Raw genomic sequence first — 115,343 nt, 5'->3', positions numbered from 1 at the left:
TAAAAAGATAATTTCTCTTGTTCTACCTGTACTTTCGAAATCTTCCGCTAAAAGTAGTGCTTCTTTTATTTCTAACCATTCAGTTTCAAGTGTAATTTGATATTTCTTTTTAGTTTGATACTTCCAACTGATTTTTAGCTTCATCCGACACACCTTCTCTATTCTTTATTTTAGACTAGCCTATGGTTGAATATAAAATTACTTAATTCATTTTTTAAGTTTTCATTTTTTTGAATATATACTAAAATGATACATATATAAGTGTTGGAGGTTTACTATGATTGAAGTTTATATTGACGGAGCTTCCAAAGGAAATCCCGGGCCCTCAGGTGCAGGTATTTTCATAAAAGGAATTAAAGAGCCTGTTTTTTTAAGTTTTCCATTAGATTCGATGTCTAATCATGAAGCTGAGTTTCATGCATTACTACTTGCTCTAGATTATTGTGTCAAAAACAATTTAGCAATGGTTTCATTCCGTACAGATTCAAAAGTCGTTGAAGAAAGTATTGATAAGAAATATTCGAAAAACGAATTATTTATTCCTTTATTAGAGAAATCACTTAAGTTGATTAATCAACTTGATCTTTTCTTTATTAAATGGATTCCATCAAGCGCAAATAAGGTTGCTGATGAACTTGCTCGAAAAGCTATAAAATAAAAAAGGAATGGACGATATGAAAAATAAATTAATCGCTTTTTCTTCTTTACTCTTTGTGTCCTTCATTTGGGGTTCTTCGCTTTTCATTGTTAAAGAAACACTTAAGTTTGTCCAACCATTTACATTTAATGCATTACGATTTATAGTAGCAGCAATTATATTATTTACAGTTCAAACTTTATTAAATCGAAAAAATAATAAAAGACATCGCGGAAAAGCTGGGTTTATTTTCCCCGGAATCGTTATCGGATTATTTTTATTTCTAGGCTTTGTATTTCAAACATTTGGATTACATTACACGTCGATATCCAAATCAGGTTTTATAATAGGTATTAGTGTTGCGATTGTTCCTTTTCTTTTATTCTTTAAATATAAGAAAAAACCAACTTTACGGGAAAATGTATGTGCAATCATTGCCTTCATCGGATTATTTTTATTAACACTATCAACAAATTCCAAGTTTAATTCTGGTGATATTATTTCCTTTTTTAGTGCGATTGCGTTTGCTCTTCATATTATTTATTCAACGATCTACTCACCGAATTATAATTCACTACAACTGGCAACTGTACAAATAACTTTTGTAGGTTTAGCCTCATGGACATTTGCTTTAATCTTTGAAGATTGGCAAGTCATTTTCAACCATGCATTATGGACAAATAAATATTTTGTTTTTTCAATTCTATTTACAGCAATTTTTTGCACCGCTGCAGCTTTCTTTATCCAAATGTTTGCCCAACGTACAATAAGTGCGACTGAAGTAGGGATTATTCTCGCTACCGAGCCAGTTTTTGCAGCGATTACTGGGTATTATTATGGTGGAGAAAGATTACAAGAAATTGGTTTATTCGGTTGCAGCTTGATTTTAGTTTCTACGATCGTAACTCAAATTAGAAAGACCAAAAGTAAAAAGCAATTATATAAAGAAGAAAAAACCATTCACAAAATGTGAATGGTTTTTTTTCCCGCAAATGCCGTTATTCATTTATGTCTAAGTAAACCGAACTCCAAGGTGGATGTCCTCACAAGTAACGCTCATCCTCCTATATGTAGGCACGATGTTGTTACTTAAATATTGGTCTTCCGGTAAACAAATCATTGGTTTAAGACATAAACTGACAACGCACACAGCAGGTTTTGTTTAATTTGTATTCTCATTCTATACCAACTAAAACTATTTTGCAACTAATTATTTTTCCCTTTTCACTACATTTTCTTCATAAGAAATCCAATCACTAAAACTTCCTGGATACAGTTTTACATTTGTATATCCAGCTTCAACTAATCCTAAATAATTTACACAGCCAGTGACACCTGAGCCACAATAAACTACTGTTTCATCCCCATTCTTGAATGGATTGAATAGTTCTTGTAATTCTTCTTTTGTTTTAAATTCTCCCGATTCATTTAAAACATCTTTCCAAAATGAATTTTTTGCTCCAGGTATATGACCAGCAATTCTGTCAATTGGTTCAAATTCACCAATATAACGAATCAATTCTCTAGAATCAATTAAATTGAAATCTTCTTTTTCACCATTCTCCTTAACTTCATTCATCGAAGTTATCATATAATCTTGGACATTAATCTCGAATTTTTTAGGTATGACTTCTTCAATTTTTGTCGTTACTTCAAAATCATTTTCCATCCATTTTTTATAACCACCATTTAAAACAAAAGTATACTGATGCCCCACCAAATTACATAAAAACCAACATCTTGCGGCATTATCATTCGTACCATCGTCATAACAAATAACAATCGTATCATGATCGATCCCTAGATCTCCTAAAAGATTTCCAAAAACATTTAAATTTGGTAACGGATGTCTGCCTCCATGCTTTTGTACAGGACTAGATAAGTCATTATTTAAATCAACATAACGAGAAAGCGGAATATGATTTTTCTTATACTCACTTAAGCCATATTCAGGATTTGACAATTGAAATCGACAATCTAAAAATACAACATTTTTATTTAAGCGCAATTTATTTGCAATGTTTACATCAATAATGTTTTTCAATTTTAATTGTCCACCCTCATATTAAATTAATTTTTTGAATAAGTTTAATACTTTTTCATCTACTACTACTTCATTTAAGTTTTCAGTTGCTTTAATTGTTTGTTGAACATCATTTTCGATTTGATTGCTACAGTTGAGCAATACAGAATTTAATGCATCAACATATTGAATGTGATAATGCTCTGTAAATAAGCTATTCATATTTGCTAAATAGTCTTTTAATGGTGTTCTCAACTCATTAATGCATTCATCAATCATCGTTTCTTTCATGTTTTCAACAAAAAAGCTTTTTGGATTTTTGAAGTAATTCTTTAAACTTTCAAAACGATCTACATTAATAAATTGATCAGGATTTTTTATCGAAACAGGTAAGATTTCATTAATTTCACTTTTTTGAACGATAAATTCAGATTGAATAGAATGTATTTCACCAATTACTCGATCTTGCGACATTGAAATTTCATTCGTTAAAAACTTCTCTAATCTAAATCCAGTTACTCTTAATTCCTTTAAAATCTCTTCCAATACTTCATAAATAAATTCACGAATTTTCGTTACAAATAATTGTTTAATATTTTTTGTTGTATTATTGAAAACACTTGGATTAAAGAAATAAGGGAATAAATCTCTCATCCTTAATTCAATACGCTTTTCGATAAAGAAAATCAATTGTTCGTTTTCTTTCATAAATGCTCTAGGTAAATTAGTAGGTTCTGCATTTTTAATCGCTTCTTTAACTTTTTTCTGAATTTGCTCCAGTTCGTTGAAAAATTGATCTTTTTCACGTTTAATTCTTTCGAAACGATTAATTGTATCACGTAAGATTTTTTCAATTGTTAATAGGTCATTAATAAATGTTTTAAAGACTTCATTGGCAATCTCAAATTGGAAGAAATTTTGGATTTTCGTATTTAATTTCTTATAATTATTCTCGATTTCTAAATTTAACTCTAAATCACCATATCCCTTCATCTGAAGCATACTTGAAATAGCAAACACAGATGGGAAACGAACCCCTAGTTTCGTTAATTGGTTTACAAAGAAATTTTGCACGATTTCGATTTCGTTTTGATCCTTTGCTAAATCCGAAGCATTTAACACAAAGTAAACTTTATCACTATCAAAGCTTTCTCTCATTCGCCCGATTTGCATTAAGAAAGATTCATCTTGACGTGTAAAGGCATGTTGATAATGTGCAACATATAGAATTAAATCAGCTTTTTTCAAATAGTCGAATGCTAGTTCAGTATGTCTTGAATGGATACTATTTCCCCCTGGTGTATCCACTAATACAATCCCACTTAACGTGATCTCACAATCGAAATAAACTGTACTTTCTTTTACAAAACATGCTCTATTTTCTTCACTAATTACACTTACATACTCACTTAAGTCATATCGCTTAATTGTACCTAATAAACTTCTCATTTCTTCATAATTTTGACATACGCTTTCTGCATAAACGAAAGCATCAGTAGGAATTTTATCCTTTTGTTTCTTAATTAAATTTTGAAGGGTACTAAACCACTCTTTTTCATTTGCTTCTACGCCCCATTTTTTAAAGAAATCAAGAAACTCTTCTTTTAAAGATTCTTCTGATTTATAACTCACATCAGCTTTTTTATTACCAGATTCAGCTGTTGAGCGTTTAATCTTACAAATTGCCGCTGTTGTTGGGTGTGGAGAAACAGGTAATACACGATCGCCAAGTAAAGTATTTATATACGATGTTTTTCCTGAACTAAACGCTCCGAATAATGCAATTGTGTATTCGTTTGATTTTATTTGTTCTCTTTTTTCTTTTAGAATACCGATTTTACTCTGTATAAATTTATTTGAAGTTAATTCGTCTAATATAAAATCAGCAACCTCATATTTAGCTTGAATTTCTTCGTTTGAATATTTTTTTGAATTAGTTTGTTCAATGTCAGTAATAAGTTCTTCTTTTATTTCCGGTGCTTGAACAGTTAAGATTTTGTGATTAATTAATTCACTTACGGATATTAAAGTAGGCTTAATTTCAGGCAAGTCTTGATTTATTTCTTGATCATTATTTAAAATCGTCTTAATTTCTGAAACCATATGTGAAATTTTTTGATTATTAAAATCTAATTCATCAAATCCATCTATTTTTGATTGCAAATCATTTTTTTGATTTTTTAATTTTAGAATAGTTGATTCATTTTGTACTTTAAGTTCTTTTGAAAGTGTGTAAATAAATTCGGAAATACTTTTACGGTATACAGCCTTAATACCTTCACTTACTTCCTTCGTATACTGTAATAAATAGTTTCCACCTGTATCAATCAAATGCGATGGCTTTGGACAAATTACCTCATCACTCAAATTAGGCTCTAAGATATTATCAAAGTCACTACTATCAATTTTATTATTTTCAATTTGTTTTACAGTTCGAATTGCTGCTTCTTTTACAAAATACTCAATTTGTTTATTTGTTAATTCCTTTACCTTTTGAATAAATTGACTTTTAGATTCATGTAAAGCATTTTCAAGTTTTTTTCTAGATTGAAATAATCCTTTATTTTGCAATGCCTTTTCTGATTCTAAATATTTTGATGCTAATTCTCTCATTTCAAATGGTGTAATGTTTGAATTAGTAAGAACTTGTTGCGTAGACTGCAAACAATTTTCCTCAAATGTAGAAACTGATGTTTCAATAACTTCAATTTCACTATTTAAATCATTATAAACGGATCTAATCTCATCAGCATTTTGATCGAGATCAATGTAATCGTTCTCAAGTTGTTGTATTTGTTCGTTCATAATTGTTAAAAAACTTGCATAGTCATTTTCAATTTGTACTACTTCTTGATGACTGTATAAGTCATTTAAATGATTTAAAAACTGGTTATATTCGTTATTATCTACAGATTTATTTCTTGTAGAAATATAAAAAACTTGTAAGTTGCCTAATCCTTGTTTTTTCAAGTTTCCAATTACACCTTGTTTAAATTGTTCAAACGTCAATTCTGTTTCATCGTGTTTATCAATACATGTAATGACTAAACAAACTTTATTATTTTTTTCAACTAAATTATGAATAAAATCAATATTTGTTTTCGAATGAACATGTTGATAATCCATTAAATAAAAAATACTATCCGCTAGATGAATTACTGAGTTTGTCGCCTCTAAATGATCCATATCTGTTGAATCAATCCCTGGAGTATCAATTAAAACAGATCCAGTTGGAATTTTAAATAGTTCTTGTGCCCACTCGAGTTCAATAATTGAACCACTATCAGAAGCTAACTTTTTGAGTTCATCTACTTGAATATCCTCTTGAATCTGATACATTTCACCATCTTTAAGAGTAATTAACATTTTACTTTCGCCATTTTTTAATTTTACAACGTTTGCACTTGTAGGAATTGGGCTTGTAGGTAGTTTTTCTACTTGTAAAAGATCATTTAATAAAGATGACTTACCAGCAGAAAAATGCCCACAAAATACGTAATAACTTTCCTTATTTTGTATTTTGTATGCTAATTTTTTTAATTGGAATAATTCCTTCGAATTACCTTGGTCAGAAAGTAAATTGATACCTGAAGAAACCTTATTCAGTAATTCCCCTCTGTTAATCTTAGTGTTTTGCAACGTGATTTCCCCATTTCATTTCATTCTCAAATAATTTCCCTAGCATTATTTTATCCCCATATATATTAATTTGGAAGAAGAATGTATAGGCATATGCATATAAAATAAAAAAAACTAGGTAACATCACCTAGTTTTGAACTTGTTTAAGTACATATTTAGTTAGTAAAAAGTATAAAAGAATTGTAGCTGACACAAATCCAAGAACCATTTGACGCACAACCTTTCGAAGTTGATAATGATTTTCATTCTACATTAATCATAATCAGTTATTTTCCATTTGTCAATAACTATTCGATTGATTGTAAAAGCGCTTTATTTTCTTCTCGGATTCTTACTTTTAATAAAATTAAATTACAAACTGAAAAGATTACAGTTGTAATATACGCATGAAACATAATAGGTATTACTAATAATTCTATGGTAACGATTATATAATTTGGATGCTTGATATACTTATAAAGCCCACGTTTTACTAATTTTTCATTAGGTAAAATTATTATTTTTGTATTCCATCTTTCTCCTAATGTTGAAATAACCCATACCCTTGCTAATTGTAATATGATAAAAACGATGAGGAGAAAAGTAAAAAATCTAATTTCTATATATCGAATGAAATAATTCTCAATTAGAATTGAAATAAAAAACATGCTATGTAAGATGATAAAAAATTTATAATGCTCTTGGCCATATTCAAGTGCGCCCCGCATTTTTAATTTTTTTTCATTATTCTTTGCTATGCCTAGCTCAATCACTCTTTGAATGATGATGAATAAAAAAATAATCTTTAACATTAGCATTCTACCCACTTTAACAGTGATAACTCTGAACTAAACCCTGGTCCTAAAGCACAAAGAAGACCGTGCTCATTCGTTTTTCCTAACTTCATATACTCACTTAACACAAATAACACAGTACAAGATGACATATTTCCATATGATTTTAAAATATTTAAGGAAATTTCGATATTCGCTTCGGAAAGATCTAATGAATCGATATATGCGTCCAATACTTTTTTTCCTCCAGGATGAGCAATGAAATGGGTAATATCCCTAATTGTTAGTTCATATTGCGTTAAAAAATTTGAAACAACTGGTTGTAACCAATTTTTTACGATCGAAGGAATATCCCTTGAAAAAATGACAAATAAACCATCATTCCGAACATCCCATCCCATTACGTCTAATGAATTAGGCATTAGAGTTGAATTAGTTTGTTCAATTGACGGTAAAGATTTATGGATCGTTCGATTTTTCAACTCACTCTCATCGCCAATAACTAAAACCGCTGCTGCTCCATCAGCAAATAATGAAGTTCCTATTATATTACTTTTGGAAAGATCTTCTTTTTGAAATGTTAAACTACATAATTCAACTGCAACTAGTAAAATATTTGACTTTGGATGGGCTTTACAATAATCAAATGCTCTAGATATACCACTAGCACCACCGGCACACCCTAAGCCCCATATAGGAATTCTCTTAATCGAAGAATTAAATGGCAGGATATTTGCGATATGAGCATCAATTGTAGGGGTTGAAATACCAGTCGAAGAGACAAAAATAATTCCATCTATTTTTTCATATTGAATTTCCGAAGATAGAAATTCATTACTTGTCAAACAGTTTTTAATAGCTTCTATTGATAATTCAATTGAGATTTCAGTGTAAGCCTGATTTTTTTGCTCAAAGCTATGCTCTTCGCTATACCAAGAAAGCTCCTTAGAAATATATCGACTTTGAATCTCGCCGTTTTGAAATACAGATAATAAACGATCGATTGAAGGGTATCTTTTCAAAAAAAGTTCTCGAATAAAAGGTACTATATTTTCCTGATCGATTTTATATTTTGGCACAGCTTTCCCAACAGATAAAATTAAAGGCATAATTTCCCACTCCTTATAGTCATTACCTTTTGTATTAAATTGGAAAATTATTCTTAAATACTTGAAAAACCTAGAATAGAAATAAGATGACATAATAGGCTCAAAAATTTGTAAAATTTAATTCGTAGCAAAATTTAAACAAAAAAAAGACAATCCACTATTCATTCATGGACCATGAACAAATAATAAGAATTGTCTAAGCGTTTCAAAGGAGTTTTCTTTCTGTTGTGCAGTTTTAGTATATCTCATTTTACTCGAATCTACATTCGCAATTATTTCCATTAAAAAGCTTCTAATATATCCTCCACAATATTTCTAATTTACAATTATGATTTATTTACTTCTTCCAACTCATACAATTTTGTATATTTTGATTCTAAATAATCAACAAAATATTTCACATTTAATTCTTCACCTGTAACATCCTTCAAAATTTGTTGTGGTTCCTTCATTGCACCATATTGATGAATATTTACTTTTAACCAATCAAGAATTGTTTGAAAATCATTCGTTTCAATTAATTCACTAAAATTTGGTAATTCTTTTTCCATTGTTGCTTTAATTTGAGCAGCATACATTGCACCTAATGCATAAGTTGGAAAGTATCCAAAATGCCCCATTGACCAATGTACATCCTGTAAAACACCTTCTCGATCAGTTTCAGGAATTATTCCTAGATACTCCTCCATTTTTTGATTCCAAATTGAAGGAAGTTCTGAAACTTGAATTTTTCCATCTAATAAATCCTTTTCAATTTCATAACGAATCATTACATGTAAAGGATAGGTTAATTCATCAGCTTCAATACGAATAAACGAAGGCTTACTATTATTTATCACTTTATAAAATTCATTTAGAGAGACATGATCTAACACTCCATTAAGTTGCTCTCTTAACTTAGGATAATTTGCTTTCCAGAATTCATAGCTTTGTCCAATTATCTTTTCATATAAAAGCGACTGAGATTCATGAATACCTAACGACGCTCCTTGAGCAATCGGTAAACCTTCCAAATCTTTGGAAATGTTTTGCTCATATAGTGCATGACCACATTCATGAATTGTACTAAAAATGGCTTTTTCAAAATTATGTTCATGATATTTCGTTGTTACTCGAACATCACCTATATTCAGAGAAGTAGCAAAAGGATGTGGAGTTGGATCTAATCTACCGGCATCAAAATTATAACCAAGAGATGCTAATAATTGTTCACATATTTCTTTTTGTTTTTGCGTCGAAACAAATGCTTTCATTTCATCTTTTTCAAAGTTTTTCCCACTAGTCGATACAGCTTTAACAATCGGTACTAATTTATTTCTTACCTCTGAAAATACTTCATCCAATTTATTTACAGTCATTCCAGGTTCATATTGATCTAAATATGTATCATATTTACAGTCTTTATATCCTAAATATTCAACGAACTTACGTTTATACTCAATTATTTCAGTTAAATAAGGTTCAAATTTAGCAAAATTATTTTCTCCCTTTGCTTCTGCCCAAACACTCTCAGAAATTGCTTGGCATTTAACAAAAGCTTCGAACTCATCAACTGGTATTTTCGTATTTCGATCGTACTGCTTTCTTAAGTATTTTACAGTTTTTTCAACTTCCAATGAACATTTGCCTGCACTAATGGCTTCTTCCATTGTTATTAAATAATGAGCCATATCTTTTGAAATGCTCATTTTAAATACATCGGCTGATAATTGACTAATTACATTTGAACGCTGACTTACAGCATTTTTAGGTGCACCTGTTCGAAGATCCCAATATAAAACACTAATTGCTTCTTCAATGTTTAACATTTTTCTTACATAATCTAAAAACGAAGCTTCATAATCTTTTAAGCTCATCAAAACACCCACCTTTTAAAATCAAATTATTGAGTCAGCTAAATAGTAACATAAAAAATATATGGATAAATAAGAATTATCATATTTTTCAAACAATATTTCTCGACAAAATGAATATTGTCTAATCACTTCGTAAATACTACACATGTCTTTTTTAGATTATCCAAAATTATATTTTGAATATTCCTTGACGGGAATATTCCTAATGAGGTATATTAAATTTATGAATTCGACTTTAATTGCTCTTGCAGAGCCGAACCGGTTACAGATTGTCGAACTCTTACGTGACGGTCCTCTATCAGTCGGTGAAATAGCTGAAAGCTTAGGACTTAAGCAACCACAGGTTTCAAAGCATCTTCGCGTTCTAAGTGAAGCTGGGCTTGTCGAAGTTCAACCAATCGCCAATAAAAGAATTTATAAACTTAGACCCCAGCCGCTAAAAGAAATTGATTCGTGGATTAAGTCATTCCGACACGTCTGGGAACAGAGATTCGATCAATTGGACGATTATTTAAAAAAATTACAAGGCAAATAATCTTAGCTTATTCATTGCACACAATTTAATTAATACTAACAATTATTGAAAGGAGAAGTACCTAGTTTTAAAAAAGGAAATAATGTCTAATTTAGGAAATAATAAAATAAATGGAGGAATTAATAATGAGTAAAAATATGTTTAATGTAGATGAGCAAGGATTAGTTTTAACAAGGGTTGTTGATGCGCCTCGTGAATTAGTATTCAAGGTTTGGTCAGAAGCAGAACACCTTAAAAACTGGTGGGGTCCAACAGGTTTTGAAATGGATGTAGCAACGTTAGAATTTAGACCAGGAGGTAAATTCCACTATAAAATGGAATCACCAGAAGGATTCGTAATGTGGGGATTATTTGTTTTTGGTGAAATTATTGAACCTGAGAAAATTGTTTTTGTTAATTCATTCTCTGATCAAGAAGGTAATATGGTTCGCGCTCCATTCTTTGAAGTTTGGCCATTGGAAATTCAAAACACTTTAACTTTAGAAGAAAATGATGGCAAAACAACGATTACATTAAAAGGTTTTCCAATCAATGCTACTGATGAAGAAGTTGCTGCATTTATTGCAAATAAAGATTCTATGCAACAAGGCTTTACTGGTACATTTGACCAACTAGATGCATATTTAGCTAAAACATCATTATAAGATAAATACCCTTTAAAGCTTGAAAATAGCTTTAAAGGGTATTTTTTAGTGCTATTAATAATAAACAACCTTCGTTTTAGCGATTAAATCATGTACTGTTTTCCGATCTTTTCGGAAGATAAAAAATAGATCAATTAGATACAAAATTCCGATTGCTTCTATAAATATTGCCAAATTCAGCTGACAACCAAAAGCAAATATCGAACGTATTGTCATTGTTTTGAAATCAACTAAGTCATCTGTATCCCTCACAACCATAATACTTAATAATCTTTTTCCTATTGTTTGTCCGTTCCAAATATAAGTAGGTACAATGACGTAAAGTAGGAAAATAAATAATAGCGACCAAATTGAATATAAAAACAGTTGCTTACTACTAAACATAAAGAATTCTAAAATGTCTTTACTTTCTAGCCCAAGTATTAGTAACCCTAGTTTAGAAAATAAAAGATTTAATGAGCCATCGATCCAAGCTGCAAACAATCTTCTAATACGACTTGCCAGTTCAAAATCCATCTAGAACCTCATTCCACATTTTTATAAAAAATGGATATTAATCGATATACACTATTATACTTAGGGGATTTTGATTTTGATTAGTGATTTTTAACTATTTGAATTAATTTTTTTAAACAAGCTGCATAGGTTGTTTTATCAATTTTTATTTATTGTATTACTTATTTTGACGATTGATAAATGTCATATCCCCCTCTTCTTATTAAGATACTTCATTTAAAAAGGACTAATTACTATTTAAATAGAATTATTGAATTTAAATAGTAAATTAGAAAGGAGAACTTTCATGAAGAAAATTTTGACAGGAAAAATGAGTATTACTCAAGCACTATTTGCATGTGCCTTTTCTTCAATAGCGATTACTGTATTAGAAAATTATATACATTATAGTAATCGCTATATTGCTGGTATAGTTGCTGGCTTAATCACTTTTTTCAGTTTTATTTTAGCATTTATCATTTTCAAAAATGAGGAATAAAAGTTTGCATTTATATGAAAGTAATTAATGAGTAGATCAAAATTGCGCATTTAACGGAGAAAAACCTTATTATCCAAGGTTTATTTTTGGTTTACGAAAGCAATTAACTATAAAAAAATAAAACCACTAAAAATAATTAGTGGTCTTATTACTATTTTTTCATATTGGTTTAATATTAATTTTTGATTGTTTAACTGCAACCGTTTTCAACAATTTCTGTAGTTCTCTTAAATCAGTGTCCAACTGATGACGAATCTTTACTACTTCTTGATGATTGTCATTATTTTGATTTTGAGCTTCTTGCAACTTGATTCGTTTTTCTTCAATATTTCGTTCTAAAGATCTGGCTGTTCTAAAAAACATTCAAATTACCTCCTTTTCAAAAAAAGTATGAACACGCTTTCATTTTTAACTATAATACTATAAAAAAAATATCTTAAGACTTTCTAAATGTGAATATTTTTTGAACTTAATTTTGGTTACTTTAGTTCTTCAATATTTCACCTAATTAAATTCAACTCTTCTAAATAAGTAATTGTGAACACGCTTTCATTTTTATCTATGATACTATAAAAAAGTAATTAATTAAATATCTAAATATGTCTATTTTTTGAACTTATTAAAAAAACATAAAAAATAACAACTTGGAATTAATCATTTTTTAATGTTTTCTTTAATAATAAGTATGGGGAGGTTCTTAACAACCTCCATCACACGAATTAGATTATACTAAATTATACAATTTAGAGTATTTATCTTCTAAATAATCAATAAAGTATTTTACATTTAACTCTTCGCCTGTAACATCTACTAATAATTCTTTCGGTTCTTTTAATTTTCCATATTGATGAATATTAAGAGTTAGCCAATTAACAATTTGATGAATCTCGCCGCTTTTTAGGATCGTTTCATAATCGCTTAAATCCTGTTTCATTTTATGCTTAAACTGTGCTGCGTACATCGCACCTAATGCATACGAAGGAAAATAACCAAAATCTCCGCCTGCCCAGTGTACATCTTGAAGAACGCCCTCTCGATCATTTGATGGAACGATACCTAAGTATTCTTCCATTTTATCATTCCATATTTTTGGCAAATCCTTTACTTGTAAATCACCATCAAACAGTTCTTTTTCAATTTCATATCGAACCATTATATGCAATGGATATGTACATTCGTCCGCTTCAATTCGAATTAACGAAGGCTCACTATGGTTTATTGCTTTATAAAATTCTTCTACCGATAAATTTTTAAAATATTCACCAGTTTTCGCAATTAAATTTTCATACTGTGCTTCCCAAAACTCTTTACTTCTTCCGATCATATTTTCAAAGAATAGGGATTGAGACTCGTGTATTCCCATCGATGCACCTTCACATAATGGTGTCCCTATTAAATTCGATGATAAATTTTGCTCATAAAGTGCATGGCCACATTCGTGAATGGTACCAAAAAGCGCACTCATAAAGTTATCTTCTATGTATTTTGTTGTTACACGAACATCGCCAGGATTTAAAGTAATCTGAAATGGATGAACTGTTTCATCTAAACGACCGGAATCGAAATTATAACCTAATTTTTCAAGTATTTCTTCACTAACTTCTTTTTGAAGCTCAATTGAGATCGGTTGTGACAATTCTTTGCGAATTAGTTTAGTTTGCGAATTTGAAATTTTCGCAACTAATGGTACAAGACTTTCTCTTACTTTACCAAAAACTTCATCAAGCTTCACAGTTGTCATGCCAGGCTCATAAAAGCTTAATAAAGTATCATATTTCTTATCTTTGTAGCCCCAATATTCAATGAATTGTTTTTTCATCGCTACAATTTTCTCTAAATATGGTTCGAATTTACTAAAGTCACCTTCATTTTTAGCGTCTTCCCAAGCATTTTCACTTAATGAACAAAGCTTTACATATTCTGCATATTCATTTTTAGGGATTTTACAGTTTAAATCATAATTTTTCCTACATTCCTTAACAGATTTTTCAATGATTTCATTTAAGTTTCCTGTGCCTATATCTTTTTCCAATGAATTTAAATAGTTTTCCATCGTACTTGATGTTGTCATTTCAAATACTTCTGTAGAAAGCTGACTGATGACATTTGACCTTTGTTCAGCTCCATTTTTAGGCGCACCCGTTCTTAGGTCCCAATACAAAACATTAATTGCTTCATTATAATTTTCAATCTTCTTTAAATAGTCAGTAAATTCTTCTTGTATTTTATTAATTACCATTTTTAACCCTCATTTCTAAATTTTAGGATGTTATTTTCATTCTATCATAACTTTTATATTGAATTAATATTAAGCTTAAAAAGCACTTTCATTATCAGAAATCATGTGATTAAGTTTATATAAAAGACATGATTAATAAAAATATAGTACAATACAGCAAGGTGATGTTATGAAAATATTATTATTAGGAGCAACTGGAAGAGTTGGTTCTTTTTTAGTGGATTTATTATTAGAAGCTAAGTATGAAGTAATTGCTTTAGTAAGAGATGAACAAAAAATAACGATTCATCATGAAGCTCTTACAGTTTTAAAAGGAAATACGCTAAATGAAAAAGATTTAAATGTAGCTTTAGAAAACGTAGATGGAGTAATTTCTGCCTTAAATACTGGAGGTGAGAATATTTTATCTAAAACAATGGGACTACTAATCCCTCTTCTTGAAATGAAAAAAATAAGTAGGATTGTTACAATTGGAACTGCTGGTATTTTACAATCAAGAGTTGATCCAACAATTTTACGGTATAAAAGCTCTGAATCAAAACGAAAATCAACAACTGCAGCAACCGATCATGAAAAAGCTTATAACTTATTAAATGAAAGTTTGTTAGATTGGACGATTGTTTGCCCAACTTACCTACCAGATGGTCCAATAACTAAAAATATTAATGCTGAAAAGAATTATTTACCGATTGATGGCCAGCGTATTACAACTGGAGATACAGCTTTTTTCGCATTTAAGGAATTTTTCGAATGCAATTTTAGTAAATCTAGAGTTGGAATTTGTAATTAAAAAAAGCTAGCGAATGCTAGCTTTTTGCTTTTGAAAAACATCCTTGTCAATTAAATTACCCAGTTTTCGTAAAAGGAGTAGAGTGATGTTGATTTCCACTACAGGAAACTCGCTTTCCATGGGGCGAGATTCTTTAGCCTCCTCGGCAAGCCTGCGGGGTCTTTAGCCTTCCCGCTTATCCCATAGGAGTCGAGCATTATCCGCTCCAATCAACTTATTCATCAAAAAAAGTCTGCAATAAATCCTAATCAAATAGCCTTTACTTAGAGTAATCTAACTATTGTATTTAAATCAGCTTAATCAGCTTGTAGCTCAACTAATATCAAACATTAATTAAACTAATAAACTGAATTTATTTATCTAAAAATTAGTCCATAGATATTTTTACCTTCTGAAAAAAATCATTACTAGTGATTATTGGAATCATAAAATTACACAACCATATTAAAATTTAAAATCTTATTAGATCATCCAAAAAATGATAATTTCATCATTATACAAATGTTCATTTAATGTCCATTTCCCTATTGGCCCTTTATATTTCAACACTCTGAAGCTAGCGAATGCTAGCTTTTTTAAGATGGATCAACAGGCAAACTGTTTAAGATTTTTTCTTTCGTTTCAATGTTTAGATCATTCTCAATAAATAAAACGATTTTTCCTTTATCTTCATGACTACGGATTAGTCGTCCAATACCTTGACGTAATCTTAATAACATATACGGCTCATCAATATCGAAGTAAGGGTTTTGTGCATTTTGACGTTTTGATTGGAATACAGGATCATTTGGCGGGAATGGTAGCGCATGAATAATCACTTGACTTAGTGACATTCCTTGAATATCTAATCCTTCCCATAAATGAACAGCACATAAAGAAGCATTAATATCTTCTTGGAATTTTTGTACAATTGAACTAATTTCTTCTTCACCTTCAAAGTATAAATTGAAGTCTAATTTTTCTTTTTCAACTTGCAGTTTGAATTTTTTCATTTCCTGAGTTGAATTGAAGAGAATTAATGTACTTCCGTTATTATCCTTTAACTTCTCAATAATCTTTTCATTCTTTTCCTCAATTTTGGTTGGATCAACTTGATTTAACTCTATTTTCATTTGTTCATCATAATCAAACGGAGAATTGACCGAAAATGATAAGTAATCTTTTATCCCTAAACTACCTGCAATATAATCAAAAGAACTATTTTGAGATAGAGTTGCAGATGAAAATACAATCGGCATTTTTTGATTAAATACTTTTTCTTGTAAAAGCTCATTTACAGCCTTAGGCATGATGACAAGTGTTAATTCATTTTGATTATACTCAATCCATTGAATCGCTGTAATTTCATTAATAAATAAATTTAAGCAACGCTCAACATCATCTAAATGCTCATCAACAATATTTAACTGATATTCATCAATCGTATACATTTCACTTTCAAAGACTAATTCATCACCAATACTACTAATTTGAGACTTTAATCGCCTTGCTAACTTTATTAGTCTTTCATTCATATTCAGTTTAAAACGTCTAGACCCTTCAACTTCTTCGGTATTGTTATCTAATTCAAAAAAGAATTGATCGTACGTTTCTAATGTATCTTCTAGTAATTGTTGGAAGCTTTCACGCGTCCCAGATTGCATTAAAAATGATAAAAATGTATTTAATGTCTCTTGTTGTAGACGATAAGTTAATGATTTTTGACTTGCAAATTCAAGTAAATGTCCTTCATCAAATACTACACAGCTTGGATTAGGTAGTAATGGCAATTGACCTTCACGTTTTCTAGATTCTACCGTCCAAATATGTTCCATATAAAATTCTTGTGAGCATACAATTAGGTCAGTTGCTTTACGATAATGTTCTCTTGATAGAGTTTGTCCACATCTATGTCTTTGTTCACAAGTAGAACAATCCTGGAAATAATCATATGAAATTGTATCCCATTCTTCATCTGTTAAGTCCTTATATTCAGTACGGTCTCCATATGGAGTAAATTTTTGGAGTGTTCCATAATCATTTACAAAGCTTGGTAAATTTTCATAAACCCCTAAAACGGCATCCGATACATCAATTTCTGAACGCTGTAAATCTAATTTTTTTAAACATAAATAATTTGTTGTTGATTTAGCTAATCTAACATCAATTGACAAATTTAAAGCATTCGATAACTTTTCAATATCCCCATTTTTCTTTACTAGCTGTTCGATTAAGGATTCATCAGCACATGCGATAATAGCTGGCTTACCTGTATATCTTGCATAGCATAAACAATATAGCAAATAGACAAACGTTTTACCTGTACCAACACCTGCTTCAGCAAAAATAACTTTCTTTTCTTTAAACGCTCTTTCAACCTGATAAGCCATAAAGATTTGCTCATCTCTTAATTCATAGCCTGCATCTGGTAATAAATCATAAAAAACGTCCCCAATCCATTCCCCTAGCTTTTCAATGAATTGGTCTTGCTTTCCTACCTCAAAAGGTAATTTAGTTGAATGACTCATTGCTACCCCCAAAATGTAAATTAAAAAGAAAAAGTCCTCTTTTGAGAACTTTAATTTTGCAAATTTATTCGATCCATTATATTATTTAAAAATTGTCTCTACCCGCTATCATACAAAAAATGTGAGGGAAAGGCAAGGGAAATAAGGCATGATCACTTAAAGACTAAGGGAAATGTATATTTAGAACTAAATAAATTAGCTTTAAATTCTTCTAGCTCCTTTATCTCCTTCTAGTTAACTTTACTGGCCTTTTGCTTGCCTGATCATTTCTTCAACAACCATTTGAGATTTTAATCCTTCTTCTCCATTGACCAATGGATTTTCATCAGAGTATATACAATTGATAAAATGGTTAATACAATCCTCAAAACCTCTTTGTTTTAATGTTGTGTCCCATGATGATGAAAACGAATTATTTAGTGAGTTATTTTTTTCTACTTCAAAGTTGTTCATATTTTTTACCCTTATAATAGAACCTTCAGTAATTAATTCTAAGCGCTCAAGATTTGTTCCTGCCATCCGGTGCATTACTGTATTAATAGAAGTTCCTTCTATCGATTCAAATTGGTGAGTAGCATACTCTAATTGATTCGTATGAGTAAGTTTGACTCTACCATTTATCAAGTTAACTTCTCCATTTGCCAACCATCTAATGGTATCAACTAAATGTAAATAATCATCCAGCATCGTAAACTCGAATGAATTAGACCCAATTTTATTCTCTCGATGTTTTTCAAATCTAATTACTGCGATATTCTTCGCCTGTTCTTTTGCCTGCACATACATTGGACTGAAACGACGGTTGAATCCAACCATAAGTTTTCGGTTTAGCTTAATACTAAATTCAGTTAATTTTTCAGACTCTGGCAATGTAGCTGCTAGTGGTTTATCAACATATACATCTTTGCCTTTATTTAATAAATACGATACTACCTCAAAATGTGAACTAGTTGCACTATGTACAAATACTGCGTCACTTTGTTCTGCCAGTAATTCCAAACTTTCAAAATCTTTAATTCGATATTGTGAACATATTTTCTTACGTTTTTCTCTATTTGGTGAAAATGCACCAATAAAATCCCAGTTTTCTTCTTTTGTAAGAATTGGTAGATATGCTTTTTGTGCAATATTGCCTAATCCTACCATTCCAATACGTAGTTTTTTCATTTTAGATCAGTCCTTTAAATTGGCTTATTTTTCAAGATTCATTGTAACAAATTATCTTTCTTCATTTAAAAGAAAAATGATTATATTTCAAAATTATCTAATGGCAATAACTTTCGAATTATCGGGAAATCTATAAAATAATCATAAAAATGGTAGTTTGGAGGTGTTTATTTGTACTTATATTCTTTAATTCAAACTAATTTTGATACAAACGATGATATAAGTGTTGTAAGAGATCTTTATTTACTTCAGCATGAGAAGAGTTTCTCTAATGATGAATTTCATGATTTAGTCACTCAATATAAAAGTACTGCAGAAACAAATTGGCATGTTGCACATTTACTTGAAAAAAATCATGGATTTAGAATTGTACCTGCAATTAATTTATAATGACATAACGAATACAATTTTTGTTCAAGATTTGTTCGTAAAAACTTTAACGAAATACGTTATTATAAATAAAAAGGTGCCCCAATCGTCTAAATAGACATTGGGAACACCCTTTTAACCTTTTTACTCTTCGATTCTTCTTGGAGGTCTTTTTCCAAAGTATTGATAATAGTCAGTTTTAATGAAACCATTAAATAATTTACGTTTTTTTGTTGCTGGTTTACCGTAAAATTGTTCAAATCCCTCATGACTAGTAAGTACATACACTGACCATGTATCTAATTTTGTAAAAACATTTCCCATATCTGAATATAACTTTTCAACGTAAGGTCGATCGTTTAATCGCTCACCATATGGTGGATTAGTGACAACATATCCATACTCAGATTTAGTAGTAAAGTCTTTTACTTGCATTTGTTTAAAAGCAATTGAATCTGATAATCCAACTTCATCAGCATTCGCTTTTGAAACATTAATCATTCGATGATCAATATCTGATCCGATTATTTCAAGTTTTTGATCATAATTTGCTAAGTCTTCTGCTTCCTGTCTAGCTTCATTCCATCTTTTTTTCCCGATCCAATGCCAATCTTCAGACGCAAAGCTTCTAAACGATCCTGGAGCGATATTATGGCCAATTAATGCAGCCTCAATCGGAATAGTACCAGATCCACAAAATGGATCAACAAAAGGTAAATCAGCATTCCAATTTGTTAGTAATACTAATGAAGCCGCAAGTGTTTCTTTTAATGGTGCTTCACCTTGATCTACACGATATCCTCTTTTATGTAATCCTTCACGACCAGTAGTGTCAATCGTTAATGTTACGATATCTTTTAAAATAGAGACTTCCACTCGAAATAATGGACCATCTTCAATTAACATACCTTGAATATTTTGGATTGTTTTTAATTTATCAACAATTGCTTTTTTGACGATTGCTTGGCAATCTGATACTGAAAATAATTTTGATTTATGCGATTTTCCTAACACAGGAAATTGACCGTTTCTTGGTATAAACATATGCCAAGGTAAGGCTTTTGTTTTTTCAAATAATTCATCAAATGAGGTTGCCTTAAATTCACCAACACGTAGTTTCACTCGGTCAGCTGTTCTAAGCCACAAATTCGCTTTCACAATTCCAGCTTCGTCCGCTTTAAATAATACTCGACCATTTTCAACTACTACATCTTCAAACCCTAGGCTTTTTATTTCTCTAGCGACCAGTGCTTCGATCCCCATTGCAGCAGTAGCAATTAATGTATATTTCGCCAATTTAACCACCTATCTCATTCAAACTAAGAATGAACTTTTCTTTTCATATTTTCATTTTAATTCCTATTTTCATTATGAACAATTTACGTCGAAATTACAAAAAACTCTCCATAGAATGAAGAGTTTTTAAACAGTTTCATCATTTCATATGTTCTGTAAGCCATGTTCTGTACCATTCGTACTACAAGCGGCTCTCGCCTCGTACTACTAGGTGGTAATCATCTATCTACAGAATAATCTGTCCCTTTCTCTGTTCAATTCCTTTGAAAGGATTCCCCTACCATAATTTGGGTTTCTCACTCGTGGGGTTTACCGCGTTCCACTCCTCTCATTTCTTCGAGGACTACGTCACTGTGGCACTTTAAAGGTAGTAGAACCATATCCGTAAAGGACTTAGGTCCGTTCCCTGCCGTTAGCTGTTTACACAGCTACCCTATCTTATGACTTCGATAGGCACGAACACTACAGCCATCGCAGGACTGTGCGAGCATGGACTTTCCTCAACAACGTCAAGCGTTGCAGCGATTACCCGAACATATTGAAACGAACATTTATTAGTATAGTAAATTATACTTAAGTTTGCAATGCTTTCTTAAAATATAAATTAAGTTAAAATTATTCGAATAGTTTACTACCAAAAACATGCTTCTCTAAATTTGATAATCTTTTTAGAACATCCGTATTCGTATTATTAAATGGTGAAGGTGGAGGTGTAGCTGTGTTCTTTTGATCCTCCAACAATTTTTTATACTTTGCATTTTCTTGTTGTAGGGCTACGATTTGATTTTGAAACGATTCATAGTCTTTAATGATACTGTCTAAGTATTGATCCACTTCCTCTTGATTATATCCTCGCATTGAAACTTTAAATTCTTTATTCAGGATATCTTTTATACTTAGTTTTATTTTTGTTGATTCCATGTGTGTCACCCCAAAACATTTAGAAATATTTACCTTCTATTTTTTCAAACTCTTCATAAATTGTCAATTATCTATTCTATAATTCCCTATATTTATTATCATCATTCTCAAATGACTCATCTGCAATCACTTGTAAATCATCAAATGTGATGATTTCTACAGAATAATTAAATAGTTCATTCTTCTTGTATGCTAAATCATATAAATATCTAGGACTACCTTCTTTTTCATTATCGTAAAATAAAATACATCCGTCACTTTTACTTACTAAAAATTCATTTTTAGCTTTTAGCTGTATTGGAGATTCGTATGGTTTTCTTGAAATTGAGTCGACGTGATCCGCCCCAATTAAGATTTCATTATAATATTCTTTATTTGCTTCATTCCAATTTTTCTCTTGTTCTTCGTAGGGGGTAAAAATACCCAACTTTAATTCGGGATAATCAAGTTGAAGTTCGAATACTACCTCTGCGGCCCATAATTCAGTACCCATTTGCCCTGAAATAATAATCCATTCTAGTTCATCTATAAATAAAAGTATTTTATTTTTAATTGCTTTTTTTATGTACTTAACTGCATCATGTTTATTCGAAAAAATTCCTAATTCAAATGATTTATAACCAGATATAAGTAGTATCTTCATATTACCTCACAATAATAAATTAGGAAGAACTTAAAGTTCTTCCACAAATTAAATTTTATTTTATTAAATACTCTGCATTTTTTCAAATAATTAGTAACAAATATAGATTGTAAGTATAAATTTATCTCGCTAAAATCATTTATTTAAATAATATTCAAATGTAGAAATTTATATAGAGGGAATCTAATATTTAACTTTACATGGTAGTCATAAGCTTAGTGGTAATCAACTATTAAGACCAATTTAAGATCAATATTTCAATATTTGATTGCTGCTCATAGAGGATATTTTATTCCCTTTTAGATTAGTTATTGTGATAGGAATATTATTGTTAAAATTTTTTCGTCGAAATCTTATGATAAAATTACATATAAAGCTTGTTTAAAACTCGTAAAAATAATTAATGTTAATGTAATTGTGAAAAAAAATAAAAAAAGTATTTTGTTCAAAATTATCCTCTCCAATATCCTAAATATACTTTAATGTCAACTTTTTTATTTTATTAGGTTTGAACATATTTCACAACAATAAAATTAATAATGGTTAAAAGTTTAAATATTCTGATTTTTGCGAGTATACACAATGATTGCCGAAAGCACTTTATTCCTTTAAAATGAGTTATGAAATCGTTTTAAATATAGATAATTAATGCAATTCAAGGAGTAAAAAATGATTAACAAAAATTCCCCAATACCAATTTATCATCAATTATTAGAATACATAAAATGTAAAATCGCCTCAGGTGAATACCCTGCTGATGAATTGATTCCATCAGAAAGAGAGTTTTCAGAGAAATTCCAAATTTCTCGTATGACCGTTCGTCAAGCATTAAACAATTTAGTTCAAGAAGGAATTGTATACAGACAAAAAGGTAAAGGTACATTTGTTAGTCGTCAACAAGTTGAAAAAAAAATTAGTAGATTAAATAGTTACACTGAAGAAATGATTGAGAGAGGTTTAAAACCGAGTAGTAGATTAGTTCAATTTGATATTTTAAATTCCGATAAAGCGTTATCCAATATACTAAAGATAAAAGAAAACGATCCTATTTATTTTATAAAGCGGGTCCGTTTAGCAGACTCAATTCCTATGTCGATTGAAAGTATCCACGTGTCATGCGATATAGCTCCAAACCTAAATCAAAGTGTTTTGGAAAAATCATTCTTTGATTATGTAAATGCCAATATTCCTGATCCTATTCAGTATGCTGATCAATCGATTCAAGCTAGAATGCCTTCTGAAGAAGAAGCACAATTATTAGAAATTCCGACGAATTGTCCCGTATTGGCAATTTATCGTACAACATATTTAAGAAGTGGCAAAGTTTTAGAGTACGAATTGACTGTATACAGAGCAGACCGCTACAAGCTTGTACATTCTTTATCTAGAACTGATTAATAGTATAGAAGTAAAAAAGCCAGGATATCCTGGCTTTTTTATTTGAATAAAACCCCTATTTGTTTAAATAGTCCACCTACTTGATTCATCGTATTCATCATTTGACCCGCAGTAGACATCATTTTTGGGACATCGTATGAACCTGAACCATTTTTAAATTGATTTAATATTGATGAAAACTGAAAAGATTGACCATTATTATTTTGTTGGTTTAATTTTTTTGGTTGAGTTGGATAAGGTGTACTAGGCGCAAACATTGGTGGAGTTGTAAATGGACCTTGTTGTAACATTTGAGCATGTTGAGGTTGCATTGAATACTGGTGATTTTGAGGGCTGCTTAAATAGTTTGTTTGATTACCGAATTGTGAAGGATACGTTTGCATATATGGATATTGGTTTTGCACCATTCCGTAATAATTAGGATCGTATTGATACCCTTGGTTATATGAAACAGTAGGATGCTGCATCGAAAAGTGTTGTGGTGCTGCATACTGGATTTGACTTTGATCATAACTACCTGTTTGAATTGATGATCCCCCATAAGTAGATGGCTCAATCATCTGTGATTGTTGGATTGATTGGGTTGATTGTGTTGCTGGTTGTGTTAGTTGAGTCGATAGTGCATGTTGAGTTTGTTGTGATTGAACTGGTGGTTGTAGTGTATTCATAGTAGGGTTTTGGGAAAAAGGTTGAATTGTATTTCCATAGTAACGCTGATTTTCATTAGATATTTGATTCATTTCTGGAAAATTAAAATTCTCATCAATCATTTGATTTTGCTTTCTAAACCATTCAAAGCTGTTATCTGAATGATTTGGAGGAAACATTTGAGATTTCATATTCTCACATCCATTTAAGTTTTCTCATTTATAAATATGTTACAAATGCCTATTCTGTTACTTCTATTATCATATGCGCTATTTGTCATAATATGTCGGAAGTTTAAATTTTTAAAAAAATTTAAATTTTAAATATTTATGGTACATTTTATTTAGTTATACAAGTTGTTAATTAAATTTTAATGTTGGAGGGGTAATAATGACTTTACAAGAATTAAAGAGCAAGTTTATTTCATCTAAAAGTTTCGAACCAACTGACTTTAATCAATTAATGGACTTTTTACAACAAAATTACCTAAATGGTGAGGTTACTATTCAACATTACAGAGAATTAGTTAAAGAACTTGAACTATTTGGCGCTTGTAAACCAATTTAGTAATCGGAAATATAATATTATAAGAAATAAAGCGATACACATTTACTAAATTGTAAAAGTGTATCGCTTTATTTCATTCCATTATTCTAATAGCCCTTCATTCAAAACAAATATGTTTTACATTTTATCTATATTTATTAAATATTAAATGCTAGTTGTCTTCCTAAAAATGGTGTTGAGATCCAACTACCACCCTCTTTTGCTTGACTTACTTTCTTTTCAAAATGATGAAGATGCACTGTTGTTGACTGGATCTTATTTAAAAGTAAATTCTTTTCTTCATCACATTTTTGATCAATTCTTAAAGCTAAGGAGTGCTCAATAAATTCAACCTCATTTAAAAATTCATCAATTCCTCGAAAAAAATCTTCTCTTTGAATTAACTCCATACAGTTCAACTCCTCTTCCTAATTTTCTAAATTTTCTTTACAAGATAAATTCAACAAAAGTTCATCTACCTCCTTCCCTAGTGACAAAACTAGAACTATTTCGCTAAACAAAGTGAATAAAGGTATTTTCGTCTATAATTTCGACAAAAAAACTTGTAACGTGGAACAGAATTGGGAAAGGTATATTACATGGAGGTGTTTCAAATGGCAAAAAACAAAAATGAAAAAAAGAAAAAACAAGAAAAAAGTAAAAATCAGCAAACTGGTAATCCAAAATTAGATGGCCCTAATTTCCCAGCTACATAAACATAGGGAACTACTCGAATTTGATTAACATTCTTTCTATTGAAAAATGAATTAAAAAGAAAAAAGCTAGCACTTGTGTGCTAGCTTTTTTCTGAGAGCGTTGAAATATTAAATGGTCAATTGAGAAAACGGACATTAAATGAACATTTATTAATGATGAAATGATAATTTTTGGTTGAGCTATCTATTAATGGTTTTAAATTTTAATATGTTTGAGCAATTTTATGATTCCAATAACACTAGTAAGTTTTTTTAGAAGGTAATAATATTATATGCTAATTTTTTGATAAATAAATTCAGATGATTAGTTTATTAATTAATGTTCAATCTTAATTGACCTACAATCTGATTAATAAACAACTGATAGGATACGCTAAATAAAGGTTATTTGATTAGTTTTTATTGCAGACTTCTTTTTAATGAATAAGTTGATTGGAACGAAGGGGTGCTCGACTCCTATGGGATAAGCGGGAAGGCTGAGACCCCGCAGGCTCGCCGAGGAGGCTCAGGTCTCGCCCCATGGAAAGCGAGCATCCTGTAGTGGAAATCAACATCACTCTACTCCTTTATGAAAATTTGGTAAGTTAATTGACAAGGTTGTTTTTCAACATCAAGAGAAAAAAGCGAGCATCCTGTAATGGAAATCAACATCACTCTACTCCTTTTACGAAAATTTGATAATTATTATTGATAAGATTGTTTTTCAACATCAAGAGAAAAAAGCTAACATTTTTATTGAAAGATCGATTTCAATTTTAACAATGAACCAAGCAGCTCTTGCTTTATTAAAAAAGATTGCTTAAAACTATCTCCATTAATAACTTCCTCATATTCATACCATTCATTTAAAATTTTACTATTTGTATACCAATCATCCTCAATCGTTCTCGTGTGAGGAATTATTGGATAAACATCTCTTAATTTCGGATTATTTGAACTTGTAATTCCAACTAACCCTTCATAATCATTTCTACTGCCTGTGTGTATAGTATGCTTAGCAAAATCGATAAATTCATTGTGTAAGTCCTCATGAAATAAAATTGAATATAATCGTTTACCAATTTGAATCCTTTTCGTTAAATCTTCAAATTGGTAAACACCAAGTCCATAAAGTTCACCATTTCTAGTTGGAAATATAACATAACTAAGTTTTAATTGTTCTTGTAGTTTAAATGCTAAAGAATTAAAAACTTCACTTTTAAAAAATTTATTTTGAATGACTGGTCTTTCAATCATATTTTGTTCATTAATAATCAATGAATAAACTAGTCTTTTCTTATCACGATCCGTCCAATATTTCTCCCATTCAATTTCCATAAAACTAGATACTGAAAAATATTTCAATAAATAAAATAATGGTTTATTTTTCACTCTTGAATATTCAAATAGAAGCAATTGTGGGAATGCATCTAAAAAAATAATCCAATTTGCCCGTTCATATGTCATAAAAAGCTGTTTTCTTTGTTTTACACTTAAACCATTAACGAATAATTCGTTTTCCAAATCAGTCATGTTATAGCCTGCATTACGCGACACCATACTTGCAAGAAAAGACCACTCTATTTCACTTTGTCTTAAAAAATATTCTTGGTATGCAATCGTTCTGGAAATATTATCTGCATTATATTTTACTGTTTCTTTCTTTATTAAATCTATAAGTTTTGCTTCTTCCTGTGATAAATTTTGAGCTTCCCTTCTTTTTTTTATGAAACCTTTCCAGCTTTCATGGTTTGCATTCATTGACTCACCCCAAGCAATCTGGTATTTTTTTACACGAACATCTGTTTTAGTGCTATAATACGAGTTGTATGTAAATTAAGTTGGAGTTGGTTTTATGACAATAAGTTACCCAAATCGAAGAAATAATGTAGTTCAAAAAAATCAAAAAAATAACGAAATGCAAGTAAAATCAAATAATACTTATAGTAATCGCGGAATGTCCCTTGAAGATGATTTAAATGCTACTAATACGTATTATTTATCAAATAACATCGCAAACATACATAAAAAACCAACACCTGTACAAATCGTAAAAGTAGACTATCCAAAAAGAAGTGCTGCAGTCATTAGAGAAGCCTATTTTAAGCAACCATCAACTACCGATTATAATGGCATCTATAAAGGAAAGTATATTGATTTTGAAGCTAAGGAAACCAATAATAAAACTAGTTTTCCTTTACAAAATTTCCATTTACACCAAATAGAGCATATGGAAAATGTACTGAATCATGGTGGAATTTCGTTTGTCATATTAAAATTTTCATTATATAATGAAATTTATTTTATGAAAGCAACTGATATTCTTACCTTTTGGAAAAGGCAAACAGATGGTGGAAGAAAATCAATTTCTAGAGAAGAATGCAAAGAGTATGGAACATTACTTAAACCAAGTTATCCAATCATTGTTCCTTACTTAAAATGTATCGATGAACTTTTTGTAATTTAATATTTTAATAATTTCATTAAGTTCATTTGAAAGGCAGGAGAAACAAAAAAATGGCAAAAGAGTATAGTTCACGACAAGAACGAAAACAAATGGAAATGGAAAAGCCTTCAAATGTCAAACCAAAAAAACGTGAAGGTTTATGGAAAAAGATTACTTTATCAATATTAACTTTAGCTGTACTTTGTATTCTTGGGGGAGTTGGAACTTTCTATTATTTAGTAAGTGATGCACCTAAACTTGATGAATCAAAGCTTAAAGTACCTTTATCGTCTACGATACTAGATAAAAATGGGAATGTTATTGCTGAGCTAGGAACTGAACAAAGAACGAAAGTTTCATATAACGAGATTCCTAAAGTAGTAGAAGATGCATTTATTGCTACTGAGGACGTACGTTTTTATAAACATAAAGGTGTTGATATCCGCCGTGTGCTTGGCGCAGTTTTAGCCAATATTACTGGTGGATTTGGATCACAAGGTGGTAGTACGATTACTCAACAAGTTGTCAAAAACTCATTCTTGTCTCCACAAAAAACAATTAAACGTAAAGTACAAGAATGGTATTTATCATTCCAGCTTGAACAAAAATATTCTAAACAACAAATTTTAGAAATGTATTTAAATAAAGTTTACTTCTCAAATGGTTTAAAAGGCCGTGGAGTTTATGGTGTAGCAAAAGCAAGTGAAACATATTTTAGTAAAGATTTATCAAAAATCACATTACCTGAAGCAGCTACACTTGCTGGTATGGTACAAAGTCCAAATAACTACAATCCAGCAAAACATCCGGCTGAATCAGAAGCTAGAAGAAATGTTGTTTTAAGCCAGATGAAAAAATATGGATATATAACAAATGAACAATATGCTAATGCAAAAGCAATTCCAGAGAAATCAATAGTTAAAGTTCATGAAAGTGGTCAAACAAAGTATCAAGCATTCATTGATGTCGTTATGGATGAGGTAAAAAAATACGGTGATGCAGATATAAATACAGATGGATTAACAATTGAAACAACTTTAGATCCAAAAGCGCAAGCTAAAGCAGATGAAATCATTAATCGTGGATCTGATTTTTATCCAAGTGATGATTTCCAAACTGGTTTTGTATTAACTGATACTAAAACAGGTGAAATTAAAGCTGTAGGTGCTGGAAGAAACACAACAAGTGGTGGTCTAAATTTTGCAACAGATATTAAAAGACAACCTGGATCAACTATTAAACCAATCCTAGACTATGGTCCTGCGATACAATATTTAAAATGGTCTACTAATCATCAACTTGTTGATGAGCCATATCAATATTCTGATGGGACACCTATTCGAAACGCTGATAAATCATATAAAGGTAAATTATCGATTCGTAAGGCGTTAATCGGTTCAAGAAATATTCCTGCATTAAAAACAATGCAGCAAGTTGGATTAGATAAATCACGTGAATTTGGTAACGGACTTGGATTTAACTTCCAAAAGGACAGTTTTTATGAGTCTCATGCAATCGGTGGATTTACAGGTGTATCTGCGATGGATATGGCAGGTGCATATGCAGCCTTCGGTAATGGCGGTGTATATATAAAACCACATGCTGTTACAAAAATAATCTATCAAGATAAAACTGAAAAAGTATTAGCTCCTGAACCAAAACAAGCAATGAGCGATTACACTGCATATATGATTACAGATATGCTACGTGACGTTGTTAAAGCTCCAGGTGGTACGGGTGGTAGAGCTAATGTACCTGGACTTGATATGGCAGGTAAAACTGGTACTACAAACTACCCACAAGAAGTAAAAGACAAATATGGCTTCCCTTCAAACGCAACTCGTGATAGTTGGTTTGTTGGTTATACTCCAGATGTAACTATTTCAGTGTGGACTGGGTATGAGAAAAATAAACAAGGTCATTATTTAAGTAAAACATCAACAAATATAGCTAAATATATTGCTAGAGATATGTTAGCAGCAACAGCTGATCCTTCTTCAGAGTTCCATAAACCAAGTTCAGTTGTAAAAGTACAAGACGAATTATATATTAGAGGCGAAAAAATGGATGATCTACCAACGCCAGATACATTAGATCCAGCTAAAGGTGTTACAGCGAAATATGATGAAAAAACTAGCAGTGTTTCGTTAAATTGGCAGTATCCTTCTAACTTACTTGCTTCTACTACTTTTGAAGTAAACTATGATATTAACGGTGTTAAAGGCCAAACTCAAAAAGTAAATGGAACATCTGCAAAAATTAATGGTATCGTAGCTGGAAACAAAGTAAAAATTACGATCGTGGCAACTAATGGCGATACTAAGAGTGCTGCGGTTACTGTTACAGTCGATTTAACTACTACCCAAGAGCCTACTACCCCACCAGCTGATAATAATGGCAATGGTAACGGTAATGGCAACGGTAATGGCAATGGTAATGGCAACGGTAATGGCAACGGTAATGGCAATGGTAACGGCAACGGTAATGGCAACGGTACTGGTGACGGCACGGGCACGGGTACTGGTGACGGCACGGGTACTGGTGACGGCACGGGTACTGGTACTGGTGACGGCACAGGTACTGGTACAGGTGATGGCAATGGTGGCGGAACTGGAGATGGTAATACAAATCCTACTACACCACCTACTACGCCAGATCCAACAAAACCAACTAAACCATCAAAACCAACTAATACGAATCCAACTTCGTATAACTCAGATTCATACTCAAATAATCGATTTAATAAGTTGGAACGTAATATTATTGCATAAATTAAAAACCTCCTCGTTTTTTGAGGAGGTTTTTCTATGTAACTAATCTAAACATTGGAGCCTAAGTATAACCAATTATCTCTAAATCTAAAAAAGCCTCCTCATTTTGAGGAGGTTATTTTTTGCTTATAATAAAGCTTTTCTAACTCTGTATATAAACCCGAAAGTTGAATGAATGAGTGATAGTGATCTGGTTGATTTAATAAAAAACTAATACGCTCGTCTAAATTAATTGGCTTTATTTTTAATTTATCTAACTCAAGTAATAAATTATTTAAATTAAGCAGCATTTGGCCATTAATCCATGTAAGAATTGATATAAAATTAGCTAACCCTCTTATCATCGGCTCACTTGCAAGTTTTCGATTCCGTTGTTTAAAGTAATTAGAAATGTGTTCAGATTCCTCTTTCCATTCATTAAACATCTCTTTAATAATTTCATCACTTTCATTCGGGATGTTAAAGCTCTCATTATCTAGAATCTGAATGCTTTCATAAAAAAACGGTTTATTTTTAATTTTAATTTCTTCATTCATTTTGTGTTCATTACCATTGTCTTTATAAAATGGCGCAACAATAAAATCCTTATAAATATTATTTGTCATTTACTTTCTTCACTTTCATTCGTTTTTTTCCTTCTCTACACAGATCAAGTAAAGGACATACCTCACAACTCGGCCTTTGGGCTTTACAATGGTATCTACCAAAAAATATGAGTCGATGATGAGTTACTCCCCAGTCCTCGATTGGAACTTTTTTCATTAATGTCTCTTCTACTTCTAAAACAGAATCTTTCCAACGGCATATAGCTAATCTTTTTGAAACCCTTTCAACATGAGTATCTACTGCGATTGCTGGAATGTTAAATGCGACTGACATTACTACATTAGCAGTCTTTCTACCAACACCTGGCAATTTTACGAGCTCTTCTCTTGTACGTGGAACTTCTCCATTAAATTCATTAATAATCATTTCACTTAATTTTTGGATATTTTTTGCTTTGTTCCTGAAAAGTCCAATTGAGCGAATATCATTTTGTAATTCCTCTAAAGAAACATTTAAATAATCTTGTGGTTCTTTATATTTTTCAAATAGATTTTTTGTCACTTTATTTACTAAAACATCAGTACATTGAGCGGATAAAGCAACCGCTACTACTAATTCAAACGGATTCTTATGGTTTAATTCACAATGTGCATCGGGGAACATATCACCAATTGTATTAAGAACCTCATTTATTTGTTGTTTATTCATCATTTCAAAACACTCCTTACTAAACAAAAGCGAGGAGCATGTCCTCGCTTCAGACTGCCCGTCAAGCGCTCGCTTTCTTCGTTGTTTCGCCTGTCTGCGGTGCTCATTACCATTTAAAGGTAACTCCGCTCCTCACCAAGCTTCACGCCTCGAAAGACAAACGCTTTCAGACAGTCTGAAAATCAAATTTTTGTATATTTTTTACACAATAAAGCGAGGAGCATGTCCTCGCTTTATTTTTCAAGCCAATTATAAAAAGGAATTGATCCTGTATACTTTGTTTCGTTTTGTGGTTCTCTTGTTTCTTTTTTTCTAAAATGCTTACTATAATTCATTGCTTGGTCTACTTGCTTTATTCCATTTTTCTTCCACTCAAAAAGAATACGATCTATATAACGAAAATTTAATTTCCCACTTATAACTGCTTCTTTAAGTGCAGTTTTTATTAGTTTTTCATTATGATCATCTTGGTCCATCCACATTGTTAAAGTTTCAATCTCAAAAGGAGACAATAATCTACCAAATTCTTTTTCGAATACTAAATAAATTGATTCCTCTTCTTGTTCAATAATTGAAGGAATCGTATGTTTTTCATTTGATTGTTGACCATTTTGGGTCAAATCAACTAATTTTAACCATAACGGAGAAAGTGAGTATGCCTCACATCGTAAATTCTGATGGTCAATTTCTTCCGTAATTTCTAATAAACCTTTTTTAAGAAGTTCTCGAATAACTTCCATACATTTTTGTTCATTTATTGACATAATCTTTGCTAATTGAGTAGGTGTTGGAAACGTATGACCTTGTTGTTGAAAAGAGTAAAGCTGTAGAATCATGACTAGTTCTTCTTCATTTATGCTTAAAGAAGAATAATGACTGAGAAGTATATTTGGAATACTAGTATTCCCAAATTGAATCCAGTTTAGAATGCTATTATTATTCACTTCGAACACCTCTAGCATAGTATAGCATGATTACATAAAATATACATTAAAGAAAACTCGTGAAATAAAAATAAATAGAGGCATGTAAATCACACCTCTATTTTAGTATATCTATTTAGTATTTAAAAAACCAACTAATAAATTATTTAATTAAGGATATCGTCTGTTTAATAAAGATGAAATGCTTTTTTCTAGTGGTGTTTAAAATTCATACATAAAATTTATTGAAAAAAGCTAAGCATATGCTTAGCTTCAGTATTTAAAAATATGAGTTTCCAACTGATTGAAATTAACTTAGGATACTTGCTTTCATAAATTGCTCAATGCGTTCTAAAGCTTTATCTAACTGTACTTGAGATGTTGCATATGATAGGCGGATATTATCAGGTGAACCAAATCCTGAACCAGGGATTACCGCTACATTAGCTTTTTCAAGTAATTCAGTAGAAAATTCATCTACATTTTGATATCCAGCCATTTTAGCTGCCTCAGTCACATTTGGGAATAAATAAAATGCACCATTTGGTTTAACACAGCTAAATCCTGGAATTGAAATTAAACGCTCGTACGTTTTATTTAAACGATCTTCAAACGCTACTCTCATTTCTTCAACAGGACCATCACCTAACTCATATGCTTTAATCGTAGCGATTTGAGCCATTGTAGTCGGATTTGAAGTAGAGTGACTAGCAAGATTTGTCATAGCATTAATTATTTCCTTATTACCAACTGCATAACCAATTCTCCATCCTGTCATTGAATGAGATTTTGATACACCATTGATAATAATCGTTTGCTCTTTAAGCTCTGGGCTTAATGAAGCAATTGAAACATGTTTTGCACCATCATATACTAATTTTTCATAAATTTCGTCAGATACGATTAATACATCATGTTTTAAACAAATTTCTCCGATTGCTTTTAATTCTTGCTCATTATAAATCATACCAGTTGGATTACTTGGTGAATTTATAATGATCGCTTTTGTATTCTCTGTAATCGCCGCTTCGATTTGTTCAGGTGTTACTTTAAATTGTTGATGTTCATACCCTTCAATAAATACTGGTACACCTTCTGCTAATATAACTTGCTCAGGATAGCTTACCCAGTATGGTGTCGGAATAATTACTTCGTTACCTGGATCTAAAATCGCTTGGAAAAGTGTGTAAAGTGCATGCTTTGCACCATTTGTTACAACAACCTCTCCTGGAGAATAAGTTAATCCTTGATCTTTCAATAACTTATCACAAATAGTTTTTCTTAAAGCTGGTAAACCGTTTGAAGGAGTATATTTAGTTTGGCCTTTAAGCATTGCTGAATAAGCTTCTTCAATAATTTCAACTGGTGTATTAAAATCAGGTTCACCTGCTCCTAATCCTATTACATCAATTCCTTGATCTTTCATCTCTTTTGCTTTTGCTGTAATAGCTAGTGTTGTAGATGGTGTTAGTGCACTTACTCTTTTTGCTAGTTTCATCTTGTTAATTTCCCCCTAAATACTATAACGTTTTAAAAGCTCTCCATTTTCGAAAGCAGCGTAGTAAAAATTATATCGGCCATTTTGGTCTATATATACTACTTCCCAAAGTGGTATTTTGTTCTCTATTCCTAACTTTACTTTATGTATTTTTCTTGGGTTTCTCTCACTGACTACTTTGTCAATGATTTGTTTTTGAGACAATCCTTCACTTTTCTTTCGTGTAATAACTTCTCCATCCTGTACCCACGCAATCATTTCATTATTTGCATCATCTTTACCACTTACAACGATCGCTTGTTCTTTTCCATGGAAATAATCAGATGTTTCCACAGATTTTAAATACCCTTGATTTAAAACAAGCTCTTCGGCATGTTTTTTATCATCATTTAGCTTTGAAATTGATGATTGATATGTGGCGATTAAAAATAATGAAAGAAAAATGATGCTTAATCCAAGGATGACTAACCATTTTTTCATATATACCTCATTTATGTTCGATAAATTGTAAATACCGCATATTCTTGATCTTCTTTATCAAGTGCAATTCCAAACATTAAATCTTTTTCTTTTAAAGTACGATTTAAACTATCAACAATTTTGTATAAATCTCTAGTATATTCAATTTTTGTTGTTGATAATACTTCAATATTTGAATTCATGTTGCTCCTCCTAAAAATGTATTATAAATACATTACAATTTATGTCATTATACCACACGTCTAACCTTAAATCCCCTACTATTCTCATGCTAAATTTTGAAAAACTACTAAAAATCTTTTAATAATTCATCAATTGAATTAATTTTTATTTTGTTTTTCGGGATTAACTTTAAAAATTCTGATCCATAACTAGTATTTATTATGCGATTATCTAAAACAAATAATGAACCTTGATCTTTTTCATTTCGAATTAGACGACCATAACCTTGTCTAAACTTAAATACTGCTAATGGTAAAGCCAAACTTGAGAAAGAATTTTCTCCAGCTTTTTTTAATAAATTTGATTTAGCAATAAACATAGGCTTTTCAGGGTTGGTAAACGGTAAGCGTACAATGATTAAACAATCTAATTCTTCATTAGGTAGGTCAATTCCTTCCCAAAAAGTGTTCGTACCTAATAAAATTGTTTGTTTAGATTGTAAAAACTGTTTTATTAACTTTTGTTTTCCTCCAGGAGAAACACCTTGAGCTAATACAGATGAATTCAGAGAGCCTAAATCTTGTATTAATTGATCATAAGTCTGTTTTAATAAATCAAAAGCTGTAAATAAAACTAATGTTCTACCTTTTATTTCCGAAACAATTTTGCGAATTGTATTCGAAGTTTGTAATGCATACTCTTCTTGTGTAATCTCTTTTATTCCCATTAAATCTGATGGAATATACACTTTCATCCCCTGGGCAAAATCATTTGGGACTGGGTATATTTTTTCAATGACATTGATATTTTCACTAATTCCTAATGATGACTTTATAAATGAGAATGATGAATCAATCGACATTGTAGCGGATGTTAGTACAATTGAATTTCTTCCACTAATTAAATAATTTTGTATTAAATCTGCATTTTCAACTTTCTCACAATAAAGCATTGTTGTATGAAATGAGCCTTTTGCTTCAGTGTCCATCCAGCAAATATAATGATCATTTTTATCGAATAATATTTCATAAAGACCATTTTTCATGCTTTTTAGTTGTTCAATAATCATTTTAAACTCCGAAACGATTGAACGATGAAACGCTGATACCTTTTTATCTTCAATTAAATTCAAATATTGCTCACAACCCGTGAATAAAGTATTATTCACATGAATTAATCTATTTGCACATTCTTGTATAACTTTCCAATTTTGGCTTGCAGTATTTTTATCACTTAGTGTAATTGACTGTCTAATGTTTTCTTTATCAAGTTCATTTTGTTTACTTAAAATAAAATCACGTAATAACCTAAATAACTCTTCTGATTCATACTTTATTTCTTTTACTAAATGATCAACTTTTTTCCACCATTTTTCACGATTTGGTATTCCCTCATCAAATTTATATAATCGGTGTACAAGTTCATTACTATCAGTAGTACTTAATCTACTTAAATATTGATAATATTTTAAGCAAGAAAAAGTGATTCCAAAAGTTTTTGATGCTGTCTCCTCAAGAGCATGTGCCTCATCAATTACAATCGTTTTGACAGAATTAATTAAGTGATCTTTATTTTTTAAAGTAGACAATAAATAAGCATGGTTTGTAATAATTATATCGGCTAACATTAATTGATTTTTAGCTTTTTGATAAAAACATTTATGAAACCAAGGATTTGTTCTTTTATTTTCACTTTCTTCGTTACAACATACACGATCCCATAAATGTAAGCCACCTGAAGGAAGTGATAATTCATCTAATTCTCCATTTTCAGTTTCAGTTAACCAAACTGTTATCATAGCCTTCGATAAAATACTATCGTAATTATCATCAAATTGTTCGCCTACAATATATTCAAATTTTTGCAGACATAGATAATTTCTTTTACTTTGAATTGAAGCTATTTTCAACTGAAATGGAATTATTTTTTCAATTGTTTTTATATGTTTTTTAAGTAATTGTTTTTGTAACGAGATGGTACTTGTGCTGATGACCACTTGTTTGCCAAATTGTTTTGAGAAAAATGCTGATGGAATTAAATAACCAAATGTCTTACCTACACCTGTTCCAGCCTCAGCTAAGAGAATATTATTTTGGCTAAATGCATCGAATACATCGTGCATATATGCAAACTGTTCATCTCTTTTTATAAAATTTGGAATTTCCACAGCCATCTGATCTACTAGATCACGTTTGAGATGCTCGTCAAATTCTACGAAATCTTCTTCCTCTTGGGGTAAACTAAAGCTTCTTTTTTTAAGAGCTATTCGTCTAAATTCTTCATAATCAACAGATTCATTTGAAAATGATTCAGATTGCTTTTGAAGTAGATCCGAAATATAGTATGTAATGTCACTTTTAAAACTAGTGCTAAGTTTTTCTAATATTTTTAATGATGCATATGGCAAGCTCTCAAGTTTTTTTAATAAAATTGTTAATAATTCGGCAGTTACTTCCGCATCACTATCAGCTTGATGAGGGTTTTCATGTTGTATATTGAAAACTTTTGCTAAATCAGATAATTTATAACTAGTTAATGTTGGATATAAAATTCTTGTTAACTCCACTGTATCAATGGCTAACGGAGAAATTTTTGGTAAACCAATCCGCTCAAATTCTTTTTGCAAAAATGTTAAGTCAAAATGAACATTGTGTGCAACAAAATAGGCGTCATTAAACATCGGGTATAATTCTTCAACTATTTGTTCAAATTGAGGAGCATATTGAACCATTTCATCTGATATCCCTGTTAGTTCGGAAATAAAGGTTGGAATATTCATATTTGGATTAATAAAACTTGAAAACTGTTCAATAACTTCTCCACTTTCCAATAAAAAGGCTGCAATTTGAATAATTCGATCTTGACCTCTATTATTATTTCCGGTTGTTTCTAAGTCAACGACCACAAATTTATTCATATTTTGCCACCTCCAAATTCTCTATATAGATATTATTTTGCATAAACAGATTAAACAATACAACCAACAAAAAAATCCCCTAAAGAAGGGGATTTCAAATTGCCCTCAAAAGCTCGTTTCTTTCGATGTTTCACTTGTCTGTTAAATACTTTTGATCCTAAAGCAAGTAACTCCTTGCTTCGATATTCAAAAATTGACTATTACTTAACTGTACCTGCAATTTCTTTGCCAATCATTTCAACAATTTCATTTGCATCATTTAAAATAGCAATCTTTGGTTCATGTTGATCCAGTTTCTCTTCCTCTACCTGACCATATGCAATAATAATTACTTTGTCGCCTTCTTGGACTAATCTAGCCGCTGCACCATTAAGACAAATTACACCACTTCCACGTTTTCCTGGAATAACATATGTCTCAAGTCGTGCACCGTTATTATTATTTACAATTTGAACTTTTTCGTTTTCAAGTACATCTACAGCATCCATTAAATCTTGATCAATTGTAATACTTCCAACATAATTTAAATTAGCTTCTGTAACTGTAGCTCTATGAAGTTTTGCTCTCATCATTGTGCGAATCATGTCATTTCCCCCTAGTTGTTCAATCCTTAAATAGAAATTAAAATATTATCGATTAAGCGAGCATTAGAAAATTTTACTGCTAAAGCAATAATTACTTTTCCATTTATTTTATTTATAGGCTCTAAATCTGGATAAGAATAAATACTTACGTAATCTACTGTTCCAGATGTTTCGCTTTGAATTGTCGAAATAATATTTTGTTGCAGTTGATCTGGATTTAAATTCCCATTTTTTATATCTTCAACCGCTTTTTGTAAACTTTTATAAAGAACTGGTGCTTCTTGTCTTTCTTTATCTGTTAAATAGACATTTCTAGAACTTTTAGCTAATCCATCTTCTTCTCTAATAGTTGGAACTGGATTAATTTTTACAGGAATATTAAAGTCTTCAACTAAACCTTCAATTACAGCGACTTGCTGAGCATCCTTTAATCCAAAATAAGCCTGGTCTGGTTGAACAATATTAAATAATTTTGTTACAACTAATGCAACACCATCAAAATGTCCAGGTCTTTTTTCACCACAAAGGACATCTACTCGTTTTGTTACTTTCATTGTTGATTTTAATTCATTTGGATACATTTCTTCAACTGTTGGATAAAAGAGGCAATCTACACCAGCATTTAGTGCAACTTTTTCATCTCTTTCAAAGTCCCTTGGATATCGATCAAAATCTTCATTAGGACCAAATTGAGTCGGATTAACAAAAATACTTAAAACGACGATATCATTATTTCTTCTAGCTTCTTCTAATAATGATGCATGGCCTTCATGTAAAAACCCCATTGTTGGTACAAATCCAATCGATTTTTCATTTTTTCTGTGAATTTTTAATTCATTTCTTAAATCATTTATTGTGTGAAACACTTTCATTGCGAACTTCCCCCGTATAATGCCTTTAACTGTTCTTCCTTCATCGTAAACGAATGTTTTGTATCTGGAAATTGTCTAGCTTTAACTTCTTGTACATATGAAGCAATTGCATTTTCAATTGTTGGAGATACATTTGCATACTGTTTAACAAACTTCGCTACTCGACCAACACCATATGTTATTAAATCATGGTAAACAAGTACTTGACCATCTGTATCAACACCAGCACCTATTCCGATTGTTGGAATGGAAAGATCCTTAGTAATATCCTTTGCAATTTGCTTTGGTACACATTCAAGTACGATTGCAAATGCTCCTGCTTCTTCACATTTTTTTGCATCGTTAAACAATTTCATCGCACTTTCAGAGTCACGTGCTTGAACTTTATACCCACCTAATACACCTACAGATTGAGGAGTCAATCCTAAATGAGCTACAACTGGTACTCCTGCGATTGTTAATGCTTTAATCACTTCTAAAACATTTTCATCTGCGCCTTCAACCTTAACAGCGTGCGCATCACCTTCTTGCATAATGCGGCATGCATTACGTAAAGCCTCTTCTTTTGAAAAGTGGTAAGACATAAATGGCATGTCTGTCACAATAAACGTATTTTTTGCCCCGCGTTTAACTGCTTTTGAGTGATGAATCATGTCGTCTACAGTAACCTTAATTGTAGAATCATATCCTAGGACAACATTCCCAAGTGAGTCACCGACTAAAATCATATCTACTTCACTAGCTTCTGCTAATAGTGCTGAAGGGTAATCATAAGCAGTGATCATGACGATTGGGTCATTGTTTTGTTTCATGTTTAAAAAATCTTTTGTTGTTTTCATCTTTTTTCCTCCTTTTAAATGAGAGGAAATGGGGGTTACAATAAAAAAACTTTGCTCAAAAGAGAACAAAGGAAAATTGTAAACCGTCTCATTCCTCTGTCCCAGTCCTTATAGGATCAAGGCAGACACATTTTTAGAATTGATTTTTTAAAACCTGGTGTAGTTCTTCTTAGGATACTAAAGATTGATTAACCCTATTCAGATACCACCCATGAAGTATCAGCGAAAGTCGCGACCCTTCCAATACAGTTTATAGTAAGAATAGCAATTAAGTAAAGAAAAAACTTGGTATTATTTACAAATATACGTGACTATTATACAGCAAATAAAATAACTCTCTTTCAAAAATATAAAGAGAGTTATTTTATTTCATATTACATTATTTATTTATCGAAATATCCGCTGAATAAATTGTATGAACATTACCTAAGTGGTCTTCAATCAATAATTGGCCCTCATCCGTAATTCCAATAGCATTACCGACAATTTCTTCGGTTAAAGTTGTGGCTTTTATTTGTTTCCCTAATGAAATTGCATAGCTTTCCCATAAAATTTTAATCGGTTTAAACCCTTTTTCTAAAAATATTTCATAGAACTTTTCAAATTCAGCTAAAATAGCTTGAATTAAATTCGCTCTCATAAAGGTTTGTCCTTTTTCAATACGTAATGATGTAGCGATATCTGACAGTTCTAATGGGTAATCTTCCTCAACTTGATTTACATTAATTCCAATACCTATGACAACGCTTTTAATGCAATCAGCGTCACCTTGCATTTCAGTTAAGATTCCACAAACTTTTTTATTATTGATTAAAATATCATTTGGCCATTTTATATTGGGATGTAAACCGGTCACTTTTTCAATGGCTGAAGCAATGACTACAGCCGTTAGTAATGTAAGCTGAGGTGCTACTCTAGGTGAAATAGCTGGTCTAAGGATCACACTCATTGCAATAGCTTTTCCATCTGAAGTTAACCAGTTTCTTTGTAATCTACCCCTACCTAATAATTGACGCTCTGCCAAAACGATCGTACCTTCTGGAGCATCATTTAGCACTAATTCATTAGCGATCGTTTGTGTTGAATTAGTTTCTTCATGGTATACGACATTTCTGCCAAATTTTTTCGTTTCTAAACCAAGTTGAATATCCGTTGGAGTTAATCGATCAGATTTGCCTATTATTTTATATCCAACCTTCCTAACTGCTTCAACTTCAATTCCCTCATCTTGCAATTCTTTCATGTATTTCCATATTGCAGTACGTGAAATTCCTAATTCATCACTCAAAAATTGACCTGATAAATATTCATTACTATTTTCCGTAAACAGTTGTATAATTTTTTCTTTTACTTTTGAAGCCAATTTATGAACCACTCCTTAATAGCAAGTTGGTTATTCTCAAGCTGGTTCTCTACTAATTGAAATTCTATTTCACTTAATACTTCTTTCAACCATGGTCCACCTTTTAATTGGGACCATTCTAATAAATCATTACCTGTAATACATATATCTGACTTTGAATAAATCGGTAATTGATTATATAAGGTCTTTAATAAATCTTCATTCAATTCATTTGCATCGATCTTGTCAATGACACATTGTAAACGCTCATATTTTATGGCATCCGTCAATCCAACTTGATATAACTTTGTATTGCTCCATTTAATTTTCGTTTCATTTAACAAATGATAAACCTTTAATATTTGTTTCATGCGATTATTCGACATCTTCCAATTTCTTAAAACCTGTTCTGGGTTATCAAAATTACATTTATATAATATTAGCGCCCAAATCTCTTCAATGGTTTTTAATGATTGAATAGGAAAATCTAATAGATCATTAAACTGACTTGTATATTCTTTTAAGCTTGGTAAATGATTTACTAAATTTGTTTGTATTAATAGACCGATGCCTTTTTTAGGCGACTTTCCTATTAACATTTTTTCTATTTCAACTGAAATGCGTTCAATTGCTATATTTTCAATTAAATGTTTATATGATTTAATTGCATTAAACGTTTCATCATGTAAACGAAAATCTAATTGGCTTACAAACCGTATACCTCTTAACATTCTAAGAGCATCTTCTTGAAATCTTTCCTTAGCTTCACCGACACATCTAATTAATCCATCATAAAGATCAATTGTACCATTAAAAGGATCTATTATTTCATTTTTTGTCGTCATAGCAATGGCATTCATTGTAAAATCTCTTCGTTTTAAATCTTCTTCGATTGATTTTACAAATGTAACCTCCGATGGTCTACGAAAATCATGATATGTTGATTCAGTTCTGAATGTTGTAATCTCATATGGCTCACTATTTTGTATAACTAAAACCGTTCCATGCTGTAATCCGGTTGGAACAGTTTTTGGAAATATTGACATAACCTCTTCAGGTAAAGCTGAAGTTGCAATATCAATATCTCCAATTGATCTATTTAATAATTTATCTCTTACACATCCACCGACAAAATAGGCCTCGAAACCATTTTTTATTAATTTATCTAATATCGGCTTTGCTTTGTCAAAAATATCCATATTATTTCATTCCTAATAACTCATTATAAATAGCTAAATATTGTGAAACGATTTTATTTGATTGAAATCTTTCTTTTACAATTTCAATCGCGCGACTTGATATGCGTTTAAATAGTTCTTCATCTTGTAATAAGTTGAGTGTATAATAAGCGATTTGTTCAATATCTCCTAGTTCACAAATAAATCCGTTTTCTCCATGTTCGATTACTTCTGGAATCCCACCAACTCTAGTACCGATACATGGAACTCCACAAGCCATCGCCTCAAGTAAAACTAAACCAAAGCTTTCTTTTGATGAAAGAAGTAATTTTATATCGCTCATTGAAAGTAACTCTTCAACATTCTCTTGCTTTCCTAAAAATAAGACATCATCATCAATACCTAGCTCTCTTACTAATTTACATAAACTTGAGATTTCCGGACCATCACCAACTAATAGTAACTTGGATGGAATTTCTTTTCTAACTAAGTTAAATACATCTACTACATCTTTTGTTCGTTTAACTTGTCGGAAATTAGAAATATGTATAATGACTTTTTCATGCTCCTTAATCCCGTACTCTGCTTTTAATGCCCGACAATTTCTTTTGTAATACACTCGTTCATCAATAAAATTATACACAGTTTGTATTTCTTTATCAGGGTTAACTAATTCCTCTGTTTGACGTATTAAATCATTTGAGACCGCAGTTACAACATCTGATTTTTCAATCCCAAACTTAATTAACTCTGTTAAAGATGAGTCATAACCAAGAACAGTTATATCTGTACCATGTAATGTCGTTACAATTTTAATATCATGATGAATCATTTGTTTTGCTAGAACAGCACAAATTGCATGCGGAATCGCATAATGTACATGTAAAATATCTAATTTTTCACGGTTTGCAATTTCAGCCATCTTACTCGCCAATGCTAAATCATATGGAGGATATTGGAAAACTGAATATTGATTTACTTCAACTGCATGATAATAAATATTAGGATATACTTTATTTAAACGAAACGGCATACTTGATGAAATAAAATGAATTTCATGTCCTAGTTCTGCTAATAACTTTCCTAGCTCAGTTGCAATCACACCAGAACCGCCTACTGAAGGATAACATGTAATCCCAATTTTTAATTTCATTTTATCTCTCCTAAACTTCTTCATTTCTACTTAAACTAACCAATCTGCATTTAATAGGAGTGGTCTCTTACTCATAAACCCTTCCCCATATGGCACTCCGGCTTCTTTTCCAAAAATTTTCTCTCTTGCAATTACGCTATTTACATAGTCGTTTGTTAAAGGCGTAACTACACCATCTGGTCCGGGAGTAAATTGACTTTCATAAGCTTCTAAAGCTGCCCTTTTGACTTCAATCGTTTCTGAAACATCAACTATAAAATTAGGTCGATGAAACCCATTAATCATATATTGAAAAACGTGTTTTACCTTGTGAGCTTCATGATTTGTATTTACATTAAATTTTCTAATCCCAGATGAAAATACAGCTTCTTCTACTATTTTTGTACAATTACCATGATCAGGATGACGATCCACTTCATATGGCGAAAAAATAATACTAGGCTTCGTCATTCGAATTAAAGCAGCTACTTGTTTAATCGCTTCCTCAGATAAGTATAGCCCCCTATCTGGTAATGATAAATTAAAACGCTTTGAAACCCCTAAAATCTTATCTGCTTCTTCAGCTTCTTTTCTTCTAATAATAGTATCCCCATTTGATGAGAGCTCCGCTTCAGTTAAATCACAAATAGCAACCTTATAGCCTAACTTCGTAAACTTAGCAATCGTGCCTGCCATTCCAATCTCAACATCATCTGGATGCGCTCCAAATGCTAGTACATCAAAATATTCCACTTATCTCACTCTCTTTCAAACTAACTAAAAAATTTCACTACTGCCTTAGCGGTTTGAATGTTCGTTGCCACCGGGACATGAAAAACATCGCATAGCCTTAATAAAGCATTTACATCTGGTTCATGCGGTTGAGCAGTTAATGGATCCCTAAAAAAGAAAATAGCGTCCATTTTCCCTTTAGCAATTAGTGCACCTATTTCTTGATCTCCTCCGAGTGGACCAGATTGAAAACGATAAACTTTTAAAGTTGTATTTTCCATTACGCGTAATCCTGTAGTACCTGTTGAAAATAGTTCATGCTGCTGAAAAAAAGATTCATTTTCTTGAACAAAAGTTACTAATGCGTCTTTTCTCTTATCGTGAGCAATTAAAGCTATTTTCACTACCTGCACCACCTTTAGTCCATTATATTTTCTAAGCCGTACACTAGCTCTGAAAGTTTCATTACTTCCTCAACGGCTACTTTAACTCCAGACATAAAAGAAGCTCGATTCATTGAATCATGTCGAATTGTTAATAGTTGACCATCTCCACCGAATAAAACTTGTTGATGCGCAACTAAACCAGGTAATCTCACACTATGAACTCTCATTCCATTTAGATCAGCACCTCTAGCCCCAGCTTCAGTTTCAACTTCATTTGGATGTCCTTGTACTTTCGATTCACGAACTTCCTCAATCATTTGAACTGTTTTAAGAGCTGTACCTGAAGGCGCATCTAATTTTTGGTCATGATGTAGTTCAATGATTTCGATATCTTTAAAATATTTCGCTGCCATTGCAGAGAATTTCATCATTAATATAGCACCTATTGCAAAATTTGGCGCAATAATACAACCTAGCTCCTTATTTGAAGCTAACTCTTTTAAATCATCAAGCTCCTCTTTTGTAAAACCTGTTGTCCCTATTACAGGTCGAATACCATTTTTTAATGCTAAAAATGCATGTTTTTTTCCAATTTCAGGTGTTGTTAAGTCAACAAGAACATCAAAGCTTTCATTTTCAATACATTGCTCTAATGTTTCATATATTTTTGCTTCCCCTTTAAAGCCGGGGCTAACTTTTTGGATTTGTTCTCCACCTAATTTATAATCTACTGCAGCTACAAGGTGAAAATGCTCAGTTCGATCAATTAATTGTAAAGCTTCAATTCCCATTTTACCTCTTGGTCCTGCTAATACTACTCTAATTACTTTCTCCATTTTAAACTTCCTTCCTAGTCCAACGATCTTTATCTCGAGTATTAAACTTCTTCATCACCATATCATGTGCTTCTTGTAAGTCTATATTTAAGCTATTTGCTAAACAAATCATAACAAATAATACATCACCTAACTCTTCTTCAATTAGCTTTTCTTCTTCAGTGCTTTTCTTAGGCTTTTCACCATAGGTATGATTAATTTCTCTAGCTAACTCACCCATTTCTTCAGTTAACCTTGCCATCATTGCTAAAGGACTAAAATACCCTTCTTTAAATTGACCTATATATGTATCGACTTCTTTTTGCATTTCTTTCATCGTTTTTTCGTGCATACTAATATCAACTCCTCAATTAAATCTTATCGAATTGACCACTTTTTGACAAATTATATATTATTTTACTTGAAAAAAATACAAGATAAGATAAAAATAAGAGTTTAGGGTAATTTTTATAGTATGGAGGAAGTATATGATTTTTAAATTGAAGTTACGCAATATCTTTTTTATTATTTTAGGTTCTGCAATTTTTTCTTTTGGAATTATGAATATAAATATTCCAAACAATCTAGCTGAAGGTGGCTTTACGGGAATAAACTTAATTCTTTTAGCTGAACTAAATATTCCTGTTTGGATCTCAAACTTAGCCTTAAACGTCCCCTTATTTTTTATTGGTTGGAGATTACTTGGTACAGTGACAATGCTTTATACAATCATCGGAACTGTTGCAGTCTCTTTTTTCTTAAAATTATTTGAGAAATTTACTTTCAATATAGATGTTCATGGCGATTTAATGTTAGCTTCATTATTTGCGGGTGTATTTATTGGTGTAGGTTTAGGAATTATTTTTAGATTTGGTGGAACTACTGGTGGTGTTGATATCATCGCTCGTTTAGCATATAAATACAAAGGTATTAATATGGGGAAAACGATGTTTATTTTTGACTTTGTTGTCATTACACTTTCACTTTTAACTTACTTAAAAGCATATGAAGCAATGTATACGCTAGTTGCAGTTTTTGTCGGAGCAAGAATAATTGATTTTATGCAAGAAGGTGCATATGCTGCACGTGGAGCAAATATTATCTCTGAGAAAAATGATTTAATTGCCGCTCGAATTATGAAAGAAATGGAACGTGGCGCAACTTATTTAAAAGCAACTGGAACATTTACTGGAGAAAGCAAAGACGTTTTATTTTGTGTCGTACCAAAAAACGAATTAGTTCATTTAAAAAACATCATTCAGGATATCGATCCACACGCTTTTGTAGCCGTTACAGAAGTGCATGATGTACTAGGTGAGGGCTTTACATTAGATGAAAATAAAGTCCCTCTTCACCCTTAATTTTTAACTAAAAAAAGAGGTTCTTGGCATTTGATTGCCAGAACCTCTTTTTTTTATTGATTTTAATCATCACTACGTGTCATACCTGTATAAATTAAAATTAATCTTAATAATTCTGCGACGGCTACCGCTGCTGCTGCAACATATGTCAATGCGGCTGCATTTAAAACGCGTTTTGCATAAACATGCTCATTCGAATTGATGATGCCCAAAGTTGTAATCTGTTTTAAAGCTCTACTTGAGGCATTAAATTCAACAGGAAGTGTAACAACTTGGAACAAAACACCTAGTGCTAATAACACTATTCCTATTAATAATGCACCTGAAAGACGAGAAAACATGCCAATTAAAATAAATATATAAGAAAAATTGGAACTGAAATTTGCAACAGGTACTAATGAATGACGGAATCTTAAAAAGCTATAGTCATTCGCATCTTGAATTGCATGTCCTACTTCATGAGCTGCAACTGCTGTACCCGCCACCGAATATCCATGATAATTTTCAGTTGATAATCTTACAACTTTTGCACGTGGATCATAATGGTCAGATAAATATCCTCGAGTTTCCTCTACTGCCACATTGTATAATCCATTTTCATTTAAAATTTTTCTCGCTACTTCTGCACCCGTTAAATGTGATGTAGAACCAACTTGAGAATACTTTCTAAAAGTTGATTTAACCTTCATTTGCGCATATAAAGGTACAAGCAACAAAATTAAAAAGTAAATTAAATAACTCATTGTAATTCCTCCAAGGAGTGTGATTTTACGATATTGTAATAACTTTTAGAGAAATTTGTCAATCATTATGTTCTCTTCTTTTTTTGTTCTTATTTCGATCACCTATATATTTTCTCCAACCAACATAACTTAATGTACCGACAATAATGATCCCTGTTGTAAATATTGTCCAAATAGAAACAGGTGGAATAATTGAATTACCTTGATCAAAAATGAATAATAATTCACTTTTAGTCTCATCCAACTTTTGTTGAAAAGCCGGTATAGATTCTTGGTTAATACGATAATCATCTAAAAACGAAACAAGTGAATTTATTTTTTTTACTTCATCATATGGAAGGTCCATAATTAGACTTGGATAAATAATCTCAAATTGGTGTAAGAATTGATTTAATTGCGTTTCATATGCTTCAGAATTACCTCGTTTATATGCTGACTCCATATTCTGTAGTGGAGTCATAACTGACTTTTTCATTTCCTTCCACATCGGCTGCATAGTCGTTTCACCAGCATCAATCAATAATCTCAAACCAAGCACATCGGCAACCTTTTCTTGTGGATCAATTCCATCATTTGATAAAGATACAAGTGCATTTTGAAAAGTAACTGAAATGGTTTCTAAATCCTTTGGTGTGAAATCCTTATTCTTTTTTGCTGACGCCATATACTTTGATTCTAATTGCTCCAATAAATTAGCGCCATGAACATAATCACCATCTTGTACTAAAGAGAGCGTTTTTTCAATTAGTGAAGTTTCTTGATCTATTTTAGCGTACCCTTTTACGGTATTAAATGAAAAGAAAATAAAAAAAACGCTTATCCCCGCAATTAATTTTTTCATCAAACCCCTCCCTCATAACTACTAATAATTATGAGAGAAAGGACAAGATTAGAACTTGTTCAAGCACGAGCTCTATTTTTTAAAATTAACTGGTAATAAGCGATTAAAATAACAAATATCGTTAACCAAAATGTAATTAAAGCAATCCAAATTCTGTAATCAGAAAGCATATAATATTCTGGCATTGTACCAAAAACATAGTCTAAAATTAGATCTTGTAAAATCCAAATACTTGCAACAGTCAAGTGCCATTTTTTTACTTTAAATGTCGGTGCGTACAAAACAGCTTGGATTGCCATAGCTCCATGTGAAAAAATTAATAAATATGCAACCTTATCAAGTCCACCTGATATATAAAGAACCATTCCATTCATTATAACTGCCCATATACCATATTTCATCAAGCTTACATATGCTAGTGCTTCTATTAATCCATTCCGTTTATTTAGAATGAAAAGTAGCAATACAATACAAAAAAATAAGGATGCAGTTGGACTATCAGGTACAAATATTTTTAACCAACCAGGAGTAAACTCAAGTTGAGATTTATACCAATAGTATCCATAGATTGTTCCTAGTACATTTATTATAAATAAAGCAATTAAGTTAGGTTTAAGCCGTAGCATACTGTATAGTATGTTCACTAGTTCACTTCATCTCACTTTCACTTTAGGAGATTTAATAAATTTATAACACAAAGTTCACAATTTATATGTATCATCACATTTTTTACATGTTATTATTTCAGTATACAATAAAACATAAAAAAAGAGTCGAAAATTCGACTCTCTTTTAATTACTCTGTTTTACCTGCTTTTGAAACGAATTCAGCTAGTACTTTAAGTTCTGCGTCAGTACCTTTAAATACACCAGATGGCATCGCTTTTCGACCGTTTCTTGCGATATGTGCGATTTCTTCAGGTTTTAAACCATTATTTTGAAGACTTGGAGCTGCTGCGCCACCTTCAAGATTATCGCCATGACAAGATACACAAGTATTTTTTTGCAATAGTTTATATGCTGGATCTTCTTTATTTAACTCAACAAAAGTACGGATTTTACCTTGTTCTTTTTGTTTTTTCCAGTCATGGTGAGCCGCAGCTTCCCATGTTAAATAAATTACACCAGATAAAGCTAATAACATAAAGCCTGTAGCTAAAGGACGTTTAATTGGTTTTCTATGTGGACTACGATCTAAGAATGGCGCTAATAATAAGCCACCAAATGCTAATCCAGGAATTACGAAAGCACCAATTACGTTATAGTCACCAGAAGCATAGCTATATTTTAAGAATTGATATAAGAATAAGAAATACCAGTCTGGTAATGGCGTATAGCCAGTATCAGTTGGGTCTGCAACCCTCTCTAGTGGAGATGGATGTGCAATTGTTAATGTTAAGTATCCAATTAAGAAAACTGCTCCTACCATCCATTCTTTTAATAAGAAGTTTGGCCAAAATGCTTCAGTTTTACCAGGATATTCTGAATAATCCTTTGGAACATTAGGTTTACGTCCTGCCATTGCAGGCACACGTGAGTCACCTACAAATTTCATTCCTTTACCGCGATGCATGTTCTCCCTCCTTTATTTCGACACACTTTAGTCATTTTTTACTAAAGCCCCATGCACTAAATCTTATAGTGGACCTGAAATACCTTGCTTACGAATAATTAAGAAATGGGCACCCATAAGAGCAAGTAAAGCACCAGGTAAGAAGAATACATGGATTGCGAAGAAACGAGTTAATGTTTGTGCACCGATGATGTCCGGATTACCTGCAATTAACGTTTTCACTTGCTTACCAATAAATGGTGTTTGTTCAGCAATTTGCAGACCTACTTTAGTCGCAAATAACGCTTTCATATCCCAAGGTAATAAATATCCTGTAAAGCCTAATCCAAGCATTACGAAGAAGATTAATACCCCTACAACCCAGTTAAGCTCACGAGGCTTTTTATATGCGCCTTGGAAGAATACACGTAAAGTATGTAAAAACATCATAACAATTACTAAACTTGCACCCCAGTGATGCATACCACGAACGATTTGTCCGTATGCAACGTTGTTTTGTAAGTAATAAACTGATTCCCATGCATTTTTGATATCTGGAACATAGTACATTGTTAAGAACATTCCAGATAAAATTTGAATTACTGTAACGAAAAATGTTAATCCACCAAAGCAATATACGAATGCTGAAAAATGATGCGCTGGATTAACGTGTTCTGGTACTTCATGATCAGCGATATCTCTCCAAAGAGGTGTAATTTCTAATCGCTCATCTACCCAGTCGTAAATTTTGTTAAGCACGATTATTTACCTCCTGTATTTGGTTCTAATTTACCAAGATAGAAAGAATCACCTTTCACTTTTACCGCATAGTTGTCTAGTGGACCAAGCGGTGGTGTACCTTTAATGTTTTTACCATCCTTATGGTAACGACCGCCATGACATGGACAGAAGAATTGATTTGGAAAATCTTTATTGTCGTTCCAACCAACTGTACAGCCTAAATGCTTACAAGTAGGTGATAACGCAACGATGTCTCCATTTGAATTCTTGTACACCCATGCAATGTGTGACGCATCAGATTTAACCCAACCATCTACCTGCTTAACTTTAAAGTCAAAGCGTTTTGGGTCAGTCGTTAAATCTTTAACTAGTCCAACCTGCACCATTGCTCCAGCTGCTTCTTTTTGTAAGACTGGGTCAATGGCAAAACGAGCCAATGGCATTAGCATTCCTGCCGCCATAAAGCCGCCTACACCTGTTAAAGTGTAGTTTAAAAACTGGCGTCTTGAAACCTTTTCACTCATGAAAATTCCCCCCTCTATCACAAGTACTCCTGTACGGACAACAGCTATAATAATAAAACTAGGACACTTTCATAATATAATAACAAATTTAGAAGGTCAATAATATCCTAATAATAATCATAGTAATAATGTTGTTTTTATTTTTATCCCCATATTTTAGAAAATAATGCATTTATGTGAGATAATTGTTTATCTACTATTACGCGTTGTGATGATTCATCTAAGCTATTGATGTTTAAATTAGGTAACCAAATTAATGATTCATCCATTTCAGCTTCTGACTGTCTCCAATCAAAATCACATGTTAAATAAAAAACATGTTTAATACCACTAGCTTTAAACTCTTCATTCCAAGCTTTTAATCTGCTTATTTTATTCGATTCTTCAGGTAAATAAGTAAATTCAGGTGCGATTACAACTCTGCCTTTATATGTACGTTCTAGTTCCGAAGTAAGTATTATTAGGTCCTCTCTTTGCTCGGCTAGACCAATATTTTCTTTTTTCAAAGAAACAGGACAAAGTGGAATAATGATCGTATCGATGTATTCCAGATTCTCAATAACTTGATTTAATTCATTAGTTGTCCATTTCATCAAAATTACCTCTTTCTATTAAAATAATTTATTTATAATTGTGAAATTTTTGTGAACAAATTTCTATTTTCCATTTAACCATACATTACTATTTTAAGAAAGAAAAAAAGCCCGCTAATTAAGCATTGTCCAATCAGTCAAAAGGGATCTATGTATTCAATTCAGTAATCCCATTTATAGTTTACTGATTAATATTTAAAAAATTGCGATTTTAGTCAAACCCTGCTCCTTCATTACGAAGCAAATATTTCTATGAGATCAGTCAATTATCCAAGAATCTTTCTCTATTAAGTGACTTTTTTACTATTTTTTTTATTTGAGTATTTTTTTATGAGTAATTTGCTAATCTTAATTTTATATACGGCCATTTTAAATTTGTATAACTTGATGAAATGCCCGACTTCTGTGGGATATAACAGAAGGCTTTTAGAACGCCATATGATGATTAAGATCATGTATCTAGCCACACTTAATAGGGAGGGGACTAAAAATGGAAATTAACCCCACATATCTTATTTAACAATAAAATTAAATTGTGTTCAATTAGCAAATACATTTACAACAGTAAAAAAGCCCCCAAAATGAGGACTTTTTACAGTTTAATATTAAGTTAAAGAATTCAGTTGTTTAGTTAATTCTTGAAAAAGCTTTTTGTCTTGTTTATCTAGAGCCTCGTCAATCATTTTCATCAATCTGTCTTTTTGGAAATTAATAATTGAATCTGACAATAACTTTTCAGCAATTACGCGGTCTTTTTCGTTACTATTTAAGTTTTTTGGTATATGTGGGTTCTCTTCTAAAACTGAAACAAACATCGGATATTGAAAAGAAGATTTAAAATTGAGCTGGATATAAATATCCTCATCCCTATTTAGTCGAATATCGTGAAAAGATTTCTCTGCATCAGTCGTCATAACATTTTGTTTATAAAAATGAAATGGGACTTCTTTAACACAGTTCGTCGACATCACTAACCCGCGTGGACAATATTTAGACTGTTCTACAAAATGAACCTTTTTCATTAAATAATCATGGCTCATTAGGTAATTTAAAATCCAAACACATTCTCTTTGCTTTAACTGAAAATTACTTAGAAACCACTTAACAAAATCTTTCTTCTCATTCACAGATACAGGGGTTGCCATTATTAAATCCCTCCTCTGTCCATAAAATTTGTCCCCTTTTCTGAATAAAGAAAACTACAGAATTTCATTTATTCTTTCAAGTCGTTCTCTTACTTCTTCCTGTAGATACTCATCGTCTACAAGTTTACTGTAAACCTCTTTTGCTTCTTGTACTAAGCCTTCTTCAAACAATAGGTCTCCGTATTCCTTTAAGAAGGAAATTTCCTGGTTAAAGTCATTATATGCTAGACGATATTGATTTAATGCCAATTCATAATTTTCATTTCCATAATATGCTTTGCCTAAGTCCCAATTAAAATGAGGATCTGAAGCTCCATGCTCAATTGCTAGTTCAATTGTACTAATTATGTCATCGAAATCTTCCTCTTCAAAAAGAATTCCGACTAATAACTGAACTGCTTCAATTAACGAAGGATCATAAATTAATGCTTCCTGTAAATGTTTTTTACTTGCATCTAAATTCTTCATTTTACGAGCTAATTTTGCAGCTGATAAAAGGCATTCTACATTTGTTTCATCAACAAGTAATGCTTTTTGTAATATATCATAGCCTTCTTGAAATTGGCCTTCAAGGTCATGTGCTTTACTTAGCCATAAATGTGCTACCAAATATTCAGGATCAAAGAAGATTGCCTCTTCGAATACCGGAATAGAGGCTGCATAGCGTTCAGCTTGAAATAGCGTAATACCATATCCTAATAGTGTATGGAAGTCCTTAGTTTTCTGAATTCCTTTTTCATAATAGGAAATTGCATCTTCCCATTCACCTTCAGCACTTAAACATTCAGCAAGTCTTAAATCTTTATTAACTCCACTCACTTCAATTTCTTGATTAGAAAGCTTTTCGTAAAATGGAATTGCTTTTTTATAATCATATTTACTAAAATAATACTCCCCTAATGCAAAATCTACTACAGGTTCATTCGGTAAAATTCTTTTTGCTTCAAATAATTTTTGTTCAGCTACTTCATCAAGACCCTGAACTTGATATAGATCAGCCATTAATAAAAGTGCTTGAACTCGACTTTCACTATCAGCCTTTATGGCAAGTAAAATTTCTAAAGCTTCGTCTTCTAAATCAAGATCTAATAATATTTCTGCATACATTATTTTAAGATCATCGTCGTCATCATATAAGTAAACTAAATCTTCAATGATATTTTTTGCATCTTCCACAAAACCTAATGATTGAAAAAGAAGTGCTGCTTCGTATTTTTCTTCATCGTTAGCATTTTTTAAATTCTTTCTTAATAAATCTAATCCCTTTTCAGTATGACCGTTCTCTATTAACTGAACAGCTTCGTATAAACTCATTCTTACACCTCATATGACTACTTAATTAATTCATTTAATTGCTCTTTAAAGTTCGGAAAAGATACAGCTATACATTCTGTATTTTCAATAATTGTATCACCTTTAGCAAGTAATGCAGCAATTGAAAGCATCATTCCCATTCGATGATCTCCATGTGAATTTACATTAGCACCTATTAAAGAACTATTCCCTTGTATAATCATACCATCTTTTGTTGCTTCAATGCTTACACCAAGATTTGTAAGTTCTGTTACAACAGTCTGGATACGATCCGTTTCCTTTACTCTTAACTCTTCAGCATCCTTAATAATAGTCTCTCCATCTGCTAAAGCCGCTGCTAAGGCCAAGATCGGTAACTCATCGATACATGTAGGAATTTCAGCCCCTCCAATGACAGTTGCTTTTAAATTGGATGATTTCACTCGTATATTCGCAATTGGTTCTCCGTTTACAACTTTTTCATCCTCTAAAGTAATATTAGCTCCCATTCTTTCTAAAACAGTTAATATCCCTGTTCTAGTAGGATTTACACCTACATTTTTTAACAATATTTCGCTATTAGGAACAATCGACCCTGCTACTAAGAAAAATGCAGCTGATGAAATGTCCCCTGGTACAATAACATCTGTTGCAGTTAATTCTTGGTTTCCATTAATTGAGACTTTGTTTCCATCAACTACTAACTCACAACCAAATGCCTTTAGCATTCTTTCAGTATGGTCACGAGACTTTTCTGGTTCAGTAACAGTTGTCGTACCATTTGCGAATAAACCAGCTAGTAAAATTGAAGATTTAACTTGTGCACTTGATACAGGAGAAGCATAAGAAATACTATTCAGTGAACCTCCTCTAATAGAAATAGGTGTATATGTAGCGTCTTCACGTCCATCTATAGAAGTACCCATCATTTTTAAAGGTTTTGTAACTCGTTTCATTGGTCTTTTACCAATAGATTCATCACCAATAATAACTGAATGGAAAGGTAAACCACTTAATATTCCCATCATTAATCTTGCTGTTGTTCCCGAATTCCCTACATCAAGTACTTCATGTGCCTCTTTAAGACCTTCAATTCCTTTACCATAAACGACTACTTCATCTTCTGATACTTCGATTTGTACACCTAATTTTCTAAAACACGCTATCGTACTTAAACAATCTTCACCTAATAGAAAGTTAGTAATCTTTGTCGTCCCTTTCGCTAATGATCCAAACATAATTGCTCTATGAGATATTGATTTATCTCCTGGAATTGTCACATCACCAACTAAACGGATTTTTTCTAACTGGGAATTTCTCATCATAGTCATCTTATCTAACCTTTCTATATGTATTTACATTCCATTTTTTATTAAATCAAACCTTTTTTTTCGCTGAAATTCTATTCGACGAATTGTCCTATGTTTTTCATTTCCGATGATTTAGTTAGCCTAATTTAGAAAAAGAAAATGATATTTTGATTTAACATTTGATCAAAACACCATTTTCAGGTAAGCATTATGAAATTATTTGTTTTAAAAAACTATCTAAATTTTCTTTTATAAAGTCTTCCTCTAATTCACAAATCACTGGATGTCCAAAACTTTTTAATAGTATATATTTTATTTTCAAATCGATATTTTTCTTATCTTGTTTCATTAGATTAATAATTGGATCTAATTCTAAATTTGAATAAACAGGATAATTCAATCGATTATACCAATTTACTATCTCATTAAATTTTAAGTCAACCTTAAAGAACTGTTCACTCAAATAGATTGAAAATAAAGTTCCAAATGCAATTGCCTCACCATGAGTTGTTTTAGCATAACCTAAATACGCTTCAATTGCATGCCCAAGTGTATGGCCTAAGTTTAAAAATGCTCTTTCACCAGTTTCTCTTTCGTCCCTAGATACAATTTCATTTTTTACACTTATCCCCATTGTGACACATTTTTCAACTAACTCATTATTTAACTCTTCAAGTGAAAGTATATGATCCATTAACCAACTCAAATTGTCGTTAGAAGAAATCATGGCTTCCTTACTAATTTCAGCAAAACCTGATCTCCATTCCTCTATTGGCAAAGAAGTTAAAAAGCTTAATTCATATAATACTAATTCCGGCTGATAAAATGCGCCAACTATATTTTTAGCTTTTGGAAGGTTGATAGCTACTTTACCACCTATAGCACTATCGTGGGCTAGTAAAGTAGTAGGTAATTGGATAAAACGAATACCACGCATATAAGTAGCAGCGACAAATCCAGCTAAATCGCCAACTACTCCTCCACCTAAGGCAATGATTAAGCTATTACGATCTAATTGGACATCAAAACAATAGGTTAAACAATTTTCGTATATTGCAAAACTCTTACTTTTTTCACCATGTGGAATGATATAGTGTTCAACTTTATTTGTTTTACTACAATTTAGTCGTACTTCTTCTAAATAAAGTGGAGCAACTTGATCATCTGTAATGATTAGTATTTTGGAAACTTTAGGAACTAAGCTGTCCAACTTTGACTGCAGTTCACTCAATACTCCAAACCCTATACAAACATCGTATTGTTTAGAGCTTGTATTTACAGTTATCACATTCATTAAAAATTCCTCGCATACTCACGGAAATCTTCAATATTACGTTTTAAACGTTCAAGTTGATCGGATTCAAATTGTTCAATAATTGCTTTTGCAACTTCCCAAGCAACAATATGCTCTGCTACGACACTTGCTGCAGGAACAGCACAGCTATCAGAACGTTCGATACTTGCTTCATAAACTTCCTTTGTTTCAATATCAACGCTCTTTAGCGGTTTGTAAAGCGTTGGGATTGGTTTCATTACTGCTCGAACGACAATTGGCATACCAGTTGTCATACCGCCTTCAAAACCGCCAGCACGGTTCGATAATCGGTAGTAGCCTTGTTCTTCTGAATATGCAATCTCATCATGAACTTCACTACCTGGTAAAGAGCCAGCTTGAAACCCGATGCCGAATTCTACACCTTTAAAGGCATTAATGCTTACGATTGCACCTGCAATTTTTGAGTCTAGCTTTCTGTCATAATGAACGTAGCTACCAACACCAGCTGGCATACCTTCAACAACAACTTCTACAATCCCACCAACTGAATCACCTTTTTGTTTTGCATCATCAATTAACGATTTCATATTTTCTGTCGCTTCAGCGTCTATACATCTTACTTCTGAGTTTTCAGCTCTATTATGTAAGTCTTCTACATTTTTATAGTCTAGATTTTTTGCTTTAACTCCACCAATTTCAATAACATGGCTTGCAATTGTGATTCCTAACTCACTTAACAATTTTTTTGCCACCGCTCCAGCGGCAACACGTACAGTCGTTTCACGAGCTGAAGATCGCTCTAAAACATTCCTTACATCTCTAAAGCCATATTTTATCGCTCCATTTAAATCGGCATGCCCTGGTCGTGGTTTTGTAATGCTTCTTTTTCCTTCGTATTCTAGATTGTCCAAAGGTTCAGGACCCATAATATTCGTCCAATGTTTAAAGTCGTTATTTTCAACAACCAATGCGATAGGAGAGCCTAATGTATAACCATGTCGAACACCGCTAGTAATTTGAGCAGTATCCTTTTCTATTTGCATTCTTCGCCCTCTTCCATATCCACCTTGTCGTCTACGAAGTTCAACATTTATTTCTTCTGCTAAAATTGGTAAGCCTGCTGGAACGCCTTCAATAATTGTAGTTAATTGTGGACCATGTGATTCACCAGCTGTTAAATAACGCATTTCAACACCTTCTCTTTATGTAAGTTTAAAATTATTAGTTACTACTATAGCACAACCTATTCTGAATTTAATATAAAAAAAGAGCCATATTCAAAAAAATGAATTATTCAGTAGAAAAACCTATAGTTTTTTCCTATTCAATTATGTTTCGTCATGAACTAATCTAATTGCTTAGGCACCTCTCTCTTCTTTTCATCCAGAAGTAGCATGTAAAAAAATAAAAACAAAAAGTCCCTACTGAATAAACAGTAGGGACGAATTAATTAATCGCGGTACCACCCTAGTTGTGAACTAAAGCTCTGTTCACCACCTTGATTTTTTTAACGATCAAAACGACCGTTTCTATTTTCTTAAAATGAAAATAGAAATTGCTCCAAGAATGAAATTTCGGCATATTTTATGTACTGACTCGCAGCTTTCGTCAGCTCTCTGAAACAGTGAAATTATGCTTACTGTGTCCTTATCATCGCAAGATATTTAATTGTCAAAAGATTCATTTAAAAACTTATTAATGATGATTATAAGCAGATTTAAAGAAGCTGTCAATGCAATATTTTATTACTATTTGCAACTTTCCCTCTATTTCGCTTACTCATATCGATTCATCTTAAGTTAATAAAAAATTTATCCACAGGTCTAGATTTTAATATTTTCCTATAAAAAAAAGCCAGCAATATGCTGACTTCTTTGTTTTGTGTAAAACTATTTTATTAGTATACCCACTCTTTAATAAGCTTAGAGTATTCAACTAATTCATTTTGATTGAAGAAAATACCGATTTCACGTTCTGCACTAGCAGGTGAATCTGAACCATGAATAATGTTTTTACCTACAGTTGCAGCATACTCACCACGGATCGTTCCTGGTGCTGAATCTTTTGGGTTTGTTGCTCCCATCATTTGACGAGCGGTAGCGATTACATTTTCGCCTTCCCAAACCATAGCGAATACTGGGCTTGAAGTGATGAAGTCTACTAATTCACCAAAGAAAGGACGTTCTTTGTGCTCAGCATAGTGAGTTTCAGCTTGGTCTTTACTCACTTGCATTAATTTAGCTCCAACTAATTGGAACCCCTTTTTTTCGAAACGTGAAACGATTTCACCAATTAAGTTACGTTGTACACCATCAGGTTTTACCATTAAATAAGTTCTTTCCATTATGCTCTACCTCACTTGATTTCAATTATGTATAAACAACACAGTTAGAATAGTAACATCAATTTATAAAATTATCAATAGTTTAAAATCTTGTTATATTATAAAAATTGAAATCGCTTCCAGATTATCGATTAACTTTAATCAATATAACTGATTAACTGGAGTTCTATACGTATCTAAAAAGCCAAAAGAGGCAGTTGTAAATGCACTAGCATTTTCCCCGCCTCTAGTTTTTTCGATTTCCAATATTTTTAGCAATTAATATTAACATTTCCTTTGCTTCACTATTAGGAAGGCTGTTGATACTGTTTAAAGATTTTTGTAAATATGCTTCACTAACTTTTCTTGCTGCTTTAATATATGTACTCTTGCGAATTTGATTTATTAGAGGTTTTACAGTTTCCGGATCGATACCTTCATAAACAGATTCAATTTTCTCTTTAAGAGCTAAATCATTCATCGCAAACAAGACAGGTAGTGTAATATTACCTTGAATTAAGTCGCTACCTGATGGTTTCCCTAATTCCTTCTCAGAAGCCGTAAAATCAAGAATATCGTCCATAATTTGAAAGGACATACCTAAATAGTAGCCGTAATCTTTTAGACATTTTTGAAAAGCTGGAGAGGCTCCTGATGCAATTGCACCAATTTCACAACTCGCTGAAATTAAAAGGGCAGTTTTTCGTTTAATTCTTCTTAAATAACATTTTAAATTTTGGTCAAAATTATATTTATCTTTTATTTGTTCAATTTCACCTAAACAAATCTCTAAAATAGTCTCAGATAGTTTTTGATGGGCCAATGGGATTTCGATTTCTGACATACATTCCAATGCTTTTGCAAATAAAAAATCCCCTGCATACATAGCAACACGATCATTGTAAGTTGAATTGATTGTCGGTTTACCTCTTCGTAAACTAGCTTCATCAATTACATCATCATGAACTAAAGATGCCATATGTATGATTTCCAAAGTAGCTGCTACATTTTTAATCGATTGAAGGTTATATTGTCCAAATTTAGCACTAAGCAATACAAAAACTGGTCTAATTCTTTTCCCACCAGATTCGAGCAACTGTACAGATGCATTTTTCAAAATTGGTTGAGAAGAATTGACTACTTTATGCAGCGTGCTCTCAATCTCATTAATGTCCTTTTTTAAATAAGAATATTTCCATTTAACCTTCATTCCGTTCACCTTACTATTCATCCCATTTTCTCGCTTTTTTGTAACTAGCTTTTTGGTTTAACACCTAAATGCATTGCTGCTACACCAAAAGTATAAGGTTTAATTTTTATTTTTTCTAAACCTGCTTTTTTGAAAAGATTTGCAAGTTCGTTCATTCCTGGAAACGTGCTTGCACTTTCTTGTAACCAAGAGTATTCTTTAAAGCTTTTAGCAAATATTTTCCCAAAAATCGGCATGATGTATTTAAAATACGCTTTATACACATGTCTAACACCAAATGCAGTCGGTTGTGATGTTTCTAAACAAACAACAATACCTCCAGGCTTTACAACTCTCGTCATTTCCTTCAACACTTGATAATAATCTGGAACATTTCTTAAACCAAATCCAATTGTAACAACATCAAAATAGTTGTCCTCAAATGGTAACTCCATAGCATTACCATGAATTAATTTTACTTGGTCTAAATGCATATTTTTAACTTTTTCTTCACCGATAGATAGCATATTTTTACTAAAGTCTAATCCTACTACTTCTCCATCTTTTCCAACTGTATTTGCAAGTGCAATTGTCCATTCACCAGTACCACAGCATACATCAAGCGCTTTCATACCTTTTTGAACATTCATAATTTTCATAGTTTGTTTGCGCCAAGCAATATGTCGTCTAAAACTAATAATACCATTCATTGTATCATATTTATTGTAAATCTTTTCAAACACGTCATGTACGCGTTCTTCTTTTGATTGAGTCATATAAACCCCCACTAAACTAATTACGATTACTTCTATGTAGATTAATTTTGTAATTGTATTATTTTTGATAATTCTTCTTTTGTTTTCGTTAAATCAACAATCCCCAATATTCTTTGAAATTGCGAAATAAAATCAGAGCAGTTTTCTACTGAAAATCGTTCGAATTCTTTTTTCAGTCTTGACATTAAACATTCTTGCTCAATATGCTTAATTGATTCTTCAGCTGATATAAATTTTGCAAAATGTACAAGAATAGTCGATTCGATTACAGTTATACAGTTGAAAAGATCTTCTAAAGAACTAAATTGTTCATGAACTAGATTGATCTTCTCTTCATTCATTTCTTTAACAGCATATGAAAGTTCTCGTATTAATCCAATCTCCCCAGTTTTAGATAGAGCATCGTAATATAGTCCACTATATAAGTCCCCTTCTAATACGGTTAATTGTTTCTTTTCTCGATCCATTGGTGTACCTTCAAATGTGGATACTTTTTCATGTGTATCTAATGCAATTTGATGAATCATCAAGGCTTTACAGTAATGTACAATTTTATCACTCGTAAAATTGTGTTCTTTTAATAAATTGATTAATAAAGTAACCTTTACATCATCAATGGTAGGTGCTTGAAGATGTTGATTTAAATATGGGTGTCTAATCGTATGTAAGATTTGAGTGATTACTTCATTTTTTAACTCGAGAATACTATTCATTATTTCCATCCATTCCATTTATAACTGATTTTTTCATTATACCATAAGTATTTTAGATGGTATAAGTTGATTGCTCAATCAACTTGCATTATTTATAAATGAATATTTTAAAAAAAGCAGGACTTCCGGCTTTTTAGACTGCCTATTAAAAGCCCTGCTTTTGATTATTTGATTCTATTTAGAAGAATGAATCATTGCAAGAATTTCATTTCTTCCTTGCACATCCTCTTTAAGTGATCCACGCACAGCAGTCGTAACAGTTTTTGAGCCTGGTTTTCTTACTCCACGCATAGACATACACATATGTTCTGCTTCAACAACTACCATTGCTCCGTGTGGTTGTAGCACGTCCATAATTGCATCAACTACTGAGGCAGTAATACGCTCTTGTAACTGAGGTCTTTTAGCTACTGTTTCTACAGTACGTGCTAATTTACTTAAACCAGTTACTCTACCATTTCTAGGTATATAAGCTACATGTGCAACTCCGTAAAAAGGTAATAGATGATGCTCGCACATTGAATGGAATGGAATATCTTTAACAAGAACTAATTCTTCATGATCTTCACCAAATACTTTATGTAAATGAGCTTTTTCATCTTGGCGCATCCCAGAGAATACTTCAGCATACATTTTCGCAACTCGTTTTGGCGTTTCGTAAATTCCTTCTCTATTTGGATCATCACCGATAGCTTCGAGAATTAGACGAACCGCTTGTTCAATTTTTTCTAAATTAACTTCATTCATTAATTGATCCCCCATGCTAAAAAAAATTCTAATATTCACTATCAGATTCGTTTTATTTTAACATAATTCTTTTTTTATAGGCAAAAAAAAGAAGGATACTTTCTTTTAGACTACCTAAAATCGACGCTTTCTTTGTCCAAAATTAATTATTAGTCCCTAAAACATAAGACTTTTTGGACTTTTTTAGCAAAAAAAGAAGGATGCTTTTTTAGCATCCTTCTTTTTCGCTTAAATTATGTAATTATTTTACTGCATCCTTAAGCGCTTTACCAGGTTTGAAAGCTGGAACTTTACTAGCTGCGATTTCGATTTCCTCGCCAGTTTGTGGATTACGTCCTTTACGAGCTGCACGCTCACGAACTTCAAAGTTACCAAATCCGATTAATTGTACTTTATCCCCGTTTTGTAACGCACCAAGAATTGATTCGAATACAGCGTCTACTGCTAAAGTAGCTTGTTTTTTAGTTAATTCACCAGCTTCAGCAACTGCATTGATTAAATCTGTTTTGTTCATGTCTTTCACCTCCTCCCAAAATTTTAGATGTTTCTTAATTTCATTTGTGACCAAAATTTTAAATTTTATACAACAAATTCCAATTAATTTCTTTGTCATGCCTTATATTATACGATTCTACGGCTTTTTTCAATATGTTTTATAAGAAAATGTTGGAATTACTCGAAAACAGGTGGTGATTTTTCTGAAAAGTTCCTTTTTCGTCTTCAATTTTCTAATAAGTACTTCTGGAGGTACGATGATTACTGAATTATTCGGCATTTTATAAAATTTATTGATGATTTTTAATAAATTTATATTTGTTGAATTTTGTCGAATAACATTTATTTTCTCTTGCTAATTTTTTGTGATTTTTTTAAAACGTTCATTTCACCAGATAAAATATAAGCATTTAGATTTTCTAAAAATACATGTTTATATTTTGCTAACACAAAAAAAATCAGATGGTTTTGACCACCTGATCAATTAATGATTAAAGGATAATTGCAATTAAGCCGCCACTTCCTTCGTTAATAATTCTTTCTAAAGTTTCTTTCAATTTATATCTTGCATTTTCAGGCATTAGAGAAAGTTTCGCTTGGATGCCTTCACGTACGATTGAACTTAATGAACGTCCAAATATATCTGAGTTCCAAATTGATAATGGATTATCTTCAAAATCTTGCATTAAGTATTTAACAAGTTCTTCACTTTGTTTTTCAGTTCCGATAATTGGTTCAAACGTTGACTCAACATCAACTTTAATCATATGAATAGAAGGCGCTACTGCTTTTAATTTGACACCAAACCTTGAACCATGGCGTATAATTTCTGGCTCATCTAAGCTCATATCTAAAAGCGAAGGTGCAGCAACTCCATATCCTGTTTGTTTAACCATTCTTAAGGCATCTGCTACTTGATCATACTCTTGTTTTGCGTGAGCGAAATCTTGCATTAATTCTAATAAATGATCTTTACCGCGAATTTCTACTCCCACTACTTCTTTTAAGACTTGATCATATAACTCATCTGGTGCGGATAAATCAATTTCTGCAACCCCTTGCCCCATATCTATTCCAGCAAGTTGTGCATGTTCAATAAATTCATAATCACTAAATTGGCCAACTACATAATCTACATCTCTTAATCGTTTAATATCTTTAACTGTTTCTTGAATTGCTTCTTGATAGCTTTGGCGTAGCCAGTGATTTTCTTTTAAAACTAAGACCCAGCTAGGTAAGTTTACGTTCACTTCGAGGACTGGGAATTCGTATAAAGCTTCGCGAAGTACGTTCATAACGTCTCCTTCGCGCATTGCTTCAACACTTAATGCGATGACAGGAATATCGTACTTTTCTGATAGTTCTTGTCTAAGTGCCTCTGTATTAGGATGATATGGCTGAGAAGAGTTGATCACCATAATGAAAGGCTTTCCAACTTCTTTTAATTCAGCAACTACACGTTCCTCTGCTTCGATATAATCGTATCTAGCAATTTCTCCAATTGTGCCATCTGTTGTTACAACAACTCCAATTGTTGAATGCTCTTGAATAACTTTTCTTGTACCGATTTCTGCCGCTTCATTAAATGGAATCGGTTCTTCATACCAAGGAGTGCTAATCATTCTAGGACCATTTTCATCCTCATATCCTTTAGCCCCTGGTACACTATAACCAACGCAATCAACTAATCGAATATTTACATCTAACCCATCCGCTACATGAATTTTTACGCCTTGATTCGGAACGAATTTTGGTTCAGTAGTCATTATTGTTTTACCTGCTGCACTTTGAGGTAATTCATCATGTGCTCTAGCACGGTCAGCTTCATTTTGAATATTAGGGATTACAACTGCTTCCATAAAGCGTTTAATAAATGTTGATTTACCAGTACGCACAGCACCTACAACACCTAAGTAGATATCTCCTCCTGTGCGCTCGGCAATGTCTTTAAAAATATCTATCTTTTCCATGTGTTCCCCTCCCGATTTATCAATACATGGGAATAATTGACTTGAAGTAGTATACCTATGACAATATCATTCTATGATGTTGTCCTAGTGAGTTATGACAAGATTTTTTATTTTTTCTTTTTATTCACTTGGGATCAAATAAAATAATCCTTCGATAAAATGTATTCTTTTATCAAAGGATTATGATTTATATTATTTATTTTTGTTCTAAAAACACTGGTTGTCCATCTTTAATCGTATATGGAAGTGAGTATGCAGGCACGATTGGTGAGTCTTTTACTAAAATAGAACGAATATCTTCACCAAACTTATAATTTTTTGCTTCTTTAATTTTTGCATATAAATCAGTTGAGTAGTCAACATAAAACTCCCCATCATTCCCCATGACGATTGGTAAGTTCTTATTACTATAAGGACTGACTACAAATGGTTCTTGTTTGAAACCCATCTTTTTATAGTTTAATAGAAAAACACCATTAGCCAATGTTTTCTTGATTGGTGGATAAGTATGTTTATCTTTATAAACTTGTACTCTTAATGAAACATCTCTTAGTTTTTCTGCAATTCTAAGATCGACTAATTTAACAGTCGGATTCTTCTCTGCATCTACTAATACGTACTGGAAGATCCCACCATTTTCATAAGAATTACCAGGTGCATCACTTAAATAGCCAGGTGTTAGTTTTGTAAAATCAATTGGATATTTAATATAAATAGGTGTACTCATATCCTTGTTTTTAATCGGTAACATTCCTGAATTGTTTTCCTTAAATTTATTAACTGCAGTTTGAACAGATTGCAATTGATCATCATATGGTACTTGATTTTGTGCAAGTTTATCTTGTGGATATAAACAGCCACTCAATAGACTGATAACAAAGCACATTAGAATGGAAAGAAATAGCTTTTTCATGTTAGTCCCCTTTATTCTAAATTAACTAGGCCAGCTTAATACGATATATGTAATTAAAATCCCAGAAATAATTAAAGACATATAAGCAATGAAGGCTGTAATCATTTTTAAAAATTTTATTTTTATTTTGTTTCTACTCAAGAAAATTAAAAATAATGATAAAAGCATTAATCCGATTCCAACAAAAGAAATAATTTCATTAATATGTGCCGAGTTCATTATGTTCCCCCTATGTATTTTCTACCATTATTATAGTATCAAAATAATCACATGATTTGAATTAAAATCTTTTTAATCCTATTAAGACATTATCGACTTATTTAATGCTTACGTATACTTGTCTGTTTTAAATTTATTTCCTGCTTCATAAAAAACCATTAGAACATATTCACTATTTACACTCTTTACAAACACCATCAAAATACCTCCTTGATAAAAACCATCCAAGGAGGATACAGGACCATTCACATATTTAAAAGGACAAAATAAAAAGAAAGAAAAAGTATAAATATACTCCTTCTTTCTTCGAAGCAAACTGGGGCAATTGCTTCGTAATCATCCTCGACTAACACCCACCAGAATACATCCGGTATAAGTCATTCTATAGTATGCGAAAATGTATGATTATGCACTAAATACATCGCTGAAGAATAAGCCCAATTATTTTTGTTTAAACATATTTGTTAATGATTGAAAATCTAATGGCATATTATTCGTAACAATCGCTTGAACGATTTTGTCTTCTTTTTCCTTAGAAACTTGACGACCTGTCATCAATGCAATTTGACGGACTAGTTTTCTAACTGTTGCTTCATCTTTAAAGTTTGCATCTTTTACTGAATCAGCGACTTTAAAAATATCTGATTTGCTTACATTTGCTTTCTTTTCAATCTTATCGAAGAAACCATTTGGATTATTATTAGTCACCATTCAAACCTCCTTCTTTTCTATACAACATATGCTATGCAAAAAAAGAGAAATGGTGAAACGCCTATTTTTAGTCCACATAAGAAAAAGCATTAAAACAAAGTTTTAATGCTTTTAAACTATCTATTTTAATAAAATTAATTACTCAGCAAGATCGCTAATATAATTTGAAGTACTTTCGCCCTCGTGTTTTTTTACACGAGACATAAGTGCATCAACTGCTAATTTTGGATTTTTATTTTCAAATAATACTGCGTGTAATTCATTAACAATTGGCATCTCTACATTTACTTGTTTTGCTAATTGATATGCAGCCTTTGTCGTTCGAACTCCTTCAACGACCATACCCATATTATCTAATACCTCGTCTAACGATTTGCCTTTCCCTAATAAATTACCAGCTCTCCAGTTACGGCTATGTACACTCGTACAAGTTACGATTAAGTCGCCCATTCCAGTTAAACCTGCAAAAGTTTGAGTATTAGCTCCCATAGCCTTACCTAAACGAATTATTTCTGCAAGTCCACGTGTCATTAAAGCCGCCTTCGCGTTGTCGCCATAACCAAGTCCGTCAGTAATACCAGCAGCAAGTGCGATAATATTCTTTAAGGCTCCACCAATTTCTACACCAATTACATCTTCGTTTGTGTATACACGGAAATAACCATTTGAGAATAATTCCTGAACAACTTCCGCATCTTCCATATTTTTAGATGCCGATGTTACAGTCGTTGGATGTCTTAAAGCAACTTCTTCAGCATGACTTGGACCTGATAATACAACTACTGATTTTAAGAATTTCGAATCTATTTCTTCAGAGATCATTTCTGAAACACGCTTAGAAGTATCAGGCTCAATCCCTTTACTTGCATGGATTATTGTAACCTCGTTCGTTAATTCATTATTTAGTTGTTGGCAAACTTCTCTTATTGCTTTGGTCGGAACAACAAGCAAAATATAGTTAGCTCCATTTATAGCTTCCTTTAAATTGACCGATGCTTTTAAATTTTGAGGTAAATTAATTTCCGGCAAATATCTTTTATTAGTATGTTGTTCATTTATTTCATTTATTTGTTCGGATTTATTTCCCCATAAAGTAACCGTATGCCCATTATCTGATAAAACCATGGCTAAAGCAGTTCCCCAACTACCCGCACCTAAAACAGCGATTTTTTCCAATTCAACACTCCCCTTCATAAAGAATCCATATTTCACATCGAATTTAAGCTCGTGCACGACCGATAATCTTAATTGGAGATCCCTCAAAATCAAAAGCATCTCTAATACGATTTTCTAAGAAACGCTCATAACTAAAGTGAAGTAATTCAGGATCATTTACAAAAACAACAAATGTTGGTGGTTTAATTGCTACTTGAGTTGCATAATACACTCTTAATCTTTGTCCATTATGTGTTGGTGTTGGATTCATCGCAATTGCATCCATAATAACATCATTTAATACATTTGTTGGAACGCGTAAACTATGGCTTTCACACGCTTTATTAATCATTGGTAATAAAGTTTGAGTTCTTTTCTTCGTTTTAGCTGATAGGAATACAATTGGAGCATAGTCTAAGAATTGGAAATGTGCTCGAATGTTTTCAATGAATTCATTCATCGTTTTTTCATCTTTTTCTACTGCATCCCATTTATTAACAACAATAACAACTGATCTACCTGCTTGATGTGCATATCCAGCTATCTTCTTATCTTGTTCAATAATACCTTCTTCACCATCTAATACGACTAAGACGACATCTGATCTCTCAATTGCACGTAAAGCACGTAGTACGCTGTATTTTTCCGTACTTTCATAAACTTTACCTTTTTTTCTCATACCAGCTGTATCGATAATAACGTAGTCTTGGCCATCTTTTGAATAAGGTGTATCGACAGCATCACGTGTAGTTCCAGCCACATTACTTACGATTACACGATCTTGACCTAATAATGCATTTACTAAAGAAGACTTCCCTACATTTGGTCGTCCAATTAAACTGAATTTAATTGTCTCCTCATCGTAATTTTCATCTTCTTGGTCAGGGAAATGTTTTACTACTTCATCAAGTAAATCACCTAGTCCTAAACCATGTGAACCTGAGATTGGAAATACTTCTCCAAATCCTAATGCATAGAAGTCGTAAATATCACTTCTCATTTCTGGATTATCGACTTTATTAACTGCTAATACTACCGGTTTTTTTGTTTTATAAAGGATTTTAGCAACTTCCTCATCAGCCGCTGTAACACCCTCACGACCATTTGTTAGAAATATAATAACATCCGCTTCATCCATTGCGATTTCAGCTTGTTGACGAATTTGCTCTAAAAATGGCTCATCACCAATGTCAATTCCACCTGTATCGATTAAACTAAATTCTTGATTTAACCACTCTCCTGAACTGTAAATACGATCACGAGTAACCCCTGGAATATCTTCTACAATTGAAATTCTTTCTCCCACTATCCTATTAAAAATAGTTGATTTCCCTACATTTGGTCGTCCAACTATTGCAACTGTCGGTTTAGACATTTAATTCATCCTTCCTAGCATAACTATGTACCATTTAAATCATCTAAATGAGTTTTAGTTTTGTTTTAAAAATTGATTTATTTAAATAACTTATCTATTTTAACAAAAAATATGAGAAAAGACCAATACACTTCAACTTTTTAGTAATTTTCTGTTTTTGAGACTTATTTTTGATACGTAAACTGCTATGAATTGAATTGCTGACAATAATAAAATGGACATAATTAAAGTATCAAACCAATTTAAATCTCCAATTATATATTTAAAATTAATCGACTTAAACGTAAAATAATTAAAAATGTCTCCCTGAACTAGACCAATTGTTATATAACGCATTTTGTCAAAATAGGATTTACTTAAAAAGAAAGAAAGTACTATTACAAAAAATGAACTGATTATCCTCTCATCAATAAAAAAACTTGCAGGATCATAAATCGAAAGCAGTGTAACTACACTAAATGTCATGCCTATAATCAGGCCTTTAAAGAAATGCACTATTTGTTCAATAAAATTTAATAAACTAATAAAGTAGCTTATGATAAAAATTATAATGATATATGAAAAATTTATTTCAATTGAAAATAGATCAATTGTGTAAGCTGAACCGCTAATTAATATAAGTACTCCCGCTAAATACAAGAAATTCTTCTTAGTTCGATCCCGAAAAATCAAAAGAAATAAAACAGTCATCCAAGAAGTAATGATAAATAGACTACCTTGCACACGAAAACCTCCTAATAGTACTAGTATGAACAATTCATATTTCAAAAATAATCAAAAAGAAAAGAAAGTGTATAAGAAGTTGCATTTAAAACGAATCTATAAATGAGATATTTTTGGAGGTGAAACGAGTGGGAAAAGATCGTCAAGAAAAGAAGCTTAAACAATCTAGAAGAGTTGAATCTGATCGAGATCAAAGCATTCATAACAAAGGTGCTACGCGTTTAGACACACCTGAGGAAGCAAGAGCAGAAAATCAACATAACTAAAATGTTCGAATTAAAAATCCTTCAGCAAATGGCTGAAGGATTTTTTATTATTTTTTAAATTTATTTAATTTATCACCAAGTAATTCGCTTAATTGGAAACCACTTTCACTTGGTTGTACGTATTTAGCAATATCCTCTTGAAGTTCAGCTTCACCAGCTTCTTTAATGCTTAATGATAAGCGTTTTTCAGTAGGATTAATTTCTAAAACTTTTACTTTTACTTCTTGACCAACTGTTAGGACTTCGTTTGGATTTTTAATATGTTTATCAGCAATTTGAGAAACATGAACTAATCCTTCAATTCCATTTTGAACTTCTACAAATGCACCAAAGTTTGTAAGACGTTTTACAGTCCCTTCAACTACTGCTTCTGCTTTAATGCTTGGATTTAATTGATCCCATGGTCCTGGCTGAATTGCTTTCATTGATAAAGCAATACGGTTTGTATCAGAGTCAATTGAAAGAACTTGAACTTTTACAGTATCACCTACAGCTACAATCTCTTCAGGCTTTGTAACGCGTTTATGAGACATTTGAGATACATGGACTAAACCATCAACACCACCAATATTTACAAAAGCACCGAAATTAGTTAATCTTTCTACCTTACCTTCAACGATTTGCCCTACTTTAATAGAAGAGTATGCTTGACGGCGATTTTCAATTTCATTTAATTGCTCAACAGCTTTATGAGATAGGATTACTCGATTTTTTTCGCGATCTAGTTCTTCAATCACTACTTCAAGCGATTGACCAACATAGCTACCTAAATCTTCAACGAATTTTTTTGAAACAAGTGAAGCAGGAATAAATCCACGAACGCCTACGTCTGCAATTAGTCCTCCGTTTACTTGCTCTGTAACGATCACTTCAAAAACTTCTTTACTAGCTAATTTTCCTTCTAATTGTTCCCAAGCTTTAACAGAATCTACAGCACGTTTAGAAAAAACAACTGTATCTTCCTCAACTTTAATAACCTTTAATTCAATTTCTTGTCCTACAGTTAGCGCGTCATTTACATTTTCAATATGTACGTTTGAAATTTCTTTTATTGGAAGAATACCATCTGTTTTTCCACCGAACCCTACGATTGCTTGCTTATCTTCAATTTGTTCTACTACACATGAGATAATTTCCCCAACTTCTGGCATTACTTTTTCAACCATGTCATATTCCTCCTTATGTTTTAAAAATGGATAGACCAATTATGTATTATCCTCTTTTACCTTCTAATAAATAAGCAGAAAAGTCAAGAAATCTGATGACTAATTCTTCTAAATATTTTTTATTTTATCTTCAACAATCGTTAATATTTCATTTACAACATCATCAATGTTTTTAGATGTAGTATCTAATGAGATTGCATCATCAGCCTTTTTCAATGGTGATACTTCTCTTTCCGAGTCAATTCGGTCTCTTGTTGCTATTTCTATTTTCAATTGTTCTAAATCACTTTCAAAACCGTTTTTAACGTTTTCAATATGTCTTCTTTGAGCTCGTTCATCCACAGAAGCAATCATAAAAATCTTAACTTCTGCACCAACTAATACATGAGTCCCAATATCTCTTCCATCCATTACAACCCCACCATTTACGGCATATTCACGTTGTAAATCGACCATTTTTTCACGAACTAAACTATGTTTTGCAACAAATGATACATTTCTAGTTACTTCTGGTGTTCTTATTGGCTCTGAAACATCAACATCATCAATGAAAACTTTTTGAGTGCCTTCTTCCGGAATTAACTTAATCGTTATATTTGAAAGTAAGTTACTTAAATCCATCTCGTTATTTACATCAATATTGTTTTGAATCGCTTTAAAGGTTAGAGCACGGTACATTGCACCAGTGTCTATATAAACATATCCTAATTTTTTTGCAACAATTTTTGCAACTGTACTTTTACCGGCAGCTGCTGGTCCATCTATCGCTATACTAATTTTTTTACTCATAAGTCCTCCTACATAAAAAAAGTGCTACTTCAATAGCAACCTTTAATCTTATCATGTCCTAAAAAAATAAAAACAAATAAAAATAAAGCAGGCTAGCCTGCTTTAATTTATATTACCATATGATTCCGACGAATTCATCTATTTACCAATATGATTATATACTTCTCTCGTTACGTCTTTAGCTTTTTGCGTAACGCCTTCATATAATTCAATTTTCGTTAAATAGACAGAAAGACTAGGGAATGATAAGACGTATTGACTTATAACTAAACAAAATAATTGAATAATAATTAATTTAAATAGTATTCGTTCGATTCTTTTCATTTAAAATCATACCTTTTTTATTACCAGTATGATTAGATTCATTTAATTTTATACACAATTTTGAATTTAAGTTTTAATTCATTTAACTTTTAACTGTATTAATCAAAAAAAACTTGTCAATAAATTACAAAATTTTCGTAAAAGGAGTAGAGTGATGTTGATTTCCACTACAGGATGCTCGCTTTCCATGTGGCGAGATTCTTTAGCCTCCTCGGCAAGCCTGTGGGGTCTTTAGCCTTCCCGTATAACCCATAGGAATCGATCATCCCTCCAAAACTAGCTCTTAAATATTTTTAACTTTTTAAAAATAAAAAGCACTAGATTTTGTTGACTTTTTAAAACTGTCATATTAACTTTTAAAAGCCTTAATAGACTATAAAGAAATTAAATATACAATCAAAGAGTTTTACTTAATATACGTTTGAACATTTGTGTTTCAACACCAAAAAAACGTGCTATGCACGTTTTTGAGAAATGTATAAATAAGTAAAATTATTTAGAGAATCCTTCGAGAATATCATTCACTTCGGATGCTAACATAACAGTTAATTTAATTCTTGCCTTTTTGCTATCATAATCTTTACCTAAAATAACACCTTTATTAACTAAATCATAGGCACTTCCGTAATAATCATAAGTCGGATATACTTCGCCTTCTTCAGAACTTGTTGTGATGACTACTTTAATGCCATCTTTAACCGCTTTTTCGATTTCTTCAGTCATATGTGGAGATACTTGTCCTCTTCCAACGCCTTCAAGGACAATACCTTTAGCTCCATTTTCAACAGCTGCTTTAATTAAATATCCTTTAGCTTCAATATAACATTTAATTATATCAACTTGAGGTAACTCACTTGTAATTTTGTATTTATCCTTTAATACCGGTTTTTGATAGATATGTACTTTATCGTTATCGATAATACCTAGGTATCCGAATCCAAATACGTTAAATCCTTGAATATTAGATGCATGTTCTTTTTTAACATATTTTGCAGTAAAAATACGTTCATTAAAGACAACAACTGTACCAACGTTTCGAGTAGATTCGTCAGATGCAGTATAAATTGCATGTCTTAAATTGATAAAAGCATCTGTACCTAATTCTCCTGGTGATCTTTGAGAGCCAGTAATAACAACTGGACGATCGTCGTCAATTGTTAAATCTAAAAAGTAAGCCGTTTCTTCTAACGTATCAGTTCCATGGGTAACGACAACCCCATCGATAGTTTCGTCTTGATAATATTCTTCAATTTTATTCTTTAATAACATCCAATGTTCGAAGCCTATGTGCATACTTGGAACTTGGAAAAAAGAATCAACAATTACATTTATATCTTTTGGTAAATTGAGCATTTCTGCAATTTCTTGACCTGACAATGCTCCAGAATCTAATTTACCTGATTCTGCATTTGGTTTACTTGCAATCGTTCCACCTGTTGTTATTAATACTACTTTTTTCATTTTAAGCACCTCATTTCACATGAAATTATAACATTTTAAAATTATTTAAGTAAACAGAAAACGGCTCGAAAATCTTTAATAAAAAAAACGTAGCTTAGCTACGTTTCAAAAACATTCTTGTAAATTAAATTATCAAATTTTCGTAAAAGGAGTAGAGTGATGTTGATTTCCACTACAGGATGCTCGCTTTCCATGGGGCAAGATTCTTTAGCCTCCTCGGCAAGCCTGCGGGGTCTTTAGCCTTCCCGCTTATCCCATAGGAGTCGAGCACCCCTTCGTTCCAATCAACTTATTCATCGAAAAAAGTCTGCAATAAACCCTAATCAAATATCCTTTACTTAGAGTAACCTAACTATTGTATATTAATCAGCTAACTCAGCTTGTAAGTCAATATATACCGAACTTTAATTAAACTAATCTACTGAAATTGTTTTTCTAAAAATTAGTCCATAGTATTTTTAACTTCTAAAAAAGAAATCATTACTTGCTATTAGAATCATGAAATTAATCAACTATATTAACATTTAAAACTTTAATAGATCATCCAAAAAATGTTCATTTTATCATTAAATAAATGTTCATTTAATGTCCGTTTTCCCTATTGACCATTTTTTTGAGATTATTTATTACTAACTAAATGAGAAACGATTAGGTCACCGTGAAAACGACCATTTTCTATAAATATTTCGTTTGCATTGTTTCCAGCAGCAATCACCCCTGCAATATAAATGCCTTCAATATTTGTTTCCATCGTTTCTGGATTGAATAATGGTCTTCCTGTTAGATCATCTACTTTTACGCCCATACTTTTAATTAATGTATGATCAGGATGGTATCCTGTCATGGCATAGACAAAGTCATTCTCAATCTCAACTATTTGTCCTTCTTTTTCGTATACTACTGATGATTCTTTTATTTCAAGTAGATTTGCGTTAAATTCCATTTTAATTGTTTCAGAACGGACAAGTGCCTCGAATTCTGGTAGAACCCATGGTTTAATACTTGGTGAATACGAACTGCCTCTATAAAGTACCGTTACATCTGCCCCACACTTTTCTAGTTCTAGTGCTGCGTCAACACTTGAGTTTTTCCCACCAATAACGACTACCTTCTGATTAAAATGTTTATGACCTTCAAAAAAGTAATGGGAAACTTTATTAAGCTGTTCACCAGGTGTTAATAAATAGTTTGGTTGGTCATAATAACCAGTTGCTACAATAACAGCTTTCGCTTCATAACGTTTTTCTTCACCGTTTATTGTAACTGATTCGATGATAAAATCACTTTTCTTATTAACCGTTTTTACCTCTTCAAAAGCATTAATTTTTATTTTATTTCGTTTAACAACGTCACGGTAATATGCTAGAGCTTGGTGTTTTTTTGGTTTTCTACCTTCAATAATAAATGGAATATTTCCCACTTCTAATTTTTCACTTGTACTAAAAAATGTTTGATGCGTTGGAAATCGACTGAGGGTATGAACTATATTCCCTTTTTCGATTATTAATGCAGTAATCCCCTTATTTTTTAATGCAAGATAAGCTGCAATACCACATGGTCCTCCGCCAATGATTAGAACTTCAACTTTTTCCATTTGAAACATCTCCAATAAACTAGAGTCTTAGTTATATTTACTATTACTATTTTACGTAAAATATTCAATTTGTCTAATAATAGCTAATCAAAAAAAACAAGATGGATATTCTCCACCTTGTTTTTATCAACAAATATACTCTTATACCCAGCCTCTGAATCGGCTAGCTTCAGCCATTTTACGCGCGCCAACCATATAAGCAGCTAATCGCATATTTACTTTTCTATTTACACTTGTTTCATAAATATTATTAAATGAACGTACCATAACTTTTTCTAATCGATCTTCTACTTCTTCTTCAGTCCAGTAGTAACCTTGGTTATTCTGTACCCATTCAAAGTAAGAAACAGTTACACCACCAGCACTAGCTAATACGTCTGGAACTAATAAAATTCCACGCTCTGTTAAGATCTTAGTAGCTTCAAGTGTTGTTGGTCCGTTTGCAGCTTCAACTACAATATTTGCTTTAATATTATGAGCATTATCTTTTGTAATTTGATTTTCAATCGCTGCTGGAACTAAGATATCACAATCTAATTCTAATAATTCTTTATTGGAAATTGTATTATTAAATAGTTTAGTAATTGTACCAAAGCTATCTCTACGATCTAATAAATAATCAATGTCTAAGCCGTTTGGATCATGAAGTGCACCATAAGCATCAGAAATACCAATAACTTTTGCACCAGCATCATGCATGAATTTCGCTAAGAAGCTACCTGCATTACCAAATCCTTGGATAACAACTCGTGCACCTTCTAAGTTAATTCCTCTACGCTTTGCTGCTTCACGAATTACAATTGTTACACCTTTAGCAGTAGCTGTTTCACGGCCGTGAGATCCACCTAATACTAATGGTTTACCTGTAATAAAACCAGGTGAGTTAAATTCATCTATTCTAGAATATTCATCCATCATCCAAGCCATGATTTGTGAGTTTGTAAATACGTCTGGAGCTGGAATATCTTTAGTTGGTCCTACGATCTGACTAATTGCACGAACATAACCGCGACTAAGTCTTTCTAACTCACGGAATGACATATCACGTGGATCACAAACGATTCCACCTTTACCTCCACCATATGGTAAATCTACAATTCCACATTTTAAGCTCATCCAGATTGAAAGGGCTTTAACTTCATTTTCTGTTACATTTGGATGGAAACGGATACCACCTTTTGTTGGTCCTACCGCATCATTATGTTGAGCTCTGTAACCAGTGAAAATTTTCACTTGTCCATCATCCATGCGAACTGGAATTTTTACAGTCATCATACGAACTGGTTCTTTTAAAAGTTCATACATTTCATTTGAATATCCTAATTTTTCTAACGCTTCTTTAATAACTACTTGTGTAGGCGCTAGTACATCTAATTGTTCTTCAGTGTTGCTATTTTTCTCTGTAGATTTCTCGGCAACCATTGTAAACCCCCTAGAAATTTGAACTATGAAAAGATTCATTCATTCTGAAATTAGTATACAACTTTCCATCCCTTTTTGAAAGTTATAAACACATAGAAAACAAAATATAATATCCGTTTAATGTAAGCGTTTTCTAAGGTCATTATACTCCTATTTCCAAAATTTGAAAAGAAAAGAATATGAAGAAATACAATATATTAATAAAAAATTTACAAAAGTAAAACCTCTCGTAATAAATTACTGAGAGGCTTTATTTTTAACGAAATAAAAATGCAGTTGTTCAATAGCATTTTCTGAGATAAGTTCTTTACCATATTCAATAATACGATAAATAGTTCTTGTAGAAGGATTACCATATTCAGCTAAAATCGCATAAAATGTTTCACGATCTAGTCTTCCTATTTCATTCTCCTCGAACTTTAAGTAAAACGTATTTTCAAAAGAGAATAATCTCCCACCTAAAGCATCACATGAAACCAATTTTTCAGAAAGTAGGATTAGATCATCTAAAGTAGAAAACTCGTACAATATATGTTCACTTTCATCTAGGATTACTTCCATTGAGATAAAATCGTCTTGAAATTCGTCTTCCTCTTCTTCAATTTCATCGGATTTTGTTACAATTACAACCATTCCTTGAGCTTGAAGAGAGAAAACTTCAACGGATACTTTTCCATCTACTTCGAAACCTAGTTCTACGCTAGCTTCATGCATCATATCTTGAAAAAGCTGTTGAACTTTTGGTGCATTGTACCATAAGTCTTCTTTTGTCAGACCACGTTCAGATAAATCATCAGATGTAAGAAAAACTTTTATTTTATTGTAGTTCAACCGTTCCAACCTCATGAACTAGCCTCCTTGCTGCATTTACCATAGTACAGTTTATGTTTTTATATAATTTTGGTGATTCTAAAGTCAAAATTCATTTATAATTAAAATTCTGCTTTAACCACTCATCCCAGTTCGATTGTTGACTACCAATATAAAATTCCTGTATTGAATCCATAATTGGGCTCTCACAAGTTGAAACTGCGTGTCCACCAATTCCAATAATGATATCAGGTTTTATTTTTTTGATTATGATGGCTAGATCAATTGTTTTCTTTAAATTCTCTCTTAAAGTACAAGTCATGATAAATCCAGCTGGATTCACTTCATTTATTACTTGTTCAACATCATTTGAATCAATTGATGCTCCTAAATAAATAACTTGAAAACCGATTCTTCTTAAATAAATCGTAAAAATTAATAAACCTAATTCATGTTTTTCTTCTGGTCCACAAACTGCGATTAACTTTGGCAAATGTTTATTGTTAGGTAAATTTTGATAAATCATCCCTAATCTCGTTCTCAAAAAGGATGTTGCAAAATGTTCATGGGCACTTGTAATTTCACCATTACGACATTTATCACCTATTAGTATGAAAACCTTAGAAATAATTTTAAATAATACTTTATCTACAGAAAAAAGACTAAAAGCGTCATTCACATAATTGTGGGCTTCACTTTCTTCAAAAGATAATAGTGAAGAAACAATTCGATTTACTAACGCATCTGATTGAAGATTTTCCGTTAGAGAGCGATCATTAGATGATTTATGCTCTTTTGCTTCGTATAAATTAATTGCTTGTCCAATAGTAAACCCTTCATTAACTTTTTGAACGAGCCATTTTAAAATATAAACATGTTCTTCTGTATATAATCGATGGCCAGCATCATTTCGTACAGGACTTATAATATTATATCTTCTTTCCCAAGCTCTTAATGTACCTGGTAAAATCCCAACAATGTTAGAAATTGCTTTAATATTGTACTTTCCTATTTGGGCCAATTTTCTTTCCTCCTGCATGTAAACAACAAACACTTATTTCATAACTTCAAAATTCAAAACTGTTATTGTGTTTTGTTTGCGAATTCCCTTATTGTTATGTAGCTCCAAATATACCATTTTCTGATTTCGATTTACATTTAATTGACTTCTTTCAAACAGATAAACTTGAATACTTTCAAAATTACTACTATTACTATCCATAACTTCAGTATAGCTTGATAAAATACTAAAATCATCTTCATAACGCTCTTCAAGTGCAAAGTCTAATTGATCTCTCTTTGTTTTCACATCATCTAAACCAATAATCGAAAATTTAGTACCATTTTCAGTTTCAAATGAAGCACTTTTATTTTCTAAAATTGTAACTTTACAATCTAGTAATAATGCATTTAGATCCCTATAGTTGCCACTATAGTCAACATCATTCCACAAAAAATAGACAGGAGCAATAGTAGATAAATACTGGATGTTTTCATCTTTATATTTTTTTGACTTCTTTTTTGAGTAACCACTTAAAAGAATTAACGTATTAGGATTGCAAACTTTTTCAATCTCACTCAATTTAAAAGGAATATCGCCTATATTTGGAATCCATATAAACTGAATGGACTGTAATGAAACATCTAAATGTTTTATTTTAATTTTTTTATTTATAATTTCTAGCTTATTTTTTCGATTAATCAAAAGAATAATTGCTACAATTACTATGAGTCCGATCAATGATAATAATTTTATTTTAATTTCCCCCTTGTTTCTTAACCCATCAACAAAGTAAATGTCAGCTTAATTCTCTATTTTTACTTCATTTTTAAAAATCAATTTATCTATTTCTTTTTTTCATTATACAAAAACTAGTAGAAATTGAAAAATTTTAAACAACAAAAAAACTTATATCCATTAATACAAAATGGGCATAAGTTTTTAATTTGAGTGAAATATGGTTTAATCGTTCCAAAAGTCTATTTTCGTATACGCAAAATAATATCATTTATGAGTAAGTAGTAAGATAAAATAGCAAAAACCGGTTTAACAATATTAGTGTTTAACTGTTGAATTTTCTATTTCATTCGTAACAGATACAATTCTAAGACCAAGCTCTTCAAATTTACGTAAAATTTTATCGATATTTTTATTATCATCTATTTTTAAGACAATTCTTCTTAATAAATGATCTTTTGAATCAAAAGTTACGAGCGAAATTATATTAATCCTAAAATGGTGAAGATAATCAAGTGATCTTGCTAATTGACCTTCCTTCTCCATACTTGTCATTGAAATTCTTATTCCTCGACAGTCCTTTCCTAGAACTTCTTGAAAAATCTCAATTACATCATATCTTATCACTAGTCCAACAAAATTTCTCTCATCATCAACTACCGCAATTGATGGATATTTTTTTAACGAATTCATTGTATCTTCAAATGGCTCATCTGTTTTAACACAAATTGTTTGGTGTGTAGCTATTTCACCTATCTTGAGATTCTTAACATATTCTTCTTTAGGTAATTTACTAAAAAAGCATCTTTTAAAAATCTCTGCTTGTGAAATCATTCCAACATATTTATTTCCTGATAATACAGGAACACTATCAATTTGCTTTTCCAATAGGAGATTAATTGCACATTCTACAGTATCATTTGATTGAATTGTAATTACTTGATGGTTATGAAGCATTCGATGTTTCGCTAACATACTTTAACACTCCCCTTCCCTCTATTTATAACATAGATAAGAAGGATTCAATCAAAGCAATTTTGTCTAGATTTCGAATTTCAATTCCCTATTTAACATTATTTATCCACATCAACATTTAATGGGATTTTTAATATCTGGCCTGGCGTCACTTCGATCCCATTTAAATGATTTGCATCTTGAATAATTTCTTCCCCATCACGATTACCATAATATTTCATTGAAATAGTAAATAATGTTTCTCCTCTTTGAACTTCGTGATTAACCTCTTCCACTCCTACAGATTCACTTGAATCTGATTTGGGTTTTACTACATTTTTCATCTCATTTTTGATTGGAGCTTTTTTCTGAGATTCATTCTTATTTTGGTTTTTTAAATGATTGGTAGCAGTTAATTCAACTTTTTCAAATTTATTTGAAGGAATGATTAAGCTTCCTTTTTCAGTAAAAATTTTATCGTATTTACTATGTACAAACTTCACTACTCCAAATGGTAGCATGATAAAGATTATGACTAAAGCAGTGATTAAAGGATACTTTATTTTCCACCAAGGTCTTCGTTGATCCTCTTTTATTTTCATTGTTTCACTTCTTGGTGGAAGATTTAACAAATCAACAGCTTTATTTTGATCATTTATTTTCTTATTTTTAAATTTCTTATTTTTATTCTTTCGACTTAAGTCAGCTATACTATTAGTCTGAAACTCATTTTTCATTCTTTGTCTTCACTTTCCAAACTTAATTTCATATACATTCCTAAAACATAATCTAAGATAAAATGTGCGATAAATACTATAACAATATTATTTGTCTTCAAATACAAATAACCTAAGAAAAAACTTTCAATTAATACAATTGTAAGTAAAATCGGTTTTTTCACATATCGAAAATGAACTAAAGCGAATACAACTGATGCAATAATTAGTCCAAATTTTGCTTGAATAAATCCTCTAAAAAATAATTCTTCTGATAATGCGATTAAGATACAAAGTATTGTCATTTCAGGAACTGAAAGTGACGTAAAGAATCTTTTATTAAATCCACCATCATCCAACAAACGCTCGGGGATCATATAATTTAATAAAATATTAAATAGGACGAGTGAAAATCCAGCACCGAATCCATATATATATGTTTTATAACTTTTAAATAAATGTAAATCATCTATAAATTTTTCTGTACCAATAAAAAAAGCAATACATAAAATAGCGATTACTAAAATGATTAACTGCGTACCATATACGCTTTTCTTCAAATAGTTAACTGGAATTTCTTGTTGGTTTAATTCGCTTTCCATATAGATTCCTCACAGCCCCAATTTATTTCTTAATTCTTGTTCCCATGAAAGTACATTAGTTTTTTCAAATTTCTCATGATCATTTGAGCAGTACTCTTCAAACGATAAACCACAAATGTTACAACAATTTATTGGTCTCTGTTCTAACATTTCATCAAAAAGTAAAAGATATTTTTCACGATAACAAGTGGATGAAGATAGAAAATCGATCATCGCTTTGAGTTTTAAATATTTTACTTTTTTTCGCTCCGAAATTAACTCTTTAATCGATTCTAATAAGTCATGATTTATTTTTTCTAAATATAACGTATCATCTACGATTACAGTATATTTAAGCATTTCAGAATGCAGCGTCGTCCACTGTATTTCACTAAATTGAAAAACTGCTTTCCAATTATTCACGAGTGTTTCAGACAATTTAATCGGATTTTCTTCGAATCTTTTTAAATAGGCTAGAAAAGACTCAACTTGATTTACAGAAAGGATTTCGTCATCAATTAGCCTTAGTGGTAACTCATGATCCTCTTCACAAACAAGTAGTATTGCTATACTTGGCTGACCATCTCGGCCGGCTCGTCCAATTTCTTGAAGATAATTCTCTATATTTGAAGGATACTGATAATGAATGACAAACCTTACGTTTGGCTTATTGATCCCCATACCAAAAGCACTAGTACAAACTATGATATCTATTTGATTTTGAATAAATTGTTGTTGAATTAAAATTCTTTGTTCATGCTCCATTCCACCATGATAATAAGCGACTTTGCAATTTAACTTTTCTCTTATGGTATGTGAAATTTTCTCGCATGCAGCTCTTGTACCACAATAAACGATGCCTGGACCTGTTAATTTAGAAAGATGGTCAGTTAAAGAATTGATTTTTTCTATTTCCGAATCTACTTTTTCAATTTGAATTGCTATGTTCTCTCTATTAACAGAATTGATATATTTTTGAACATGTTTTAACTGTAAAGTTTCAATTATTTCTTCCCGCACATTTTTGCTAGCTGTAGCGGTTAAAGCTAAAACCGTCGGATTATTCAATTTACGCTTTATTTCCCCTAAAGTTTTATATTCTGGTCTAAAATCATGCCCCCACTGTGATATACAATGTGCTTCATCAACAACAAATAACGAAATTCTAGACGTAGAAAGCTTGTGAATTAAAAATTGGTTTTGTAACATTTCAGGCGAAACGAAAATAAACTTATAACTGCTAATATTATTAAATAAATATTTTTTTTGCTCAAAACTTCTAAAGCTATTAAGTGCAATAACTCGTTTATCTCCAAATGCTTTAATCTGCTCTACTTGATCCTCCATAAGAGAAAGTAATGGTGAAACGATTACTACAACGCCTGGCAATAGTAGGCCTGTTAATTGATATAATAATGATTTCCCCCCACCTGTAGGAAGCATTGCTAAAACATCCTTCGAGTTTAACAAATCATGAATAATTTCTTTTTGGTTATTTCGAAAACTTGAATAACCGAATTTTTCGTATAGAAGTTTATTTAGGTCCATGTAAATCACCCATTCTTGCAAGAGTAATACGAATTTGAAAATATGTTACCTCATTTAATAAAGCTTCTTTAATAATTTTTAATTTCCTTGTATTTAGTTCAATAATTTTATTTTTTATTAAAGTAAATTGCTTTGTTGTAATAAATTGATTAATTGGAAATAATTTATCACCTAATACACACTCAACTATATGATCCTCTATTGTACTAATCTTTAACTGACGAATCTTTGCTATTTCTTGAATTGTTTTACCTTCAGTAAATAATCGTTTTGTTTCAATAGACGTATTCGTAATATTAGTACTTTTAGCACCAATAACAAATTTACTTAATAAAGGATAATGATTGTTTGGTTCAAGTAAAATAGTGATCATATGATGCAATGTATTAATCGAATTGAGATAAATTTTTTCAACACTCACTTTGTGTTCTAATGCAATTTGTTCAAAAGTCATGCCATAAGTATTTGCTCCAGATAATCGTTTCACAAATAGTAATGCGTCTTCGTCACTAATATTTTCTAAAATTGTATGCAATTCTTTGTAAAATTGATTAACTAATTCGTTTTTATTCACAGGAAAATTAAGAATCTCATTTTTTACCCATTCTTGTATATCTTGGTCTTGAATAACTGCCCTAAAATATTTTAAATTCATATTCAGATTGGACACCGTTTGAAAAAATAATGAAAATCTTTTCCAAAATATCTTTTGAATACTAGAAAATTTTAGTCCGTTTAAAAATGTATATTCCATAAACTGTAATTTTTGATTTGCTAGATAAGCTTGACCATTTTTATTTAACAAATAGATATTCTTATTTTCAGACTGACCTATATACCCTTTAACCTCTAACCCATTTATAATTTCTTGCATATTCTGATGAGTAAGGAAATGAAAAAGTCCGAAAAATGATGTGACTTGATAAAAATGAGAATCTTGAATAATTTGAGCACTTTGTTTTCCTTTTAATAAATACAGTATACCTTGGATTGTTCGTTCACCATTATATCGATGAAGTAAAAAAAGGATGATTTCTTCCAATATTGATAGCTTAAACATCATAAACCTCTCAAATAAAATTATTCCATTAATATATTTAAATATTTTTTCGAATAATAATTAGTAGTACAAAAATATTTGTGCATTTTTTCTAAATAGTTTTTATTTCTTCTAGCTTATCATATGTATCAATAACCAAACCATTTTAAACATATAAAAATCATTATTTATTTTATTTGAGGTTTCATCATTTCTCGTTTTTTTCAAAACCTTGTACAATTATATTGAAAAGTTTTGGAAACCGTTTTAAAATGTTTACAGGTACATTACAAAAATAGTATCTGTAACATAAACAGGGAATAATTTGGGAGGTCAATACAATGGCAAAATATACAATCGTTGATAAAGACACTTGTATCGCATGTGGCGCTTGTGGCGCAGCTGCACCTGATATCTATGACTATGATGATGAAGGGATCGCATACGTTACTCTAGATGATAACCAAGGAATCGTTGAAATTCCGGACGTTTTAGTTGATGACATGATGGATGCATTTGAAGGATGCCCAACAGACTCAATCAAAGTTGCTGACGAAGCATTCGATGGCGACGCTTTAAAATTCGAATAGTAAAAACTGCGGCGAAGTTATTTCGTCGCTTTTTTATTTATAAAAAAAAAACACGAGCTATCCGTATTGCTCGTGTTTTTTAATATGCGCCTTGAATTAGTTCATTAAGAAAATGTTATAGAAACATTCATTTTTGTCTTCTGTTTTGAGCCACGATATTTTTGAATTCGATCAAAACATACATAAGACAGTGTGCCAAATTGTTGTGATGAGGCTAATTATTTCCTTATTTTACATATTCAGAATTATCTAATAAATTGCTATAATAAATAAAACATCATGAGAGGATGAACAGCATGGAACAGATGACAGTTACCGAGAAAAAGACGTTTTTAAACAAGTTGTTAGAGAAAAAACAGGTAAAAAAAGACATCGAATTGATATTACAATTTCTCCTTGCTGTTGATGATGTACTTACAAACATCTCGTTTGTAGAGGATGCAAAGAGTACACCAAATGGCATTGTCTTTAATTTTCGAAAGGATAACAACTCCCACCCTCCGTTTTCTTATTATGAAAATAATAAGAGAGTCGATCTTTCGTCGGAATCGATTTACCATAAACTTCGCTTGCATGGGAAGGAAACAAAGTTTTATCTTGAGTTGATATTTGATGTGATGCCGATCGAGTACGCTTTGATCTTAGATACTAATCCGTTTTCGACAACTACCATTGAATCAAATGAGGAAGTTCAAGCAGAAATCGATGCGTTTCTTTCATCGCTTGTAGCTCAAACTTCGCATAAACTTCTGATATGTCAAATCGACAAAGCACTTGATGAACGCAATGAACAACTGTTTCTTTTGTTAACTTCCCTGTTAAAAAATTAACAACTAAAACCATCTATCATTCGATAGATGGTTCTCTTTTTTTCTCCTATAAAATAAATATGATCTTTTCATTCAAATTAGGTACATAAAACAAAAAGTGTCTACCAAAATTTAGTAGACACTTTCATTTATTTATACGTTATGGACATTCATTCTTTGAGTTAACCAAACCTTTAATTTAGGGTAGATAACTAAGAATAAGATCATGATTAATAAACCTTTAATTGCATTAAATGGCATAATTGACGCAACAATTACTTCATTTGGTAGGTTAAAATTCATGAAATGTGCATATGCAGGTAATAACACAAAATAATTTAAAAGACTTAATATTCCAGTCATCACTACTGTACCAACAATTAATCCAAGAGTTAACCCTTTTACTGAACGATATTTTCTAAAGAAATACGACGCAGGTAAAATGTATAATACTCCCGCACTAAAATTAGCAAATTCTCCAATCGGTACACCAGTCATACTACCATTAATAACATAATGAAGGATGTTTTTTATTAACTCTATTCCTATTCCTGCTACAGGACCAAAAACAATTGCTCCTATTAATGCTGGAACGTCACTAAAATCAATTGTAAGCCAAACTGGAAATGCAGGAAGTGGAAAGTACAGCATCATGAGTACATAAGAAATACTGCTAAGCATTGCCACTATCACCATTTTATTTACTTTGTTGCGTTGTTGCATATTACCTCTCTCCTTTTTCCCGATCATATCAAGAAAAATGAAAGGTTCGCTTAAGTTGCGTTATTATTTGCACAGATTATAATAAGGCCGAAATAATAATGAAAAATAGTATAAAATTATGCAAATAAAATAAAATCCCCTATTTTTTTCGAAATAGGGGAGAATTTTTCAGCACGCCAAATAAGCGTTCAAAAAGAAAAAATTTTTGAACTTGCGAACCTCCATCTTCTCCCATCCAGACTATACTGTCGGCTCTAGAATCGCACTAGATCCTGCCCAAAAAATCAGGCTCGCGGGCTTATAAGCAATGCTTAATTACCGCCGGTGGGGAATTTCGCCCCGCCCCGAAGATAGATCGTTTATTAAATTACAGTTTAATGTTACTAAATTAAATACAGTTTGTAAATAAAAATCTCCGACTAATCATTTAAAGCATTACTTAGGTTTTCTTGACAAAAACTTACTAACGACTCATCCCCTTGATCGTTTGCATATAACAACAGAACAACTGTTGTAAAGACAGCTCTAAACTGTGCAAGTTTCTTTGACGCTTCCGATACATTACCATAAATCTCAAAAAACTTCCCTCTCATATCGTTCGGAATTAAACTATAAACAATGGATAAATCTAATTCACGATTACCAATATGAGCATCACCCCAATCAATAATTCCTTTAAGTTGGTTTTGTTCATTAACAATCATATTCTTAAAATGTAAATCACCATGAACAAGAACTAAAGTTGTCTCACTTTTAATTTCAACTAAGCTTTCAATAAAATGATTAAGTTTCTGTTCATCTTCAATTAGATTCTTCTGTATTGCCTGTTGAATATATTTTTTAGCCTGAGGTTTACGGAAGTTTATATCTAATCTCTTCAATTCATCATACGGTAGATTTATACCCTTTAATTCATCGAAATTTATTGAATGTAAATTTTTCAAGAAATTCGCGATTGGTTCAATCATTAATATTCTATCAGTTCTATTTAAATAAATTGGAGGTTTTCCTGCAATAAAATTATATCCTAAAAATGGCCAAGGAAATAATTCAGATGGCTTTCCATCGAGTATTGGTACCGTTGTCTTCAATTCAAAATGATTAAATATAATTGGGAGTAACTTTCTTTCAACATTTAAAATTTCTACAGCTATTTCTCTTCGTGGAAATCTTAGTAAAATTTCATCGTTTAAACAAAAAACTGTATTATCAAACCCTTCGCCAATTTTTTTTATTCCGTTTATTTTTATATTTGGAAATTGGATCTTTATTATTTCTTTCGCTATTTCGTCTTCCATTACAATTGCTGGATCCCATAAATTAGTCATTTTTTTCTCCTTAAAATTAAAAATAGAACTTCACATATAAATGTACTTTACCAAATTTATTAGTAAATTACATTTACATTAGAAGTTCTACAACTAATCTGTGCTTCAACCCTTATTATTAAACTTATAAATTTAATTTAAACGGCTAAGGATTTGAAACAATTTTTAATTCATGAAAATTTTTATCTAATATTATATCCTTTAATTTCTCTCGATTTCCACCGATAAATAAAAGACCAATCGTTAAAACAAACACAACAATCAACAAACATCTCCTAAGAAAATCAAACATTATTTGCCTCCTATCTAAAGAAATGTGAAAAGTGTTTAATCAGTCAAATAACTCGAGGACTGACCTTTAGTAATTTAGAAATAAATTGGACTAAGCGCTTAAATCAGACCCTAACTCTTTTTTATGTATATTACTTAAGATGAATTGAGCAATTCTAAAATATAAACGCCAAGAAGTACTTTTACTAAAACATACACTCAAACATTCTATGATAGAAAAAACTTATTTATACAAAAAAATAGCGATTGATTAGAAAAATTTAACTATTCAATCGCTATTTTTCTTATTTATTTTTTATCAGTTCGAAATACGATTGCTCCTCGTTCGTATTCAACATCCTTAATATTTAAACGTGTGTTGATTACCCTTGCAAGTGCAAAGAAATAATCAGATAGTCGATTTAAATATAAAAATACTGGAAGATGAATATTTTCTTGCTTCATTAATGTTACGACTGTTCTTTCTGCACGTCTCGTTACCGCTCTTGCTTGATGAATGATTGCAGCAGGTTTTGACCCACCTGGTAAAATAAAACGCTGTAATGGGGGAGTTGCTTCCATATATTCATCAATTAATGTTTCAAGCTCTTCTACCATTTTCTCTGTCGTTTTAAAAGGGATGCTATCCTTTACTACTGCCAAATCTCCACCGCAATCAAATAGTTCATGTTGGATCTTTTGAAGTGAATTGTAAATATCTCTTGTATCTTCATGATCTAAATATGTCATTGCGTACCCAACGATTGTATTTACTTCGTCAATTGTCCCGTAAGATTCTACCCTTAAATCATCTTTATCTACTCGTTTACCTACTAAGCTAGTCTGACCTTTATCCCCAGTTTTTGTATAAATTTTCATGAAAAACCTCTCCTTTTTTCAATATTAATTTACAATACATTACTTTTATAAATAATAACCTTTTTATTTGTTTCGGGATTATCTAATATTTGAAATGATGTGTCATATAAACCTTTTAATAAATCTTCACTTAAAACTGAGTCTGTATTTCCTTCGATATAAATTTTTCCGTCCTTTAATCCTAATAATCGATCACAATAAAGACTTGCTAAATTTAAGTCATGAAAAACAGTTACAATCGTTTTATTCTCTTGTTTTTGTAATTCCTTTAAAACGTCTAAAATTTTAATAGTATGCATTAAATCTAGATGGTTACTTGGTTCGTCTAAAAAAATATATGGTGTTTCCTGAGCGAAGCATTGAGCAAGAAATACTCTTTGACGCTCACCACCACTAATTTCATTTATGAAGCTTTTTTCCATCTTCTCTGTACCAGTCATCATCATTGCATTATTGACAGCAGTTTCATCGATTGTGGACCAGCTAGGAAAAAAGGAAGTCGAATGAGCCAGACGTCCAAGTTTAACTGTTTCTTTTACCTCATAAGAATATGTATAGGAATTTTGTTGTGATAAAACAGCAATCTTTTTTGCTATTTCTTTATTAGACATATTAGTAACAAATTCTCCATCCAACATTACATTTCCTTTAGTCGGCTTAAAAAGTCCACAAAGAATATTTAAAAACGTTGACTTTCCACTCCCATTTGGACCAATAATTCCTAGCCATTCTCCTTGATTAATCGAATAAGACAGTTCATCCAAATCAGTATGAATTCCATCATATGAATATGAGATATCTTGACATTTGATCATACTTTTCCCCTATTTCTTTTCAAAGATAGTAAAATAAAAGCAAATATTGGAGCACCAATTAAAGATGTAATTACCCCAATTGGTAATTCTCTAGGAGCTAGAACAATCCTAGATAGAATGTCAGATCCTATTAAAAATATTGCTCCATTGATCATTGATAATGGGAGTAATTTTTTATGTAATGGCCCTACAAGTGTTCTAGTAAAATGCGGAACAACTAATCCTACAAATCCAATTGTTCCAGAAACAGCTACTGCTGCACCAGATAAAATACTACCTGTTAACAAAATTAAATAAGTGGACTTTTTCACATCAATTCCGATATGTTTTGCATTTGTACTACCAAATGTCATCGCATCTAACTGCCTATTTTGACTAAATAAAATAAAAAAAGAAACGATTAAAAACGGTAATAAACTTAGAGAGTATTGGATGCCTCTACCACTGATATTGCCCATTAACCATCCAATTACTGCTCGTAATTCATTATTTGAAAATGTAATAAATAATGATAATAAGGCAGAACAAAATGAACTGATTATGATACCACCTAATATTATTGTCTCTACATTTAGGGATCGATCTAGTTTTCTAACAAATAGTAGTAATAAGATGAGTGTGCCAAACCCAAATAATATACTAACAACAGGCAATGTGAAATAAGTTACAAAAGGCAAGCTTATTTGGAAAAACAAAACTACAACAGCTCCAACAGATGCACCTGAAGAAACACCTAATGTAAAAGGATCAGCTAATGGATTTTTAAGTATACCTTGAAATGCAACACCTGCCAAAGAAAGGCACGCACCGACTAATCCAGCTAACAAAACCCTTGGTACTCTTATATTCATGACAATTGTTTGAATATCAGTTGGAACATAATCTGTTTTAAATAGAGCATCCGAAAAGCTAGAAATAATCGAAGAAAAGGGAATCGATGTAGACCCTATCGAAACCCCTAAAATAAATAAAAAGATTAATAAGATAATTGGAATTAAAAAGATTGAATATGTATTATTTATAAAGCTCTGGGTAAACCGCCTTTGCAATTGCTTCGACTCCCTCTGCAAGTCTTGGACCAGGTCTAGATGTTGTATCTGAATTAACATCATATACACGGTGATTTTTAATTGCGTTTACTGTTTGCCAGTTTTTTCTAGCCATTACAGTTTTTTCTAGATTTGGTACATAATATCCATAAGTTGTTAAAATCACATCAGGATTCGCTTTAATCGCTGATTCCTCACTATACTTTACCCAACCTTTTTCACTTTCAGCTACGTTTTTAGCATGTACAATCGAAAGCATTTCATCTAGGAACGTACCTTTACCTGCTGTATATATTTCTGGTGGTCCTGATATTTCAAGCCAAACCTTTGGATTTGTAGTTGCTTTAGCTGTTTTTTTGCTAATTTCATCTAATTTTGTTTTCATACCTGTTACAACTTTTTTCGATTGCTCAGTTTTTCCAGTTATTTCTCCAACTTGTTGAATTGTATCATACACATCATTAATAGTTGCAGCATTTTTTACGACAAAAACATTAATCCCAGCTTGTTTTATCTGTTCTAAACCGTCAGCAGAAATTCCTAAACTTGATTCATGTGCTAAAACTAAATCAGGTTTTAATGAAATAATTTTTTCAACATTATATGTCATATCAGCATTATTTCCGCCAACTTTATCAATTGATTTTACTTCTTTTGGATAATTGTCAAAATCCGTTACCCCTACTACATCCTTGCCATCACCAATAGAAAACAAGATTTCTGTATTACTAGGTATAAGTGATACTATTCTTTTAGGTGCCTCTTTAAAGCTAACTTCTTTGTTCGTTGCATCTTTTACAGTCATTGGAAAAGTTGCTTGTTCACTCTTACTTACATTCGATTTTTTTTGTGTTGTATCATTATTACAACCAAATAATCCTAAACACAATAACATAATGATCAAACTTGATAAAAACTTCTTCATTTAAATCCTCCTAATAATTTGGAAAGCATAAAAAAACCCCATTCGTTTTGAACGGGGCTGAAACAACATATTTATACAAGAAGTCTTGCAACTGCTGCTTCAAATTCTTACTCCCCGAAGAATTGAACAAGGATGAATTTAGCAGGTCTACTGACTTTGCTTCAACCTACTCCGACCTTCCCATTCATAAAGAACAGTGGCTATTCGTTTCGTCCACATTACAGTTGCGGGGACAGTTCTGGATTATACCAGATTCCCTTTTAAGCAATACTTGCACTAAACTCATCAATATTTCATTAATTCAATCGTAAGATAAATTGGGTAAGAATTCAATTATTTTATTTATATGTTTATTATTTTACTAACCTTTGATATGTTTTTTTGTGTGTTTAGCAGAGTTTTTGTCTCTAAACTTAATGGAAATATGTTTTATATGAAACAAGATTACTCTACATCTTTTTCGTTCATTCATAAATTATGCGGTATTTTAACTTTAAATGTCGTTCCTTGTCCTACTTCACTATAGACCTGAATCGATCCACCATGTGCTGTTACAATATTTTTAACGATTGATAATCCTAAACCCGTTCCACTTCTACCTCTTGTACGAGCTTTATCCGCTTTATAAAAACGTTCAAATACAAATGGTAAATCTTCTTTTGAAATCCCTGCACCTGAATCAATAAAATTAAATGTAGTTGATCGTTCATTTTGATTTACTGAAACAATTATTCTTCCATTTTCATTCGTATGTCTTATAGCATTATCAATTAAATTTGTAAAAACCTGTTCCATTCGATCCTCATCTATGTATATATTTATTTGTGGAATGTTGTCGATTTCTCCAAATAGCTTAATATTTTTTTCCTTTGCTAAACCTTTAAACTTGCGTAAAATTCGATCTACAAATTGTACTAGAGGAACGAACTCTCTATTTAATTCAGTAAATCCGTTCTCCATTCTTGCTAAATCTAACAAATCATTTACTAATCGACCCATTCTAAGTGACTCATCATAAATGATTTGTGACAATTCTTGCATCTCTTCTTTGGATTCAGCTACACCATCAACAATCGCTTCGCTATAACCTTGTAATAAAGAAATAGGCGTACGTAGTTCATGAGAAACATGCGCTATAAAATCTTTTCTCATCTTTTCTAAACGTCTTTGTTCTGTAACATCCCGAATCACCGCTACAACGCCTCTTATATTCGTTTGATTATATAGGGGGGACATTAAAACTTGCCAATTGCCTTGATCGAAATTTAATTCTATAAATTGCTTTTTCTCACTTTCGACTACTAATACAAATAAATCTAATAGTTCCTTCGTTAAAACAAGTGAAGAAGGTTCTTCAAATTGATCATCATTAAGCATTTTCAAAAAGCGTTCAGCTGGTGGATTTGATGTCACGATTTGACCTTCTTTATCAATTGAAATTACACCATCTACCATACTTGTAATAATATTAGAAACTTTCTCCTTCTCTTGTTTTAATGCATTCATATTAAAATTTAATTGTTTACTCATCTTGTTAAATGAATAGGCAAGTTCTCCAATTTCATCACTTGAATGGATTGGTACTTTCACATTAAAATCCCCTGAAGTCATACTACTTACAACTTCTTTCATCTTTCTAAGAGGTGCTGTAATTTTAGAAGATAGAAAGAATGAGAAAAATGTTGTTAACACGATTCCAATAGATGCCGCGAGCAAGACAAAGTTAGTCGTTTGGTGAATCATCACTTTTACAGGTTGTAATGTTTGGTATATAAATACAGCTCCATTATTGGAGTTTGTATGTAATGGAACACCAACAACTAATTTTTCTCTCTCACTATTTTCGCCATATACAAGTCTTTTACTGACCTCTTTATTATCAGTTAACGTTTTACTTAAATTTTCATCACTTTTTATTTCTTTAAAAGGTAGCTCCTGTATTCCATAAGTATTATTCGAATACCATGGCTCTTGACCGTCAATAGAAATGATTACTCTTGAATATCTACTAACAATATTATTTGATAAATACTCAATATTGGAGATTGATTGACCATTTTCTATTAATTGTGCAATTTTTGTGGCATCATCTTTCATATTTTGTACTTGAAGGTCAATATAAAATTTTTCAAAAAATCCTATTAAGACAAAGGTCAAGAATGATAATACAAGAGAGACTAGTAAGATAATTGTCAGCCAAAGCTTTCCGACTAAACTTCTTACGATCATTACTCCTGACCTACTTCAAATTTATAACCGACACCCCAAACCGTGACGATCATTTTCGCAGCATCCTCAGAGCTTTTACTTAATTTTTCTCGCAGTCGTTTTACATGTGTGTCTACGGTACGTAAATCTCCGAAAAAATCATATTGCCAAACTGATTTTAATAAGGTTTCACGATCAAATACTTTGTCAGGTGCTTTCGCTAAAAACAACAGTAGTTCGTATTCTTTTGGCGTTAAACTGATCTCTTCCCCTTCAACAATTACTTTATGAGCATCATTATCAATCGTTAGATGCGGAAACACAACGATATCCTTCGCTGAAGAATTGTCTGAGGTAAATACCGGTACAGGAGAAGAACGTCTTAATAGAGCTTTAACTCGAAGAACGACTTCACGCGGACTAAATGGCTTAACGATATAATCATCTGTACCAACTTCAAAACCTTGAACTCGGTTTGTTTCTTCACCTTTTGCCGTTAACATGATGACAGGAGTTGTTTTTGTTTTTCGTAATTCCCTACAAACTTCAATTCCATCAATTTTAGGCATCATCAAATCTAGTACGATTAAGGAATATTCATTCTTCAATGCTAAATTTAAAGCATCCTCGCCGTTTTCAGCTTCATCAATACTATAACCATCACGTTCCAAATACATCTTTAACAATCGTCTAATACGATCCTCATCATCTGCTATTAATATTTTTATATTTTGATCCATAATTTCGACCCCCTCTTCATAATTTTACATAATAAAAATTGTATATTCTAGTATAATTTGTGAACATTTTTACATAATTCTTAGAATTTATTATTTCCATAAAATAGTGAAAAAAAACTAGGAAGTAAGTGCACCATTTTTAAGGAACCACATTTAAATATATGTGAATCGAAAATATAAATTAGATAAAAAGCCCTGTAAAGGAAGGTTTATCCTTTACAGGGCTCTATTTAATTACGCATATGAGTGTAAGCCTGCAATGATTAAGTTAACAGCAATTAAGTTAAACATAATAATTGCAAATCCTAGTACGGCTAACCAAGCAGAATTTTCACCTTGCCAATTTCGTTTGAAACGAAGATGTAAGAACACTGCATAGAATAACCATGTTATTAATGCCCAATCCTCTTTTGGGTCCCAGCTCCAGAACTTTGTCCAAGCAATTTGAGCCCAAATCATTGCAAAGATTAGACCACCAAGTGTAAATACCGGAAAACCAATTGCTACAGCACGGTATCCGATTTCATCTAATAATTCACTATCGACTTTTTGTACAAAAGGCTGTAAAAATGCACCAATTCGTTTTCTTAAAATTAAACGGATGATTGCATATAATGCCGCTCCAGCAAAAATTGACCAAATTACAGTGTTTAATTTCTTAGCATTAACCATAGCTGGCACTTCTGCAAGGGCTTCAAAACGATCTTTTGTAGTCAATTCACCTTTATGTGGACCAACAATTGATGGTAGATTATAGACCATTTCTTCTTGTACTTTATCTTTATTAATCCAATTATATTTTGCTTCGTATCCAGATGCAGTAAATGCTGTTGAAATAACAACGAAACCAACAACAGTTACTAAGAAATATAAAACTGCTTCTAACCAAAATGTTTTCTTTGTTGATACTTTTTGATCGATATTCTTAATTAAATAAATTAGTCCTGTAATAAAACTAATAGCTAAAATTGCTTCCCCTAAAGCTGCTGTCGTTACATGGATATGTAACCAATAGCTTTTTAAAGATGGAACTAATGGTTTGATTTCATGTGGAAATACTGATGCATAAGCAATGATGATAATTGACAAAGGTAATGCGAATAATCCAATTATATTTAAACGATACATAAAATAAATCATGATAAACGCAAAAATTAACATCATTCCAAAGAATGTAATAAATTCAAATAGATTACTTACAGGTGCATGTCCAGCAGCAAACCATCTTAATATAAAATAAGTAATTTGCGATAAGAATCCAATTATTGTAATTGTAATTCCAATTGTACCCCATCTATTAGGACCATTATCATTTGTTTTCATCGAGCCGCCAAAAAAGAAAGTAGCTACAATATAACAAATAAACGCGATAAATAAAAAATTACTACTTAGCTCGTACATATTTTCCCCCTATTTAAACACTATTCATTAGCTTGTTGATCAATCGGCAATTCTATTTTTGTGTCTTTAAACACTTTCTTTAATTCCATCTTTAAACCATAATAGTTTTTATTTGTAAATGCCGCAACCCAAACTTCCCCATCTTGATTCTGAATCCAAACACGTCGGTGATACCAATACATACCTTGAATTACACCGATCATAAAGATTGCTCCTCCAAGTCCTAGTAACCAAAGAGTTAAATCTTTACGTACTGTTAAACCTGTTGAATCTTTTGTTTCAATACCTGCAAATGACATTTTATATTTGTTTTCACCATTTGGTTCAATATTTTGTTTGATCGCAACAAATGCTACTTCACCTTTTGGTGTTTTTGGAGTAGTCATTTTAAATACAAACGCTGGATTGTTCGGTTTTCTTGTTTTTGTATCAGGTTGACCATCAGAGTTAAAATAGAAATCTGGAAAATAATTTTTAAGTTCTACTTTATATCCATTTTTTAAGTCATATACTTCTTTAGGATTTTGTAAATCTACTGTGATTGGCCCTAATTTTTCACCTGTTTGTTTATTTTGTAATGTAAATAAAAATGCACTAAATTCACCAATTCGATAATCTACTTGATATAGAGCGAAGTTTTGGAACTTTAGAGGTTCGTTAACTTTAATACTATAATCTTTTACTTTTTTAAGTTTTGGATCTTCTCCTGGTATTAAATTTCCTTCGCGTTTATACAGCGTCACATCGGCTTGATAGTTTTTAGGAATTTTATCATTTCCAAAGCGCTCAATCGCTTTCTTATAAACCTTACCCTCTTTATCTTTATCATACGTTTCCATATGGAAATCATTTAATTTAATATAATAGTTTTGGTTTGTACCAACGACAGGTTTTACTTCGCCTTCTTGAACCCAAAGGGCCTTATCCATATACATGCCTGGTACATATCTCATCATTACACCAATAAGGAAGATAATTAACCCTATATGATTTACATATGGACCCCAACGAGAGAAACGACCTTTTTCTGCTAAGATATTGCCGTTTTCTTCACGAATTTTATAACCTCTTTTTCGTAAATTAACTTTAGCTTTTTCTATTTCGTCTGGAATATGTTCAACTCTACTAATTCCAAACATTTTTTGTCTTTTTAAAAAGTTTGGATGTCTAGTAACAGTTTGTTTGTTTAGAGCTTTATAGAGTGGTAAAATTCGATCTAAACTACAAATTACTAGTGAAATCCCAATCGATGCAACAAGTAACATGAACCACCAAGAGTTAAACGTATTATCCAAACCAATTGCATCGTATATTTTACCAAAGATGCCATATTCATCTTGATAATACGTTGCAGGATTCGCAGTAGGCGGTAGTAAATCTCTTTGCGGAAAAATAGTACCTAAAGCTGCTGCTACTAGTGTAATTAGAATGATTACAACCGCTACTTTTACAGATGAAAAAAACGTCCATATTTTATCTATATAAGTTTGATTATTAACGATCGATCTTCTAGCAGTCCCTTCATAGCGCATATCAAGTATATCGGTTGCTTTTTCATCTTGAGGTTTACCACATGACTCACATATTACAGTACCTACATGATTAAGATGACCACATTCACATTTAAAAGTCTCCATTTTATTTCCCCTTACTAATGTACACTCATCATTTTGGTAATATTTCTTTAATATAACTTTCAAAAGAATTTGGTGTCATTTGACCAGTTACGATTCTCTTTATTGTCCCATCCGGACTTACAAAAAACGTAGTTGGTAAAGGGTTAACACCATATATATTTAAAACCTCTTGATCTTTATCTATTCCGACTGGAAAATCAAGTTTATAATCGCTTACAAATCTTTGTACTGAAAATTTTGATTCATCTGCGTTCATTGCTAGTAACTCGATCCCTTTTCCTTTATATTTCGAATAGATTTCATTCATAAAAGGCATTTCTCGCTTACATGGCTCACACCAAGTACCCCAAAAATTAACAATTACGCCTTTTCCTTTTTCACCTGAAAGAGTATAACTCTTACCAGTATTCAGCTCCGTCATAGCAAAGTTTGGTGCTTTACTACCTTTAGTAATAACTTCATCTTTCTTAAAGAAATTTATGTAAAAAGTATAACCAATTGCACAAACCAAAACTAATAAGATAATTGTTCGTATTAACGTTCTATTTTTCTTCATATATACAGTTCCTCCCATATGATAGAATATCATTATTTCCTATTCTTGAATAGAAATTTGATACGTTTCAAAAAAGACTAAATTTTCAATCTTTTTTCTGAATTATTAAATATTTCAAGCAAAGAAAAAACTCGGTATTTACCGAGTCGTAGTGGAAAAAATAAGGTATCAGATTGAATTAAAACACAGTTTCTAAAAGTGTTAACCGGTTTATAAATAAGGACGAAAAATAGCAACGGTAACTAAATAAGAAAGCAGCGATCAATCGTCTGACTTATCATTAGCGTGGCTTTGCTGTAGCCATTGCTCTTAATTTTTTTACTTCATGAGGTGATAGTTCTCTTGCATCACCAGGAGTTAATCCAGTCAAGTCTAAAAACGCATATCGTTCACGTTTTAACTTCATAACTGGTGTACCAATTGCCTCAAGCATTCTCTTGACTTGACGGTTTCTTCCTTCATGAATGATCAGTCTTACAATTGCAGTATTTTTGCTTTTATCAAGTGAAATCATTTTAACTTGAGCTGGAGCCGTTTTCCCATCCTCAAGTACAATTCCTCTTTCTAATTTACGTAACTGCTCTTTAGTTGGAATCCCTTTTACTTTTGCGATATATTCTTTATCTATTTCATATTTTGGATGTTGAAGTATATTTGAAAATTCTCCATCATTTGTTAATAGAATGATACCTGATGTATCAAAATCCAATCTACCAATTGGATAAATACGTTGTTTAATCATTGGAAAAAAGTCTGTTACCACTTTTCTACCTTTATCATCTGAAACACTTGAAATTACACCTGATGGTTTATATAAAAGGAAGTAAACTGGTTCTTCTTTATCAATCGGAATCTCTTCCACTTCAACACGATCGTTACCACTTACTTTTATACCTAATTCGGTAACAACCTGACCATTTACTTTTACTTTTCCTTCTTTAATTAACTCTTCTGCTTTTCGACGAGAAGCAATTCCCGCTCTAGCAATAACTTTCTGTAATCTTTCCATTCGATCATTTCACCTCTTCAACCATCATACAGATTTATACAATTGAAAACAAGTGGCAGCTACAAGGTTTTTTGTGAATAAATTGCATTAAACACCAAATCTAAACCTTAATTCCATTTTTCAAGTCGTGCCCATCGTCATTCTTCCACTTAATCCCTTGTACCTTATTCGTTCTCTCAATATCATAATTTTAAAAATCTATCATATAATTTACTAGATTTGCAGAAATGAGGTAATAGATATGAATTTAACTTTAAAACACTCCTCAGCCTTTGACCGGTCTAAAATTATTACGCCAGGTAGTGTACTTATTACTAAAAAGAATGAAACAATCTATATGCTTGTTTATGAAGAAAATGAAGACGATTTTCCATATGTACTTGTCTCATTAACCGATGCAAGACTAGTCCAAAATTATGACATTATGCCAAGCCTAGGAGATATTGAAGACTGGATTGGTGAAGTCACAATGGTAACTCAAAAAAACAAACTATCTATTACAATTCAAGCAAATTACTAGTTTGCTGTTTAATCTATTAGAAACCCGTCAATAATATAATAAGTAAAATGACAAAAGGAGCTTACTATATGAATTATTCTTTTAATCCAGCAGTAAAATATAATTCAGTTGGTTCGTTTAAATTAGGCGATGTATTTTTCACTTCCGATAAACCTACAAAAGCATACAAATTAATCTATGACTCTACAGAAACTAACTTCCCTTATATTTTATTATGCTTAGATGATGCTATTTCAATTCAAAGCTTTGATGATATTCCAACTATTGAAGATATTGAAGAAAATATTGGAGAAATCAAATTCACCGTTCCAAAAGAAAAATTACTTCTTGTGATCAATTAATAAATAAACGACATAAATTAGTTAATCAAAAACGCCATCTAATTCGGATGACGTTTTTTTCACTCTGTTAGAAAAAGATTTTAATGAATAAGGAACCGCCTGTATTAACTTGATTTCCATTTCGAGATGTTGATTTGTTCATTTCTCAACTCAATTTAAGATTAATCCTCGAGATTCTTGTTCGTTTCACTCAAAATTATTAATAATTCGTGGTCTTATTTTCAATTAACAACATTTTAATTGCAGTTTTGACTTTTTTATTTGCTGTTCCGTCATTTTTAATTGCAGTATCAGTTTTTTTATTTGCACTTACTTAATTTTATTTGCAGTTTCGACCTTTTTATTTGCAGATTTACTCTTTTTAATTGCAGTTTAACCTTTTTTATTTACACTCTACAATTTTCCTTATTCAACAATAAAAAAAACGTCATCCATAAGATGACGTTTTTCACTATTAAGCAAATACACTTTCCAACGTTTCGTCTGTTTGCTCGCTCCAATATTTTAACCATTTTTTTGCGCCTTCAAGGTCATGAAGTTTTGCTTGGCCGCATTGAAGCTCATTTGCAGCGGGTACTTCTTCAACTTGAAGTCCAAGTTCAGCTGTTTTACGTAATAATGTGATTACTTCTGAAATTGAAGGTGTACCAGCGATGATTAAATAAAATCCTGTTTGGCATCCCATTGGTGATAAATCAATTATTTTAAAAGGGTCACCCGCAGGTACTGCTTCACGAACGTTCAATGCTAATAAATGTTCTAAAGTATGAATTGTATCTGGCTTCATTGCTTGTTTATTTGGTTGGCAAAAACGAATATCATATTTTGTAACGACTCCGTCTGTACCAACTGCATGAGTACCACAGTGTCTAACGTAAGGAGCAACAACTTTTGTGTGATCTAATTCAAAACTTTCAACTGATGGCATATTTTATTTCCTCCTAAATTACATCTCTCTATTTTTTTGTAGCTTCAACGATCCATACAAAATCATTATATTGTTCGAATTTGACATCAAAACCATTTTTTTCAAAATGTGAACGAATAACTGGAATTAATGGATAGTATTCTCTAATTAAATCATCTCTTAGATTGATATAATTTGCATTTTCTGCTTTTGCAATTTCATTCTTATAATCGTTTTCTGTTAAAAACATTGTATCCGCAAATACGATTTTCCCATTCGAGTTCAATAATGAGCTATATATTTTAATAGCTTCATATTTTTCTTGATCAGTAAGATGATGAAAAACGTATGAGCTTACAATTGTATCGATCCCGGCTTGTGGTTTTGGAAAATCAATTAAATCTCCGTCGTGAATCGTAATATTTTCTCCTAATTTCTTTGAGGCAATAATTCTCATCTCAGGAGATGGTTCGATTGGAAATACAGTTTTTCCTTTATCAAGAAGTAACTTTGTTAAATTCCCTGTACCAATACCAAATTCAAGGACGCTGTTTCCACTTCTATTAACAATTTCATTCAGTATTTCATCATAACGTCGAAATGCTTCTTTATATTCTGGGTCATGGCCTTGAACAAATGAATCGTAACTTTCTGCCCAACCAGTAAATACATCTAAAAACTCTCTACCCATTTATCTCACCTTTGATGTTTGAAATATTAATGCTTGTTCTAGGTCTTCAATTAAATCTTCTAAATCTTCTAGACCAACTGATAATCGAATTAATTCATCAGAAATTCCTGATGCAATTCGTTTTTCCCTCGGTATTGAAGCATGCGTCATTTTTGAAGGGATACCGACAAGACTTTCAACTGCTCCTAAACTTTCAGCTAATGTAAACCACTTTAATTTTCCTACAAATTCTTCTGGATCTAATCCTTCTTTTAATTCAAAAGATAACATGCCACCAAATCCACTGCTTTGTTGTTTTGCTAATTCATGATTTGGATGCGTCGATAATCCAGGATAGAAAACTTTATTTACATTTGGATGATTCGATAAAAACGTCACAATTTCATGTGTATTTCTTTCATGCTCTTCCATTCTGATTCCAAGTGTTTTAATACCACGTTGTAATAACCAGCTGTCGTTTGGTCCTAAAACTCCACCAATCGAGTTTTGATAAAACGCTAATTCTTCAGCTAACTCATCTTTATTCGTTACAACAATTCCAGCTACTACGTCACTATGTCCTCCAAGGTACTTAGTTCCACTATGAACAACAATATCAGCACCTAGTGTAAGAGGTTGTTGCCAGTATGGAGTAGCAAAAGTATTATCAACAACCGTTAATAAGTCATACTCATTTGCAAGTTTTGCAATTGCTTTAATATCAGTAATTTTTAATAATGGATTACTAGGTGACTCAATAAAAATTGCTTTTGTATTTGGTGAAATAACATTTTCAACTAAAGTAATATTACTTGTATCAACAAATGTAGCTGTAATACCTAAATTTGATAATACTCTTGTAAGTAATCGGTAAGTACCACCATAAACATCATCGCCGACTACGATATGGTCACCAGTCTTGAATAAACTAAACACAGTATGAATAGCTGCCATACCAGATGCAAATGCAAATCCTGCAACACCGTGTTCAATATCTTTCATTAACTCTTCAAGAGCATGTCGTGTCGGATTGCCTGTTCTGGAATATTCAAAGCCCCTATGTTTGCCAACAGCATCTTGTTTATACGTACTAGTTTGATAAATTGGAACACTAACCGCACCAGTTGTTTCATCTCTACTAATTCCCCCGTGTATTAACGCCGTCTTTTTCTTCATCTTTTATCCCTCACTATATATGTTTTTACTTAAGTATCTTTCACTACTATCTGGGAAAATCGTTACGATTGTACTCCCTGGTTTTGCTTTTTTTGCTTCTAATAAACTTGCATATAACGCAGCTCCTGAGGAACTTCCAATTAAAAGTCCTTCTTTTGTTGCTAGTTCTTTTACTAAACGAAATGCGTCTGAATCAAGTACTGTATGAATAGCATCAAATAAGTTTGTATCTACAAAGGCAGGAATGAATTCCATTCCAATTCCTTCAGTATCATGCGAACCTGGTTTTCCACCATTTAAGATTGACCCTTCTGGTTCGACAATAACTGTTTTTACATTTTGTAATTTATCTTTTAAATACTGAGCTGTTCCAGTAAATGTTCCTCCACTACCAGCTCCAGCAACAAATACATCTATTTTTCCATCGAGTTGGTCAACTAACTCTGGACCTAATGTTTTGTAATAGGTTCTTGGATTTGCTTCATTACTAAATTGTGAAGGTACAAATGAATTCGGTATTTCTTTTGATAGCTCATTTGCTTTTTTAATTGCACCTGTCATTCCATCTTCTGTAGGTGTGTTCACAATTTTTGCTCCAAGTGCTTTCATCAATGTTTGTTTTTCAATACTGAATTTTTCAGGAACAACAAATATCACATTTACGCCATATTTTATAGCTGCTAGAGCTAAACCAATTCCTGTATTTCCGGCGGTTGGTTCAATTACTGTACCACCTTTTTCTAATTTACCTTCATTAAGTGCACTTTCTAATAATTCCATTCCAAGTCGATCTTTTACACTTCCACCTGGGTTACAGAATTCTAGCTTTGCAAATAGTCTTGTTCCTTTTGGTAAAGGGAATGTTGTAATTTCAAGCAATGGTGTTGATCCGATCAGCTCGTGTACTGACTTTACAACTTTCATAATTTCAAACTCCTTTATGTCACAAAAAGGTTAGTTTCTTCCAATCCATTATATGCAACATGGGTAAAATTGAATGTTGTCTTAATACCAACTATTCTTATTGGTATTATAAGATATTAATTTTAAATGCGCAATAAAAAAGTACTTTTATCCTAAAATAAAAGTACTTTTTTATGTTATTGAGAAACAACCTTGTCATTTAGTTTTCAAATTTTCGTAAAAGGATTAAGGTGATGTTGATTTCCACTACGGGATGCTCGCTTTCCATGGGGCGAGACCTGAGCCTCCTCGGCGAGCCTGCGGGGTCTCAGCCTTCCCGCATATCCCATAGGAGTCGAGCATCCCTTCGTTCCAATCAACTTGTTCCTAAAAAAATGGTTACACTAAAAACCTAATCTAATATCCTTTACTTAGAGTAATATAACTGCATATTAATCTGTTTGTAGGTCAAATAAGATCGAATATCAATGTATTATAATAATCATCTGAACTTTTTTTAAAAAATTAGCTCTTGATCAGATATATTAACATTTAAAATCATTATTAAATCATCAAAAAGATGAATTAAATTATAATAATGTTTATTAATATATACATTTGATTATTTTATATTTGAACACTCTGTAAAGTACTTTTTAATCGTTTGGGCTTTAGTTAAGAAAAGAACATTGTCACAAAAATAATTGAAAAAATAATACTGATTGCATCTGCGATTAATCCTACTTTTAATGCGTCACCCATTTTACGAATACCTACCGCTCCAAAATACACCGTTAGAACATATAGTGTTGTATCTGTACTACCTTGCATAGTTGATGCTAGTCTTCCAATAAATGAATCCGGTCCATATGTTTTAATTAAATCCGACGTAATACCTAAAGCAGCGGAACCAGAAATAGGTCGAATAATTGCCAGCGGAAAAACTTCTGCAGGAATACCTAGTGAATTTAATAAGGGGCGCATAAGTTCTACACAAAACTCTAGAGCACCTGAAGCTCTAAAGATCGAGATGGATACTAGCATTCCTACTAAAAATGGAATTAATTGTACAGCAATGGTTACACCCTCTTTTCCACCTTCTACAAAAGATTCATAGGTCGGTACCTTTTTCCAAGTTCCATGTATTAAAATGACAGCGATAATAAATGGAATGATATAAAGTGAGATCGTATTCATATATCCCATTTATTTTCTCCCCTTTCGATTTCGCCTACTTGCAAAAAAACTATTAACCGCGAGTCCCCCAATAAATGAAACGACTTGTGCAAGAATTGTAACACCTACTATTTCAGTCGGATTTGAAGAATGATAGGACATTCTAACTCCTATGACAGTTGTAGGAATTAAAGTGATTGCACTTGTATTTAACGTTAAAAATGTAATCATGTCATCACTTGCTTCATTACTATTTCTATTTAATACTTTTAGTTGTTCCATCGCCTTTATACCTAGTGGAGTTGCAGCATTTCCTAAACCGAATAAATTGGCTACCATATTTGACATAATATAACCAAGTGCTGGATGGTCTTTAGGAATTCTCGGAAATAAGAACGCTAGAAATGGTTGAAATAATTTCGAAAGAATTTTTAATAATCCTGATTCTTCTGCTATTCGCATTAAACCTAACCAAAAAACAAGAACACTAACTAGCCCAATAATAATGGTAATTGCTTGCTTTCCTCCGTCAAAGACTGCTTTATTTACTTCGTCCATGGTGCCATTAATCATCGCAAAAATAAAACCAATTATTGTAAGAGCAACCCAAATAATATTAACCATCAGAGTGCTCTCCCATTAAGTTTAATAAAACTTGTTTCCCGTTTTGGATTATTTCTTTCGTAAATACTTTGACTTTACTATCACTATAAAAAATATTTCTAAATCCAATTTGTTCACCTTCTAATTCGATAATCGCTTTACCAACAATTGCATCATTAGCGATTTTTTTCTTAGTCGGCTTTTGCATTTCAATTGTGATTCTTACTTGATCCCGCTCTTTTTTATCTAATGGATAAGAGAAGTCATTTTTCATATAAACATGTCCCTTATATTTTTTATTCGTGACCTCTTTAATTCCACCTTTACTTAATACTTTCGTTAAAGGATAGTTACTGAAACCATACTCGAATAGTGACATATGATCTTGCCAATCTTGCCCATCGTTTAGTGTTACAACAATTAAATCCATTCCATTTTTTGAAGCAGTTGAAACAAGTGTTCTTCTTGCTTTTTTAGTAAACCCAGTTTTTCCTCCAGTACTATACTTGTACATAAAAGTAAGCAATTTGTTTTTATTCTTCCAAACATAATCCCAAGATTCTGCCGTATTTGGGGCACGGTGTACTTTTGTACCTGCAATTTTTGCATATTTAGGATTTTCCATAGCGTATCTCGTTAATAACGCCATATCATAAGCAGATGAGTAATGCTCTTTACCTTGTTGATCTAGTCCTGATGGATTGCTAAAATATGTATTACTCATTCCGATTTCTTTTGCTTTCTCGTTCATCATATAAACAAATCCTTCGATGCTACCTCCTACTGCCTCGGCAATTGCATTAGCCGCATCATTTCCAGACCTAAGCATTAAACCATACACTAAATCTTCCAGCTTAATTTTTTGTCCAGGTTTTAAATAAATGGATGATCCTTCTGTTTGTACTGCTCTTGAACTTATTGTTATTGTGTTTTGCATTTTACCAGACTCTACAGCAAGTATTGCAGTCATTATTTTTGTAATGCTGGCGATTCTTTCAGAGTCATGCATTGCTTTACCATATAAGATTCGTCCAGTTTTTTGATCCATCAAAACAGCATTTCTAGCACTAACTCCTCCAAATGCTTTAACATTATTCGTCGGAATCATAATCCCGATTAAAAATAAGCCAATGATTCCTACTACTAGCCATTTTTTCATCTTTCGCATCAACTCCACAGTTAGTCCTAATTAGTACAAGTTTACGAATTACATTATAAAAAAATGACTTTTTTTAAGAAAAAAAGTGCTGAACTTGTTCAGATTTATAACCTGAGCAATTCCAGCACCTACATTTTTCACCAATTAATAAAAGGGTTGCCATTTTAATTGACTAGCATAATCATATCGATAATTTACATCCGGCCAATTAACTATGTTCCAAAAATTTGTAATATATGCGTCTTTATCAAATTTATACTGTAAATAATAAGCGTGCTCCCAAACATCCAAAACTAGCAATGGAATTGTATCCCATTGGGTAAAGAATTGATGTTTTTCTGTTTGAAGGATTTCCAACCGATTCGCTCTTGGAACCCAAACTAAAATCGCCCAACCGACACCTTCTACTTTTTTAGCAGCTTGAGTAAAATGCTCTTTAAAATCCTCATAGCTTCCGAAGTCATCTTCAATTTGTTTTAAAAGAGCTCCATGAGGCTGCCCTCCACCTGATTTACTTAAATTATTCCAAAATATAGTATGCAAATAATGACCCGACCCATGAAATGCAAGCTCTCTTTCCCAATGCTTTAATAAATCGTATGCCTTATTTTTTCTTGCCTTTTCTAATTCAATCTCAGCTTTATTTAAACCATCTACATAACTTTTATGGTGCTTATCATGATGCAGCATCATGATTTCTTTTGATATATATGGCTCGAGTGCATTATATGGATATGGTAAAGGTGGAAGCTCATGTTTACCAATCCCTACTCTCTCTTCGACTTCTATTACCCGATACGCATAGCTATCATCATATTCCTCTTCATTTAAAATTGAAATTAATCGTTCTTGTATATCGTCCACATCCATACTAATTTCATCCAAAAAGGAATTTTGATCTACATAATGACCTTTTGTCCCCATTCTGTTTAACAAGAGCTTTACTTTATATTCTAATAGTTCTTTTTCTTGAATATGGTCAAATCTTTCAGACAGCAACTGTAATACATTCGCACACCAGATTTCTACCTCCTGAAAGTAAGTGACGAGTTCAGATTGATTTAACATCATACACCTCCATCAGAGAAAATAAATTTCTCTTCTACTTTCCATTGTATGATATTAAATTTATAGCTATTACCGGTATTCACGTGTTTCACGCGATAAATAGAATTCGCTTAATAAAGGATATTAATTTCACATCTTCTCATATAAAGTGATTAGTTTAACTTCTCTAAAATAGTCTGATTTTCTGAGTAAAACTCCATTTTTAATGAAATTACTTTTTCCAATTCATAAACAATCATCATTAAACTAGCTCTAGTCTCAAACTCATCCCTTGATTCAGGTAAAGGCATCTTTCTAAAGTCATTCATCATATGACTGAATTCCCCTAATAATTCAATCCCCGTAGATTTTTCTTTCAAGTAAACACCTGTGTCCTCAAAAAATTCAGCGATAATTTTTGAATGCGGATAATTTAGCTCAACCTTTTTTAATAAAGGAATGATTTGATTCGATATGATTTCAAATTGGCGTTCTCTCATTTCAAAATAATTAATATAATATAAGTTCGATTTTATAAAACTATTTTCAACTTGCCTATAAGCTAAAGTTTTCGCCGTATGTAAAAGCATTTTAGTTTCATCAATTAAATCATTTTGTGAATCTTCATCCTTACCCTTCATTTTTAAAGCAATACCTAGCAGTAACATTTTAAAATTTTGTTCGATTTTCTTTTGAGATTCAATCATCTTCTTCTCAATACTTGGCATATATGTATTCATAATTAATGCAATTAAAATCCCAACTGCTAAAATTTCAACTTGATTTAATAAGAAAGAGATTGATTTATCGCTACTCACATAAATTTGTAAGACGATAACTGAGCTCGGAATGATCCCTTCTTGTAACTTCAATGTGACTAACAAGGGGATCGTTAAAAGAAAATAAATGACAACTGTTAATGGCGTATAGCTTAAAAATTCAAACATCATCCATCCTATTAACATGGCTATAACTGATGCAACAAATCTTTGAATTGCAACAATAAATGATCTGCGTTTTGTATTTTGAATACTTAATAGTGTAACTACAGCAGCAGTACTGTAATTTTGTAAATGTAGAGCTTCTGCAATTAATAGGGATATACCACTTCCAATTGCTGTTTTGATTGTCCTTTGTCCAATTGAATACATTTGTTTCATTACTAATCCTCTTCTCTTACAAAGAAATTTCTATTGTATTGTAACGTATCTTAGATAAAAATTACTAGATATATCCAATTTTTTTGGAGTTTTGTACAAAATAAAAAGACTAGAAATTTTCTAGTCTTTTTCTCTTAACTTTACTATTTACATATAACTATTTTCTAATTACTGTTTGTATTGTTGCATAAGTTTTGTTGAATAATCTGTTTCATAATACTCAAGTTCTTCTCGCATTTGTTGAAAAACTTTTTCTAATGAAGAGAATAGGTCTTGGACTGTACCTGGCACAGCTTTATAGAATGTAATTGCTTGATTACCAGTGTATGCTGCACGACTATTTTCATACCATGCATCGTTTTTAGGAGAGAAGAATTCTGCGATACATCTGTGATAAATTTTATGTAAAGTTTCTTCAGCTGTTGCTTTATGGAACTGTCCACTTAAAATTTTCTCACAAACTTCTTTAGCATCCTCACAATATACTGTAATTCTACGTAATGAAGAAAGTATTTTTTCTAAGTAGTTAAGATCCACTGCTTGGTTTTCATGTTGAAATGACGGTAAAGAATTCTTATTTAAAAACAAATTACACTCTAGACCAACAATCCCTAATTGATTTCCAACAATTTTTAATTGATGCTCTACCATCTTATTCGACATTTTTTTCCCTCCGTTAAATTAGATCGATATTTCAATTCTATTTGAATTTTGCTTAATACTTCTCACATATCCTGCTAATTTATCAAAATCAGCACCTTGTAGCTCTTTTACAAATTGATCTAATTCATTAATATATATTCGCTTTCTTCCACGATAATCAGGATTTTTAATAATTAGCGCAAGTGCCACTATATCACGGAAATCTACTGACTGATCGCCATTTTCATATAATCTAGTTGTTTTTAAATCACTTACTTCAGAAAGTTGTTCTTCAAAAAAACGAACATATAAAACAGAAGTTACAATTTTTTGACCATTGTATTCATATTCAACTTCAGAACGATTAAAAAAATCTTCCGAAGTATTTGGTTGAGCCTTTACTAATTCATACCCAAGACAATTATAAATTAACAATTCTTTCACCCTCCAAGATTTCCATAGTATTAGTTTAACATAGGATACAGAAAGATTTGCAGAATTTTTTAACTAATCTTGTTTTTCAAATTTGCTAAAAAATAAATCTGCTTCTTCTTCAACCTCTTCTAATTTTAAATCTTGTGGTAGTGGAGGTAATTCTTTAATGTTTTTTAAACCAAAATAATCTAAAAACTCAGAAGTAGTACCATATAAAATTGCACGACCAGTACCTTCAGCCCGTCCAACTTCTTTAATTAAATATTTCGAGACAAGAGTTTGAATTGGTTTTTCAGTCTTAACTCCACGAATATCTTCAATTTCTGTCCTCGTAATTGGTTGTTGGTATGCAACAATTGCTAAAGTTTCTAATGCAGCTTGTGACAACGAAGAGTTCGATGGGCTTTCAACTAATTTTTTGAAAAACTCACCATGTTCCCTCTTTGAAGTAAGTTTATATCTGTTTGCTAAAATTCTAATTTGTAAGCCTCTGTTAGGATTTTCATACTCTTCTTTAAGGCTCTCGATTAGTTCTAGAACTTCGGTTTGACTTAATTCTAAAGTCTCAGATAGCTCGACAATCGATATTCCTTCATCGCCAGCTACAAATAAAAGTCCTTCTAGAACTCCTACCAATTTTTTTTCCTGTTCCATTACAAGTACACCTCAGCTTGCTTATCTTCAAAAACCTCTCGTGATGTAAGAAAAATTTCTGAAAAGTTTTGTTCCTGTTCTACTATAATGTCTTTTGTTTTCATTAACTCCAAAATCGCTAAAAAAGTAACTACAATACTTTCTTTATCATTATATGGAAATAAACTGATGAAATTAGTTCTCTTTTTTATACTTTTTAAGTAGGTAATAATTTCATCCATTCTTTTTTCGATCGATATTTCTTCCCGAACAATTTTAGTTTGAAGTGGTTCTTGCAGCTTTTTACGTTTAAAAAGCTTTTGAAGTGCACCAAACATATCGTAAATCGTAACATCAGTCGGCATGACAATATCTTCTGGTCTAGGTCCATATTCGGACAAATCAACTGGGTTTCGAGTAAAAATCATTGCACGTTCTGATTCTTTTTCCTGAAATACGATCGCTGCTTCTTTAAATTGCTTATATATAATTAATCGATTCATTAATTCTTCTCTAGGGTCTTCTTCAAGTATTGCATCCCAATCAGCTTGTTCCTCATGATTAGGTAAAATACTTTTACTTTTCATCGCAAGTAATTCAGCTGCCATCACTAAATATTCACTTGCAATATCCAATTCTAATTCTTTCATTGTATGAATATATGAAACATATTGATCTGTTATTTCAGATACAGGTATATCATAAATATCAATTTCAAATCGTTGAATTAAATGAAGTAATAAATCTAATGGCCCTTCAAATGCATCAATTTTAACTTCATATTGCTTCACAAACTACTCACCAACTTACTTTAAAATAAAAATATACTCTATAACAGTATAAAGTATTATTTCATAAAACTATATAATTAGAAAAGGTTTTTTCATTGATGAAGTTAGTTTGTTCCTAAATTTTTAGTTTTGCGCCTATACCATTTTCTTAAAATTTTCATAAGATATCAGTGCAAGAAGAATTATTTTTTTGGTAAGGAGGTTATTTCATGAGTAAAGGTGCTGTTTCTCCAGAGTTCGGCGGTTTCGGCCACGGCAGAGGCTTTGCTTTAATCGTAGTATTATTTATTTTATTAATCATCGTTGGATGTGCTTTCGTCTGTTAATTTAACCCCGTGAATAAACAAAACGTGAAAGTCTAGACATTAGCTCTAGGCTTTCTTCTTTTTAAATAATTCCATTTCTGATAAAATTTTAGTAATAAAGAGGTGAAAAACTTGGTCCATTATAATAAAAACGAGCGATACATAAAATATTTATGTCATTTTCATTTTGATCAAGATTTTTTTGAATGTCATGAAATTCTTGAAGAACAATGGAAACTTGAATTAAATGATCAATATAAAAAGGTATGGTTAGGTTTAATTAGATTATCAGTAGTGTTATATCATTATAGAAGAAGAAACTTTACTGGTGCTAAAAAATTATTTCGACACGTCATTACCTTTTCAAATGATTCTAATTTATTAGAAATGGCTGGTATTGATCAATTACGCTTCCAACAAATCGTATCAGATTTACAGCTAAACCTTCAAAACGAAACGGAATATCACCCTTTCGATCTCCCAATAAATGATCAAGAATTGATTGAAAGATTCCAAAATCAAAAAGAAAATTACTCGTCTTTTACGGAAGATTTAATTAATAAGCATTCTACAAGAGATCGAACAGATGTCATTTCGGAAAGATTAAAGCAATTAGAATTACGAAGAAATATTTAGCGTAAAAGGAAAAGGTGCTCAAATAATTGGGCACCTTTTTTAGTATTTCGAAATATATTGAAGTCAATATTGCGAACATTAGATGAATCTTATTCATAAAAGTTTGAACTTTTTTGCAAATGTGTAGTTTTTGTTGTTTGTTAATTTCGATTTTGTTGTTTATAAATCCTTATGAATCATCAAATCTAACTAAACATATATGAAAATATTTATAAATATCATTCTTTTCAAGGGATAAAATAAAATATATATTCCAAAGTAGTATTGATTTAGTAGTAGTTTTTTTTAATTAATAAAAGGTAATTCTATAATGAAATGATTATTCTTTATGGATTTAAGATTAATTTCTAAAGTTGAATAAGTTGATTGGAACGAAGGGTGCTCGACTCCTGTGGGATATGCGGGAAGGCTGTGACCCCGCAGGCTTGCCGAGGAGGCTCGCCCTGCGAAAAAGCGAGCACCCTGTAGTGGAAATCAACATGGTTTTACTTATTTATTTGACACTTTCATTTTACAGTAAAGAAAAGGTGTTCCAAAAATTGAGCACCTTTTTCTATAATACTTTCAAACTAACATGACAATGTTCAATAAATGAAGCTACTTCTTGCGTTGTTACGATTGTATAGTCTGTATATTGAGATCTAATAGCATCGTAAAGTGAAGTTGCAATACCTTGATTTCGGAATGAAGGGTTTACACTTAAATGTTTAATCATAATAACCTTATCTGGTAGTATTTGTATTCCAATAATCCCAACAATATCGTCTAATTTCCAAAGGAACAAATGATTATCATCTTTAGTTTCATAATCTTTAATCGTATTTACTAAGCTCTTCACATTCTTTTCATTCGGCATAAACGAAAGCAGGCCCATTGCAATTTTCTCATATGTTTTCTTATACCTAATTAACATGTTAACCCCTCTTAAAAATTATTAAAACTCTAATTAGCTTCTAAACCAATACAAAATATATGTTTGATTATCCCTCTATAGTACGGTAAATAGTAAAATTCGTTCCAAATATATCAATATTTCAAATATATAATTCTCACATTTTTCTGTCAAGTCAGAAAACCAGTAAGAAGGAAAAACGGGATATATGGTACAGGAGAGAATTTTAAATAATTTAGTGTACTAGTTAAGTATTTTTCCTTTCAATGCCATCTCATAGGCTTTTGTCACCAATTTGATAAATTTGAATACAGTAAATTTTAGTTAGAGTTATATAAAAGGGTGATCATTATGAGGTTGGATTTAGATTATACATCGCCAAGTATTCAATTTACTTTTGATATAAATAAAAACAATTCCTTTGTGAAAGATAATCAAAATTTTATCAATCAATTAAGCGTTAATGATTTGAATACTTTGGATAATTTGTCTTTATTGGATATCTATTTAAGTGTAAATAATGTTGTAGAGCCACATTATCATCAAAATTCATCAGAATTAGTATATTGTATTTCTGGCAACGCAGTTGTATCGATTTTAAACCCTTATACAAAGCAACTATTAAATTTCCCAATTGCCCCTGGTCAGGTTGCAAACGTACCACAAGGCTGGTGGCATTATGAAATTGCAACTGTTGACAACACTCATTTATTAGCAATATTTAATGCACCTTCCCCTGATGTCATTTTATTCTCGGATTTAATGAAATTTACCCCTTCAAATATTGTCTCACATACTTACTGTCTTGATGAAAACCAATGGAAAATTGCAACAGCAAATTTACAACCTTCTGTATTTATAGGACCACCAAAAAACTGTAATCGACAAGTTCAAAATCAGCAAGAATTTACAAATCAGCAGAACCAAAATTATTATCAAAACGCATATTACAACCAGCATTATTATCAACAGCGTTTTTAATTGAAGATCATGGTGAGATTAGTTAGTGCAATTAAATTTTGGAGATCTGCAATTAAATCGGGGTATGTGCAATTAAATAAGCCAAAACTGCAATTAAATTTGGGAAATCTACAATTAAAAAATCATATCTGCAATTAAAAATAAGAAAACTGCAAATAAGACGAGGAATCATGTGGAATTAGATTATAAGAATCAAGAATAGTGAAGAAATAACATAAAAATAGCCATGTGAAACAATAAAAACTAAACATAATACAAATAAACTTCAAATAAGTCTTCGAATTTAGACTAGTCCGAACTGCTATCAATTATTTCACCATTTAACCAAATATGAACATGTTAAAAAACCACAAGGAAAATTTTTCCCTTGTGGTTTTCTTCTTTTGAAGTCTATTTAGAAAGACCTCTTATTGGTTTGACTATTCTTCGTCCCAAACCTTAACTTCTTGCATAACGTCGCCATTACGCATTCTTAAAACTGTATCCATACCTTCGATTACTTGACCGAAAACTGTATGTACGCCATCTAAATGTGGTTGTGGCTCGTGAACGATAAAGAATTGGCTACCA

The 115,343-nt window shown here is 31.6% G+C and carries 121 protein-coding genes, 2 other RNA genes, 2 riboswitches and 1 other annotated feature (2 of these 126 only partly in view); of the genes, 20 read left to right on the top strand and 103 right to left on the bottom strand.

Annotated features, from left to right (window positions below; translation table 11 throughout):
• On the bottom strand, window positions 1-144 hold the start of the coding sequence (locus BM319_RS01370; protein ID WP_091021104.1) for a reverse transcriptase-like protein. Its footprint begins 513 nt before the window's first position; only the first 144 of its 657 coding nucleotides appear in the window; its start codon is at window positions 142-144; its stop codon lies off the left edge, out of view.
• Between the two features lie 133 nt (window positions 145-277).
• Here BM319_RS01370 and BM319_RS01365 point away from each other — a divergent pair, with 133 nt between their 5' ends.
• Together BM319_RS01365 and BM319_RS01360 are read left to right on the top strand one after the other, a co-directional pair.
• A complete protein-coding gene (locus BM319_RS01365) occupies window positions 278-658 on the top strand; it encodes a reverse transcriptase-like protein (protein ID WP_069031956.1) in 381 nt (126 codons plus the stop codon).
• Between the two features lie 16 nt (window positions 659-674).
• Complete coding sequence (locus BM319_RS01360) at window positions 675-1,610, top strand: DMT family transporter (protein WP_069031955.1); 936 nt, start codon at window positions 675-677, stop codon at window positions 1,608-1,610.
• A gap of 6 nt (window positions 1,611-1,616) precedes the next feature.
• Here the strand turns inward: BM319_RS01360 and ssrS are convergent.
• The 6 genes from ssrS to BM319_RS01330 form a co-directional block, all read right to left on the bottom strand.
• A non-coding RNA gene (gene ssrS / locus BM319_RS01355) (6S RNA) lies at window positions 1,617-1,798 on the bottom strand.
• A 49-nt stretch (window positions 1,799-1,847) separates the two neighbouring features.
• Window positions 1,848-2,672 (bottom strand): sulfurtransferase, encoded by an 825-nt coding sequence (locus BM319_RS01350; protein WP_069032253.1) that lies wholly within the window; start codon window positions 2,670-2,672, stop codon window positions 1,848-1,850.
• Window positions 2,673-2,702: 30 nt separating this feature from the next.
• A complete protein-coding gene (locus BM319_RS01345) occupies window positions 2,703-6,299 on the bottom strand; it encodes a dynamin family protein (RefSeq protein ID WP_069031954.1) in 3,597 nt (1,198 codons plus the stop codon).
• A gap of 288 nt (window positions 6,300-6,587) precedes the next feature.
• The gene (locus BM319_RS01340) at window positions 6,588-7,091 is read right to left on the bottom strand and encodes an isoprenylcysteine carboxyl methyltransferase family protein (RefSeq protein ID WP_069032252.1); all 504 of its coding nucleotides are present in this window, start codon (window positions 7,089-7,091) and stop codon (window positions 6,588-6,590) included.
• Window positions 7,091-8,182: a type III polyketide synthase gene (locus BM319_RS01335; protein ID WP_069031953.1), complete on the bottom strand. Its 1,092-nt coding sequence runs from the start codon at window positions 8,180-8,182 to the stop codon at window positions 7,091-7,093. The genes BM319_RS01340 and BM319_RS01335 overlap by 1 nt, the downstream gene beginning before the upstream one ends.
• Before the next feature lie 326 nt (window positions 8,183-8,508).
• Window positions 8,509-10,038: a carboxypeptidase M32 gene (locus tag BM319_RS01330; RefSeq protein WP_091021103.1), complete on the bottom strand. Its 1,530-nt coding sequence runs from the start codon at window positions 10,036-10,038 to the stop codon at window positions 8,509-8,511.
• Window positions 10,039-10,261: 223 nt separating this feature from the next.
• Here BM319_RS01330 and BM319_RS01325 point away from each other — a divergent pair, with 223 nt between their 5' ends.
• Both BM319_RS01325 and BM319_RS01320 read left to right on the top strand, forming a co-directional pair.
• A complete protein-coding gene (locus BM319_RS01325; protein ID WP_091021102.1) occupies window positions 10,262-10,573 on the top strand; it encodes an ArsR/SmtB family transcription factor in 312 nt (103 codons plus the stop codon).
• Between the two features lie 125 nt (window positions 10,574-10,698).
• Entirely contained in the window at window positions 10,699-11,217 is a 519-nt protein-coding gene (locus BM319_RS01320) for an SRPBCC family protein (RefSeq protein WP_254664513.1), read from the top strand.
• A 54-nt stretch (window positions 11,218-11,271) separates the two neighbouring features.
• Here the strand turns inward: BM319_RS01320 and BM319_RS01315 are convergent, their stop codons facing one another.
• Window positions 11,272-11,733, bottom strand: a complete 462-nt coding sequence (locus tag BM319_RS01315) for an RDD family protein (protein WP_091021101.1) — start codon at window positions 11,731-11,733, stop codon at window positions 11,272-11,274.
• Window positions 11,734-12,019: 286 nt separating this feature from the next.
• On the opposite strand from BM319_RS01315, the gene BM319_RS01310 reads away from it, so the two are divergent.
• Window positions 12,020-12,211: a hypothetical protein gene (locus BM319_RS01310; protein ID WP_091021100.1), complete on the top strand. Its 192-nt coding sequence runs from the start codon at window positions 12,020-12,022 to the stop codon at window positions 12,209-12,211.
• 159 nt (window positions 12,212-12,370) lie between these two features.
• Here the strand turns inward: BM319_RS01310 and BM319_RS01305 are convergent, their stop codons facing one another.
• A complete protein-coding gene (locus BM319_RS01305) occupies window positions 12,371-12,574 on the bottom strand; it encodes an aspartyl-phosphate phosphatase Spo0E family protein (RefSeq protein WP_069031948.1) in 204 nt (67 codons plus the stop codon).
• A 361-nt stretch (window positions 12,575-12,935) separates the two neighbouring features.
• Entirely contained in the window at window positions 12,936-14,450 is a 1,515-nt protein-coding gene (locus tag BM319_RS01300; protein ID WP_091021099.1) for a carboxypeptidase M32, read from the bottom strand.
• Window positions 14,451-14,619: 169 nt separating this feature from the next.
• Between BM319_RS01300 and BM319_RS01295 the strand changes: the two genes are divergently transcribed.
• Window positions 14,620-15,240, top strand: coding sequence for an NAD(P)-dependent oxidoreductase (locus tag BM319_RS01295; protein WP_091021098.1), 621 nt, complete (start codon window positions 14,620-14,622; stop codon window positions 15,238-15,240).
• Between the two features lie 575 nt (window positions 15,241-15,815).
• Here BM319_RS01295 and BM319_RS01290 read toward each other — a convergent pair.
• Window positions 15,816-17,747: an ATP-dependent DNA helicase gene (locus BM319_RS01290; RefSeq protein WP_091021097.1), complete on the bottom strand. Its 1,932-nt coding sequence runs from the start codon at window positions 17,745-17,747 to the stop codon at window positions 15,816-15,818.
• Window positions 17,748-17,987: 240 nt separating this feature from the next.
• Entirely contained in the window at window positions 17,988-18,914 is a 927-nt protein-coding gene (locus BM319_RS01285) for a Gfo/Idh/MocA family protein (protein WP_091021096.1), read from the bottom strand.
• 171 nt (window positions 18,915-19,085) lie between these two features.
• Here BM319_RS01285 and BM319_RS01280 point away from each other — a divergent pair, with 171 nt between their 5' ends.
• Window positions 19,086-19,304: a hypothetical protein gene (locus BM319_RS01280; RefSeq protein WP_069031943.1), complete on the top strand. Its 219-nt coding sequence runs from the start codon at window positions 19,086-19,088 to the stop codon at window positions 19,302-19,304.
• Between the two features lie 123 nt (window positions 19,305-19,427).
• Here BM319_RS01280 and BM319_RS01275 read toward each other — a convergent pair whose 3' ends face one another.
• The 4 genes from BM319_RS01275 to BM319_RS01260 form a co-directional block, all read right to left on the bottom strand.
• Window positions 19,428-20,579 (bottom strand): THUMP domain-containing class I SAM-dependent RNA methyltransferase, encoded by a 1,152-nt coding sequence (locus BM319_RS01275; protein ID WP_091021095.1) that lies wholly within the window; start codon window positions 20,577-20,579, stop codon window positions 19,428-19,430.
• A 151-nt stretch (window positions 20,580-20,730) separates the two neighbouring features.
• Window positions 20,731-21,116: RNase P RNA component class B (rnpB, locus tag BM319_RS01270), an RNA gene on the bottom strand.
• A gap of 78 nt (window positions 21,117-21,194) precedes the next feature.
• The gene (gene gpsB, locus BM319_RS01265) at window positions 21,195-21,500 is read right to left on the bottom strand and encodes a cell division regulator GpsB (protein ID WP_025671532.1); all 306 of its coding nucleotides are present in this window, start codon (window positions 21,498-21,500) and stop codon (window positions 21,195-21,197) included.
• A gap of 76 nt (window positions 21,501-21,576) precedes the next feature.
• On the bottom strand, window positions 21,577-22,143 hold the full coding sequence (locus tag BM319_RS01260) for an SLOG family protein (RefSeq protein ID WP_091021094.1): 567 nt from the start codon (window positions 22,141-22,143) through the stop codon (window positions 21,577-21,579).
• Window positions 22,144-22,812: 669 nt separating this feature from the next.
• Between BM319_RS01260 and BM319_RS01255 the strand changes: the two genes are divergently transcribed.
• A complete protein-coding gene (locus tag BM319_RS01255; RefSeq protein WP_091021093.1) occupies window positions 22,813-23,541 on the top strand; it encodes a GntR family transcriptional regulator in 729 nt (242 codons plus the stop codon).
• 38 nt (window positions 23,542-23,579) lie between these two features.
• Here BM319_RS01255 and BM319_RS25285 read toward each other — a convergent pair whose 3' ends face one another.
• Entirely contained in the window at window positions 23,580-24,380 is an 801-nt protein-coding gene (locus BM319_RS25285) for a YppG family protein (RefSeq protein WP_502686122.1), read from the bottom strand.
• Window positions 24,381-24,579: 199 nt separating this feature from the next.
• On the opposite strand from BM319_RS25285, the gene yppF reads away from it, so the two are divergent.
• Window positions 24,580-24,756, top strand: a complete 177-nt coding sequence (gene yppF, locus BM319_RS01245) for a YppF family protein (RefSeq protein ID WP_084006691.1) — start codon at window positions 24,580-24,582, stop codon at window positions 24,754-24,756.
• A 137-nt stretch (window positions 24,757-24,893) separates the two neighbouring features.
• Here yppF and BM319_RS01240 read toward each other — a convergent pair whose 3' ends face one another.
• Both BM319_RS01240 and BM319_RS01235 read right to left on the bottom strand, forming a co-directional pair.
• Window positions 24,894-25,145, bottom strand: coding sequence for a hypothetical protein (locus tag BM319_RS01240; RefSeq protein WP_091021092.1), 252 nt, complete (start codon window positions 25,143-25,145; stop codon window positions 24,894-24,896).
• 1,038 nt (window positions 25,146-26,183) lie between these two features.
• The gene (locus tag BM319_RS01235; RefSeq protein WP_069031895.1) at window positions 26,184-27,191 is read right to left on the bottom strand and encodes a DUF2515 family protein; all 1,008 of its coding nucleotides are present in this window, start codon (window positions 27,189-27,191) and stop codon (window positions 26,184-26,186) included.
• A 94-nt stretch (window positions 27,192-27,285) separates the two neighbouring features.
• On the opposite strand from BM319_RS01235, the gene recU reads away from it, so the two are divergent.
• Both recU and BM319_RS01225 read left to right on the top strand, forming a co-directional pair.
• On the top strand, window positions 27,286-27,897 hold the full coding sequence (gene recU, locus BM319_RS01230; RefSeq protein ID WP_069031894.1) for a Holliday junction resolvase RecU: 612 nt from the start codon (window positions 27,286-27,288) through the stop codon (window positions 27,895-27,897).
• A gap of 50 nt (window positions 27,898-27,947) precedes the next feature.
• On the top strand, window positions 27,948-30,647 hold the full coding sequence (locus BM319_RS01225) for a transglycosylase domain-containing protein (RefSeq protein ID WP_091021091.1): 2,700 nt from the start codon (window positions 27,948-27,950) through the stop codon (window positions 30,645-30,647).
• A 101-nt stretch (window positions 30,648-30,748) separates the two neighbouring features.
• Here BM319_RS01225 and BM319_RS01220 read toward each other — a convergent pair whose 3' ends face one another.
• The 17 genes from BM319_RS01220 to BM319_RS01140 all read right to left on the bottom strand — a co-directional run bounded on the left by BM319_RS01220 (window position 30,749) and on the right by BM319_RS01140 (window position 46,113).
• Window positions 30,749-31,252, bottom strand: a complete 504-nt coding sequence (locus tag BM319_RS01220) for a YpoC family protein (RefSeq protein ID WP_069031892.1) — start codon at window positions 31,250-31,252, stop codon at window positions 30,749-30,751.
• Entirely contained in the window at window positions 31,242-31,904 is a 663-nt protein-coding gene (nth, locus tag BM319_RS01215; protein ID WP_069031891.1) for an endonuclease III, read from the bottom strand. Before nth ends, BM319_RS01220 begins: the two co-directional genes overlap by 11 nt.
• Window positions 31,905-32,134: 230 nt before the next feature.
• Window positions 32,135-32,863: a DnaD domain-containing protein gene (locus BM319_RS01210; protein ID WP_069031890.1), complete on the bottom strand. Its 729-nt coding sequence runs from the start codon at window positions 32,861-32,863 to the stop codon at window positions 32,135-32,137.
• Between the two features lie 271 nt (window positions 32,864-33,134).
• A complete protein-coding gene (locus BM319_RS01205; RefSeq protein WP_069031889.1) occupies window positions 33,135-34,322 on the bottom strand; it encodes a pyridoxal phosphate-dependent aminotransferase in 1,188 nt (395 codons plus the stop codon).
• Window positions 34,323-34,337: 15 nt separating this feature from the next.
• Window positions 34,338-34,802 carry a cell wall elongation regulator TseB-like domain-containing protein gene (locus BM319_RS01200; RefSeq protein ID WP_069031888.1) on the bottom strand — a complete coding sequence of 155 codons (465 nt, stop codon included), beginning with the start codon at window positions 34,800-34,802 and terminating at the stop codon, window positions 34,338-34,340.
• 11 nt (window positions 34,803-34,813) lie between these two features.
• Window positions 34,814-34,984: a YpmA family protein gene (locus tag BM319_RS01195; RefSeq protein WP_069031887.1), complete on the bottom strand. Its 171-nt coding sequence runs from the start codon at window positions 34,982-34,984 to the stop codon at window positions 34,814-34,816.
• A 107-nt stretch (window positions 34,985-35,091) separates the two neighbouring features.
• Window positions 35,092-37,881: an ATP-dependent DNA helicase DinG gene (gene dinG, locus BM319_RS01190; RefSeq protein ID WP_091021090.1), complete on the bottom strand. Its 2,790-nt coding sequence runs from the start codon at window positions 37,879-37,881 to the stop codon at window positions 35,092-35,094.
• 200 nt (window positions 37,882-38,081) lie between these two features.
• A complete protein-coding gene (gene panD, locus BM319_RS01185; protein WP_025671415.1) occupies window positions 38,082-38,465 on the bottom strand; it encodes an aspartate 1-decarboxylase in 384 nt (127 codons plus the stop codon).
• Between the two features lie 26 nt (window positions 38,466-38,491).
• On the bottom strand, window positions 38,492-39,337 hold the full coding sequence (gene panC / locus BM319_RS01180) for a pantoate--beta-alanine ligase (RefSeq protein WP_069031885.1): 846 nt from the start codon (window positions 39,335-39,337) through the stop codon (window positions 38,492-38,494).
• Window positions 39,334-40,176 carry a 3-methyl-2-oxobutanoate hydroxymethyltransferase gene (panB, locus tag BM319_RS01175; RefSeq protein WP_069031884.1) on the bottom strand — a complete coding sequence of 281 codons (843 nt, stop codon included), beginning with the start codon at window positions 40,174-40,176 and terminating at the stop codon, window positions 39,334-39,336. Before panB ends, panC begins: the two co-directional genes overlap by 4 nt.
• A 379-nt stretch (window positions 40,177-40,555) precedes the next feature.
• Window positions 40,556-41,539, bottom strand: a complete 984-nt coding sequence (locus BM319_RS01170) for a biotin--[acetyl-CoA-carboxylase] ligase (RefSeq protein WP_091021089.1) — start codon at window positions 41,537-41,539, stop codon at window positions 40,556-40,558.
• Window positions 41,524-42,717: a CCA tRNA nucleotidyltransferase gene (locus tag BM319_RS01165; protein WP_091021088.1), complete on the bottom strand. Its 1,194-nt coding sequence runs from the start codon at window positions 42,715-42,717 to the stop codon at window positions 41,524-41,526. The genes BM319_RS01170 and BM319_RS01165 overlap by 16 nt, the downstream gene beginning before the upstream one ends.
• A 1-nt stretch (window position 42,718) precedes the next feature.
• Window positions 42,719-43,849: an N-acetyl-alpha-D-glucosaminyl L-malate synthase BshA gene (bshA, locus tag BM319_RS01160; protein ID WP_069031881.1), complete on the bottom strand. Its 1,131-nt coding sequence runs from the start codon at window positions 43,847-43,849 to the stop codon at window positions 42,719-42,721.
• 30 nt (window positions 43,850-43,879) lie between these two features.
• Window positions 43,880-44,581 (bottom strand): bacillithiol biosynthesis deacetylase BshB1, encoded by a 702-nt coding sequence (gene bshB1 / locus BM319_RS01155; protein ID WP_139226464.1) that lies wholly within the window; start codon window positions 44,579-44,581, stop codon window positions 43,880-43,882.
• A gap of 20 nt (window positions 44,582-44,601) precedes the next feature.
• Window positions 44,602-44,964, bottom strand: a complete 363-nt coding sequence (gene mgsA / locus BM319_RS01150) for a methylglyoxal synthase (RefSeq protein WP_025671410.1) — start codon at window positions 44,962-44,964, stop codon at window positions 44,602-44,604.
• A 14-nt stretch (window positions 44,965-44,978) separates the two neighbouring features.
• The gene (dapB, locus tag BM319_RS01145) at window positions 44,979-45,782 is read right to left on the bottom strand and encodes a 4-hydroxy-tetrahydrodipicolinate reductase (RefSeq protein WP_069031880.1); all 804 of its coding nucleotides are present in this window, start codon (window positions 45,780-45,782) and stop codon (window positions 44,979-44,981) included.
• 1 nt (window position 45,783) lies between these two features.
• Window positions 45,784-46,113, bottom strand: a complete 330-nt coding sequence (locus BM319_RS01140) for a nucleotide pyrophosphohydrolase (protein ID WP_049819716.1) — start codon at window positions 46,111-46,113, stop codon at window positions 45,784-45,786.
• Between the two features lie 136 nt (window positions 46,114-46,249).
• Between BM319_RS01140 and BM319_RS01135 the strand changes: the two genes are divergently transcribed.
• Entirely contained in the window at window positions 46,250-47,122 is an 873-nt protein-coding gene (locus tag BM319_RS01135) for a YitT family protein (protein WP_069031879.1), read from the top strand.
• Window positions 47,123-47,184: 62 nt separating this feature from the next.
• On the opposite strand, the gene BM319_RS01130 is transcribed toward BM319_RS01135, so the two are convergent.
• The 25 genes from BM319_RS01130 to BM319_RS01010 form a co-directional block, all read right to left on the bottom strand.
• Window positions 47,185-47,865 (bottom strand): zinc metallopeptidase, encoded by a 681-nt coding sequence (locus BM319_RS01130; RefSeq protein WP_069031878.1) that lies wholly within the window; start codon window positions 47,863-47,865, stop codon window positions 47,185-47,187.
• A 58-nt stretch (window positions 47,866-47,923) separates the two neighbouring features.
• The gene (locus BM319_RS01125; protein WP_091021087.1) at window positions 47,924-48,706 is read right to left on the bottom strand and encodes a sporulation protein YpjB; all 783 of its coding nucleotides are present in this window, start codon (window positions 48,704-48,706) and stop codon (window positions 47,924-47,926) included.
• A 59-nt stretch (window positions 48,707-48,765) separates the two neighbouring features.
• Entirely contained in the window at window positions 48,766-49,350 is a 585-nt protein-coding gene (locus tag BM319_RS01120) for a DUF1405 domain-containing protein (protein WP_091021086.1), read from the bottom strand.
• 152 nt (window positions 49,351-49,502) lie between these two features.
• The gene (locus BM319_RS01115; RefSeq protein ID WP_056466650.1) at window positions 49,503-50,279 is read right to left on the bottom strand and encodes a menaquinol-cytochrome c reductase cytochrome b/c subunit; all 777 of its coding nucleotides are present in this window, start codon (window positions 50,277-50,279) and stop codon (window positions 49,503-49,505) included.
• A gap of 63 nt (window positions 50,280-50,342) precedes the next feature.
• Window positions 50,343-51,017: a menaquinol-cytochrome c reductase cytochrome b subunit gene (gene qcrB / locus BM319_RS01110; RefSeq protein ID WP_025671403.1), complete on the bottom strand. Its 675-nt coding sequence runs from the start codon at window positions 51,015-51,017 to the stop codon at window positions 50,343-50,345.
• A 2-nt stretch (window positions 51,018-51,019) separates the two neighbouring features.
• Window positions 51,020-51,523 carry a QcrA and Rieske domain-containing protein gene (locus BM319_RS01105; RefSeq protein ID WP_069031875.1) on the bottom strand — a complete coding sequence of 168 codons (504 nt, stop codon included), beginning with the start codon at window positions 51,521-51,523 and terminating at the stop codon, window positions 51,020-51,022.
• Window positions 51,524-51,666: 143 nt separating this feature from the next.
• The gene (locus BM319_RS01100; RefSeq protein ID WP_069031874.1) at window positions 51,667-52,116 is read right to left on the bottom strand and encodes a DUF2487 family protein; all 450 of its coding nucleotides are present in this window, start codon (window positions 52,114-52,116) and stop codon (window positions 51,667-51,669) included.
• Window positions 52,117-52,721: 605 nt separating this feature from the next.
• The gene (locus BM319_RS01095) at window positions 52,722-53,261 is read right to left on the bottom strand and encodes a ReoY family proteolytic degradation factor (RefSeq protein ID WP_069031873.1); all 540 of its coding nucleotides are present in this window, start codon (window positions 53,259-53,261) and stop codon (window positions 52,722-52,724) included.
• Window positions 53,262-53,315: 54 nt separating this feature from the next.
• Window positions 53,316-54,575 (bottom strand): tetratricopeptide repeat protein, encoded by a 1,260-nt coding sequence (locus tag BM319_RS01090; protein WP_069031872.1) that lies wholly within the window; start codon window positions 54,573-54,575, stop codon window positions 53,316-53,318.
• A 17-nt stretch (window positions 54,576-54,592) separates the two neighbouring features.
• Window positions 54,593-55,876, bottom strand: a complete 1,284-nt coding sequence (gene aroA / locus BM319_RS01085) for a 3-phosphoshikimate 1-carboxyvinyltransferase (RefSeq protein ID WP_175403436.1) — start codon at window positions 55,874-55,876, stop codon at window positions 54,593-54,595.
• Between the two features lie 196 nt (window positions 55,877-56,072).
• Window positions 56,073-57,158 (bottom strand): 3-dehydroquinate synthase, encoded by a 1,086-nt coding sequence (gene aroB, locus BM319_RS01080; protein WP_069031871.1) that lies wholly within the window; start codon window positions 57,156-57,158, stop codon window positions 56,073-56,075.
• Window positions 57,158-58,327, bottom strand: a complete 1,170-nt coding sequence (gene aroC, locus BM319_RS01075) for a chorismate synthase (RefSeq protein ID WP_069031870.1) — start codon at window positions 58,325-58,327, stop codon at window positions 57,158-57,160. Before aroC ends, aroB begins: the two co-directional genes overlap by 1 nt.
• Before the next feature lie 247 nt (window positions 58,328-58,574).
• Window positions 58,575-58,803, bottom strand: a binding site (T-box leader).
• A gap of 234 nt (window positions 58,804-59,037) precedes the next feature.
• Window positions 59,038-59,484 (bottom strand): nucleoside-diphosphate kinase, encoded by a 447-nt coding sequence (ndk, locus tag BM319_RS01070; RefSeq protein ID WP_069031869.1) that lies wholly within the window; start codon window positions 59,482-59,484, stop codon window positions 59,038-59,040.
• A gap of 226 nt (window positions 59,485-59,710) precedes the next feature.
• The gene (gene hepT, locus BM319_RS01065) at window positions 59,711-60,673 is read right to left on the bottom strand and encodes a heptaprenyl diphosphate synthase component II (protein ID WP_091021085.1); all 963 of its coding nucleotides are present in this window, start codon (window positions 60,671-60,673) and stop codon (window positions 59,711-59,713) included.
• Window positions 60,674-60,717: 44 nt separating this feature from the next.
• On the bottom strand, window positions 60,718-61,428 hold the full coding sequence (locus BM319_RS01060) for a demethylmenaquinone methyltransferase (protein WP_069031867.1): 711 nt from the start codon (window positions 61,426-61,428) through the stop codon (window positions 60,718-60,720).
• Between the two features lie 41 nt (window positions 61,429-61,469).
• A complete protein-coding gene (locus tag BM319_RS01055; RefSeq protein WP_069031866.1) occupies window positions 61,470-62,141 on the bottom strand; it encodes a heptaprenyl diphosphate synthase component 1 in 672 nt (223 codons plus the stop codon).
• A gap of 174 nt (window positions 62,142-62,315) precedes the next feature.
• Window positions 62,316-62,888, bottom strand: a complete 573-nt coding sequence (gene folE / locus BM319_RS01050; protein WP_069031865.1) for a GTP cyclohydrolase I FolE — start codon at window positions 62,886-62,888, stop codon at window positions 62,316-62,318.
• A 241-nt stretch (window positions 62,889-63,129) separates the two neighbouring features.
• On the bottom strand, window positions 63,130-63,402 hold the full coding sequence (gene hbs / locus BM319_RS01045; protein WP_056466694.1) for a non-specific DNA-binding protein Hbs: 273 nt from the start codon (window positions 63,400-63,402) through the stop codon (window positions 63,130-63,132).
• A 472-nt stretch (window positions 63,403-63,874) separates the two neighbouring features.
• A complete protein-coding gene (gene spoIVA, locus BM319_RS01040) occupies window positions 63,875-65,353 on the bottom strand; it encodes a stage IV sporulation protein A (RefSeq protein WP_069031864.1) in 1,479 nt (492 codons plus the stop codon).
• A 196-nt stretch (window positions 65,354-65,549) separates the two neighbouring features.
• Window positions 65,550-66,266, bottom strand: coding sequence for a YphF family lipoprotein (locus BM319_RS01035; protein WP_069031863.1), 717 nt, complete (start codon window positions 66,264-66,266; stop codon window positions 65,550-65,552).
• A 21-nt stretch (window positions 66,267-66,287) separates the two neighbouring features.
• Complete coding sequence (locus tag BM319_RS01030; protein WP_069031862.1) at window positions 66,288-66,485, bottom strand: DUF2768 domain-containing protein; 198 nt, start codon at window positions 66,483-66,485, stop codon at window positions 66,288-66,290.
• 441 nt (window positions 66,486-66,926) lie between these two features.
• Window positions 66,927-67,196, bottom strand: coding sequence for a stage VI sporulation protein F (locus BM319_RS01025; protein ID WP_056466710.1), 270 nt, complete (start codon window positions 67,194-67,196; stop codon window positions 66,927-66,929).
• Window positions 67,197-67,334: 138 nt separating this feature from the next.
• Complete coding sequence (locus tag BM319_RS01020) at window positions 67,335-68,372, bottom strand: NAD(P)H-dependent glycerol-3-phosphate dehydrogenase (protein WP_069031861.1); 1,038 nt, start codon at window positions 68,370-68,372, stop codon at window positions 67,335-67,337.
• A 43-nt stretch (window positions 68,373-68,415) separates the two neighbouring features.
• Window positions 68,416-69,726, bottom strand: a complete 1,311-nt coding sequence (gene der, locus BM319_RS01015; RefSeq protein ID WP_069031860.1) for a ribosome biogenesis GTPase Der — start codon at window positions 69,724-69,726, stop codon at window positions 68,416-68,418.
• 132 nt (window positions 69,727-69,858) lie between these two features.
• Complete coding sequence (locus tag BM319_RS01010) at window positions 69,859-70,449, bottom strand: YphA family membrane protein (protein ID WP_069031859.1); 591 nt, start codon at window positions 70,447-70,449, stop codon at window positions 69,859-69,861.
• 128 nt (window positions 70,450-70,577) lie between these two features.
• Between BM319_RS01010 and BM319_RS01005 the strand changes: the two genes are divergently transcribed.
• Window positions 70,578-70,715, top strand: a complete 138-nt coding sequence (locus tag BM319_RS01005) for a YpzI family protein (RefSeq protein ID WP_069031858.1) — start codon at window positions 70,578-70,580, stop codon at window positions 70,713-70,715.
• Window positions 70,716-70,762: 47 nt separating this feature from the next.
• Here the strand turns inward: BM319_RS01005 and rpsA are convergent, their stop codons facing one another.
• The 14 genes from rpsA to BM319_RS00935 all read right to left on the bottom strand — a co-directional run bounded on the left by rpsA (window position 70,763) and on the right by BM319_RS00935 (window position 84,878).
• Window positions 70,763-71,881 carry a 30S ribosomal protein S1 gene (gene rpsA, locus BM319_RS01000; protein WP_069031857.1) on the bottom strand — a complete coding sequence of 373 codons (1,119 nt, stop codon included), beginning with the start codon at window positions 71,879-71,881 and terminating at the stop codon, window positions 70,763-70,765.
• 108 nt (window positions 71,882-71,989) lie between these two features.
• On the bottom strand, window positions 71,990-72,670 hold the full coding sequence (gene cmk, locus BM319_RS00995) for a (d)CMP kinase (RefSeq protein ID WP_069031856.1): 681 nt from the start codon (window positions 72,668-72,670) through the stop codon (window positions 71,990-71,992).
• A 138-nt stretch (window positions 72,671-72,808) separates the two neighbouring features.
• Window positions 72,809-72,994: a DUF5359 family protein gene (locus BM319_RS00990; RefSeq protein WP_069031855.1), complete on the bottom strand. Its 186-nt coding sequence runs from the start codon at window positions 72,992-72,994 to the stop codon at window positions 72,809-72,811.
• Window positions 72,995-73,486: 492 nt separating this feature from the next.
• Entirely contained in the window at window positions 73,487-74,455 is a 969-nt protein-coding gene (locus BM319_RS00985; protein WP_069031854.1) for an asparaginase, read from the bottom strand.
• Window positions 74,456-75,074: 619 nt separating this feature from the next.
• Window positions 75,075-76,049 (bottom strand): YpdA family putative bacillithiol disulfide reductase, encoded by a 975-nt coding sequence (locus BM319_RS00980; protein ID WP_069031853.1) that lies wholly within the window; start codon window positions 76,047-76,049, stop codon window positions 75,075-75,077.
• Window positions 76,050-76,190: 141 nt separating this feature from the next.
• The gene (locus tag BM319_RS00975; RefSeq protein WP_091021084.1) at window positions 76,191-77,471 is read right to left on the bottom strand and encodes a Glu/Leu/Phe/Val family dehydrogenase; all 1,281 of its coding nucleotides are present in this window, start codon (window positions 77,469-77,471) and stop codon (window positions 76,191-76,193) included.
• 237 nt (window positions 77,472-77,708) lie between these two features.
• Entirely contained in the window at window positions 77,709-78,317 is a 609-nt protein-coding gene (locus BM319_RS00970; protein ID WP_025672362.1) for a genetic competence negative regulator, read from the bottom strand.
• 76 nt (window positions 78,318-78,393) lie between these two features.
• Window positions 78,394-79,302 (bottom strand): MerR family transcriptional regulator, encoded by a 909-nt coding sequence (locus BM319_RS00965; RefSeq protein ID WP_091021083.1) that lies wholly within the window; start codon window positions 79,300-79,302, stop codon window positions 78,394-78,396.
• A gap of 33 nt (window positions 79,303-79,335) precedes the next feature.
• A complete protein-coding gene (locus BM319_RS00960; protein ID WP_139226462.1) occupies window positions 79,336-79,986 on the bottom strand; it encodes a hypothetical protein in 651 nt (216 codons plus the stop codon).
• 351 nt (window positions 79,987-80,337) lie between these two features.
• On the bottom strand, window positions 80,338-80,994 hold the full coding sequence (locus BM319_RS00955) for a CBS domain-containing protein (protein ID WP_069031849.1): 657 nt from the start codon (window positions 80,992-80,994) through the stop codon (window positions 80,338-80,340).
• 98 nt (window positions 80,995-81,092) lie between these two features.
• The gene (locus tag BM319_RS00950) at window positions 81,093-81,710 is read right to left on the bottom strand and encodes a LysM peptidoglycan-binding domain-containing protein (RefSeq protein WP_069031848.1); all 618 of its coding nucleotides are present in this window, start codon (window positions 81,708-81,710) and stop codon (window positions 81,093-81,095) included.
• On the bottom strand, window positions 81,707-82,291 hold the full coding sequence (locus BM319_RS00945) for a CPBP family intramembrane glutamic endopeptidase (RefSeq protein ID WP_069031847.1): 585 nt from the start codon (window positions 82,289-82,291) through the stop codon (window positions 81,707-81,709). Before BM319_RS00945 ends, BM319_RS00950 begins: the two co-directional genes overlap by 4 nt.
• A gap of 9 nt (window positions 82,292-82,300) precedes the next feature.
• Window positions 82,301-83,818 carry a RecQ family ATP-dependent DNA helicase gene (locus tag BM319_RS00940; protein ID WP_069031846.1) on the bottom strand — a complete coding sequence of 506 codons (1,518 nt, stop codon included), beginning with the start codon at window positions 83,816-83,818 and terminating at the stop codon, window positions 82,301-82,303.
• On the bottom strand, window positions 83,805-84,878 hold the full coding sequence (locus BM319_RS00935; RefSeq protein WP_069031845.1) for a YpbB family protein: 1,074 nt from the start codon (window positions 84,876-84,878) through the stop codon (window positions 83,805-83,807). The genes BM319_RS00940 and BM319_RS00935 overlap by 14 nt, the downstream gene beginning before the upstream one ends.
• Before the next feature lie 320 nt (window positions 84,879-85,198).
• Here BM319_RS00935 and BM319_RS00930 point away from each other — a divergent pair, with 320 nt between their 5' ends.
• Both BM319_RS00930 and BM319_RS00925 read left to right on the top strand, forming a co-directional pair.
• On the top strand, window positions 85,199-85,447 hold the full coding sequence (locus tag BM319_RS00930) for a ferredoxin (protein WP_025672247.1): 249 nt from the start codon (window positions 85,199-85,201) through the stop codon (window positions 85,445-85,447).
• Window positions 85,448-85,743: 296 nt separating this feature from the next.
• Window positions 85,744-86,277 (top strand): YpiB family protein, encoded by a 534-nt coding sequence (locus BM319_RS00925; protein ID WP_175495531.1) that lies wholly within the window; start codon window positions 85,744-85,746, stop codon window positions 86,275-86,277.
• Window positions 86,278-86,409: 132 nt separating this feature from the next.
• Here the strand turns inward: BM319_RS00925 and BM319_RS00920 are convergent, their stop codons facing one another.
• The 13 genes from BM319_RS00920 to rluB form a co-directional block, all read right to left on the bottom strand.
• A complete protein-coding gene (locus BM319_RS00920) occupies window positions 86,410-86,979 on the bottom strand; it encodes an ECF transporter S component (RefSeq protein ID WP_091021081.1) in 570 nt (189 codons plus the stop codon).
• Window positions 86,980-87,198: 219 nt separating this feature from the next.
• Window positions 87,199-87,335, bottom strand: a riboswitch (FMN riboswitch).
• A 63-nt stretch (window positions 87,336-87,398) separates the two neighbouring features.
• Window positions 87,399-88,307: a phosphotransferase gene (locus BM319_RS00915; RefSeq protein ID WP_091021080.1), complete on the bottom strand. Its 909-nt coding sequence runs from the start codon at window positions 88,305-88,307 to the stop codon at window positions 87,399-87,401.
• A gap of 145 nt (window positions 88,308-88,452) precedes the next feature.
• Window positions 88,453-88,599, bottom strand: a complete 147-nt coding sequence (locus tag BM319_RS24485; protein ID WP_175403423.1) for a hypothetical protein — start codon at window positions 88,597-88,599, stop codon at window positions 88,453-88,455.
• 287 nt (window positions 88,600-88,886) lie between these two features.
• Window positions 88,887-89,456: a cob(I)yrinic acid a,c-diamide adenosyltransferase gene (locus BM319_RS00910; RefSeq protein ID WP_069031841.1), complete on the bottom strand. Its 570-nt coding sequence runs from the start codon at window positions 89,454-89,456 to the stop codon at window positions 88,887-88,889.
• A 29-nt stretch (window positions 89,457-89,485) separates the two neighbouring features.
• Window positions 89,486-90,271, bottom strand: coding sequence for an ABC transporter ATP-binding protein (locus tag BM319_RS00905; protein WP_091021079.1), 786 nt, complete (start codon window positions 90,269-90,271; stop codon window positions 89,486-89,488).
• Window positions 90,268-91,320, bottom strand: a complete 1,053-nt coding sequence (locus tag BM319_RS00900) for a FecCD family ABC transporter permease (RefSeq protein ID WP_069031839.1) — start codon at window positions 91,318-91,320, stop codon at window positions 90,268-90,270. The genes BM319_RS00905 and BM319_RS00900 overlap by 4 nt, the downstream gene beginning before the upstream one ends.
• Complete coding sequence (locus tag BM319_RS00895; protein WP_091021078.1) at window positions 91,286-92,245, bottom strand: ABC transporter substrate-binding protein; 960 nt, start codon at window positions 92,243-92,245, stop codon at window positions 91,286-91,288. The genes BM319_RS00900 and BM319_RS00895 overlap by 35 nt, the downstream gene beginning before the upstream one ends.
• Window positions 92,246-92,368: 123 nt before the next feature.
• Window positions 92,369-92,541, bottom strand: a riboswitch (cobalamin riboswitch).
• Between the two features lie 172 nt (window positions 92,542-92,713).
• A complete protein-coding gene (locus BM319_RS00890; RefSeq protein ID WP_069031837.1) occupies window positions 92,714-94,474 on the bottom strand; it encodes an ATP-binding protein in 1,761 nt (586 codons plus the stop codon).
• Window positions 94,474-95,193, bottom strand: a complete 720-nt coding sequence (locus BM319_RS00885) for a response regulator transcription factor (RefSeq protein WP_025672290.1) — start codon at window positions 95,191-95,193, stop codon at window positions 94,474-94,476. The genes BM319_RS00890 and BM319_RS00885 overlap by 1 nt, the downstream gene beginning before the upstream one ends.
• 234 nt (window positions 95,194-95,427) lie before the next feature.
• Window positions 95,428-96,594 carry a c-type cytochrome biogenesis protein CcsB gene (gene ccsB / locus BM319_RS00880; protein WP_069031836.1) on the bottom strand — a complete coding sequence of 389 codons (1,167 nt, stop codon included), beginning with the start codon at window positions 96,592-96,594 and terminating at the stop codon, window positions 95,428-95,430.
• 20 nt (window positions 96,595-96,614) lie between these two features.
• The gene (resB, locus tag BM319_RS00875; RefSeq protein WP_091021077.1) at window positions 96,615-98,231 is read right to left on the bottom strand and encodes a cytochrome c biogenesis protein ResB; all 1,617 of its coding nucleotides are present in this window, start codon (window positions 98,229-98,231) and stop codon (window positions 96,615-96,617) included.
• 28 nt (window positions 98,232-98,259) lie between these two features.
• Window positions 98,260-98,787: a thiol-disulfide oxidoreductase ResA gene (gene resA, locus BM319_RS00870; protein WP_069031834.1), complete on the bottom strand. Its 528-nt coding sequence runs from the start codon at window positions 98,785-98,787 to the stop codon at window positions 98,260-98,262.
• Window positions 98,788-99,067: 280 nt separating this feature from the next.
• On the bottom strand, window positions 99,068-99,796 hold the full coding sequence (gene rluB / locus BM319_RS00865; protein WP_069031833.1) for a 23S rRNA pseudouridine(2605) synthase RluB: 729 nt from the start codon (window positions 99,794-99,796) through the stop codon (window positions 99,068-99,070).
• 241 nt (window positions 99,797-100,037) lie between these two features.
• Between rluB and BM319_RS00860 the strand changes: the two genes are divergently transcribed.
• Window positions 100,038-100,316 carry a hypothetical protein gene (locus BM319_RS00860; RefSeq protein ID WP_069031832.1) on the top strand — a complete coding sequence of 93 codons (279 nt, stop codon included), beginning with the start codon at window positions 100,038-100,040 and terminating at the stop codon, window positions 100,314-100,316.
• Window positions 100,317-100,384: 68 nt separating this feature from the next.
• Complete coding sequence (locus tag BM319_RS00855) at window positions 100,385-100,657, top strand: hypothetical protein (protein WP_069031831.1); 273 nt, start codon at window positions 100,385-100,387, stop codon at window positions 100,655-100,657.
• A gap of 454 nt (window positions 100,658-101,111) precedes the next feature.
• Here BM319_RS00855 and BM319_RS00850 read toward each other — a convergent pair whose 3' ends face one another.
• From BM319_RS00850 to BM319_RS00790, 13 genes are all read right to left on the bottom strand, one after another.
• A complete protein-coding gene (locus tag BM319_RS00850; RefSeq protein WP_069031830.1) occupies window positions 101,112-101,585 on the bottom strand; it encodes an S-ribosylhomocysteine lyase in 474 nt (157 codons plus the stop codon).
• Window positions 101,586-101,613: 28 nt separating this feature from the next.
• Window positions 101,614-102,255 (bottom strand): class I SAM-dependent DNA methyltransferase, encoded by a 642-nt coding sequence (locus BM319_RS00845; RefSeq protein ID WP_091021076.1) that lies wholly within the window; start codon window positions 102,253-102,255, stop codon window positions 101,614-101,616.
• A complete protein-coding gene (locus tag BM319_RS00840) occupies window positions 102,256-103,410 on the bottom strand; it encodes a bifunctional cystathionine gamma-lyase/homocysteine desulfhydrase (protein ID WP_069031828.1) in 1,155 nt (384 codons plus the stop codon).
• A gap of 3 nt (window positions 103,411-103,413) precedes the next feature.
• A complete protein-coding gene (locus BM319_RS00835; RefSeq protein WP_091021075.1) occupies window positions 103,414-104,334 on the bottom strand; it encodes a PLP-dependent cysteine synthase family protein in 921 nt (306 codons plus the stop codon).
• 654 nt (window positions 104,335-104,988) lie between these two features.
• Window positions 104,989-105,519: a spore maturation protein gene (locus BM319_RS00830; RefSeq protein WP_069031826.1), complete on the bottom strand. Its 531-nt coding sequence runs from the start codon at window positions 105,517-105,519 to the stop codon at window positions 104,989-104,991.
• Window positions 105,520-106,113 carry a nucleoside recognition domain-containing protein gene (locus tag BM319_RS00825; RefSeq protein WP_069031825.1) on the bottom strand — a complete coding sequence of 198 codons (594 nt, stop codon included), beginning with the start codon at window positions 106,111-106,113 and terminating at the stop codon, window positions 105,520-105,522. It lies immediately after the preceding gene.
• Complete coding sequence (locus BM319_RS00820; protein WP_420488136.1) at window positions 106,106-107,251, bottom strand: D-alanyl-D-alanine carboxypeptidase family protein; 1,146 nt, start codon at window positions 107,249-107,251, stop codon at window positions 106,106-106,108. The genes BM319_RS00825 and BM319_RS00820 overlap by 8 nt, the downstream gene beginning before the upstream one ends.
• A gap of 144 nt (window positions 107,252-107,395) precedes the next feature.
• A complete protein-coding gene (locus BM319_RS00815) occupies window positions 107,396-108,319 on the bottom strand; it encodes a superoxide dismutase (RefSeq protein ID WP_069031823.1) in 924 nt (307 codons plus the stop codon).
• 152 nt (window positions 108,320-108,471) lie between these two features.
• Entirely contained in the window at window positions 108,472-109,458 is a 987-nt protein-coding gene (locus tag BM319_RS00810; protein WP_091021074.1) for an aromatic acid exporter family protein, read from the bottom strand.
• A 168-nt stretch (window positions 109,459-109,626) separates the two neighbouring features.
• Window positions 109,627-110,121, bottom strand: coding sequence for a DUF3907 family protein (locus BM319_RS00805; RefSeq protein WP_091021073.1), 495 nt, complete (start codon window positions 110,119-110,121; stop codon window positions 109,627-109,629).
• A gap of 18 nt (window positions 110,122-110,139) precedes the next feature.
• Window positions 110,140-110,535: a hypothetical protein gene (locus BM319_RS00800; RefSeq protein WP_091021072.1), complete on the bottom strand. Its 396-nt coding sequence runs from the start codon at window positions 110,533-110,535 to the stop codon at window positions 110,140-110,142.
• 72 nt (window positions 110,536-110,607) lie between these two features.
• Window positions 110,608-111,189, bottom strand: a complete 582-nt coding sequence (scpB, locus tag BM319_RS00795; protein ID WP_069031820.1) for an SMC-Scp complex subunit ScpB — start codon at window positions 111,187-111,189, stop codon at window positions 110,608-110,610.
• The gene (locus BM319_RS00790; RefSeq protein ID WP_091021071.1) at window positions 111,189-111,959 is read right to left on the bottom strand and encodes a segregation/condensation protein A; all 771 of its coding nucleotides are present in this window, start codon (window positions 111,957-111,959) and stop codon (window positions 111,189-111,191) included. Before BM319_RS00790 ends, scpB begins: the two co-directional genes overlap by 1 nt.
• A gap of 209 nt (window positions 111,960-112,168) precedes the next feature.
• On the opposite strand from BM319_RS00790, the gene BM319_RS00785 reads away from it, so the two are divergent.
• Both BM319_RS00785 and BM319_RS00780 read left to right on the top strand, forming a co-directional pair.
• The gene (locus tag BM319_RS00785; RefSeq protein ID WP_084006686.1) at window positions 112,169-112,285 is read left to right on the top strand and encodes a YjcZ family sporulation protein; all 117 of its coding nucleotides are present in this window, start codon (window positions 112,169-112,171) and stop codon (window positions 112,283-112,285) included.
• Between the two features lie 111 nt (window positions 112,286-112,396).
• Window positions 112,397-112,900 (top strand): DUF309 domain-containing protein, encoded by a 504-nt coding sequence (locus BM319_RS00780; protein WP_069031818.1) that lies wholly within the window; start codon window positions 112,397-112,399, stop codon window positions 112,898-112,900.
• A 553-nt stretch (window positions 112,901-113,453) separates the two neighbouring features.
• Here the strand turns inward: BM319_RS00780 and BM319_RS00775 are convergent.
• Window positions 113,454-113,813 (bottom strand): GNAT family N-acetyltransferase, encoded by a 360-nt coding sequence (locus tag BM319_RS00775; protein ID WP_069031817.1) that lies wholly within the window; start codon window positions 113,811-113,813, stop codon window positions 113,454-113,456.
• A gap of 330 nt (window positions 113,814-114,143) precedes the next feature.
• Between BM319_RS00775 and BM319_RS00770 the strand changes: the two genes are divergently transcribed.
• Window positions 114,144-114,773 carry a cupin domain-containing protein gene (locus BM319_RS00770; RefSeq protein WP_069031816.1) on the top strand — a complete coding sequence of 210 codons (630 nt, stop codon included), beginning with the start codon at window positions 114,144-114,146 and terminating at the stop codon, window positions 114,771-114,773.
• 419 nt (window positions 114,774-115,192) lie between these two features.
• Here the strand turns inward: BM319_RS00770 and BM319_RS00765 are convergent, their stop codons facing one another.
• On the bottom strand, window positions 115,193-115,343 hold the 3' portion of the coding sequence (locus tag BM319_RS00765; RefSeq protein WP_069031815.1) for a peptidylprolyl isomerase. The gene runs 287 nt beyond the window's last position; only the last 151 of its 438 coding nucleotides appear in the window; its start codon lies off the right edge, out of view — the gene reads right to left on this strand; the stop codon is at window positions 115,193-115,195.

Source organism: Bacillus sp. UNCCL81 (assembly GCF_900112535.1).
In the GTDB taxonomy this organism is placed as follows: Bacteria; Bacillota; Bacilli; order Bacillales; family Bacillaceae_G; genus Gottfriedia; species Gottfriedia luciferensis_B.
This window is presented reverse-complemented; position numbering and strand designations above follow the sequence as displayed.

Bases quoted from the DNA above. Each gene is read 5' to 3' on its own strand.
- BM319_RS01365 (WP_069031956.1), top strand. From the start codon at position 278: ATGATTGAAGTTTATATTGACGGAGCTTCCAAAGGAAATCCCGGGCCC.
- BM319_RS01360 (WP_069031955.1), top strand. From the start codon at position 675: ATGAAAAATAAATTAATCGCTTTTTCTTCTTTACTCTTTGTGTCCTTC.
- BM319_RS01340 (WP_069032252.1), bottom strand. From the start codon at position 7,091: ATGTTAAAGATTATTTTTTTATTCATCATCATTCAAAGAGTGATTGAG.
- BM319_RS01335 (WP_069031953.1), bottom strand. From the start codon at position 8,182: ATGCCTTTAATTTTATCTGTTGGGAAAGCTGTGCCAAAATATAAAATC.
- BM319_RS01330 (WP_091021103.1), bottom strand. From the start codon at position 10,038: ATGAGCTTAAAAGATTATGAAGCTTCGTTTTTAGATTATGTAAGAAAA.
- BM319_RS01325 (WP_091021102.1), top strand. From the start codon at position 10,262: ATGAATTCGACTTTAATTGCTCTTGCAGAGCCGAACCGGTTACAGATT.
- BM319_RS01320 (WP_254664513.1), top strand. From the start codon at position 10,699: ATGAGTAAAAATATGTTTAATGTAGATGAGCAAGGATTAGTTTTAACA.
- BM319_RS01315 (WP_091021101.1), bottom strand. From the start codon at position 11,733: ATGGATTTTGAACTGGCAAGTCGTATTAGAAGATTGTTTGCAGCTTGG.
- BM319_RS01310 (WP_091021100.1), top strand. From the start codon at position 12,020: ATGAAGAAAATTTTGACAGGAAAAATGAGTATTACTCAAGCACTATTT.
- BM319_RS01305 (WP_069031948.1), bottom strand. From the start codon at position 12,574: ATGTTTTTTAGAACAGCCAGATCTTTAGAACGAAATATTGAAGAAAAA.
- BM319_RS01300 (WP_091021099.1), bottom strand. From the start codon at position 14,450: ATGGTAATTAATAAAATACAAGAAGAATTTACTGACTATTTAAAGAAG.
- BM319_RS01295 (WP_091021098.1), top strand. From the start codon at position 14,620: ATGAAAATATTATTATTAGGAGCAACTGGAAGAGTTGGTTCTTTTTTA.
- BM319_RS01290 (WP_091021097.1), bottom strand. From the start codon at position 17,747: ATGAGTCATTCAACTAAATTACCTTTTGAGGTAGGAAAGCAAGACCAA.
- BM319_RS01285 (WP_091021096.1), bottom strand. From the start codon at position 18,914: ATGAAAAAACTACGTATTGGAATGGTAGGATTAGGCAATATTGCACAA.
- gpsB (WP_025671532.1), bottom strand. From the start codon at position 21,500: ATGGAATCAACAAAAATAAAACTAAGTATAAAAGATATCCTGAATAAA.
- BM319_RS01260 (WP_091021094.1), bottom strand. From the start codon at position 22,143: ATGAAGATACTACTTATATCTGGTTATAAATCATTTGAATTAGGAATT.
- BM319_RS01255 (WP_091021093.1), top strand. From the start codon at position 22,813: ATGATTAACAAAAATTCCCCAATACCAATTTATCATCAATTATTAGAA.
- BM319_RS25285 (WP_502686122.1), bottom strand. From the start codon at position 24,380: ATGAAATCTCAAATGTTTCCTCCAAATCATTCAGATAACAGCTTTGAA.
- yppF (WP_084006691.1), top strand. From the start codon at position 24,580: ATGACTTTACAAGAATTAAAGAGCAAGTTTATTTCATCTAAAAGTTTC.
- BM319_RS01240 (WP_091021092.1), bottom strand. From the start codon at position 25,145: ATGGAGTTAATTCAAAGAGAAGATTTTTTTCGAGGAATTGATGAATTT.
- BM319_RS01235 (WP_069031895.1), bottom strand. From the start codon at position 27,191: ATGAATGCAAACCATGAAAGCTGGAAAGGTTTCATAAAAAAAAGAAGG.
- recU (WP_069031894.1), top strand. From the start codon at position 27,286: ATGACAATAAGTTACCCAAATCGAAGAAATAATGTAGTTCAAAAAAAT.
- BM319_RS01225 (WP_091021091.1), top strand. From the start codon at position 27,948: ATGGCAAAAGAGTATAGTTCACGACAAGAACGAAAACAAATGGAAATG.
- BM319_RS01220 (WP_069031892.1), bottom strand. From the start codon at position 31,252: ATGACAAATAATATTTATAAGGATTTTATTGTTGCGCCATTTTATAAA.
- nth (WP_069031891.1), bottom strand. From the start codon at position 31,904: ATGATGAATAAACAACAAATAAATGAGGTTCTTAATACAATTGGTGAT.
- BM319_RS01210 (WP_069031890.1), bottom strand. From the start codon at position 32,863: ATGCTAGAGGTGTTCGAAGTGAATAATAATAGCATTCTAAACTGGATT.
- BM319_RS01205 (WP_069031889.1), bottom strand. From the start codon at position 34,322: ATGAAACTAGCAAAAAGAGTAAGTGCACTAACACCATCTACAACACTA.
- BM319_RS01200 (WP_069031888.1), bottom strand. From the start codon at position 34,802: ATGAAAAAATGGTTAGTCATCCTTGGATTAAGCATCATTTTTCTTTCA.
- BM319_RS01195 (WP_069031887.1), bottom strand. From the start codon at position 34,984: ATGAATTCAAATATTGAAGTATTATCAACAACAAAAATTGAATATACT.
- dinG (WP_091021090.1), bottom strand. From the start codon at position 37,881: ATGAATAAATTTGTGGTCGTTGACTTAGAAACAACCGGAAATAATAAT.
- panD (WP_025671415.1), bottom strand. From the start codon at position 38,465: ATGATTCGCACAATGATGAGAGCAAAACTTCATAGAGCTACAGTTACA.
- panC (WP_069031885.1), bottom strand. From the start codon at position 39,337: ATGAAAGTGTTTCACACAATAAATGATTTAAGAAATGAATTAAAAATT.
- panB (WP_069031884.1), bottom strand. From the start codon at position 40,176: ATGAAAACAACAAAAGATTTTTTAAACATGAAACAAAACAATGACCCA.
- BM319_RS01165 (WP_091021088.1), bottom strand. From the start codon at position 42,717: ATGGATATTTTTGACAAAGCAAAGCCGATATTAGATAAATTAATAAAA.
- bshA (WP_069031881.1), bottom strand. From the start codon at position 43,849: ATGAAATTAAAAATTGGGATTACATGTTATCCTTCAGTAGGCGGTTCT.
- dapB (WP_069031880.1), bottom strand. From the start codon at position 45,782: ATGGAGAAAGTAATTAGAGTAGTATTAGCAGGACCAAGAGGTAAAATG.
- BM319_RS01140 (WP_049819716.1), bottom strand. From the start codon at position 46,113: ATGCACGAAAAAACGATGAAAGAAATGCAAAAAGAAGTCGATACATAT.
- BM319_RS01135 (WP_069031879.1), top strand. From the start codon at position 46,250: ATGATTTTTAAATTGAAGTTACGCAATATCTTTTTTATTATTTTAGGT.
- BM319_RS01130 (WP_069031878.1), bottom strand. From the start codon at position 47,865: ATGAGTTATTTAATTTACTTTTTAATTTTGTTGCTTGTACCTTTATAT.
- BM319_RS01125 (WP_091021087.1), bottom strand. From the start codon at position 48,706: ATGAAAAAATTAATTGCGGGGATAAGCGTTTTTTTTATTTTCTTTTCA.
- BM319_RS01115 (WP_056466650.1), bottom strand. From the start codon at position 50,279: ATGCATCGCGGTAAAGGAATGAAATTTGTAGGTGACTCACGTGTGCCT.
- BM319_RS01105 (WP_069031875.1), bottom strand. From the start codon at position 51,523: ATGAGTGAAAAGGTTTCAAGACGCCAGTTTTTAAACTACACTTTAACA.
- BM319_RS01100 (WP_069031874.1), bottom strand. From the start codon at position 52,116: ATGAAATGGACAACTAATGAATTAAATCAAGTTATTGAGAATCTGGAA.
- BM319_RS01095 (WP_069031873.1), bottom strand. From the start codon at position 53,261: ATGGCAACCCCTGTATCTGTGAATGAGAAGAAAGATTTTGTTAAGTGG.
- BM319_RS01090 (WP_069031872.1), bottom strand. From the start codon at position 54,575: ATGAGTTTATACGAAGCTGTTCAGTTAATAGAGAACGGTCATACTGAA.
- aroA (WP_175403436.1), bottom strand. From the start codon at position 55,876: ATGAGAAATTCCCAGTTAGAAAAAATCCGTTTAGTTGGTGATGTGACA.
- aroB (WP_069031871.1), bottom strand. From the start codon at position 57,158: ATGAATGTGATAACTGTAAATACAAGCTCTAAACAATACGATGTTTGT.
- aroC (WP_069031870.1), bottom strand. From the start codon at position 58,327: ATGCGTTATTTAACAGCTGGTGAATCACATGGTCCACAATTAACTACA.
- ndk (WP_069031869.1), bottom strand. From the start codon at position 59,484: ATGGAAAGAACTTATTTAATGGTAAAACCTGATGGTGTACAACGTAAC.
- hepT (WP_091021085.1), bottom strand. From the start codon at position 60,673: ATGAAGGTTAAATGGAAATATTCTTATTTAAAAAAGGACATTAATGAG.
- BM319_RS01060 (WP_069031867.1), bottom strand. From the start codon at position 61,428: ATGACTCAATCAAAAGAAGAACGCGTACATGACGTGTTTGAAAAGATT.
- BM319_RS01055 (WP_069031866.1), bottom strand. From the start codon at position 62,141: ATGAATAGTATTCTCGAGTTAAAAAATGAAGTAATCACTCAAATCTTA.
- folE (WP_069031865.1), bottom strand. From the start codon at position 62,888: ATGAATGAAGTTAATTTAGAAAAAATTGAACAAGCGGTTCGTCTAATT.
- hbs (WP_056466694.1), bottom strand. From the start codon at position 63,402: ATGAACAAAACAGATTTAATCAATGCAGTTGCTGAAGCTGGTGAATTA.
- spoIVA (WP_069031864.1), bottom strand. From the start codon at position 65,353: ATGGAAAAGATAGATATTTTTAAAGACATTGCCGAGCGCACAGGAGGA.
- BM319_RS01035 (WP_069031863.1), bottom strand. From the start codon at position 66,266: ATGAAAAAGCTATTTCTTTCCATTCTAATGTGCTTTGTTATCAGTCTA.
- BM319_RS01030 (WP_069031862.1), bottom strand. From the start codon at position 66,485: ATGAACTCGGCACATATTAATGAAATTATTTCTTTTGTTGGAATCGGA.
- BM319_RS01025 (WP_056466710.1), bottom strand. From the start codon at position 67,196: ATGGTGACTAATAATAATCCAAATGGTTTCTTCGATAAGATTGAAAAG.
- der (WP_069031860.1), bottom strand. From the start codon at position 69,726: ATGTCTAAACCGACAGTTGCAATAGTTGGACGACCAAATGTAGGGAAA.
- rpsA (WP_069031857.1), bottom strand. From the start codon at position 71,881: ATGGTTGAAAAAGTAATGCCAGAAGTTGGGGAAATTATCTCATGTGTA.
- cmk (WP_069031856.1), bottom strand. From the start codon at position 72,670: ATGAGTAAAAAAATTAGTATAGCGATAGATGGACCAGCAGCTGCCGGT.
- BM319_RS00990 (WP_069031855.1), bottom strand. From the start codon at position 72,994: ATGAAAAGAATCGAACGAATACTATTTAAATTAATTATTATTCAATTA.
- BM319_RS00985 (WP_069031854.1), bottom strand. From the start codon at position 74,455: ATGAAAAAAGTAGTATTAATAACAACAGGTGGAACGATTGCAAGTAAA.
- BM319_RS00980 (WP_069031853.1), bottom strand. From the start codon at position 76,049: ATGGAAAAAGTTGAAGTTCTAATCATTGGCGGAGGACCATGTGGTATT.
- BM319_RS00975 (WP_091021084.1), bottom strand. From the start codon at position 77,471: ATGGTTGCCGAGAAATCTACAGAGAAAAATAGCAACACTGAAGAACAA.
- BM319_RS00970 (WP_025672362.1), bottom strand. From the start codon at position 78,317: ATGAGGTTGGAACGGTTGAACTACAATAAAATAAAAGTTTTTCTTACA.
- BM319_RS00955 (WP_069031849.1), bottom strand. From the start codon at position 80,994: ATGTTAGCGAAACATCGAATGCTTCATAACCATCAAGTAATTACAATT.
- BM319_RS00950 (WP_069031848.1), bottom strand. From the start codon at position 81,710: ATGAAAAATGAGTTTCAGACTAATAGTATAGCTGACTTAAGTCGAAAG.
- BM319_RS00945 (WP_069031847.1), bottom strand. From the start codon at position 82,291: ATGGAAAGCGAATTAAACCAACAAGAAATTCCAGTTAACTATTTGAAG.
- BM319_RS00940 (WP_069031846.1), bottom strand. From the start codon at position 83,818: ATGGACCTAAATAAACTTCTATACGAAAAATTCGGTTATTCAAGTTTT.
- BM319_RS00935 (WP_069031845.1), bottom strand. From the start codon at position 84,878: ATGTTTAAGCTATCAATATTGGAAGAAATCATCCTTTTTTTACTTCAT.
- BM319_RS00930 (WP_025672247.1), top strand. From the start codon at position 85,199: ATGGCAAAATATACAATCGTTGATAAAGACACTTGTATCGCATGTGGC.
- BM319_RS00925 (WP_175495531.1), top strand. From the start codon at position 85,744: ATGGAACAGATGACAGTTACCGAGAAAAAGACGTTTTTAAACAAGTTG.
- BM319_RS00920 (WP_091021081.1), bottom strand. From the start codon at position 86,979: ATGCAACAACGCAACAAAGTAAATAAAATGGTGATAGTGGCAATGCTT.
- BM319_RS00915 (WP_091021080.1), bottom strand. From the start codon at position 88,307: ATGACTAATTTATGGGATCCAGCAATTGTAATGGAAGACGAAATAGCG.
- BM319_RS24485 (WP_175403423.1), bottom strand. From the start codon at position 88,599: ATGTTTGATTTTCTTAGGAGATGTTTGTTGATTGTTGTGTTTGTTTTA.
- BM319_RS00910 (WP_069031841.1), bottom strand. From the start codon at position 89,456: ATGAAAATTTATACAAAAACTGGGGATAAAGGTCAGACTAGCTTAGTA.
- BM319_RS00905 (WP_091021079.1), bottom strand. From the start codon at position 90,271: ATGATCAAATGTCAAGATATCTCATATTCATATGATGGAATTCATACT.
- BM319_RS00895 (WP_091021078.1), bottom strand. From the start codon at position 92,245: ATGAAGAAGTTTTTATCAAGTTTGATCATTATGTTATTGTGTTTAGGA.
- BM319_RS00890 (WP_069031837.1), bottom strand. From the start codon at position 94,474: ATGATCGTAAGAAGTTTAGTCGGAAAGCTTTGGCTGACAATTATCTTA.
- BM319_RS00885 (WP_025672290.1), bottom strand. From the start codon at position 95,193: ATGGATCAAAATATAAAAATATTAATAGCAGATGATGAGGATCGTATT.
- ccsB (WP_069031836.1), bottom strand. From the start codon at position 96,594: ATGTACGAGCTAAGTAGTAATTTTTTATTTATCGCGTTTATTTGTTAT.
- resB (WP_091021077.1), bottom strand. From the start codon at position 98,231: ATGGAGACTTTTAAATGTGAATGTGGTCATCTTAATCATGTAGGTACT.
- resA (WP_069031834.1), bottom strand. From the start codon at position 98,787: ATGAAGAAAAATAGAACGTTAATACGAACAATTATCTTATTAGTTTTG.
- rluB (WP_069031833.1), bottom strand. From the start codon at position 99,796: ATGGAAAGATTACAGAAAGTTATTGCTAGAGCGGGAATTGCTTCTCGT.
- BM319_RS00860 (WP_069031832.1), top strand. From the start codon at position 100,038: ATGAATTTAACTTTAAAACACTCCTCAGCCTTTGACCGGTCTAAAATT.
- BM319_RS00855 (WP_069031831.1), top strand. From the start codon at position 100,385: ATGAATTATTCTTTTAATCCAGCAGTAAAATATAATTCAGTTGGTTCG.
- BM319_RS00850 (WP_069031830.1), bottom strand. From the start codon at position 101,585: ATGCCATCAGTTGAAAGTTTTGAATTAGATCACACAAAAGTTGTTGCT.
- BM319_RS00845 (WP_091021076.1), bottom strand. From the start codon at position 102,255: ATGGGTAGAGAGTTTTTAGATGTATTTACTGGTTGGGCAGAAAGTTAC.
- BM319_RS00840 (WP_069031828.1), bottom strand. From the start codon at position 103,410: ATGAAGAAAAAGACGGCGTTAATACACGGGGGAATTAGTAGAGATGAA.
- BM319_RS00835 (WP_091021075.1), bottom strand. From the start codon at position 104,334: ATGAAAGTTGTAAAGTCAGTACACGAGCTGATCGGATCAACACCATTG.
- BM319_RS00830 (WP_069031826.1), bottom strand. From the start codon at position 105,519: ATGGGATATATGAATACGATCTCACTTTATATCATTCCATTTATTATC.
- BM319_RS00825 (WP_069031825.1), bottom strand. From the start codon at position 106,113: ATGGTTAATATTATTTGGGTTGCTCTTACAATAATTGGTTTTATTTTT.
- BM319_RS00820 (WP_420488136.1), bottom strand. From the start codon at position 107,251: ATGAAAAAATGGCTAGTAGTAGGAATCATTGGCTTATTTTTAATCGGG.
- BM319_RS00815 (WP_069031823.1), bottom strand. From the start codon at position 108,319: ATGTTAAATCAATCTGAACTCGTCACTTACTTTCAGGAGGTAGAAATC.
- BM319_RS00810 (WP_091021074.1), bottom strand. From the start codon at position 109,458: ATGAAACAAATGTATTCAATTGGACAAAGGACAATCAAAACAGCAATT.
- BM319_RS00805 (WP_091021073.1), bottom strand. From the start codon at position 110,121: ATGTCGAATAAGATGGTAGAGCATCAATTAAAAATTGTTGGAAATCAA.
- scpB (WP_069031820.1), bottom strand. From the start codon at position 111,189: ATGGAACAGGAAAAAAAATTGGTAGGAGTTCTAGAAGGACTTTTATTT.
- BM319_RS00785 (WP_084006686.1), top strand. From the start codon at position 112,169: ATGAGTAAAGGTGCTGTTTCTCCAGAGTTCGGCGGTTTCGGCCACGGC.
- BM319_RS00775 (WP_069031817.1), bottom strand. From the start codon at position 113,813: ATGTTAATTAGGTATAAGAAAACATATGAGAAAATTGCAATGGGCCTG.
- BM319_RS00770 (WP_069031816.1), top strand. From the start codon at position 114,144: ATGAGGTTGGATTTAGATTATACATCGCCAAGTATTCAATTTACTTTT.